This window comes from Streptomyces sp. NPDC044921, from assembly GCF_056432865.1.
Map to the genome: position 1 here is coordinate 1 of NZ_JBWKIF010000010.1, position 115343 is coordinate 115343.

Here is a 115343-nt window from a genome sequence, read left to right on the forward strand (position 1 = left end):
GGCGTAGATGTCGCAATCCACACCGAACCCAGAAGGCCCTCACCCGTTCAAGCACCCAGCACGCGTGTCACCAACGTCCCGGGACAGCACACCTAACCGGCGTCGGCCGCAGTCAGGCATCCCGGCCCGACGGCACGGTGGTCCAGCAGCCAGCAGCCAGCAGCCAGTAGTCAGTAGCCAGCAGTCCGGCGATCCCTGGGGGCGGCAGATGGCAGGGCAGTCCGTGCCGGGCCGGCGTCCCGATGCGGGGCCGCCCGGTCGGATCGCCGCCGTCAGGATGCGTGTCCGGGGGCCTTGACCGCGTCAGGACGGCCCGGCGTGCGCGTCCGTCGCGTGCCCGGCCCCGTCTGCCGCTCCGTGGCGCGCCCCCGCTTCCCACAGGCACCAGGCCGACCACAGCAGCAGGATGAGGAAGGCGGCGAGCAGTCCCAGAAGCAGCACCATCTGCCGCGCCGATCCCTCGCCCTGGATCAGATGGAGCAGCAGGCAGAAGGTCCAGGCCACCACACCGCTCGCATACAGGCCCCTGAGCTGTCGCAACTGACTGATCGAACCCATCGTCACCCTTCGGGGCCGTGTCCTCACGTGTCTCCCAGCCGATACCCCCGCCACGCGAGTTCACCGCTTCGCGGGCCGCCGATCTCGCCGGGTTCGCTCACCGGCCCCGCCCTTTTCCGGTTCGGGCCGCGACCGGCTGCCGCAGAGCCTGGTGCATCGAGCGGAGGCGGTCCAGGGAGCGGCGCCGCATCCACAGGACCCAGGAGCACAGCGCGACCGTGGCGACCGCGAAGACAAGAGGGAAGGCGAGGGAACCGCCGGCGGCCCCCAGGACGAACATGCCGACCGCGACGAGACCCATGGCGCCGAGCCAGTACGGCAGCCACTTGCCCGCCCGCTCCATCCGGCCGAGCTGGTCGGCGACCAGCCGTCGCATGGCCGCCTGCTCCTCGGGCTCCCGCGGCACCTCACGGTGCCGGATCTTGCGGTTCAGATCGGCGAGTCCGCCCGCGTCGGTGCCCACGGCGCGGGCGGACCGGCGGCGCTGGACGGCCAGGACCGCGATGGCGGCTCCGGTGCAGAGAGCGCTGTGGAACACCCAGGCGGCCGGGTGCCCCTCCCTGCGGATCAGGGCTGTGGTGCCCAGTGCCAGCAGGAAGACCAGAATCGCCTGCGCGGTCAGACTGCGATCGAGTAAGCGCTTGAGCGACAGCACAGCGCGGACCTCCTCGAAGGGGAATCGGGACAACGTCGTCGCCTCCCGGATACCCCTTGTTCCGCGACTCATCTGACCCCCGGCGGTGGCCGCCGCGGATCGCTCAGGGAGGCGTACTTCGCCGACGAGTTGGGTGGATCGCCCCCGGGTGCCGACCGGAGGGACGGCGCTCAGCCGATGCCCTGGCGATCCGGATGCAGGGCGAAGGCGCGGTCCGCCGGGGTGGGGGCCGCCAGGGCGATCTGCTGCCGGAGGAGTTCGCGGTGGCGCAGCAGCGGCTCGCGCCGTTCCGGCGGCGCGAGCCGGAGCAGGTCGTCCAGCCCGGCCAGCATGCGCCGGGACACCTGGGGGCTCCCCGCGGCGCAGCCCCGGACCTCCGTGAACCCGAGATCCACGAGGTCGGTCCACCCCGGCACGGGCTGCACCAGCCGCACCGCCCCGCCCCGGTCGCGGTGCAGGGCGGAGTCCAGTGGACGCCGGCTCATCGCCGCCAGGAACTGCACGATGCGGTCCAGCGCCTGGACGGCGGTCGTCGGGTCGTTGATCGCCGGTGACAGGGCACGCAGCGCGATGTCCGCCAGCTGCCGCAGACCGAATCCGAGATCCTGGTGGTAGGTCCGCTCCACTCCCACCGACACGGTGCCACGCAGCGCGCCGCGCGGCGGGGCGGCCCCGCCGTGGACGGCCAGCACCGGCGTGCCCGGCACCACGAAGTCCCCGATCCGCGGCAGCAGCCGCAGCACCACCCCGTGCTTGCGCGCCACCCGCACCAGCCGCGCGATGTGCACGTCCCGCAGCACCCCCGCCCGGCCCTCGTGCGGCACCCACGCGGTCGCGGGCCCCGGGCCGGCCGTCTCCCGGCCGCCCGACGGCGCGGGCATGGAGGCGGCCACCCGGAACGACTCGGCGGCGATCCGCGCGATCACCTGGCTGATCCGCATCAGCCGCAGGGTGGTGTTCACATAGAGCACGAACAGCAGCAGGCTCAGCGCGACCATGCAGAGCGTGAGGACGGACTGCACCAGCGGCAGCGACGTCACGGCACGGGGGTCGTCGGCGCTGTCGAACGCGGTCAGCACGAGCAGCGTCAGCACGAACGTGGCCAGGAACACCGCGAAGGTCGCCTTGGTGATCCGGCTGCGGACGAAGAGCCGCACCACACGCGGGGTGAACTGGCCGCTCGCCATCTGCACGGCCACCAGCGAGATGCTGAAGACCACGCCGATGAAGGTCATCATCGCCGCGCCGACCGCGCCGACCACGGCCTTCGCGTCGTCCGCGAACCGCATGAACTCGTCGAGCGTGTCGTGGTCGCCCTCCTCCTGGAGCGCTTCCACGACGGCCGTGTCCAGCGCCTGTGCTCCCAGCCACACCACGAAGACGGCGACCATCGCCGCGGTGGGCGCGAACCAGAACGTGTCCCGCAGGTGCTCCCTGAGCGGTGACAGGGGTCGCGGGCGGCGCCCGGTGGCGGGGCTCTGCGTCACCATCCAGTCACTCATGGTGTGACCCTAGGGGCAACGGCCCGCGAGGTCCCGCAAGCCCGCCCGGCGGACGGAAACGCAGGTGAAAGGCACTCCGAAACCTTGGTATTGTTGTGCCTGTCGCCGCGGGGAGCACCCCTGGCAAGGCGGCGGACACCTGGTCCGGGTGGCGGAATGGCAGACGCGCTAGCTTGAGGTGCTAGTGCCCTTTATCGGGCGTGGGGGTTCAAGTCCCCCCTCGGACACGGACACCAAGGGTGCCGACCACATCATGGTCGGCACCCTTTCTCGTGCCCGGCCGGTGTCCCCACGACCGCCGGCGACCCGCTCACGGACGCGCTGCGGCCCACCCTCGACACCCGGAGCGCACGCATTGATGGAAGAAGCCGACGTCGACGACGAGGAGCCGGCATGACCACCGACGCGACCGGGACCGACGTCACCGAGCAGGTCGTGGCGGGAGGCCCGCCCGGCTCCTGACCACGGTTGTCGCGGACAGAAGGTGACCGCAAGCTTCCCTACGGTCGTCGCATGACCGAGACGCAGCAGATCCTTGTCACCGGCGCCACCGGTACCGTCGGCCGCCAGGTCGTCGCCGAACTCCTCGCCCGGGGCCACCGGGTGCGCGCACTGACCCGCGACGCCGCGAAGGCCGCCTTCCCGGAGGGCGTCGACGTCGTCGAGGGCGACCTGACCCAACCCGACGGTCTGGCCCCGGCCCTGGAGGGTGTGACCGGCCTGCACCTGATCACCTTCGGCGGGGCCGCGTTCACCCCGCTGCGGACCGGCCCGCACCTCCTGCGACTGGCCCGTGCGGCCGGTGTCCGCCGCGTCACCGTGCTGCACGGCGGCGGGCCGACCCCGCTGGAGGACGCCGTGCGGGCCGCCGACGGCCTGGACTGGACGGTGCTCATGCCGGTCGAGTTCATGGCGAACGCCCTCGAGTGGGCGGACGGGATCAAGGCGTCGGGCGAGGTCCGCGAGCCGTTCGTCTCCCGGCTCAGCGCCATGGTCCACGAGGCCGACATCGGCGCCGTCGCCGCGGTCGCGCTGACCGAGGAGGGCCACGCGGGCCAGGAACACGTGATCACCGGCCCGCAGGTGCTCACCGTCGGCGACAAGGTACGCATCCTCGCCGCCGCCGTCGGCCGCGAGATCGCCCTGGTCGAGCTGACCGAGGAGCAGGCCGTCGCCCAATGGCGGGCCGCGCACCTGCCGGAGGACGTGATCGGCTTCCTGCTGGAGGCGTACGGCAACACGCCCGAGGTCGGCCGTACCGTCTCCGGCACCGTCGAGAAGGTCACCGGCCGCCCGGCGCGCACCTTCGCCCAGTGGGCCGCCGAACACGCCGGCGCCTTCCGGTGACCGCCGAGGGTGTCCCGCACAGGGACGCCCGCGCTCCGCCCACGACCTACCCGGGCACGGTGAACGGCGGCTACGGCCAGGACCCGCGCTGCACGGCCCTCGCCACGGCGGAACTGCGCCGTGAGGACCACGCCCTCACGGCGATGTACCGCACCCACGACACCCCGGCACCGCCGGGATAATCCCTGGCCCCGCTCCCGCGGGGCTCCCTACACTCACGCACGTACCCGCACCGCCCACGACCCGGGCGGTGCGCCGGCGTGACGAACGAAGGGAGACGGCCGTGCGTGACCACACCGCTGCCGCCGTCTCCCTCCCGCGCTCCGAGGTGATCCTCGTGTCTTCGTCGCCCCGGTGCCCGCTGCGCGGCGGCACCGGCTGACCCGGACGAAACCGGCCACCCGGCGCGGAGCTGACGTTCCGTCGGCCCGCTGGCGCCTGCCTGCCCTCCTCGCCCGGCAATCGCGCTGCCCTCTTCCCGACCGCACCGAAAGGCCCCGGGCCGTGCGCACCACCCACAACCCGCTCGCCGCCGTCCGCAACCTCGGCATCCTCGCCCATGTCGACGCCGGCAAGACCACCGTCACCGAACGGATCCTGTTCGCGACCGGAACCACGCACAAGCGCGGCGAGGTCCACGACGGCACGACCGTCACGGACTTCGACCCGCAGGAGCGCGACCGGGGGATCACCATCTTCGCCGCGGCGGTGAGCTGCGCCTGGGACGGTCACCGGATCAACCTCATCGACACCCCCGGGCACGTCGACTTCGCCGACGAGGTGGAGCGCGCGCTGCGGGTGCTCGACGGCGCCGTCGCCGTGTTCGACGCGGCGGCCGGAGTCGAGCCGCAGAGCGAGTCGGTGTGGCGCCAGGCCGACCGGCACGGCGTGCCGCGCATCGCGTTCGTCAACAAGATGGACCGGGCCGGCGCCGACCTCGACGCGGCCGTGGCGTCGATCCGGGAGCGGCTGCACCCGGCGCCGCTGGCCGTGCACCTGCCGATCGGCGCGGAGGACGCCTTCACCGGCGTCGTCGACCTCGTTCGCATGCGCGCCCTGCTGTGGAACGACGGCGGTGCCCTGAGCGACCTGGCCGTGCCGGACGACCTGCGGGACGAGGCACTCGCCCGCCGCCGGGCCCTGGAGGAGACCGTGGCGGAGCTGCACCCGGGCGCCCTGGAGGAGTTCTGCGCCACGGGGTCGCTCTCGGAGCGGACTCTCCGGACGGCCCTGCGGGACCTCACCCGGGACGGGGACGGCGTGGTCGTGCTGTGCGGCTCCGCGTACCGCAACCGCGGGATCGAGCCGCTGCTCGACGCCGTGGTGGCGTGGCTGCCGTCGCCGCTGGACGTGGAACCGGTGCGCGGCACCCACGCCGGTGCGCAGCAGCGGCGGCCCGCCGACCCGGCGGCCCCGCCGGTGGCCCTCGCGTTCAAGGTGCAGGCCACCGCGACGGGACGGCTGACGTATCTGCGCGTCTACGCGGGGACGATCGGGAAGGGGGACACGCTGTGGGACGCGACCGCGGGCCGCGCCGAGCGGATCGGCCGGATCCTGCGGGTGCAGGCCGACCGGCACACACCGCTGCCCAGCGCCGTCGCCGGGGACATCGTGGCCGTCGTCGGGTTCAAGTCCGCCCGCGCCGGCTCGACCCTGTGCGCTCCGGACGCCCCGCTGCTGCTGGAACCGCCCGGCGTGCCCGAACCGGTGGTGTCGGTCGCCGTCGAGACCCGCAGGGCCGGGGACACCGACCGGCTGGCCTCGGGGCTGGCCCGGCTGGCCGAGGAGGACCCCTCGCTGGTCGCGCGCACCGACCCGGAGACCGGGCAGACCGTACTGTCCGGCATGGGCGAACTGCACCTGGAGGTGGCGGTGGAGAAGCTCCGGCGCGACCTCGGCCTGGAGGTCACCGTCGGCCGCCCCCGGGTCGGCCACCGCGAGACCGTCGGCCGGGGGGTGTCGGGGCTGGTGTACCGGCACGTCAAACAGGACGGCGGGGCGGGGCAGTTCGCCCATGTGGTGCTCGACGTGGAGCCGTACGAGGAGGGCGCCTTCGCGTTCCGTTCCACGGTCGTCGGCGGACGCGTGCCGCAGGAGTACGTCCGGGCGGTGGAGGCCGGCTGCCGGGACGCCCTCGCCGAGGGACCGCTCGGCGGACACCCGGTGACCGGGCTGCGCGTCACGCTGACCGACGGGGCGACCCACGTGAAGGACTCCTCGGACACGGCGTTCCGTACGGCCGGGCGGCTCGGGCTGCGCCAGGCCCTGCGCGCCTGCGCGATGGTCCTGCTGGAGCCGGTCGCCGAGGTCACCGTCACCGTGCCCGAGGACGCGGTCGGCGGCGTGCTCGGCGACCTCGCCGCCCGGCGCGGCCGGGTGACGGGTTCGGTCACCCGGGCGGGCGCGGCGGTCGTCACGGCCACCGTGCCGCTGGCGGAACTGTTCGGCTACGCCACCCGGTTGCGCGGCCGCACCCAGGGGCGCGGCACGTTCACCAGCCGGCCGGCCGGGTACGCGCCGGCACCGGCGGCCACCGCGGCGCGCTAGGACCCCGGCCGCCCCCTCCCCTCCCGGCGGAGGGAAGGGGGCGGCCCGCTCGACGGGTGCCGGCGCCGTTCGTACGAGTGCCGGACCCGTTCGTACGGGTGCCGGCCCGGCCCCGTTCCTACGGGTACGACACGACCGTCGACGGCACGGTGGACGTGCCCGACGTGGGCGCCCCCGTGTCGTTGATGACGCACTCGTACTGCCCGTGGCCGCCCAGCGAGACCACGAGCAGGTCGTGGAAGCGCACCCCGGGCCGGATGGGCGCGGCGAAGCCGTGGTGCTGCACGATGGTCGGGTCCACGTTGTAGTAGCAGTAGCTGCCCAGGCCCCAGCCCTCGTGGGTCGTCACGTTGTACCCGACCCGGTAGGCCGCGTAGCCCTTGACCGAACCGTTCTGGATCGCGGCCTGGTTCGGCGCGTCGTACGCCTTCTCGTTCTGGAAGAAGATCGTGCGGCCGCGCTCGCCGAACCACTGCACGTCGTACTTGTTGAAGTGCTCCACGAACAGGCCGGTGGCCAGGACGTCGTGTCCGTTGACCACGACGCCGTAGTCGGCCCGGTTGGTCTCCCAGCCGACACCGTCGCCGTGGTCGGCGCGCCAGACCCAGGTGTGGTCGACGATCGTGTGGCGGCTGTTGACGACCATGCTGGTGGTGGCCTTGCCGGGGCCCGCTCCGCCGATGCGGATGAACACGTCCTGGACGGTGGTCGGGTTGGCGGAGTGGTCCCGGGCGGCGCCGGGCGGCCCGATCTCCAGCAGGGTCGGGGAGTTGACCGGCCCGGCGTCGATGAGGAACCCGGCCAGCCGGACGCCGTCGACGTCGGCGACCCTCAGCGCGGTGACGCCGTTGCCGGGGACGAGCGTGGCGTACCCGAGGCCCAGCACCACGGTGTTGGCCCGGTCCACCCGGATCGGCCGGTCCAGGTGGTAGATCCCCGGCGTCAGCAGCAGGTGCAGGCCCTCGGCCAGGGCCTGGTTGAGCGTGGCCGCCGAGACGCCCGGCTTGGCGACGTAGAACCGGGTCAGCGGCAGGGAGGTGCCGCGCGGGGTGCCGCTGCCCCAGGTGACGCCCCGGGCGTTGGTCCGCTTCTCGGGCAGGAAGACCCGGTACTCGCTGCCGCTGAGGTACAGGAACGGCTTCTCACGGGAGACCGGGGTCGTGGCCAGCGTGGTGTACGGCGGGTTCGGGAAACCCTGCGCGGGCGCGCCCTCCACGCCGGAGAACACCATGTTCCACACGCCGTTGAGCCATCCGCCGATCGCGCTGTCCCGGGTGTACCACTGCTGCTGCGAGTACGGCTGCACCTGGCCGTCGATCCGGCTGTCGGCGATGTAGCCGCCGCTGGACCAGCCGTATCCGGTCGGGGCGAGGTTGAGGTTGCCGCGCACGTGCATGCGGCGGAACGGGGCCGCCTGGGAGACCGCCCAGCGGTTGGTGCCGTTGACGGGGACCACGGCCAGGTTCTCCGCCGAACGCCAGAAGTTCTGCGTGGCGTTGCCGTCGAACCAGCCCGCGTCGACCGTGATGTCGCCGTTGATGGTGGTGTCGTCGGGGGAGAGGCCGAGGCCGGAGATCGAGGTGTAGAAGCCGATCTGCGCGTTGAGGCCGTGGTAGGTGCCGGGCTTGAACAGCAGCTGGTAGCGGCCGGTGCCGAACTGGGCCGACTCCTGCCGCCGGAAGATCTCGTCCAGTCTGCCCTGGATGTTCGGCGTGGAGGGGTCGAAGACGACCACGTTGGGACCGAGGTCGCCGCCGCCGGGAAGGGCGCGCGGCTTGCCGCGCGCGGGCTTCTTCCGGCCGGCCGGGGCGGCCACGGCCGTGCCGGGCAGGCCGGCGAGCACGGTGGCCGCCGCGGCGGCGCCGAGGACGGCTCGGCGGCCGGGGGAGGGCAGGCCGGACGACGGGGAGTCAGTGGGCATGGGGCGGCTCTCCTGGTTCAGGAAGTGAACGGCGTGGGGTACGGGGAGCGCTCTCTCGCCGCTGAATGGTTCATCCGTGGAACAGATGCGTCAAGGGGTGCGGCGAGAGTTCGGAGAGTGCGTCGAAACCCTTGACGAGCCCGCCGTCCGGGGATTAACTCACGTCCTAAATTAAGCCATGACGACTCCCTCCCGGCGGGGGAGCACGGTCTGGGGGGACGTACTCCCGTACTCCCGGAAGGGACACGAGCAGCATGCGCAGTACCCGAGCCGCGGCCGCAGGCGCCGTCACCCTGTCACTCGTCCTCGCGGCCACGGCCTGCGGAGGCGGCTCCGCGACGGGCGGCGGGTCCAACGACTCGCCCAAGACGCTGACGTACTGGGCCTCCAACCAGGGCGCCAGCATCGAGATCGACAAGAAGGTCCTCCAGCCCGAACTCGACAAGTTCGAGAAGCAGACCGGGATCAAGGTGCAGCTGGAGGTCGTCCCCTGGTCCGACCTGCTCAACCGGATCCTCACCGCCACCACCTCCGGCCAGGGCCCGGACGTGCTGAACATCGGCAACACCTGGAGCGCCTCGCTCCAGGCCACCGGTGCCCTGCTGCCCTGGGACGCGAAGAACTTCGACAAGATCGGCGGCCGGGACCGCTTCGTCGACTCGGCGCTCGGCTCCACCGGAGCGCAGGGCGAGGACCCGGCCGCGGTGCCGCTGTACTCGATGGCGTACGCGCTCTACTACAACAAGAAGATGTTCGCCGAGGCGGGCGTCTCCAAGCCCCCGGCCACCTGGGACGAGCTGGTCGCCGTCGGGAAGAAGCTCTCGAAGAACGGCAAGTGGGGCCTGGGGGCCGAGGGTTCGAACCCGTCGGAGAACATCCACCACGCCTACGTCTTCGCCAAGCAGCACGGCGCCGACTTCTTCACCGCCGACGGCAAGCCGGACTTCACGGGTGACGCGACGGTCGCCGCGGTCAAGCAGTACGTCGACCTGATGGCCAAGGACAAGGTCATCGCGCCGGGCAACGCCGAGTACGCGCAGAACCAGTCGGTCAGCGACTTCGCCAAGGGCAAGACGGCGATGCTGCTGTGGCAGTCCGCCTCCGCCAACCTCAAGTCCCAGGGCATGAGCGAGGACGACTACGGCGTCGCGCCCGTGCCCGTGCAGTCCGGCACCCCCGGCACCGGCAAGCAGGTCAACTCGATGGTGGCGGGCATCAACCTCGCCGTCTTCAAGAACACCGACAACCTCGACGGCGCCACCACGTTCGTGAAGTTCATGACCAGCGACGCCGAGCAGAAGATCCTCAACAAGGCCTACAGCTCGATCCCGCCGGTGAAGTCCGCCCAGTCGGACGCCGCGTTCGCCACCCCCGCCAACACCGTCCTGAAGGACACCCTCGCCACGAGCGCCGTCGCGCTGCCGCAGGTCGCCGACGAGTCGCAGTTCGAGACGGCCGTCGGAACGGCCATCAAGGAGCTGTTCGCCGACGCCGCCGCCGGACGCGCCGTCACCACCGCGTCGGTCAAGGCGGCCCTGGAGAAGGCCCAGCAGCAGATGCCGGCGGCCTGAACGACATGACCACCACGGTTGAAGCCGGCACGCCGCCGGTCCGCACGAGCCCGTCCGGCGCGGCGCGCGGCCCCCGCCGCCGCACCGGGCGGATCCGCCGCGTCGGCCTGCCCTACCTGCTGCTCCTGCCCGCGCTGCTGCTCGAACTGCTCGTCCACCTGGTGCCGATGGTGATCGGCGTGGTGATGAGCTTCAAGGAGCTCACGCAGTTCTACATCCGCGACTGGGGCGCCGCCCCCTGGTCCGCGCTCGACAACTACCGGGTGTCGGTGGACTTCGACGCCCCGGTCGGCGAGGCGCTGCTGCACTCCTTCCTCGTCACCGTCGCCTTCACGCTGCTGTCGGTGGGCCTGTGCTGGCTGATCGGCACGGCCGCCGCGGTCTTCATGCAGGACACCTTCCGGGGCCGCGGCCTGCTGCGGGCGCTGTTCCTCGTCCCGTACGCCCTGCCGGTCTACGCGGCCGTCATCACCTGGGTGTTCATGTTCCAGCACGACAACGGCCTGGTGAACCACGTCCTGCACGACCAGCTCGGCCTCACCGACAAGCCGTCCTTCTGGCTCATCGGCGACAACAGCTTCATCGCACTGCTGACCGTGTCGGTGTGGAAGGGCTGGCCGTTCGCCTTCCTCATCGTCATGGCCGGACTGCAGAACATCCCGCGCGAGCTGTACGAGGCCGCCGCCCTGGACGGCGCCGGGGTGTGGCAGCAGATCCGCCGCATCACCCTGCCGTCGCTGCGCCCGGTCAACCAGGTGCTGGTCCTCGTGCTGTTCCTGTGGACGTTCAACGACTTCAACACCCCGTACGTCCTGTTCGGCCGGACCGCGCCGGAGGCGGCCGACCTCATCTCGGTGCACATCTACCAGGCCTCGTTCGTCACCTGGAACTTCGGCACGGGCTCGGCGATGTCGGTGCTCCTGCTGCTGTTCCTGCTGGTGGTGACCGGCGTGTACCTGGCGCTGACCTCGCGCGGACGGAGGGCCGCCTCATGAGCTCCCCCCTGGCCCCGCCCCGGTCCTTCCTGTGGTCCCGGCGGATCTTCCTGACGCTGCTGACCGGCTTCGTGCTGCTGCCGGTCTACGTCATGGTCTCCAGCTCGCTGAAGCCGCTGGCCGACGTCACGGGCAAGTTCCGCTGGCTGCCGACCGAGCTGACGATCCGCCCGTACGTCGACATCTGGTCGACGGTCCCGCTGGCGCGCTACTTCGTCAACTCCCTGATCGTGGCGGGCGCGGCGACGGTCTGCTCGGTGGTGATCGCGGTCTTCGCGGCGTACGCGGTGAGCCGCTACGACTTCCGCGGCAAACGCGTCTTCACGGTCACCGTCCTGTCGACGCAGATGTTCCCCGGCATCCTCTTCCTGCTGCCGCTGTTCCTCATCTACGTCAACATCGGCAACGCCACCGGCATCGCCCTGTTCGGCTCGCGCGGCGGTCTGATCCTCACCTACCTCACCTTCTCGCTGCCGTTCTCCATCTGGATGCTGATCGGCTACTTCGACTCCGTGCCCCGCGACCTGGACGAGGCGGCGCTGGTCGACGGCTGCGGCCCGCTGGGCGCGCTGTTCCGGGTCGTGGTCCCGGCGGCCGTCCCCGGCATCGTCGCGGTGGCCGTCTACGCCTTCATGACCGCCTGGGGCGAAGTCCTGTTCGCCTCGGTGATGACCAACGACACCACCCGCACCCTCGCCGTCGGCCTCCAGGGCTACTCGACCCTCAACGACGTGTACTGGAACCAGATCATGGCCGCCTCGCTGGTCGTCAGCGTCCCCGTCGTCGCGGGCTTCCTGCTGCTCCAGCGCTATCTCGTCGCCGGCCTGACGGCAGGAGCCGTCAAGTGACCGACCCGTACGTTCCCGAGAGGACTTCCGTGACCATCGACTATGCCGCCCTCCCCGACGACTTCCTGTGGGGCACGGCCACCTCGGCGTACCAGATCGAGGGCGCCGTGGCGGAGGACGGCCGCGCGCCGTCGATCTGGGACACCTTCTCGCACACCCCCGGCAAGACCGCCGGCGGCGACCACGGTGACGTCGCCTGCGACCACTACCACCGCTGGCGCGAGGACATCGCCCTGATGCGGCGGCTGGGCGTGAACGCCTACCGCCTCTCGGTCGCCTGGCCGCGCGTCCTGCCGGGCGGCGACGGCCCCGTGAACCCCAAGGGCCTGGCCTTCTACGACGAGCTGATCGACGGCCTGCTGGAGGCCGGGATCACCCCGTCCGTCACCCTCTACCACTGGGACCTGCCGCAGGCGCTGCAGGACCGCGGCGGCTGGCCGGAGCGCGACACGGCCCTGGCGTTCGCGGACTACGCCTCGGTCGTGGCCGGGCGGCTCGGCGACCGCGTGACCCACTGGGCCACCCTCAACGAACCCCTGTGCTCGGCGTGGATCGGCCACCTCGAGGGCAAGATGGCCCCCGGCTGGACCGACCTGACCGCCGCCGTCCGCGCCTCCTACCACCTGCTGCTGGGCCACGGCCTCGCGGCCCGGGCGATCCGGGCGGCGGCTCCGGGCGCCGAGGTGGGCATCGTCAACAACCTCTCCACGATCCACCCGGCCTCCGACCGCCCCGAGGACCTCGCGGCGGCCCGCCGCATGGACGGCCACACCAACCGCTGGTGGCTCGACCCCGTGCACGGCCGGGGCTTCCCGGAGGACATGCGCGAGGTCTACGGCGTCCAACTCCCCGAGCGGCCCGGCGACTCGGCCGCCATCGCGGCCCCGCTGGACTGGCTCGGCCTGAACTACTACTTCCCGCAGACCATCGCCGACGACCCGTCCGGTCCGGCCCCGTACGCCCGGGCCGTCCGCCGCGAGGGCGTCCCGCGCACCGGCATGGACTGGGAGATCGACGCCGGCGGCATCGAGACGCTGCTGCTCCGCCTCACGCGGGAGTACGGCGCCCGCCGGCTGTACGTCACGGAGAACGGCTCGGCCTTCCCCGACGTCGTCCGCCCCGACGGCACCGTCGACGACCCGGAGCGGCAGGACTACCTCCTCGGGCACCTGGCGGCCTGCGCTTCCGCCGCCCGCCAGGGCGCCCCGCTGGCCGGCTACTTCGCCTGGTCCCTGCTGGACAACTTCGAGTGGGCGTACGGGTACGAGAAGCGGTTCGGGCTGGTCCACGTGGACTACGCGACGCAGCAGCGGACGATCAAGGGGGCGGGGCACCGGTACGCCGAGGTGGTCCGGGCCCACCGGGGCCGGGCCCGCAAGGCCGCCTGAGCCCGGCACGCCGGGGCGGGCGGGGACGCGGGAGCCTCGCCCACCCCGGCCCGCAGTGTTTCGAGTGTCAGGTACATGTCATCGACGCAGGAGATGGACCGAACCGGAGGAGAGCCATGCCGTCCCGAACGCCCCGCACCCTCCTGACCGCACTCGCGGCCCTCGCACTGCTGACCGCGGGCCCGGCCCTCGCGGCCCCGGGCCCCGAGCCGCGGGCCGCGGCCGCCGCGTGGGACACGGACCGCGCGGCAGCCGCCTACGCCGTGAACCCGGCCGCCGTCACGGCGTCCGGCAGCGAGAACGCCGACACGTCCCCCGGCCGTGCCTTCGACGGCAACGGCTCCACCCGCTGGTCCAGCGACTTCTCCGACACCGCCTGGATCCGCGTCGACCTCGGCTCGACGATCCGCGTCCACCGGGTCGTCCTCGACTGGGAGGCCGCCCACGGCAAGCGCTACGTCCTGGAGGCCTCGAAGAACGGAACCGACTGGACGCCCTTCTTCACGGAGACGGCCGGAACCGGCGGCTCGGTCACGGCCCACACCTACCCCCAGGAGGTCACGGCCCGCTACGTCCGCCTGCGCGGCGTGGAACGCGCCACCCCCTACGGCTACTCGCTGTGGTCGATGAGGATCCACGGCGGCGAACCGGCACCCGCGTCCACGACCCGCACCAACCTCGCCCTGAACCACCCGGCTTACGCGAACTACTACCAGCACGCGGGCCATTCCCCGGCGTTCGTGACGGACGGCGGCCGGCCGGCGGACCTGAAGGCCGACGTCAGCCGCTGGTCGAGCGACTGGAACGCGAACCGCTGGATCTCCGTCGACCTCGGCGCACCCGCGACGATCGACACGGTCGACCTCTACTGGGAGGCGGCCTACGCCGTCGACTACGAACTCCAGGTCTCCGACGACAACCGCTCCTGGCGCACGGTGCACCGCCCGTCGGCCGCCGAGGTCGCGTCCCGTCGCGCCAACGTCAAGTCCCCCGGGGAGGCGGTGGGCCTGCACGACGCGATCCGTCTCCCGCAGCCGGTCACCGGCCGCTACGTCCGCATGCTCGGCAAGGAACGCCGCTCCTTCCACAACCCCGCCCCGGCCACGGCCCAGTTCGGCTACTCCCTCTACGAGTTCGAGGTCTGGGGCACGGGCGGCAGCGCGGCGGCCTCGTACCCGGCGCTCCCCGCCGAGCAGCCCGGCACCTACCGCACCACGTTCTTCGACGACTTCACCGCCCCGGCCCTGGACCGCGGCAAGTGGCGGGTGGTGCGCACCGGCACGGAGATGGGCTCGGTCAACGGCGAGGCGCAGGCGTACGTCGACTCGACGGACACCGTCCGCACCGAGAACGGCGCCCTGGTGCTGTCGGCCACGTACTGCAAGGGCTGCACCCGGGCCGGCGGCGCCACCTACGACTTCACCTCCGGCCGCATCGACACCCACACCCGGTTCGACTTCACCTACGGCAAGGTCAGTGCCCGCATGAAACTGCCGGTCGGCGACGGCTTCTGGCCGGCGTTCTGGCTCCTGGGCAGCGACGTGGACGACCCCTCGGTCGGCTGGCCGTCCTCGGGCGAGACGGACATCATGGAGAACATCGGCTACGCCGACTGGACCAGCACCGCGCTGCACGGTCCCGGCTACTCGGCGGACGGCAACATCGGCGCCCGCCAGACCTACCCGGGCGGCGGCCGGGCGGACGAGTGGCACACGTACGCGGTCGAATGGACCCCCACGACGATGCGCTTCTTCGTCGACGACCGCCTGGTCCAGGAGACCACCCGCAACAAGCTCGAATCCACCCGCGGCCAGTGGGTCTTCGGCCACAACCAGTACGTGATCCTCAACCTGGCCCTCGGCGGCGCGTACCCGGCCGGATGGAACAAGGTGACGAGCCCGTACTGGGGCCTGCCGCAGTCGAGCGTGGACCGGATCGCGGCCGGGGGAGTGCGGGCGGAGGTGGACTGGGTGCGGGTGGAGCAGAAGGGCTGACGCCGGGGAAACCCGGTTGCCGGGGGCACCGCCCCCTGTCAGTCTCGCCCCCATGCCCGCCTTCACCGCTCCCGACGGCACCACCCTGGCCTACCACGCGACCGGAGACGGCCCGCCCCTGGTCTGTCTGCCCGGCGGCCCCATGCAGGACTCCGCCTACCTTGGGGACCTCGGGGGACTCGCCGCCCACCGCACCCTGGTCCGGCTGGATCTCAGGGGCACCGGCCGGTCGGCGGTGCCGGCAGACGCGGCCTCGTACCGGTGCGACCGTCAGGTCGACGATGTCGAGGCGCTGCGTGCGGAGCTGGGCCTGGAGCGGCTGGACCTGCTGGCCCACTCCGCGGGTGCCAACCTGGCCGTCCTCTACGCGGCCCGCCACCCCGGTCGCGTGGGCCGGCTCGTCCTCGTCACGCCCAGCGTCTTCGCCGTCGGCCTGGACGTCACCCGCGAGGACCGGCTGGAGACGGCCCGTCTGCGCCGGGGCGAACCGTGGTTCGCCCCGGCGTACGCGTCCCTGGAGGCGATCACCTCCGGCCGGGCGGCGGCGGACGACTGGGACGCCGTCGCCCCCTTCTGGTTCGGCCGCTGGGACGAAGCGGCACGGGCGTTCCGCGCGGCGGAGCGGCGCCAGCGCAACGACGAGGCCGCGGGCGTGTACGCCTCGGACGGCGCCTTCGAGCCGGGGGCGACGCGGGCCGCCCTCGCCGCGCTGCCCTCGCCCGTACTCGTGGTCGCGGGGGAGTACGACGTGGCCGCGCCCGTGCGCGTGATGAGGCAGTACGCGGGCCTGTTCCCGGCTGCCGGACTGGCCGTGCGGGGCGGGGCCGGGCACTTTCCGTGGCGGGACGACCCGGCCGGATTCGTGGGCGCCGTCGCGGCGTTCGAGGTTCAGGCGCCCACCGGGAGGCCCGGTACGTAGTCCGGATCCACCTGGTCCGCCAGATCCTGCCCGACGCGGTCGTTCGCCCAGGCGCGGGCGTTGCGCAGATGGAACTCGACCGCGTGTCGGTGCAGCCGGTCCCAGTCGCGGACGTGGGCGTCGACCGTCTCGCGCAGGACGTTCAGGGCGTGCTGGTTGTGCGGCTCCAACTCGCCCGTGGCCCGGCCCTGTTCCGCCGCCCGGACCCAGGGCGACTGGACCAGGTGCGTCAGCAGGTCGTCGCCCACGTGTTCCTTGAGGAAGAGCAGGTCGTCCTCGCACGTGACCTTGTTGCCGACGACCGCGACGCGGATGCCGAACTGCTCGGCGTGGTCGCGGTACTGGTGGTAGACCGAGACGCCCTTGCGGGTGGGTTCCGCCACCAGGAACGTGAGGTCGAAGCGCGTGAACAGGCCCGAGGCGAAGGCGTCCGCCCCCGCCGTCATGTCGACCACGACGTATTCGCCGGGGCCGTCCAGCAGATGGCCCAGGTACAGCTCGACCGCGCCCAGCTTGGAGTGGTAGCAGGCCACGCCCAGGTCGGACTCGTCGAACTCGCCCGTGACCATCAGCGGGACGCCGCCCGCCCGGCCGACGTGGCGGGCGTGCAGCGCGTCGTCGCCCAGGGGGCGCAGGAGGCGGGAACCGCGGCCGGGCGGGGTCGTCTTGAGCATGGCCTCGGCCGAGGTGATGCGCGGGTTGTCGCCCCGGAGGTAGTCCTTGATGCCGGCCAGGTGCGGACCCAGGGGAACGGGGGGCCGCTCCACCTGGCCGAGTGCCTCGGCCAGGTGCTGGTTGATGTCGCCGTCGACGGCGAGGACCGGGGCGCCGCAGCGCGCCAGGTGGCGGGAGAAGAGCGCCGACAACGTGGTCTTGCCGCTGCCGCCCTTGCCGACGAACGCGACCCTCACGACCGCTCCCGCTTTTTGAAAATGGGTGTCATGTGACTAGGTTTTAGGGAGTGATCGCCGCCACTGTCAAATCAGGTGCGGCGACCGGGGGTGGCGGCGGTGCGCGGCCGCGTGCTGCATATGCTGTGCAAGTGCGTTCCCTGAGCAGTAAGCGTCCCCTCCGGTTCCTCGCCGCCCTCGTCCTCCTGCCGGGACTGGCCGGCTGCTTCGCCTCCCCCGGCGGTGAGTCGTCGCGGGACGGCGCGCAGTCCGGCGCCCGGCTGCGTGTCGCCCTCGCCTTCCCGCCCGCCGAGAACTTCTCGCCGTACGGGGCCGACGCCACGCTGCTCAGCCGCCTCGGCGTCACCGAAGGGCTGACCGCCCTGGACGCCAACGGCGCCGCGACCCCCGCACTCGCCCGGTCCTGGCGCCGCGAGAACGACCGCACCTGGCACTTCACCCTGCGCGAGGCCACCTTCCACGACGGCACCGAGGTCACCCCGTCGGCCGTGGCCGGGGCGCTCACCCGCGCCACGAAGGCCAAGCCCCTGCCCGCTCCGCTCGCCGGTGTCACGCACGGCGCACGGCCCGACGGCGACGACGGCGTGCGCGTCACCACCGCCGCGCCCGACCCCGCCCTGCCCATGCGTCTGGCCGGCCCGAGCCTGGCGATCCTCTCCCCGAAGGCCTACGCGAAGCGGGGCAACCCCACGCCGGTCGGCACCGCCACGGGCCCCTTCGAACTCACCCGCGTCAACGGCGGCACCTCCGCCGCGCTCGACCGCCACGACGACTACTGGGGCGGCCGCGCCCAGGCCTCCGGCATCGACGCGCGCTTCGTCAAGGACGGCACCGCGCGCGCCAACGCCGTACGCACCGGCGACGTCGACATCGCCGAGGCCGTCCCCGTCGCGCAGGCCGCCACGCTCGACGCGGACACCCTCCGGGAAGCGGGCACCACGCGGACCACCAGCCTGCACCTCAACACCCGGCGCGGCCCCTTCGAGGACCCGGAGCTGCGTGCCGCCGCCCGCGCGGCGATCGACTCCTCCGCCCTGGTCAAAGGCGTCTTCGAGGGATACGCCGACCCCGGCGCCGGGATCTACGGGCCAGCCGTCACCTGGGCCGAGGGCAAGCGGGTGAAGCCGTCGGGGCGCGCCCGGGCCGCCCGGCCCGACGGCGCCCGGATCACCCTGGCCACCTACGACAACCGGCCCGAACTCCCCGAGGTCGCCCAGGTCGTGCAGCAGCAGCTGGAGAAGGCCGGGTTCCGGGTGCGGTTGCAGGTGCGCGAGTACGCGCGGCTGGAGAGCGACGCGCTGCAGGGGAGGTTCGACGCGTTCGTCGGGGCCCGCAACAGCCTCCTGGACACCGGCGACCCCGTCGGGATCCTCGCCAGCGACCACACCTGCGACGGCGGCTACAACCTCGCCCTGCTGTGCGACCCGGAGGTCGACCGGGCCGTCGCGAAGGCCGACCGGGCCGACGGCACGGGGGAGCGGCAGGACGCGGCCATGGCCGCCGAGGCCGCCGTCCTCGGCACGGACGCGGTCGTGCCGCTCGCCCACCAGCGGATCCTCCTCGGCGTCTCCCCGAAGGTGCGGGGCGTACTCCTCGACCCCTACGAGCGCACCCTGGTGGGGCCCGGCACGCGTCGCTGAGCCCTGAAGGGTCAGGCCGGCAGCCGGGTGTCCACCACGCAGCTGATCTCGACCGCCTGCCCCGGGAAGGTCAGTTCGGTGACGCCCAGGGCCGTGCTGACCGGGCGGTGGGCACCGAAGTAAGCCCGGTTGCCCTCCGCCACCACGTCCGCGTTGCGCACCAGGTCCACCACGTACAGCGTCTGCGAGACGACCTGGTTGCGGGTCGCGCCGTAGTGGGCCAGGACCTTGTCCAGGTTGACGTAGGTGCGCGCGAGCTGGGCGGCGACGCCGTCCTCGGGGTCGAAGTCGCCCGCGTCGTCGAAGGAGAGCTGCCCGGAGACGTGGATCAGCTCGCCGGACCTGATCGCCTGCGTGTAGCCGAAGTGCCGCTCGGCCGGTATGCCGTGGTCGTAGAGGTCGAGGGTGCTCATGGGTCCCGTCCTTCCGTCGAGCGCGCATCCGTCAGCGCTCTCTTGTGGTTACTGGGAAACCGTAGGAGAGTGAACGCCGACCTGGAAGAACGCACTTTTCGGTGACAGGGGAACCAGATGGTGACCAAGCAGCTCAGGGACGTTCCCGAGAACGCGGACCTCAGAAGGGCGGACTCCCTGGCACGGGAGATCTTCTCGGACGTCGCCAACAAGTGGGCGCTGCTGATCATCGAGGCCCTCGGTGAACGCACCCTCCGCTTCAGCGAGTTGCGCGACGAGGTCGAGGGCGTCAGTCACAAGATGCTGACCCAGAACCTGCGGATGCTGGAGCGCAACGGCCTGGTCGAGCGGACGGTGCACCCCACCGTGCCGCCCAAGGTCGAGTACACGCTCACCGAACCGGGCCGGGCCCTGCGCGCCACGGTCGACCTGATCTGCGGCTGGACCCACCAGTACCTGGGTCATATCGAGGCCGCCCGGGGGCGGTTCGGCGGCTGAGCCGGGGCCTCAGCCCGCGACCAGTTCCCGGACGGGGCGCGGCGCCGGGGCCTGCCCGGTCCGGGAGGTCCGGTACAGCCACAGCACGTCCCGCCCGAACGACCACACCAGCAGGGCCAGGGCCAGGGCGGCCACGCCGAAGTTGGCCGCGTACGGCAGCAGACCGGCACTCGCGAGCAGCAGGAGTACGCCCTGCAGGGCGGCGACCGTCTTGCGGGCCGTGCTCGGCGGCAGCGCCGCGGTCAGCCAGGGCCACACCTTGGCCGCGGCGACGAAGACGTACCGCATGGCGCCGATCAGCAGGACCCACGGGCCCAGTTCCATCGAGACGTACACGCTGAGCACCAGGATCAGGAACGCGTCGACCTCCATGTCGAAACGCGCGCCCAGCGGGGTCGAGGTGCCGGTGCGGCGGGCGACCTTGCCGTCGACCCCGTCGAGGATCAGCGCCACCGCCGTCAGGCCGACGAACAGCGACACGGGCGGTGAGCTCTGGAAGGAGTCCGCGACCAGCGCGGTGACGCCGCCGACGAGGGTGGCCCGGCCGAGGGTGACCCGGTTCGCCGCGCCGAAGGAGCGCAGCCGGGAGCGGTGCAGGGCCCGGGAGAGCACCGCCCAGGTGGCGATCGCGAACGCGAGGCCGCTCAGCCAGCCCGCCGGGCCCATCCCGATCGCCGTGCCGATCAGGGCCAGCAGCAGGACCTGCGCCCCCGCCCCCACGGCGGTCTCCTGCTGTACGAGCCTCGCGTCGTAAGTGTTGTTCAGGGCCACCGAACACCCTCCGGCCGTGTGACAGAGTCGATCAACGCCGCTACCTTGTGCGCGGCCTGTGCACCCCTCGGTACGCAAGCGGCTTCCCGATCGTTCAGGAGGACCTCGATGAAGCACACCGGACGCGCTTTCTGGATCGACTCGCCCGGGCGGGGCGCGATCCGGGACGTCGCCCTGCCGGAGCCCGGCGAGGACGAGGTGCTGGTCCGCACGCTCTTCTCCGGCGTCAGCCGCGGCACCGAGACGCTCGTCTTCTGCGGCGGCGTGCCCGCCAGCCAGCACACGGCCATGCGCGCCCCCTTCCAGGAGGGCGACTTCCCGGGCCCGTTGAAGTACGGCTACCTCAACGTCGGCCTGGTGGAGGAGGGTCCGGCGGAGCTCGCCGGCCGCACGGTGTTCTGCCTCTACCCGCACCAGACGCGGTACGTCGTGCCGGCGAGTGCCGTGACGCCCGTGCCGGACACCGTGCCCGCCGAACGGGCCGTGCTCGCCGGGACCGTGGAGACCGCCGTGAACGCCCTGTGGGACGCCGCCCCCCTGATCGGCGACCGGATCGCCGTGGTCGGCGGCGGCATGGTCGGCTGCTCGGTCGCCGCCCTGCTCGCCCGGTTCCCCGGCGTGCGGGTGCAGCTGGTCGACGCCGACCCGTCCCGCGCGAAGACCGCCGAGGCGCTCGGGGCCGGCTTCGCCACCCCGCAGGACGCCGACGGCGACTGCGACCTCGTCGTCCACGCCAGCGCCACCGAACAGGGCCTCGCCCGGTCCCTGGAACTCCTCGCCGCCGAGGGCACGGTCGTCGAACTGAGCTGGTACGGCGACCGTCCGGTGAGCCTGCCGCTCGGCGAGGCCTTCCACTCCCGGCGCCTGACCATCCGTTCCAGCCAGGTCGGCACCGTCTCCCCGGCCCGCCCGGGCCGCACCTACGCCGACCGGCTCGCCCTCGCCCTCGACCTGCTCGCCGACCCGGCGCTCGACGCCCTCGTCACCGGGGAGTCCCGCTTCGAGGACCTGCCCGACGTGCTGCCGCGCCTCGTCTCGGGCGAGATCCCCGCCCTGTGCCACCGGGTCCGTTACGACGAGAGCGATTGACGCATCGGCTGACGATTCGTTCCATCCGGTACGACATCGACGGGGCAAGAGCGCCTGACCTGAGAAAAGACGTAGCCGACGCTGAACGGGGGAAGGGAAGCAGCCGTACTACTCGGCATCCCCGGCAGCCATCAGCGGGGGAGCAGACGCGCCGCACCTGGAGGGTCGTCCGTTGTTCAGCATCACCGTCCGCGATCACATCATGATCGCCCACAGCTTCCGCGGCGAGGTCTTCGGACCGGCGCAGCGCCTGCACGGCGCCACGTTCCTGGTGGACGCCACGTTCCGGCGCGAACAGCTGGACGAGGACAACATCGTCGTCGACATCGGGCTGGCCACCCAGGAACTCGGGGCCGTCGTCAGCGAGCTGAACTACCGCAACCTCGACAACGAACCCGACTTCGCCGGGGTCAACACCTCCACGGAGTTCCTGGCCAAGGTCATCGCCGACCGGCTCGCCGAACGCATCCACAAGGGCGCGCTCGGCGAGGGCGCCAAGGGCATCGCGGGCCTGACCGTCACCCTGCACGAGTCGCACATCGCCTGGGCGAGTTACGAGCGTGCGCTGTGACCGACACGACCGTCGAGCGGCCAGGTCCGGCCGGTCCGGCACCGGCACGGCTCGGCTACGTGCCCGTGCAGCACGCCACCCTCAAGAACGCCGAGATCATCCCCATGTCCCTGCGCACCGTGCACTTCGTGCTGCCGGGCGGCGTCGACGACCCGGCGGCCCCGAGCGGCGGCAACGCCTACGACCGGCGCGTGTGCCTGGACCTGCCCGGCTTCGGCTGGCAGGTGAGCAAGCACGCCGTGCCCGGTGACTGGCCCCGGCCCGCGGCCGCCGCCCGGACGGAACTGGCCCGTGAGCTGGCCGCGTTGCCCGACGGGGCCGTCGTGCTGCTGGACGGGCTCGTGGCCTGCGGCGTCCCGGAGATCGTGGTGCCGGAGGCGGAACGGCTGCGCATGGCCGTCCTCGTGCACCTCCCGCTCGGCGACGAGACCGGGCTGGACGCGGCCGTCGCCGCCGAACTGGACGCCAGGGAGCGGGCGGTGCTGCGGGCGGTGCCCGCGGTGATCGCCACCAGCGACTGGGCGGTCCGCCGCCTCGTCGCCCACCACGGACTGCCCCCGGAGCGGGTCCACGTCGCGGCACCCGGCGCCGACATCGCGCCCCTCGCGCCCGGCACCGACGGCGTGTCGCGGCTGCTGTGCGTGGCCGCCGTGACCCCGCGCAAGGGGCAGCACCGGCTGGTGGAGGCCCTGGCCGCGATCACCGACCTGCCGTGGAGCTGCGTCTGTGTCGGCGCCCTCACCCAGGACCCGGAGTACGTCGCCCACCTGCGGTCCCTCATCGCGCGGCACGGCCTGCGGGACCGGCTGGAACTGGCCGGACCGAGGTCCGGCGCCGCGCTGGACGCCAGTTACGCCACCGCCGACCTGATGGTCCTCACCTCCTACGCCGAGACCTACGGCATGGCCGTGACCGAGGCGCTGGCCCGGGGCATCCCGGTGCTGGCGACGGACGTCGGCGGCCTGCCCGAGGCGGTCGGCCGCGCCCCCGACGGCGGGGTGCCCGGCATCCTCGTGCCGCCGGAGAACCCCGCCGCCATCGCCGCCGAACTGCGCGGCTGGTTCGGCGAGGCGGACGTACGCCGCCGGCTGAAGGCCGCCGCCCGCGGCCGCCGCGCCGCCCTCGACGGCTGGGCGACCACCGCACAGAGCCTGGCGGCGGTCCTGCGCCGGCTCCCGACCGAACCCCGGAGGGCCGCATGACGAACCCGGTGACGACGACGCGGAGCGGGGCGATCCCGGCCCAGCCCGTGCCCGGGAAGGCCGTGGAGTCCACGGGCGGCGCGCTTGCCGGGGCGGTGCCCGGCGGCGGTACCGCGCCCACGGGCCCCGCGGGCGCGGGCGGCCCCGCCGGGCCGGTGCGGGTCTCCGGGGCGGGCGCCCCGGGCGCCGGCTCCGCGGGGGAGTCCGCGGCGGGACGGCCCGTAGGAGCGGCGAACGAGTCCGCCGGTCCCCGTGGCGGGACCGGCCCGGCGAGCCCCGCCGGCCCGGTCCTCGCCCGGACCGGCCCCGGTGGCCCGTCCGGGCAGGTCCTCGCCACCGGCGCGGTCATCCCCGGCGCGGGGCCCAGCGGCAAGCCCGGCTCCCGGCCCACCGTCAAGCTGCGCGAGGCCGCGCCCGACGACCCACCCCGGTACGCGCCCGAGTGGCTTCAGCTGCGGGAGCCGGCCGACGCCGCGGCGCGGGCGCACGACCTGCTGGATCCGCTGCGGATCCGGCTCGCCAACCTGCCGGGCAAGGCGGGCGGTGCCGTCGTCCACGACCTGGGCTGCGGCACCGGCTCGATGGGCCGCTGGCTCGCCCCGCGCCTGGACGGCGCCCAGCACTGGATCCTGCACGACCGCGACCCCTACCTGCTGCACTTCGCCGCCGTCGCCTCCCCGCGCTCGGCCGCCGACGGCAGCCGGGTCAGCGTGGAGACGCGGCGCGGGGACGTCGCCCGCCTCACCGCGGACGCCCTGCAGGGGGCCTCCCTGGTGACGGCGTCCGCCCTGCTGGACGTCCTCACCCGCGAGGAGCTCGACGCCCTCGCCGCCGCCTGCGCCGGAACCGGCTGTCCCGCCCTGCTGACGCTGTCCGTCGCCGGGCGGGTGGAACTGGGCCCGTCCCACCCGCTCGACGCGGAGATCGCCCAGGCGTTCAACGACCACCAGCGCCGCGACGGCCTGCTCGGCCCCGACGCGGTCACGGCGGCGGCGGAGGCCTTCTCCGCGCACGGCGCGACCGTACGGCTGCATCCGAGCCCTTGGCGGCTCGGGCCCGAGCAGGCCGCACTCACCGAGCAGTGGCTGCGCGGCTGGGTCGGTGCCGCCGTCGAGCAGCGTCCGGAACTGCGGGCCGAGGCGGAGGTCTACCTGAACAACCGCCTGCGGCAGTGCGCGGCGGGCGAGTTGCGCGTCACGGTCCACCACACCGACCTCCTGGCCCTGTGCCGCCCGGCGGGCGGAGCGTCATGACCGCCCGGGCGACGGGTCTGCGCCTCCGGCCGCACGACACCACCGCCGACGCCGGAGATTCGGTGCCCGGCGGAGCCCTGGCCACCTCCGGGCCGACGGGAACGGCGACTCAGGTCCCGACGGCCCACGCGGCCCAGGCGGCCCCGTCGTCCGGTGAGCCGACGCGCCGTCACAAGGACCGCGCCGGGGTGGCGGTGGTCGTGGCCCCGGCCGCGTCCGTCGCCTCGGACGCGACCCCGGTGCTCACGGTCGTGCCCGCTGCCGGCAGGGCTGCCTCGTCGGCCTCCTCGGCCTGCCGTGCGGCGGCCGAGCACACGGCAGGCCCCGGCCAGGTCGCGCACACGCGCCGCCGCTCCGCGGAGCACCCCGGCGCGACCAGCTCCGTGGAGGACCCCGGCGCGGCCGGCTCCGCGCAGGAGTCGGGCGTCACCCCCGCTCGGGGTGCGGCCCGCGTTCGGGTCCCGCGCAGGGCCGAGGACGCGGAGGCGGCGCACTCCGCCGGAGGGCCGGGTGCTCGCCGCCCCGTACAGGGCCCCCTGCGTGGCCTCCTCGCCCGGTTCGGCTCCCGCAAGGCCCGTACGCGGCTCGGCACCCTCGCCGGGGTGGTCATCATCGGGGTGCTGTTCTGGCGGCTCGGCACCGGTGCCTTCCTCGACGGACTGCGCCGGATCGACGCCGTGACGCTGCTGCTCGCGCTCGCGATCGGCGCCGTCACCACCGTGTTCAGCGCGTGGCGGTGGGCCCTCGTCGCGCGTGGCCTGCGCATCCGGCTGCCGTTCGGGCCGGCCGTCGCCGACTACTACCGCGCGCTGTTCCTGAACGCGGCCCTGCCCGGCGGCGTCCTCGGCGACGTCCACCGGGCGGTGCGGCACGGACGGAGCGAGGGAGACCTGCGCCGCGGCGTGAAGGCCGTCGTCCTCGAACGGACCGCCGGGCAGCTCGCCCTGTTCGCCGCTGCCGCCGTGATCCTGCTGACCATGCCGTCCCCCGTACTCGACGAGGCCCGGCACCTCGCTCCGCCCGCGGCCCTGGCCGGACTGGGCGCGCTCGCCGTCGTCCTCGCCCTGCGCATGAACCGGGCCGCGCCCGCGCGCCGGGCCGGGAAGGCGCGCGCGCTGCTCGCCGAGGTGCGCGAAGGGCTGCTGTCCCGCCGCAACGGACCCGGAGTGCTTGTCTCCTCCGTGGTCGTCCTGGCGGGTTACGTCGCCATGTTCGTCCTCGCCGCCCGCGTCGCCGGCACCACCGCCTCCACGGCCGTGCTGGTACCGCTCGCCGTGCTCGCCCTGCTGGCGATGGGACTGCCGCTGAACGTCGGCGGCTGGGGCCCCAGGGAGGGCGTCACCGCCTGGGCGTTCGGCGCCGCGGGCCTCGGCGCGGGCCGGGGGCTCGCCGTCGCCGTCGTCTACGGGGTGCTCAGCCTGGTGGCGAGCCTGCCCGGCCTGGTCGTACTCGTCGCCCGCTGGTACGCGGGCCCGTGCGCCGCCGACCGGACCCGGGCCGCCGCGGCGGACCCGGACACCGGCGCCGCGCCGAGCGCCTACGCCTCGGAGGTCAGCATCGAGAAACACGCCCCGAAGGAATCCGCGAGGCTCGCCAGGAGTTCCTTCCCCTTTTCCGCCGAACCCAGCGAAGGACGGCCTATGACACCGGAATCGGTATAGCCGGACATGCCCAGGGTGAGCAGATGACGCCGGTCGTCAGCGACGAAATCGGAAGTCTCATAACCGGGTCGGAGCAAGTGGGGATGAGCGTGCAGAAGGATGGAGGTCTCTATTTCTCCCGCGTGCATGTCGGTGAGCAGCGAGGTGACCACACCCGCCCGTACCCGCGCCGCCTCCCAGTCCTCCGGGGCCGGGAAGAGCGCCATCCGCTCGCCGCGGGCGGAGGACTCCTGAACGACGTTGCCCAGCACATAGTTTCCGCCGTGCCCGTTGACCACCACCAGGGCGTCGACCCCAGACCGGCGGAGCGAATCCGCTATGTCCCGTACCACCGCATGAAGGGTCACCGAGGAGATGCTGACGGTCCCCGGCCAGGCCGCGTGCTCGTGCGAGCACGAGATCGTCACCGGAGGAAGGAGGTGCACCGGGTACGCGCCGGCTATCTCCCGCGCGACGGCACAGGCGACGAGCGTGTCGGTCGCCAGGGGGAGATACGGACCGTGCTGCTCGAAGCTCCCCACGGGAAGCACCGCGACCTGCCGTGAGACATCGGCGCCCCGCGTCCGTACGTCTTCCGTGGTGTCCGCCGGCACCAGATCACTCATCACGCCACGGCCTTTCGTCTCTGCTTAGGAACTCGAGAATCATGACAGAAAAAATAGGCGTACTCGGCAAGAAGTCACCGCAGCGGACCGGCGTGGAACGCGTCGTGAATGCGCCCTTGCCCACCGTGTACGGGAAATTCCAGGCGATCGGCTACATGGACCACGACCGCGGTGACGAACAGGTCGCGCTGGTCCACGGCGAACTCGCCACCGACGACGTCCTGGTCCGGCTGCACTCGGAGTGCCTCACCGGTGACGCCTTCGGCTCCCAGCACTGCGAGTGCGGCGACCAACTGGACGCCGCCCTGCGCGCGGTTGCCGCCGAGGGCGCCGGAGTCGTCGTCTACCTCAGAGGGCACGAGGGCCGCGGCATCGGCCTGCTCGCCAAGCTGCGCGCGATGGCGCTGCAGGCGGAGGGCCTGGACACGGTGGAGGCCAACCTGGCCCTCGGCCTGCCGGTCGACGCCCGCGACTACGGCGTGGCCGCGCGCATCCTGGACGACCTGGGCGTGCGCTCCGTGCGGCTGATGTCCAACAACCCGCGCAAGCGCGAGGCGCTGGTGGACCACGGCATCCGGGTCGCCGAGCAGGTGCCGCTGCTGATCCCGCCGTGCGAGAACAACATCACCTACCTGCGGACCAAGCGGGAGCGCCTCGACCACCACCTGCCCCACCTGGACGCGGTGGTCAGCTCCTCCTGAGACGCCGGGGCCGGTTCCCGTTCCTCCCGCGACGTGGCCCGGGCGATCCGTGCGCGACCCGTGGCCGGGCCGCGTACGCTTCGTGAACGTCCGCCCCTTGAGCGTCGGCCCCAGGCGGCCGGCGCCTCACGTCCGGAGGCTCACCCGGTATGACCGAGCTCCATCTGTGGCTGCGCCACGAGTCCCGAACGACCGAGCGCCGCACGCCCGTCGTGCCCGACGACGCCCGGCGGCTCGTCGGGCACGGAGTGCGACTGACCGTCGAGGAGTCCCCGCAGCGGGTCTTCCCGATCGAGGAGTACCAGGCGGCGGGCTGCGGCGTCGCCCTCGCGGGCTCCTGGGTGTCGGCACCGCGGGAGGCCGTGGTGCTCGGCCTGAAGGAACTGCCCGGGGAACCGGCCGAATTGCCACACCGGCACATCTTCTTCGGCCACGCCTACAAGGGCCAGCCGGGAGCGGCGGCCCTGCTGGGCCGCTTCGCCGCCGGGGGCGGGGCCCTGTTCGACCTGGAGTACCTGGTGGACGACTCCGGGCGGCGCCTGGCCGCCTTCGGCTTCTGGGCCGGCTACCTGGGCGCCGCCCTGGCGGTGCTGCAGCACCGGGGCCGGCTGCGGGCGCCGCTCGTGCCCACGACCAAGGCCGAACTGGACGAGACCCTCAAGCCCGCCGACGCCGACGCCGACTTCACCGGCCTGGTCGTCGGTGCCCTGGGACGCAGCGGCCGCGGCGCCCGGGTGGCCTTCGCCACCGCGGGTGCCGACCCGACCTGCTGGGACCTGGCCGAGACCCGCGACCTGGACCGTGCCGCTCTGCTGCGGCACGACGTGATGGTGAACGCGGTGCTCGCCACCAGTCCCGTCCCGCCCTTCCTGCGCGAGCAGGATCTCGACACCCCCGGCCGCCGCCTGCGCACCCTGTGCGACGTGACGTGCGACGTCGGTTCGCCGCTCAACGTCCTGCCGCTGTACGACGAGACCACCAGCTGGGACGAGCCGGTGCGGCGCCTGCGCGCGCAGCCGCCGCTCGACCTGATCGCCATCGACAACCTGCCCTCGCTGCTGCCGCTGGAGTCCAGCGCCGACTTCTCGGCCGCCCTGCTGCCCCACCTGCTCGACTTCGGCGTCACCGGACCCTGGGGGCGCTGCCTGGACCGGTTCCGTCAGGCCACCCGTGAGCACGGCTTCGACAAGGGGGATCCCCGTGACCACTGACCCGGTACCCGCGAGCGGCACCGTCCACTGGATCGGCGCCGGCCTGTCCACCGGCAGCGGGCTCGCCACGCTGTGCGACACCGCCGGGCGCGTACGGCTGTGGCACCGCACCGAGAGCCGTGCCGCCGACGCACTCGGCCGCCTGGGCCTGGCCGGACGGGCCGAGCCCCGCGCCTACACCCTGTCCGCGCTCGCCGCCGAACTGGCGCCGGGCGACGTCGTGGTGTCCATGCTGCCCGCGCCGGACCACGCGCCGCTGCTCGCCGAGTGCGTCCGGCGGGAGGCGCACTTCGCCTGCTCCAGTTACGTGTCGGAGGCGGTGCTCGAGCAGGTGCCCGCCGCCGGGAAGGCTGGGGTCGTCGTCCTCACCGAGGCCGGGCTCGACCCGGGCATCGACCACCTCTTCGCCCACGACCTCGTCGCCCGCGCACGGGACGCCATCGGCGAGCGGACACCCGCCTCGTACACCCTCACGTCGTACTGCGGCGGCGTCCCCGCCGTGCCGAACGACTTCACCTACCGCTTCAGCTGGGCACCCGCCGGCGTCCTCAACGCCCTGCGCTCCCCGGCGCGTTACATCGACGACGGGGCGGAGACGGTCGCCGAGCGCCCCTGGGAGGCGACCCGGCGGCACGTCGTCGGCGGGGAGGCGTTCGAGGTCTACCCCAACCGCGACAGCGTCCCGTTCGTCGCGCAGTACGGGCTGCCAAGGGCCTGGTCCCCGCGGACGTTCGTGCGGGGCACCCTGCGCCTGGAGGGCTGGTCGCGGGCCTGGGACGCCGTGTTCGAGGAGCTGAAACGGGGCGACGACGCCCGGATCGCGGAACTGGCCCGGGAACTGGCCGCCGCGTACCCGACCACCGACGACGACCGGGACCGGGTCGTCCTCGCCGTGTCCCTGGACGTGCGCTCCGACCAGGGGGAGAGCTGGTCCGGCGATTACCTGCTGGACCTGGTGGGCGACGCCAAAGAGAGCGCGATGGCCCGCTGCGTCTCCCGCACCCTCGCCCTGGGCGTCCGCCACGTGCTGGACGGCTCCCTGCCCCCGGGCCTGAACCGGGCGGCCGAGACGGCGGACCGGTCGCGGCAGTGGCTGGACGAACTGGGCCGCGACGGGGTCGGGTTCACCCTCCGGGTCGACCGCTAGCCGGGCAGCGGGCCGGACAGGGCCTCGTGCACCAGCCGCTTGAGGTCCTTGAAGACCGTGTGCGGGGTCCTGGGCCGCACCTGCGTCATGAACTGCACCGTCAGGTCGCGGCCCGGGTCCACCCAGAACGTCGTCGTGGCCACCCCGCTCCAGCCGAAGGCACCGAGCCCGGACGGCACCTGGGTGCGGCCCGGATCGATGACCACCGAGCAGTTGAAGCCGAAGCCCATGCCCTCGTTGCCGGGCTCGTCGTGGGCGGGACGGCTGCCGAAGGCGCGCAGGTCGGCGCCGCCCGGCAGGTGGCTGCGGGTCATCAGGTCCACGCTGTGCGGAGCGAGGAGCCGGACGCCGTCCAGCTCGCCGCGGCGCCGCAGCAGCTCCATGAAGCGGTGGTAGTCGTGGGCCGAGCACACCATGCCGCCGCTGCCCGACAGGAACCGCGGCCGGCCCCGCAGCGGCAGCCCGGGGATCGGCTCGATGCCGCCGCCCTCCTTCTCGCCGTACATCTCGGACAGGCGTGGCGCCTGCTCGTCGGTGACGTGGAAGCCCGCGTCGGTCATGCCGAGCGGGCGGAAGATCCGCTCGGCGCAGAACGCGTCGAGCGGCCGGCCGGAGACGACCTCGATGACGCGGCCCAGGACGTTGCTGGCCACCGAGTAGTTCCACTCGGTGCCCGGCTCGAACTGCAGGGGCAGGCTCGCGTACACCTCGATGGTCTCGGCCAGGTCCGCGCCCGGCGGCACGGACGACTCCAGACCGGCCCGGCGGTAGAGGGCGTCGACCGGGTGGGAGTGGTAGAAGCCGAAGGTGAGGCCCGAGGTGTGGGTCAGCAGATGCCGGACGAGTATCGGGCCGGAGGCCGGGCGGGTTCTCACGTCGTCCGCCGAGCCGCCGGCGTAGACCCGCGGCTCGGCGAAGGCGGGCAGGTGGTCGGCGACCGGGTCGTCCAGGGACAGCCGGCCCTCCTCCACGAGCAGCAGCGCGGCGACGGCGGTGACCGGCTTCGTCATGGAGTAGACCCGCCACAGCGTGTCGGCTTCGACGGGGAGCCCGGCGGCGAGGTCGCGCGAGCCGTGCGTGGCGAGGTGGGCGACGCGTCCGCCGCGGGCGATCGAGACGAGGAAGCCGGGCAGCCGCCCCTCGTCGACGAACCGGGCGAAGTGCCGGTCCAGGCGGTCCAGCGCCTGCGGATCCAGTCCCGCCTCGGCCGGTTCGACCTCTTCTCGCAGCTGTGCCATGGCTCTTCCTCCGTCGCGCTCGTCGAGGTGAGATCCGGCCTACCCCGTCCGGACCGCCTCCGATCCCATCCTGCTGCAGGAAGCCTTCATGATCGCGCAGGAACGGGTGAGCGAACGCGGCGGCGTCCCGAGGGGGCGCGGGCGCCCGCCACCGGCCCTCGCGACCAGCGCCTGACGGCTGCGGTCGTCACACGGCCACCTTGTCGGCCCGGGCCGCCGGACGCGCGGGGCGCTCGCCCAGCGCCTCGGTGGGCACCCGGTGCGTCTCCCGCGCCGACACCGCCGCGAGCACCGGCGGCAGGCACAGCGCCGCCGTGAACAGGGCCACCGCCGGCCAGTCGTCCCCGCCCGGCCCGGCGATCCGCGCCGCGAACGTGACCGCGAACCCGGCCGCCGCGAAGCCGACCTGCGTGCCGACGGCCACGCCGGACAGCCGCACCCGGGTCGCGAACATCTCGCCGTAGAAGGCGGGCCAGACCCCGTTCGCCGCGCTGTAGACCACGCCGAAGCACAGGACGCCGGTCAGGAAGGTCAGCGGGTAGGAGCCGGTGGAGATCGCCCACAGGTACAGGAACATCGTCACCGCGCTGCCCGCGGCCCCGACCAGGAACACCGGGCGGCGGCCGATCCGGTCGGAGAGCGTGGCCCACAGCGGGATCGCGGCCAGCGCGACCACGTTGGCCAGGGCGCCCACCCACAGCATGGCCGTGCGGGACATGCCGACCGCGTCGCTGGTGGCGTAGGCCAGCGCCCACACCGTGAAGATCGTGCTGACGGAGGCGACCATCGCCCCCGCGACCACCCGCAGCACGTCCGCCCCGTGCTCGCGCACCAGCACCAGCAGTGGCATCCTCACGACCCCCTCCTCGGCCGCCTGCCGGGCGAACGCCGGGGTCTCGTCCAGCTTGCGCCGGATGACCCAGCCGGCGACGGCGACCGCGACGCTCAGCCAGAACGGCACCCGCCAGCCCCACGACAGCAGCTGCTCCTCGGGCAGCGCGGCGACCGGGATGAAGACCAGGGTGGCCAGCAGCTGCCCGCCCTGCGTGCCGCTCAGGGTGAAGCTGGTGAAGAAGCCGCGCCGGTGCGGCGGCGCGTGTTCCAGCGTCATGGAGTTGGCGCTGGCCTGCTCGCCCGCAGCCGAGATGCCCTGCAGCACCCGGCACAGCACCAGCAGCACCGGGGCGAGGGTGCCGACCTGCTCCCGGGTCGGCAGACAGCCGATGAGGAACGTCGACAGGCCCATCAGCACCAGCGTGAAGACCATGATCTTCTTGCGGCCGAGCCGGTCGCCGAAGTGGCCGAGGACCAGCGCGCCGACCGGGCGGGCGGCGTACGCGACGCCGAACGTGGCCAGCGACAGCAGCGTCGCGGTGGCCGGGTCCGACTCGTCGAAGAACACCTCCGGGAAGATCAGCGCGGCGGCGCTGCCGTAGAGGAAGAAGTCGTAGTACTCCAGCGCGCTGCCGATCCACGCGGCGGTGGCGGCTTTCCGGGGCTGGCCGGGTGGGGCGGCGGCCCCTTCGGGCGTGGCGGGGACGGACACGGCGGCTCCTTCGGGGGGCTCCACCCTGGGCAGAGCGGGACACGGGCTGCGGAGAGGGGGACGTGAGAGGGGGACGTGCCGGATCGCGGCTAATTAACCCACTGGATAGTTAGTAGCGATGGCCAGTGATGCTGCGCCCGCGTGCCACCGGTGTCAAGGGGTCGTGCGCCGGGCGTTCAGTCCGCCGCGCGCTCGGCCGTCAGGTAGGCGATCACCATGTCGCCGAGCATGGCCCGGTAGTGGGCGCGCTGCGCCGGATCGAGCAGGTCGCGGCCGAACAGGGCGCCGAAGGTGTGCCGGTTGGAGACCCGGAAGAAGCAGAACGAGGAGATCATCGCGTGCAGGTCGACGGCGTCCACGTCGGCCGTGAACAGGCCCGACTCCCGGCCGGAGGCCAGGATGCGGCGGATCACGTCCAGCGCCGGGGAGCCGATCCTGCCGAGCTCGTCCGAGCCGGCGATGTGGTGGGCCTCGTGGATGTTCTCGATGCTGACCAGGCGGATGAAGTCGGGGTGCTGCTCGTGGTGGTCGAAGGTCAGCTCGGCCAGGCGCCGGATCGCCGCCACGGGGTCGAGGTGGTCGACGTCGAGCTGCTGCTCGGCCTCCCGGATCACTCCGTACGCCCGCTCCAGCACGGCCGTGAACAGCTGCTCCTTGCCGCCGAAGTAGTAGTAGATCATCCGCTTCGTGGTGCGGGTGCGGGCGGCGATCTCGTCGACCCGGGCCCCGTCGTACCCGGCCCGGGCGAACTCCTGCGTGGCGACGTCGAGGATCTCGGCCCGGGTGCGGGCGGCGTCGCGGATGCGCTCGCCGGGACGTGCCGGTTCTTCGACGCTGGTCATCAGGTTCCTTCGGGCGGAGGGGGCGGTGCCCGTGATTGTAGAAGCAGGATCCCCGGCCGCCCGGGGGTCTTTCCGAGTCGGTACCCGGCTGATATAGCTAACGTACTGGTTCGTACATTACTGAGCCGCTCGGGAGGCGCGCGTGCCCAAGGACTCGTACCTGGCCGGACTGGTCGGCTCCGGCATCGGGCCGTCACTCAGCCCGGCACTGCACGAGCGGGAAGCCGACCGCCAGGGCCTGCGTCTGCTGTACCGGCTCATCGACATCGACCCCCTCGGGGTACCGCCCGAAGCGGTGGGCGACCTGGTGCGGGCCGCCGGCGACCTCGGGTTCGACGGGCTCAACATCACCCACCCCTGCAAGCAACTCGTGCTGGAGCACCTGGACGCGCTCGCCCCGCAGGCCGAGGCGCTGTGTGCGGTCAACACCGTCGTCTTCGAAGACGGCCGGGCCGTGGGCCACAACACGGACGTCACCGGCTTCGCCGCCTCCTTCGCCCGCGGCCTGCCCGACGCGCCCCTGGAGCGGGTCGTGCAGCTCGGCGCCGGCGGCGCGGGCGCGGCCGTCGCGCACGCCCTGCTCACCCTCGGCGCCGGGCACCTCACCGTCGTCGACGCCCTGCCCGGCCGGGCCGCGGCGCTGGCCGCGGCCCTGAACCACGCGTTCGGCGAGGGCCGCGCGGCCGCCGCGCCCCCGGACCGCCGGGCGCGGCTGCTCGCGCACGCCGACGGCCTCGTCCACGCCACCCCCACCGGCATGGCCGCCCACCCCGGCCTGCCGCTGCCCGCCGCACTGCTCCACCCCGGGCTGTGGGTCGCCGAAGTGGTCTACCGCCCGCTGGAGACCGAGCTGCTGCGCACCGCCCGCGCGCTGGGCTGCGCCACCCTCGACGGCGGCGGCATGGCCGCCTTCCAGGCCGCCGACGCGTTCCGCCTGTTCACCGGGCGGGAACCCGACGCCCCGCGGATGCTGGCCGACCTGGCCGACCTGGCCGGGACCGTCGGCGCACCCCACTGACTCCAGGAAGGGACAGCGACGTTGCGTACGTCCATCGCCACCGTCTCCCTCAGCGGTTCCCTCACCGAGAAGCTCGACGCCGCCGCCCGGGCGGGCTTCGACGGGGTGGAGATCTTCGAGAACGACCTGCTGGCCAGCCCCCTGACGCCCGAGGAGGTCCGGGCCCGCTGCGCCGACCTGGGCCTTCGCATCGACCTCTACCAGCCGGTGCGGGACGTCGAGGCCGTCCCCGAGGAGGACTTCGCCCGGAACCTGCGGCGCGCCCGGCACAAGTTCGAGCTGACGCGCAGGCTGGGCGCGGACACGGTCCTCGTCTGCTCCAGCGTCTCCCCGCAGGCGGTGGACGACGACGCCCTCGCCGCCGAGCAGCTCAGCCGGCTCGCCGACACCGCCCGGGAGTGCGGCGTGCGGGTCGCCTACGAGGCCCTGGCCTGGGGCCGCCACGTCCGCACGTACGACCACGCCTGGCGCGTCGTCGAGACGGCCGGGCACCCCTCGCTCGGCACCTGCCTGGACAGTTTCCACATCCTCTCGCGCGGCTCGGACCCGAAGGGCATCGAGGACATCCCCGGCGAGAAGATCTTCTTCCTCCAGCTCGCCGACGCCCCGCTGCCCGCCATGGACGTCCTGCAGTGGAGCCGCCACCACCGCTGCTTCCCCGGCCAGGGCGGCTTCGACGTCGCGGGCCTGGTACGGCACGTGCTGGCCACCGGGTACGACGGACCGCTGTCGCTGGAGGTCTTCAACGACGTGTTCCGGCAGGCCGAGGCCGGTCCCACCGCCGTGGACGCCCGGCGCTCCCTGCTGCTCCTGCAGGAGACGGTGGGGCGCGCGCCCCTGCCGGGGCCCGTCGTCCCCACCGGGGTCGCCTTCGCCGAGCTGGTCACGCCCGACGCCGAGCCCCTCAGCGCGCTGCTGGGCGCCCTGGGTTTCACCCGCACCGCACGGCACCGCGGCAAGCCCGTCGCCCTGTGGGAGCAGGGCGACGCCCGGATCCTCGTCAACACCGGCCCGGCCGCGCGCCGCGACGGCGCCCGGCTCGCCGCGATCGGGCTGGAGTCACCGGACCCCGCCGGGGCGGCCCGGCGTGCCGAGGCGCTGCTCGCGCCGGTGCTGCCGCGCCGCCGGGCGGCCGGGGACGCCGCGCTGGAGGCGGTCGCCGCGCCCGACGGCACGGAACTGTTCTTCTGCGCCACCGGCCGGCCCGGGCGGCCCGACTGGCGGGCCGACTTCGAGGGCACCGGCGGCCCCGCCACCGGCCGGACCGTCCGGGGCATCGACCACCTCGCCCTCACCCAGCCCTGGCACCACTTCGACGAGGCCGCTCTCTTCCACCGCGGCGTGCTCGGACTGGACGCCCGGGAGAGCGTGGACGTCGCCGACCCCTACGGGCTGCTGCGCAGCCGGGCCGTCAGCGGTCCGGACGGCGGCGTCCGGATCGTCCTCACCGTCGGCGCGGCCCCGGACGACGACACCGTCCACGCCCAGCACATCGCCCTGGCCACCGACGACGTGGTCGCGGCGGCCCGTGCCCTCCGCGCGGCGGGCGGCGACCTGCTGCCCGTCCCGGCCAACTACTACGACGACCTCGCCGCCCGTTTCGAGTTCGCCGACGGTGAGCTGGAGACCTACCGCGACCTCGGCATCCTCTACGACCGCGACGCCCGGGGGCAGTTCCGCCACTGCTACACCCGCACGGTGGGCCGCGTCTTCTTCGAACTGGTCCAGCGCGACGGAGACTACCGGGGCTACGGCGCCGCGAACGCGCCGGTGCGGCTGGCGGCGCAGCACGCGGTGCGGGGTCTCACCGGCGGCTGACGACGGTCCGGGTGACGCCGGTGTCGCTGCTGGTGATCGGCTCCCTCGTCCACGCCGGCCGCGCGCAGCGGCCGGAAGCCGTGGCCGACGGCCGCGTCCTGGACGTGGCCCCGGCAGCGGCCGTACCACGGCGGAGTGGCGTGCCGGCGGCGCTGCTCGGTGACCTGGACGACGGCCGCCCGCAACACGCTGTGGTTCACCTGGCTGCGCCGCCCGGCCGGGCCCGCCCTGCGCCGGACCGCGCACCCGGCGCGCACGGTGCCGCGGGACACCGCGTCCCTGCGCGCCTTCGCCGAGGCGGGGGCCGCCCTGCCTGGGTGCTGCGCGAACGCCGTGTCCTGCCGCGGGAGGTGGAGTCCCGCCTGCGCCTGCGCATGGTCCGTTCGGGTACCAGCCGGCGCCCCGTGCCGGGTCCTCGTCGGCCCGGTTCCGGAAGTCCACGTCCTGCCCGCGCGCGAAGGCGCGCCACACCGCTCCTCGGCGGGCGTCATGCCGTCGGTCTGCATCTGCGGGGACTGTGGCGTGCCCGGCCGGAGGACGTCAACCGCCCTCCGGCCGGGGCCGCTCACGCCCTGGTGTTCCACTCCGCGATCACGGGCCGGCCGTGCTCGGTCGACAGCCGGCACACCGTGCCCGTCTCCAGCCGGAACAACCGCCCCTCCGACGGCGGCAGGCCCAGCCGGCGGGCCGTCAGGACCCGGAGGAAGTGGCCGTGGGCCACCAGCAGCACGTCACCCCCGGGCAGCGCCTCGGTCACCCGGGCCAGCACCCGGTCGGCCCGCGCGCCGACCTCCTCGGGGGACTCCCCGGGCCTGTCGGGCCCGGGCGGGGCCCCGTCGGTCCACAGGTCCCAGTCCGGCCGGGTGCGGTGTATCTCGTCGGTGGTGACGCCCTCGTAGGCGCCGTAGCGCCACTCGTGCAGGTCGGGTTCCTGCTCGGTGCCCGTCAGGCCCGCGAGCGCGGCGGTGCGCACCGCGCGGGCGAGGGGGCTGGTGAGGACCAGCGCGAAGGACCGGTCCGCCAGGAGGGGGGCCAGCGACCCCGCCTGCTCCTCGCCGCGCGGGGTGAGGGGCAGGTCGGTGAAGCTGGTGTGCTGTCCGCTCCGGCTCCACTCCGTCTCGCCGTGGCGGACCAGCAGCAGATCGCCCACGGTCACGCCTTCTTCGCGGACTCGACGGCGTGGCCGCCGAACTGGTTGCGCAGCGCGGCGATCATCTTCATCTGCGGCGAGTCGTCCTGCCGGGAGGCGAACCGGGAGTACAGGGAGGCGGTGATGGCGGGCAGCGGCACGGAGTTGTCGATCGCCGCCTCCACGGTCCAGCGCCCCTCGCCGGAGTCCTGGGCGTAGCCCCGCAGGTTCTCCAGGTGCTCGTCCTCGTCGAGCGCGTTGACCGCGAGGTCGAGCAGCCAGGAGCGGATGACGGTGCCCTCCTGCCAGGAGCGGAACACCTCGCGGACGTTGTCCACGGAGTCCACGGCCTCCAGCAGCTCCCAGCCCTCGGCGTAGGCCTGCATCATGGCGTACTCGATGCCGTTGTGGACCATCTTCGCGAAGTGCCCGGCACCCACCTTGCCCGCGTGGACGTAGCCGTAGGGGCCCTCCGGCTTGAGCGCCTCGAAGATCGGCCGCAGCCGGTCGACGGTCTCCTTCTCGCCGCCGACCATCAGGGCGTAGCCGTTCTTCAGGCCCCACACGCCGCCCGAGACGCCGGCGTCGACGAAGCCGATGCCGCGCTTGCTCAGCTCCTCGGCGTGCTTCTCGTCGTCCGTCCAGCGGGAGTTGCCGCCGTCGACGACCGTGTCGTACGGCTTGAGCAGGCCGGCGAGCTGGTCGATGACGTGCTGGGTGGGGGCGCCGGCCGGGACCATGATCCAGACCGTGCGGGGCGCCTCCAGCTGGTTGACGAGGTCGGCCAGGCTGGCGACGTCCGACTTCTCGGGGTCGGTGTCGTAGCCGATGACCGTGTGGCCGGCGTTGCGCAGGCGCTCGCGCATGTTGCCGCCCATCTTGCCGAGACCCACAAGACCGATCTGCATGTCAGTTCACTTCCCGAAGATTGCGGTAGGCGGCCACCAGCGCGGCCGTGGACGGGTCGAGACCGGGGACGTCCGCCCCCTCGGTCAGGGCGGGTTCGACGCGTTTGGCGAGGACCTTGCCGAGTTCGACGCCCCACTGGTCGAAGGAGTCGATGTGCCACACGGCGCCCTGCACGAACACCTTGTGCTCGTAGAGGGCGACCAGCTGGCCGAGGACCGACGGGGTCAGCTCGGTGGCCAGGATCGTGGTGGTCGGGTGGTTGCCCCGGAACGTGCGGTGCGGCACCTGCTCCTCGGGCACGCCCTCCGCGCGCACCTCGTCGGCGGTCTTGCCGAAGGCGAGCGCCTGGCCCTGTGCGAACAGGTTCGCCATCAACAGGTCGTGCTGCGCCTTCAGTTCGTCGCTCAGCTCGGCGACGGGGCGGGCGAAGCCGATCAGGTCGGCCGGGATGAGCTTGGTGCCCTGGTGGATCAACTGGTAGTAGGCGTGCTGCCCGTTGGTGCCGGGCGTGCCCCAGACCACAGGGCCCGTCTGCCACTTCACCGGGTTGCCGTCGCGGTCCACCGACTTGCCGTTGGACTCCATGTCGAGCTGCTGGAGGTAGGCGGTGAACTTGGACAGGTAGTGGCTGTAGGGCAGCACGGCGTGCGACTGGGCGTCGTGGAAGTTGCCGTACCAGATGCCCAGCAGGCCCATGATCAGCGGGGCGTTGGCCTCGGCGGGGGCGTTGCGGAAGTGCTCGTCGACGATGCGGAAGCCGTCGAGCATCTCCCGGAAGCGGTCCGGGCCGATGGCGATCATCAGGGACAGGCCGATGGCGGAGTCGTACGAGTAGCGGCCGCCGACCCAGTCCCAGAACTCGAACATGTTGTCGACGTCGATGCCGAACCCGGTGACCTTCCCGGCGTTGGTCGACAGCGCCACGAAGTGCCGGGCGACCGCCTTCTCGTCGCCCCCGAGCCCCTCCAGCAGCCAGGAGCGCGCCGAGGTCGCGTTGGTGATCGTCTCGATGGTGGTGAAGGTCTTGGAGGCGACGATGAACAGCGTCTCGGCCGGGTCGAGGTCGCGGATCGCCTCGTGCAGGTCCGAGCCGTCCACGTTCGACACGAAGCGGAACGTCAGCGAGCGGTCGGTGAAGGCGCGCAGCGCCTCGTAGGCCATCGCGGGCCCCAGGTCGGAGCCGCCGATGCCGATGTTGACGACGTTGCGGATGCGCTTGCCGGTGTGGCCGGTCCACTCGCCGGAGCGGACCCGGTCCGCGAAGGCGGCCATCCTGTCGAGCACGGCGTGCACGCCCGGGACGACGTTCTCCCCGTCGACCTCGATCACCGCGTCCCGCGGGGCGCGCAGCGCGGTGTGCAGCACGGCCCGGTTCTCGGTGGTGTTGATGCGCTCGCCGCGGAACATGGCGTCCCGCAGCCCGAACACGTCGGTGGCGGCAGCCAGCTCCCGCAGCAGGGCCAGCGTCTCGTCGGTGACCAGGTGCTTGGAGTAGTCGATGCGCAGGTCGCCGACGTGCACGACGTAGCGTTCGGCGCGGCCCGGGTCCGCCTCGAACAGCTCGCGCAGGTTCGGCCGCGGCAGCGCGTCGGCGCGGTGGTCCTCCAGGGCGGCCCACTCGGGCCGCCGGGTGAGCCGGGGCGAGCCGGCGGGGGAGTCAGACATGAGCGGGGGTCTCCTCGGTTGCCTCGCCGTTCAGGGCGATGGCGTACATCTCGTCCGCGTCGAGGCGCCGCAGCTCCTCGGCGATGAGTTCGGAGGTGGCACGGACCTTCAGGGCGAGGGTCCGGGACGGCTGGCCCGGCAGGCTCAGCGTGGCCAGTGGTCCCTCGGGGCGGTCGATGACGATCTCGCCGTTCTCGGTGCCCAGGCGCACGGCCGTCACCACCGGCCCGGCGGTGACCACACGGTCGACCCGCACGTGCAGCCGGGCCTCCAGCCAGCGGGCCAGCAGCTCGGCGGCCGGGTTCTCGGCCTCGGCCTCCACGGCCGCCGAGGTCACCTTCGCCCGGGCCTGGTCCAGCGCGGCCGCCAGCATCGAACGCCAGGGCGTCAGCCGGGTCCAGGCCAGGTCCGTGTCACCGGGCGCGTAGGAGCGGACCCGCCTGTCCAGGGTGCCCAGCGGGTCCTCGACGGCGTACAGGTCGGTGATCCGCCGCTGGGCCAGCGCGCCGAGCGGGTCCTTGGAGGGCACGTCCGGGGCGTCCACCGGCCACCACACCACCACCGGCGCGTCCGGCAGCAGCAGGGGCAGCACGACCGAGTCGGCGTGGTCGGACACCTCGCCGTAGGTCCGCAGGATCACCGTCTCCCCGGTGCCCGCGTCGGCGCCCACCCGGACCTCGGCGTCCAGCCGGGAGGACTGGCGGTCGCGCGGGGTGCGGGCGTGCCGCTTGATGACGACCAGGGTGCGCGAGGGGTGCTCGTGCGAGGCCTCCTCGGCGGCCTTGATCGCGTCGTAGGCGTTCTCCTCGTCCGTGACGATCACCATCGTCAGGACCATGCCCACGGCGGGGGTGCCGATGGCGCGGCGGCCCTGCACCAGCGCCTTGTTGATCTTGCTTGCCGTGGTGTCGGTCAGGTCGATCTTCATGGCCTGCGCCAGCTCCGTCCGTCTCGTGCGAGCATCTCGTCGGCTTCCGCGGGTCCCCAGCTGCCCGCGGCGTACTGCGCGGGCCGGCCGTGCGTGGCCCAGTACTGCTCGATCGGGTCGAGGATCTTCCAGGACTCTTCCACTTCCTGGTGACGCGGGAACAGGTTGGCGTCGCCCAGGAGGACGTCCAGGATCAGCCGTTCGTACGCCTCGGGGCTCGATTCGGTGAACGACTCGCCGTAGGCGAAGTCCATCGTCACGTCCCGGATCTCCATCGACGTGCCCGGCACCTTGGAACCGAAGCGGACCGTCATGCCCTCGTCCGGCTGGACGCGGATGACGATCGCGTTCGCGCCGAGCTCCTCGGTGGCGGTGGAGTCGAAGGGGGAGTGCGGGGCCCGCTGGAAGACGACCGCGATCTCCGTCACCCGGCGGCCCAGCCGCTTGCCGGTGCGCAGGTAGAACGGCACGCCGGCCCAGCGGCGGTTGTCCACCTGGAGCCGGATCGCGGCGTAGGTGTCGGTCGTGGAGTCGGGGTCGATGCCCTCCTCCTCCAGGTAGCCGCGCACCTTCGCGCCGCCCTGCCACGCGGCCACGTACTGGCCGCGCACGGTGCCCTGCCCGAGGTCCTGCGGCAGCCGTACGGCCTTGAGGACCTTCAGCTTCTCGGTGAGCAGCGAGGGGGCGTCGAAGGCGGCGGGCTCCTCCATCGCGGTGAGCGCCATCAGCTGCAGCAGGTGGTTCTGGATGACGTCGCGGGCGGCGCCGATGCCGTCGTAGTAGCCGGCCCGGCCGCCGATGCCGATGTCCTCGGCCATGGTGATCTGCACGTGGTCGACGAAGGACCGGTTCCAGATCGGTTCGAACATCTGGTTGGCGAACCGCAGGGCCAGGAGGTTCTGGACCGTCTCCTTGCCCAGGTAGTGGTCGATGCGGAAGACCTGCTCCGGGTCGAACACCTCGTGCACGATCCGGTTGAGCTCCTCGGCCGACCGCAGGTCGTGCCCGAACGGCTTCTCGATGACCGCGCGGCGCCAGGAGCCCTCCGGGGCGTCGGCCAGCTTGTGCTTCTTCAGCTGCTGGACGACCTTCGGGAAGAACTTCGGCGGCACCGAGAGGTAGAACGCGTAGTTGCCGCTGGTGCCCCGGGAGGCGTCCAGCTCCTCCACGGCGGAGCGCAGCTGCTCGAACGCGTCGTCGTCGTCGAAGTCGCCCGGGATGAAGCGCATGCCCTCGGCGAGCTGCTGCCAGACCTCCTCGCGGAACGGGGTCCGGGCGTGCTCGCGCACCGCGTCGTGCACGACCTGCGCGAAGTCCTGGTCCTCCCAGTCCCGGCGGGCGAAGCCCACCAGCGAGAAGCCCGGCGGCAGCAGACCCCGGTTGGCCAGGTCGTACACGGCCGGCATCAGCTTCTTGCGGGACAGGTCGCCGGTCACGCCGAAGATGACCAGCCCGGACGGGCCCGCGATCCTGGGCAGCCGGCGGTCCTGCGCGTCGCGCAGCGGGTTGGTGAAGTCGGTGTCGGCACGGTACGCGCGCCCGGCGGCCTCCGTCGTCCCGCCGTCACCGGCCCGCCGGCTTGCGGCGGTCCCGGCCGTGCCGTCGTGGTCGGACTGCCGGTCTGCGGCGGTCCCGGCCGTGCCGTCGTGGTCGGTCTGCCGGTCTGCGGCGGTCCCGGCCGTGGCGCCCTCGCCGGTCTGCCGGTCTGCGGCCGACTGGGTCGTGCCGTCGATCCCGGCCGCCCGGCCTCCAGGCGTGCCGCCCTCTCCGGCCCGCCCGCCTCCGCCGGGTTCGGTCGCGCCGTCGACCCCGGTCTGCTCGACACCGGCCGCCTCCTGGGCCGCCCGGGCCTCCTTGTCCTCCTTGGTCCCCTTCGTCTCCTGCTCGGCCGTCTGGGGGATGCCCTCGCTCATTCCGCGTCAACTCCCTTGCTGTTCAAGGACTTGGTGACCGCGTCCAGCAGGTCCTGCCAGGCCACCTCGAACTTGGCCACTCCCTCGTCCTCCAGTTGCCGCACCACCTCGTCGTATGCGATGCCGAGCCGCTCGACGGCCGCCAGGTCCGCCCGGGCCCGGTCGTAACCGCCGGTGACCGTGTCGCCCCGGACGTCGCCGTGGTCGGCGACGGCCTCCAGCGTGGCCTCCGGCATGGTGTTGACCGTGCCGGGCGCGACCAGTCCGTCCACGTACAGGGTGTCCACGTAGGAGGGGTCCTTCACACCGGTGGAGGCCCAAAGGGGGCGCTGCCGGTTCGCCCCGGCTTCCGCCAGGACCTGCCAGCGCGGCCCGGCGAAGACCTGCTCGTACGCCTCGTAGGCGAGCCGGGCGTTGGCCAGGGCCGCCCGGCCCTTCAGGGCGAGCGCCTCGTCCGTGCCCAGCAGGGTCAGCCGCTTGTCGACCTCGGCGTCGACCCGGGAGACGAAGAAGGACGCCACCGAGTGGATGGCCGACAGGTCCAGGCCCGCCGCCCGGGCCCGCTCCAGGCCGGCGAGGTAGGCGTCCATCACCTCGCGGTAGCGCTCCAGGGAGAAGATCAGGGTCACGTTGACACTGATACCCGCGCCGATCACCTCGGTGATCGCGGGCAGGCCCGCCCGCGTCGCCGGGATCTTGATCATCACGTTGGGACGGTCCACCAGCCAGGCCAGCTGACGGGCCTCGGCGACGGTCGCGGCGGTGTCGTGGGCCAGCCGGGGGTCGACCTCGATGGAGACCCGGCCGTCCCGGCCGCCCGTCGCCTCGTACACCGGCCGCAGCACGTCGGCGGCGGCCCGCACGTCGGCGGTCGTCATCATCCGCACGGCCTCGTCGGCGGTCACGCCCCGCACGGCCAGATCGGCGAGCTGCTCCTCGTAACCGTCGCCGGCGCCGATGGCGGCCTGGAAGATCGACGGGTTGGTGGTGACGCCGACGACGCCCTTGGTCCGTACGAGTCCGGCCAGGTCGCCGGACTCGATCCGCCGGCGGGACAGGTCGTCCAGCCAGATCGACACGCCCTCGTCGGACAGGCGCTTGAGTGCTCCCGCGCTCGCGGTTGCTTCGGTCACAGTGATCATCTTCCTTCGTGCGGTCGGATCAACCGCGTGCGGCGGCGAGGGATTCCCGGGCGGCCGCCACGACGTTCTCGGGGGTGAAGCCGTACTCGGCGAACAGGGTCCCGGCGTCGGCGGAGGCGCCGAAGTGCTCCAGGGAGACGATGCGTCCCGCGTCCCCCACGAACCGGTGCCAGGTCAGGCCGATCCCGGCCTCGACCGCGACCCGGGCCTTCACGGCCGGCGGCAGCACGCTCTCGCGGTAGGCGCGCGGCTGCTGCTCGAACCACTCCACCGACGGCATCGACACCACCCGCGTACCGATCCCGTCGGCCTCCAGCGCCTCACGCGCGGCGACGGCGAGCTGCACCTCGGAGCCGGTGGCGACGATGACCACGTCCGGCACCTCGGTGGAGGAGCCGGCGAGGACGTAGCCGCCGCGCGCCGCGTCGGGGTTCGGCTCGTAGGCGGGCACGCCCTGGCGGGTGAGGGCGAGGCCGTGCGGGGCCGGGTCGGTGGTGTGGCGGCGCAGGATCTCCGCCCAGACCACCGCGGTCTCGTTGGCGTCGGCGGGCCGTACGACGTTCAGGCCGGGGATGGCGCGCAGCGCGGCCAGGTGCTCCACCGGCTGGTGGGTCGGGCCGTCCTCGCCGAGGCCGATGGAGTCGTGCGTCCACACGTACGTCACCGGCAGCTGCATCAGGGCCGACATGCGGACGGCGTTGCGCATGTAGTCGGAGAAGACCAGGAAGGTGCCGCCGTAGATCCGCGTGTTGCCGTTCAGGGCGATGCCGTTCATCTCCGCGGCCATGGAGAACTCGCGGATGCCGAAGTGGATCGTGCGGCCGTAGGGGTCGGCCCCCGGCAGCGGATTGCCCTTCGGCAGGAAGGACGACGTCGGGTCGATGGTGGTGTTGTTCGAACCGGCGAGGTCGGCCGAGCCGCCCCACAGCTCGGGCACGACCGCGCCGAGCGCCTGGAGCACCTTGCCGGACGCGGCACGCGTGGCGACCGCCTTGCCCGGCTCGAACACCGGCAGGGCGTCCTCCCAGCCCTCGGGCAGTTCGCCCTTGCTGACGCGGTCGAAGGTCGCGGCCCGCCCGGGGTTCCCGGCGCGCCAGGCGGCGATCCCCTTGTCCCAGGCGGCGTGCGCCTCGGCGCCCCGGTCCAGGGCCTTGCGGGTGTGGGCCAGTACCTCGTTGGCGACCTCGAAGGACCGCTCCGGGTCGAAGCCGAGGACGCGCTTGGTGGCGGCGACCTCCTCCGCGCCGAGCGCCGACCCGTGGGAGGCCTCGGTGTTCCGCGCGTTGGGGGCGGGCCAGGCGATGATCGTGCGCATCGCGATGATCGAGGGGCGATCGGTGACGGCCTGCGCCGCCCGCAGCGCCGCGTACAGCGCGCGCACGTCGATGTCGCCGTCCTCGCGCGGCTCGATCCGCTGCACGTGCCAGCCGTAGGCCTCGTACCGCTTGAGGACGTCCTCGGAGAACGCGGTCGCGGTGTCGCCCTCGATGGAGATGTGGTTGTCGTCGTAGAGGAAGACCAGGTTGCCGAGCCTTTGGTGGCCGGCCAGCGAGGAGGCCTCGGCGGAGACGCCCTCCTGGAGGTCGCCGTCGGAGACGATCGCCCAGATCGTGTGGTCGAAGGGCGACTCGCCCTCGGGTGCCTCCGGGTCGAACAGGCCGCGCTCGTAGCGGGCGGCCATCGCCATGCCGACCGCGTTGGCGACGCCCTGGCCCAGCGGGCCGGTGGTGGTCTCCACGCCGGCCGTGTGGCCGTACTCGGGGTGCCCGGGCGTCTTCGAGCCGTGCGTGCGGAACGCCTTCAGGTCGTCCAGCCCCAGCTCGTACCCCGCGAGGTACAGCTGCGTGTAGAGGGTCAGCGAGGTGTGGCCGGGGGAGAGGACGAAACGGTCACGGCCCGCCCACTCCGGGTCGGCGGGGTCGTGCCGCATCACCTTCTGGAAGAGCGTGTAGGCGGCCGGCGCCAGGCTCATCGCGGTGCCCGGGTGGCCGTTGCCGACCCGCTGGACGGCGTCGGCCGCCAGGAGGCGGGCGGTGTCGACGGCACGCCGGTCGAGATCGGTCCATGCGAAGCCGTCCGCTGTCTGCGTGCTCATCTTCAAGAAACCTCGATAGGAGCTAAGGGGCTGGTCTGACGCGTTCAAAACTAAAAGTCTGACTTTTTCGGCGGAAGGTCCTCGTGTGCCAGCCTGTGGTGAAAGTGGGACACCGACGGGCGGCACGAGGCGGACATGGCGGACAGAAGCATCCAAGGCGGCGACGGGATCAGAACGTTCCCCTTCCCGGTCGAGCTGAGCGTCGGCGGCGTCGGCATGCAGATCGGCCCGATGGGCACCGGCCGCACCTGGCACGCCGACGCGCCGCTGGAGCGCGTGCACCGCATCGACTTCCACGTCGTGATGCTGTTCGGCGAGGGCCCGGTCCGGCACATGGTGGACTTCACCGAGTACGAGGCCGGCGCCGGGGACCTGCTGTGGATCCGCCCCGGGCAGGTCCACCGCTTCTCGCGCACCAGCGAGTACCGCGGAACGGTGCTCACCATGCAGCCGGGCTTCCTGCCCCGCTCGACCGTGGAGGCCACCGGCCTCTACCGCTACGACCTGCCGCCGCTGCTGCGCCCCGACCCCGCCCGGCTCGCCGGACTGCGCGCCGCGCTCGACCAGTTGCGGCGCGAGTACGAGGACACGGCCACCCTGCCGCTGAGCCTGCACACCGCCGTCCTGCGCCACACCCTGACGGCGTTCCTGCTGCGCCTCGCGCACCTGGCGGCCAGTTCCGCCGAGGCGCAGCGGCAGCGGACCGACTCCACCTTCACCCTCTTCCGGGACGCCGTGGAGCGGGACTTCGCCACCAACCACAGCGTCAGCGCCTACGCCGACGCGCTCGGTTACTCCCGCCGCACGCTGGTCCGCGCGGTCCGTGCCGCCACCGGCGAGACGCCCAAGTCCTTCATCGACAGGCGCGTGGTCCTGGAGGCCAAACGCCTCCTCGCCCACACCGACCTGCCGATCGGGCGGGTGGGCGCGGCGGTCGGCTTCCCGGACGCCGCGAACTTCTCCAAGTTCTTCCACCAGCACACGGACCAGACCCCGGCGGCGTTCCGCGCGGAGCTGCGCTGAGGGCAGCGAGAAGGGGCCCCACGCGCGCGTGGGGCCCCTTGCCGGGTCGGGTCAGCGCCCGAAGGCGAACCAGTTGACGTTCACGAAGTCCGCCGGCTGACCGCTGGTGAAGGTCAGATAGACGTCGTGCGTGCCCGTCACGGAGCTGATGTTGGCGGGAATCGTCCGCCAGGACTGCCAGCCGCCGGTGTTGCCCACCGCGAAACTCCCGACCGGCGCGTTGCTCCGGCTGTCCAGCCGCACCTCGACCAGCCCGCTGACGCCGTTCGCGGCGCCGCTGGCGACCCTGGCGCTGAACTGCCGGGCCGGGGTGGAGCCGAAGTTCACGCCCTTGAACTGCAGCCAGTCGCCGTTGGCCAGCGCCCCGACGTTCCGGCCGCCGCCGGAGTCGGTGGTCGTCTCGGTCATGGCGCCGGACTGGGCGTCGAAGGACTCGGCCTGGATGGTGCCGTAGGCGTCACGGTCGCCGGTGGGCGGCGGTGTGGTGCCACCGCCGCCCGAGGACAGCACCTGCACGTAGTCGACGACCATCGCGTGGCCGGGCTGGGTGCCCGCGTCCGGGCCGCCGCCGAACGCGTCGGGGAAGCCGCCGCCCATCGCCACGTTGAGGATGATGAAGAAGCCGTGGTCGGTGGCGTTCCGCCAGGTCGTGGCGTCGACCTGATGGGCGCGCACCGTGTGGAAGTTGACGCCGTCGAGGTAGAAGCGGATCTCCTCGACGCTGGTCGAGCGGTCCCACTCCATCCGGTACGTGTGGAAGCCGGCCTGGCAGGTGGTGCCCTGACAGGTGGTCGACCCGCCGATGCCGCTGGTCTCGTTGCAGGGCCCGCCCGGCGAGGTGCCGCAGTGCATCGTGGCGAACACCGTGTTCATGCCCTGGGTGTTCTCCATGATGTCCAGCTCGCCGACCGCCGGCCAGTTCCAGTAGTTGCCGCGGTAGGGCGCGCCGAGCATCCAGAACGCCGGCCAGTAGCCCCTGGCGGCGGCTCCGGTGACGTTCGGCACCTGGATGCGCGACTCGACGCGGAGTTTGCCGCCGGCCGGGGGCTGGAAGTCGGTGCGGTTGGTCTCGATGCGGCCGGAGGTCCAGTTGCCGGCGGCGTCCCGGCGGGGCGTGATGCGCAGGTTGCCGTTGCCGTCGAGGGAGACGTTGTCGGTGCTGCTCGTCATCGTCTCGATCTCGCCGGTGCCCCAGTTGGCGGGGCCGCCCGGGTAGCCCTTGCCGGTGGCGTACTGCCAGTTGGCGGTGTTGACACCGCTGCCGGCCGGACCGTTGAAGTCGTCGAGGAACACCTGCGTCCAGCCCGAGGGGGGCGGCGGGGCCGAGGCGCTGGCCGACGGGGTGGCGACCGCGGCGGCGGCCGCCGCGAGACCGAGCGCGCTGACGACGGCGACGCACGCCCGGCGGAAGGGGCGCGGTCTGCGGGGGGTGCTTGAGGTGTCGCTCATGTGGGGGCCTCTCGGGGAAGGGGATGAGAGCGCTCTCAAAGTGCCGCCAATGTGCTCCCCCGCGGACGGGTCGTCAAGGGATGAACCAAGAAAAGTGCGCGGACGGCCGCTGGTTGCAGAGCCCGAACGGCGAGGACCGCGAGTCGGCCGGAGGCGTTCCTCGTCGCCCGCACCGGCCGGGTCCGCGGACCACCGCGTCGTCCCTCCGTGCTGCCGCGACCGGTGCGCCGCCGGCCAGCGTGCCCACCGCCGCGCCCTGTCCGACCGCGCCATCCCGCTCTCCCCCCGTCGAGCACCTCGCAGGGTTCGCCCCCCGCCGGGCCGCGACGGCTGCCCCCGGGTTGTGAAACGGGCTCGGCGGGGCACTCGGCACGCACCACCCGGTCGAGGCAGCAGGAGGTATCCGTGGCCGTACGCCATCACCTGATCCGAGTCCCGCCGAGCGCGGTGTGGGACGTCCTCGCCGACGGCAACCGCTACGGGGAGTGGGTGGTGGGGACCTCCGAGTCCCACCCGGTGCGCGGGCACTGGCCGCGCAAGGACGCCGCGATCCGCTACCGGGTCCGGCTCGGTCCCGTCCAGCTGGACAACGAGACGACCGTCCGGCACTGCGAGGAGGGCCGCCGGCTGGAGCTGGAGGCCCACGCCGGGCCGCTCGGCACCGCGCGCATCGCCATCGAGCTGCGGCCCTGGGGCGAGGACTGCCTGGTCATCGTCGACGAGCACCCCCTGCGCGGGGCGGGCGGCCGGCTGCACAACGTCGGCTTCGAGGCGCTGATCCAGCTGCGCCACCGCGCCATGCTGGCCCGGCTGGCCCGTCTGTGCGAGGACGAGGCCGGTGTGGGCAACGCCGCGGGCGGACGCCGCTCCCTCGGCCAGGTCACCGTGTCCGACGTGGACGGGCCCCGCCATGCCTGACGCCGTGGTGATCGGCGCGGGACCCAACGGCCTGGTGGCCGCGAACCTCCTGGCGGACGCCGGGTGGAGCGTGGAGGTGCTGGAGGAGCAGCCCGAACCGGGCGGCGCGGTGCGCCACGACCGGGGCGTGGACCCCGCGTTCGTCAACGACCTGTTCAGCTCCTTCTACCCCCTCGCCGCCGCCTCGCCCGTCCTGGCCGGCCTGCGCCTGCAGGACCACGGACTGGCCTGGAGCCACGCGCCCAGCGTGCTGGCCCACCCCCTCACCGACGGCAGCTGCGCCGTCCTGCACCGGGACGTCGGCGCCACCGCCGCCTCCCTCGACACCTTCGACCCGGCCGACGGCGACGCCTGGCGGCGGCTGCACGAGGTCTGGGACAGCCTGCGCCCCGACCTGCTGGACGCCCTGTTCACGCCCTTCCCGCCGGTGCGCGCGACGGCCCGGCTGGCGCGGCGGCTGCACGCGGCGGGCGGCCTGCGCATGGCCCGCTCCCTGGTGCTGCCGGTGCGCCGCCTGGGCGAGGAGGAGTTCCGCGGCCAGGGCGGCCGGCTGCTGCTGGCCGGCAACGCCCTGCACGCCGACCTGGCCCCCGAGTCGTCGGGCAGCGGCGGCTTCGGCTGGCTGATGGCCATGCTGGGGCAGACGTACGGATTCCCCGTCCCGGCCGGTGGCTCCGGGGCGCTGACCTCGGCCCTGGTGCGCCGTCTGGAGAGCCGGGGCGGCCGGGTGCGCTGCGGGCAGCGCGTCCAGCGGGTCGTGGTCCGCGGCGGGCGGGCGGTGGGCGTGCGCACGGCGGCCGGTGACGCGGTGCCCGCACGCCGGGCGGTGCTCGCCGACGTCTCGGTGCCCGCGCTGTACGGCGAGCTCGTCGAGCCCGAGCACCTGCCCGCGCAGGTCCTGGACGACCTGCGGCGCTTCCAGTGGGACTTCGCCACCTTCAAGGTCGACTGGGCGCTGGACGGCCCGGTGCCCTGGCGGGCCGAGCAGGCGTCCGGGGCCGGGACGGTGCACCTGGCCGACGGCATGGACGAGCTCACCCGCTTCGCCGCCCAGATCGCCATGCGGCAGGTCCCGGACCGCCCGTTCCTGATCTTCGGCCAGATGACCACCTCCGACGCCGGCCGCTCCCCGCAGGGCACCGAAGCGGCCTGGGCCTACACCCACATCCCGCACGAGATCCGGGCCGACGCGGGCGACGAGGGCATCACCGGCGACTGGTCCGCCAAGGACCAGGAGCTCATGGCCGACCGGGTCGAACGCCAGGTGGAACGGTTCGCGCCGGGCTTCCGCGACCGGATCCGGGCCCGCCGCGTCCTGGCGCCGCCCACCCTCCAGGCCATGGACGCCAATCTCGCGGGCGGCGCCATCAACGGCGGCACGACCGCGATGCACCAGCAGCTCGTCTTCCGCCCCCTGCCCGGCACCGGCCGTCCGGAGACCCCGGTGCGCGGCCTGTACCTCGCCTCCTCGGGAGCCCACCCGGGCGGCGGGGTGCACGGCGCGCCCGGGTCCAACGCCGCCCGGGCCGCACTGCGCCGCAACCTGCCGCCCGGCCTCGCCGGAGCGCAACGGCTGCTGGCCCGCCGCGACCGCACCGGCACCAGGCGCTGAACCGCGTGATCCCACGAGTGGGAAGGAAGGGCGGCCCATGCGCAGCAGTCCGCTCGCCGACCGCACGGTCGTCATCACCGGAGCCGCCCGCGGCGTGGGTGCCGCACTGGCCCGGGAGACCGCCCGGCGCGGCGCCCGCGTGGCGCTGCTCGGGCACGAGAAGGCCGCGCTGGAGGCGCTCGCCGCGTCCCTGCCCGGCCCCGCGCTGGCCGTGGAGACCGACGTCACCGATCTCCCCGCCCTCCAGGCGGCGGCCCGCACCGTGCGCGACGGTCTCGGCCGCCCCTCGGCGGTGGTGGCGAACGCCGGTGTCGCCGAGGGCGGCGCCTTCCTGGACACCGACCCGGACCTGTGGCGGCGGGTGATCGACGTCAACCTCACCGGCAGCGCCCACACGGCCCGGACGTTCCTGCCGGACCTGATCGGCACCGCGGGCTACTTCCTCCAGGTCGCCTCCCTGGCGTCCATCGGCGCCGCCCCGCTGATGAGCGCCTACTGCGCCTCCAAGGCCGGCGTGGAGGCCTTCGCGCACTCCCTCCGGGCGGAAGTGGCGCACCGGGGCGTCGGCCTCGGCATCGCCTACATCAACTGGACCGACACCGACATGATCCGCGACGCCGACCGCTACGACGTGCTGCGGGAACTGCGCGCCCGCATGCCGCCGCCGGCCCGCCGCGTGTACCCCGTGGACGTGGTCGCCGCCCGCCTGGTCAGGTGCCTGGAACGCCGCCGCACGGCGGTGTACGTCCCCTCCTGGCTGCGGCTGACACAGCCGGTGCGCTCGGCCCTGCCGCCCGTGGTGCTGCGCGTGGCCCGCCGGGCACTGCCCCGCCTGGAGGCCGCCGGCCCGGTCCGCCGCACCGGCCTGCTCGGCGCGGGCGGCCGGGCCGACAGCGAGGCGGTCAGGCCCCGGCCCTGACACCGGCGGACCGCCCGGCCCGCGTCCGCGGGCGCATGACGGACACTGGTCGGCAGGGGAAGGGAGCCGACCGTGCTGACCGGAGTCCGAGAACAGCTGGGCCAGGCCCTGTTCCGCCGCGTCGCGGGACCCGGCGGGCCCGAGACGCGTGCCCGCATCCACCACACGCCCGGGCCGCGCTGGTTCGGGCCCGAGCGACCGATCCGCACGGTCCACGGCGACGCCTCCATGTTCATCGGCGGGCTGACGGCGCTGCTGCTGCAGTCCCTGCACCCCCTCGCCATGGCGGCGGTCGCCGGCCACTCCGGCTACCGCGGCGACCCGTGGGGCCGCCTGCAGCGCACCAGCACCTTCCTGGCCGTGACGACCTACGGCACCGCCGAGGACGCCCGGCGGGCGGTCGACCAGGTCCGCGGCATCCACGAGCGGGTCCGCGGCACGACCGCCGGGGGAGAGCCGTACCACGCGGCCGACCCGCACCTGCTCGCCTGGGTGCACGCCGCCGAGACCGACAGCTTCCTGCGCGCCCACGCACGCTACGGGGCCCGTCCCCTGGACGACGCCGGCTATGACGCCTACGTCGCCGACACCGCCCGCGTCGCCGAGGCCCTGGGCGCCGAGGACCCGCCGCGCGACCGCCGTGAGCTGGCCCAGCGGCTGACCGCCTACCGGCCCGAACTGCGGGCCACGCCCGAGGCCCGGGCGGCCGCCCGCTTCCTGCTCTTCCAGCCGCCCCTGCCCCTGGCGGCGCGGCCCTTCTACGGCGGCCTGGCCGCCAACGCCGTCACCCTCCTGCCGCCCTGGGCGCGCGGCATGCTGTGGCTGCCCCGGGTGCCGCTCGTCGAGTCCCTCGCCGTCCGGCCCACCGGGCAGGCGCTGACCCGGGCCATCCGCTGGGCGATGACCCCGGGCCGGGAGGCGTCAGGGCCGCCACCCCAGCGCACGTGAGATCCCCCGCGCCGCCAGCCGCACCGCCGGGGCCAGCACCGGCACCTGGGCGTGCGCGTGGGGCACGACGACGGACACGGCGGCGGTGACCGTACCGTCCGCGCCCCGCACCGGGGCGGCCACCGACAGGGCGTCCTCGGTGACCTGACGGTCGCTCACGGCGACACCCGACCGCCGCACCTCGGCGAGCACCCGCCGCAGCCGCGCCGGGTCGGTGATCGTGTACGGCGTGAAGGAGGCGAGCTCGCCCGCGCAGTACGCGTCCTGGAGCTCCGGGCCGCCGTGGGCCAGCAGGGCGAGTCCGACGCCGGTGGCGTGCAGGGGCCAGCGGGCGCCGACGCGGATGTGCACCCCGACCGCCGACCGCCCCGACAGCCACTCGGTGTAGACGACGTCCCGCCCGTCGCGCACGGCCAGTTGCACGTTCTCGTGCGTCGCCTCGTACAGGTCCTCCAGGTACGGCAGGGCGACTTGCCGCAGGGCGAGTCCGCGCGGGGCCAGCGCAGCGAGCTCCCACAGCCGCAGGCCCACGTGGTAGACGCCGGTCTCGTCCCGCTCCAGGGCGCCCCACCCGGTGAGCGCCCCGACCAGCCGGTGCGTGGTGGTCAGGCTCAGTCCGGCCCGCCGGCTGATGTCCGTCAGGCACAGGGCCGGGTGCTCGTGGTCGAAGGCCGCGAGCACGGACAGCAGCCGGTCGGACGCGGTGGGGGCGGTCATGGCCGGGCGTCTCCCGGGTGGGCGAGGTCGTAGGGGCGGGGGTAGGCGGCCGGGCGGTGCGCCAGGTAGCGGGGCCGGGCTGCCGGATCCTCCTGGCGCGCGCGGGAGTTGAGGGCGCCGGGCGAGGCGTCCCAGCGGCCGGTGTCCAGGCGGTGTTCCAGGGTGCGCAGGGCGGCCAGCGTCTCACCGGTGGTGAACGTGCAGTGGCCCGGGCCGTCGACGTACGCCTGCCGGAGCAGGTGCGCGGAGCCCGCCGCGCCGGCGGCCCGCCGGTGGGCGCTCTGGGCGTGCACCGGGATCAGCGCGTCACCGGTTGTGTGGATGTTCAGCTGCGGGTCGCTGAGCCGGCCCGAGAGCACGCTGGTGTGCCGCATCCACCGCACCGCCGGCGGGTCGGCGGAGATCCGGGGAGCCCGCTCCAGGGCCTTCAGGTCGGTGCGCAAGGACAGTCCCGCCTCCTTGTACAGCTCGCTCACCCCTTTGTACAGCGGCGACCGGGCCAGCAGGGCGGTGTAGTCGACGCCGGTGTTCCAGGACGGGTTGCCGCCCGCCCGGGCCTCGGCCTCCTGCCGCCAGCCGAACGCGGGCAGCTGGAGCAGCCCCCGCACGGCGGCGTACTGGTTGGCCTGCCGCGCCTGCCAGTCGGTGGGGCCGGGCACCGGCTGCGCGGGGTCGTTGTGCCCGGGGATGCCGTGCAGGGCGGCGGCGAGGGCGATGCGGGCCCGGCCACCCGGAGTGCGCTGGGCGGCGTCGGTCCTGGCGGTGAGCGACGTGGCCGCGGCGGCCGCCTCCGCCTGGTCCGCGAAACCCGCGAGCCGGACGCCGGAGCCGGGCGCGAGCAGCGTGCGCAGCGCGAACACCGGGTCCAGGGTGCTGTTCCAGTTGGCCACCCCGCCCTGCACCAGCCCGCACATCGACAGCGAGCCGTCGAACCGGCCGGCGTGCCGCTCGGCGAGCACGCTGGTGACGAAGCCGCCGTACGAGGTGCCCCAGGCGAGGGACCGGCGCGCCGGGCCGAACCGGTCCGTGAACAGATCCAGCGTGGCCAGCTGGTCGGGCACGGCCTCGGTGACGGCCCAGCCGGTGGTCGCGTAGGAGGAGCCGATGAGCGCGTACCCCTCGGCCAGCAGGGTGTCAGCCACGGCCGAACCGGGCGTGTTCTGGGCCGGGTTGGGGGCACCCGCCGGGGTGTAGCCGTGGCTGTAGAGCAGCACCGTGCCGTTCCAGGACGCCGGGACGTCCATCACGTACGCGGCGCCGGAGGGCAGCCGGCCCTCCAGGTGGGTGCCGGAGGCCGCGGCCCGCGCGGGCAGGGCGGTCGCCGCCAGGGACAGGCAGGCGGTCAGCAGGGCGAGGCGGATCCTCAACGGGGGGTCCCTTCCAGGGCGGGGGCGGTGGCGGGGGAGTCCAGCGCGTCCGTGTGGGTCTCGCGCAGCCGCCACACGGTGAGGGCGGTGATCGCCGCGCCCGCGCACAGCAGCAGCGACACCGGGGTGCTGCCGCCGCCGGCGGAGGCGACGAGGCTACCGGCGATCAGCGGGGAGAACCCGGCGCCGATCAGGGTCGCCCCCTGGTAGCCGAGGGAGGCGCCGGTGTAGCGGACGCGGGTGCCGAACATCTCGCTGAGCAGGGCGCCCAGCGGCCCGTACATCGTCGACTGGGCGACGCCGTGGCCGAGCGCGAGCGCGAGGACCAGCAGTCCGGGCGAGCCGGAGTCGACCAGCGCCAGCACGGGGAAGGCGAGCGCGGCCGAGGCGAGGGCACCGGCCAGGACGACGGGCCGGCGGCCGACCCGGTCCGACAGCGCGGACGCGGCGGGCAGCACGGCGAGGGCCACGCAGGAGGCGACGGTCACCGCGGTCAGCACCTGCGGGCGGGTGTACCCCTGGTCGACGGCGTAGGAGATCATGAAGCTGGTCAGCAGCGACTGAGCGGTGAACGCGCCGATGCCCACGCAGGCGGCCAGCAGCACGGGCTTGGGGCGGCGCAGCACCTCCAGGAGCGGCGGCCGGTCCACCGGCTCCCCGCGCACCTGCGCGAACAGCGGGCTCTCGGCGACCCTCAGCCGCACGAACAGCCCGACGGCCAGCAGCACGATGCTCAGCAGGAACGGCACCCGCCAGCCCCAGGAGCGGAACTGCTCGTCCGGCAGGGAGGCGACGAGCGTGACGACTCCCGCCGACAGGACGGACCCGAGCGGGGCGCCGAGCTGCGTGAAGCTGGACCACAGGCCGCGCCGGGAGCCCTGGGTGCGCTCGGCGTGCTCGACGACCATCAGCATGGCGCCGCCCCACTCGCCCCCGATCGCGAGGCCCTGCACCACGCGCAGGGCGACCAGCAGCACCGGCGCCCAGACGCCGATCGCGTCGTAGGTCGGCAGCAGGCCGATGAGGAAACTGCCCGTCCCCATCAGCACCATGGTGAGCAGCATCATCGACTTGCGGCCGAGCCGGTCGCCGAAGTGCCCGAAGACGATGCCGCCGAGGGGGCGGGCGAGGTAGCCCGCGGCGAAGGTGCCGAAGGCCGCGATCGTGCCGACCGCGGGATCGGCCCGCGGGAAGAACAGGTCGCCGAAGACGAGCGCGGCGACCGTGCCGTAGACGAGGAAGTCGTAGAACTCGACGGTCGTGCCCAGCAGGCCGGACACGGCCACGCGGCGCAACTGGCGGGGATCCGGGGCGGGTTGGGTGGCTGGCGGGGATGGCTGCACGGTGGGCTCCCTGGGGACGGGGCGCGGTTGGTCCGTGAAGTTATGCATCTGCCGTGCAGCCGTCAATCATTTGCACAACATCAGTTGGCCGGCGGTCCGGGCTGTCAGGTCAGGCCGTCCTCGGCGATCCGCAGCAGCAGCGCGTGCAGCGTCGCGCGCTCGGCGGGGTCCAGCGGGGCCAGCAGTTCGCCGGTCACGCGCAGCCCGGCCTCGTCGGTGTCGCGCAGGAAGGCGCGGCCGGCCCCGGTCAGGACCACGATCCGGCCGCGGCGGTCGTCGGGGGAGGGGCGGCGCTCGGCGAAGCCGAGCTTCTCGAGGTCGTCGACCAGGCCGACGATCGCGCTCGGGTCGTAGCCGAGCCGGGTGCTCAGCTCGCGCTGGAGGGCGCCCTCGGTCGTGGCGAGGAAGCGCAGCACCGCGTAGTGGCGCAGGCGCAGCCCCGACTCCTGCAGGCAGGCGTTGAACAGCTGCCCCGAGCGCAGGCCCAGGCGGTACAGCAGGTAACCCGTGTCGGCGTGCAGCCCTCGCATCCACGGCTCGTCGGCGTCGATGGGCTTCGGGGTGGTGTTCTGGCGTGTGATGGCGGGCTCCCTGTGCTCGGTGCGTCCAGGAGATTCCAGCATCCCGCACCCGTGGATCACAACAACTATTGACGTCAACAATTATTGCTCTTAGCTTCGACCTCGCACGCCGACCGCGCGCTCGCACCGAACCCCGTGTGAAGGGATCCACCCGTGCCCAGCATCGATCTCTCCGGCAAGGCCGCCGTCGTCACCGGCAGCGGCCGGGGCCTCGGCCTCGCCTACGCCCACGCCCTGGCCGCCCACGGCGCGTCCGTCGTCGTCAACGACATCGACGAGGCCGTGGCCGCGGCGGCCGTGAAGTCCGTCGGGGAAGCGGGCGGCAGGGCCGTCGCCGAGGTCGTCCCGGTCGGCACCTCGGAGGCCGCCGAACGGCTGGTGAACCGGGCGGTCGAGGAGTTCGGCCGGCTGGACGTCCTGGTCACCAACGCGGGCATCCTGCGCGACAAGGTGCTGTGGAAGATGTCCGACGAGGACTTCGACGCGGTGATCACCACCCACCTCAAGGGCACCTTCACCTGCGCCCGGGCCGCCGCCGTCCGGATGCGCAGGCAGGGCGAGGGCGGCTCGCTGATCCTGGTCGGCTCCCCGGCCGGCCAGCGCGGCAACTTCGGCCAGACGAACTACGCCGCCGCCAAGGCCGGCATCGCCGCCATGGCCCGTACCTGGTCGATGGAGCTGGCCCGCGCGGACATCACCGTCAACGCGATCGTGCCGGTCGCCGCGACCGCGATGACCGAGACCATCCCGGCCTTCGCCCCGTACGTCGAGGCCCTGCGCGGCGGCGAGCCGCTGCCCGGCTTCCTGCGCAAGGGCGAGGGCTTCGGCACCCCCGAGGACTGCGCGGCCCTGGTGCCCTTCCTCGCCTCCGCCGCCGCGCGCGGCGTGACCGGCCAGTGCATCGGCATCGGCGGCGACAAGGTGGCACTCTGGTCGCATCCGCAGGAGATCAGGGCGGCCTACGCCGACGGCGGCTGGACCCCCGACGCCCTCGCGGACGCCTGGCCCACCTCGGTCGGTGCCGAGCTCCAGACGGTCGGCATCCCGGCGCCGAAGCTCCCGGAGGCGTGATGGACCTGGAGTCACTGGTCGCGATCGACGTCCACACCCACGCGGAGGTGTCCTCCCACGGCCACTCCTCCCTGGACGACGACCTGCACGACGCCTCCTCCGCCTACTTCAAGGTGGAGGGCAAGCGGAAGCCGACCCTTCAGGAGACGGCCGCCTACTACCGCGAGCGGAACATGGCCGCCGTGATCTTCACGGTGGACGCCGAGTCCGCCACCGGCACCCGGCCCGTCCCCAACGAGGAGGTCGCCGAGGCGGCCGCCGCCAACGCCGACGTCCTCATCCCCTTCGCCTCCGTCGACCCCTTCCGCGGGAAGGCGGGCGTGAAGCAGGCCCGGCGGCTGGTCGAGGAGTACGGGGTGAAGGGCTTCAAGTTCCACCCGAGCATCCAGGGCTTCTTCCCCGACGACCGCGCGGTGGCCTACGGCCTGTACGAGGTGATCGAGGAGACGGGCACGATCGCCCTGTTCCACACCGGGCAGACGGGCATCGGCGCCGGCGTCCCCGGCGGGGGAGGGATCCGGCTGAAGTACTCCAACCCGCTCCACGTGGACGACGTGGCGGCCGACTTCCCCCACCTGAAGATCATCCTGGCGCACCCGTCCTTCCCCTGGCAGGACGAGGCCCTGGCCGTGGCCACGCACAAGCCCGGCGTGCACATCGACCTGTCCGGCTGGTCGCCGAAGTACTTCCCGCCGCAGCTCGTGCAGTACGCCAACACCCTGCTGAAGGACAAGGTGCTCTTCGGCTCCGACTTCCCGGTCCTCACCCCCGACCGCTGGCTCGCCGACTTCGGCAAGCTGACGATCAAGGAGGAGGTCCGGCCGAAGATCCTCAAGGAGAACGCCGCCCGCCTGCTCGGGCTGGCCACACCGCAAGGGGCGTGACATGCGCAACGAGGGACTGGGGTCGTGGCCCGCCCGCCGGGCCCGCAAGACCCCGCACCGCACCGCCCTGATCCACGGCGAGCACCCCGTCGACTACGGCACGCTGCACGCCCGCACCACGCGGCTGGCCCACGCCCTGCGCGCGAGGGGCGTGCGCCGCGGCGACCGGATCGCCTACCTCGGCCCGAACCACCCCTCCTACCTGGAGACCCTCTTCGCGGCCGGCACCCTCGGCGCGGTCTTCGTCCCCCTCAACACCCGCCTCGCCGGGCCGGAGATCGCCTACCAGCTCGCCGACTCCGGCGCCAAGGCCCTGGTCCACGGCCCCTCCCACGCCGGCCTGGTCGCGGGCCTGCCCGGCAGCACGGACGTACGGGTCTACCTGGAGGCCGGCGCGGAGTACGAGGCGGCCCTCGCCGAGGCGTCCGAGGAGCCGGTCGACGAACCCGTCGGACCCGACGACACCTGCATCATCATGTACACCTCGGGCACGACCGGCCGCCCCAAGGGCGCCATGCTCACCCACGGCAACCTCACCTGGAACGCGGTCAACGTCCTCGTCGACACCGACCTGATCGCCGACGAACGCGCCCTGGTCTGCGCCCCGCTGTTCCACACCGCGGGCCTGAACATGCTGACCCTGCCGGTGCTGCTGAAGGGCGGCGCGTGCGTCCTGGTCGAGGCCTTCGACCCGGACGCCACCCTCGACCTGATCGAACGCCACCGGATCACCTTCATGTTCGGCGTGCCGACCATGTTCGACCAGGTGGCCCGCCACCCGCGCTGGCCGGACGCCGACCTGTCCTCGCTGCGCATCCTGACCTGCGGCGGCTCCCCGGTCCCGGCCCCCCTGATCGCCGCCTACCAGGAGCGCGGCCTGACCTTCCTCCAGGGATACGGCATGACCGAGGCCGCCCCCGGCACACTCTTCCTGGACGCCGAGCACGCCGTCGGCAAGGCCGGTTCGGCGGGCGTGCCGCACTTCTTCAGCGACGTCCGCGTCGTCCGGCCGGACCTGACACCGGTCGACGTCGGGGAGGTCGGGGAGATCGTGGTGCGCGGTCCGCACGTGATGCCCGGCTACTGGGGGCTGCCCGAGGAGACGGCCGCGTCCTTCGCCGACGGCTGGTTCCGCAGCGGCGACGCCGCCCGCATCGACGAGGACGGCTACGTCCACATCGTCGACCGCCTCAAGGACATGATCATCTCCGGTGGCGAGAACGTCTACCCGGCCGAGATCGAGGACCGGCTCCTCGCCCACCCCGGCATCGCCGAGTGCGCGGTGATCGGCGTGCCCGACGCCACGTGGGGCGAGGTGCCGCGCGCGGTCGTCGTCCCGCGCGAGGGCGTCACCCTCGACCCCGGCGAGGTGCTCGCCTCCCTCGCCGGGCGCCTGGCCAAGTACAAGATCCCGAAGTCGGTGGTCCTCGCGGACGCACTCCCGCGCACCGCCTCCGGAAAGCTCCTCAAGTCCCGCGTCCGCGACCGCTACGGCAACCAGTGAGGAACCGCATGAGCATCACCGTCAACGGCCTCGACGAGCTGAAGAAGCTCGTTGGGAGCGACCTCGGCCCCAGCGAGTGGATCGAGGTCACGCAGGAGCGCATCGGCACCTTCGCCGACGCCACGGGCGACCACCAGTGGATCCACGTCGACCCCGAGCGCGCCAAGGAGGGCCCCTTCGGCGCGCCCATCGCGCACGGCTACCTCACGCTCTCCCTGTTCATCCCGCTCTTCACCGAGCTGCTGGACGTCCGGGGCGTGACCACGAAGGTCAACTACGGCCTGAACAAGGTGCGTTTCCCGTCCCCCGTGAAGGCGGGCTCCCGCATCCGCCTGACGGCCAGGCTCGCCGAGGTCGAGGACGTGCCGGGCGGCGCGCAGATCACCGTCGAGGGCACCATCGAGATCGAGGGCGGCACCAAGCCGGCGGCGGTGCTGCAGAGCCTGTCGCGGTTCTACGCCTGAGTCCGCGCGGGCACCAGGTCCAGCAGGCGTTCCGCGGCCGCCCGGGCGAGGGGCGAGAGCCGTTCGTGCACGGTCCGGAACGTCTTCTCGGCCTGTTCCGCAGGCCAGTCGTCCGGCAGGTGCTTCACCGGCAGGCGCGGGTCCCGCCGGACGATCCGCAGCCACTCCGTCTGCAGGCGCAGCCGCAGCACGAGGGCGTCGTCGGCGTCCGGCAGATCGTCCTCCCAGGGCTTCCAGCGCCGCACGAACCCCTGGTAGCCCGCGGCCAGGTCGGACAGCTCCCAGGTCTCCTCGATCATCTGGCCGATGTCCATCCCGGCGTCCGCGTGCGCCCGGAAGATCTTCACGTGGGCGGACAGCCCGAGTTCGGCCACCAGCGCCGACACGTCGATCTCGCCCGGGGCGATCCACAGGCCGTTGAACAGCGGGCCGAAGCCGCTCCAGGTCAGCTGGGAGCGCAGGTCGTGGCGCTGGCGCTGCCAGGACTCGGGCAGCGAGAAGCCGAGCAGCGTCCAGGTGCCGTCCCAGTGCCGGTTGACCGCGCCGGTCTGCCAGATGCGCCGCTCGCCGTCGCGCAGCACCGCCTCCGCGCGCCCGGTCAGCCCGAAGTACATGCGGCGGCCCTCGCGCTGGCGGCGCAGCAGGTCACGGCCCACCATGCGGGTCAGCGTGGAGCGCGTGGCCTGCTCGCCGATGCCGGCCCGGGCGAACACGTCGATGACGCTGCCCGAGTACACGCACACGTCACGGCCGAGCACCTGGTCGCCCAGGAACGTCAGCATGAGGGACTGGGGCCGCAGCGCCTCTTCACCGGTCACGCGGCCCACCGTACCTCCGCCCCGATCAGTCCGTGACCTGCCGGTACGCCGGGCGCGGGGCCTCGCCGCCCGGTCGTCCGCCGTCGCCGGCCGCGTGGGCCGCGGCCGACCCCGGGGCGAAGCCGGCGCCGAACCGTTCCGCACGGCGCAGGAGACGGACGGGTCGGCCCGGGGCGGGCGGCTGCTGCCCGGACATGAGGGTCCCGGGAGATCAGTGGTTCATGAAGGAGGTGACGAGCAGCGCCCGGGCGACGATGCTCACGTCGCCGAGCCGGCCGTGCAGGATCCGGTCGATCTCCCCGCCGAACGTCCGCCGCCCCTCGAACCGTCGTGTCCCGAAGGTGTCCAGGTACGGTGTCGCACCGCGCTGGTCGGTCGTCGACGGGCGCACGTCGTGGTTGCCCGCCAGGACGCTGTAGCCGACGCCCCGCCGGTCCGGCAGCCGGAACGCCTCGCCGAGCGCCGCGAACTCCTCGCGCGCGCCGTTCTGCGTGAGGTCGCCGAGGTGCGACAGGAAGACGATGTTCTCCTCCTCGCCGTGCTCCAGCAGGTACCGCAGCGAGGCCTCGACTGGTGCCCGGTCGATACTGGGCCCGTCGAAGAGGTACTGGGTGTCCGGCATCACGGCGAGGGTGAAGCGGCGGCCGTCCGGGTCGGCCCAGCCGTGCCTGGCCGCGCCCTCGTACTGCACCGGGCGGGTCGGGTCGTGCCGGCGCACCCAGCCGGCGGCGGCGTCGTGGCTGGCGCCGTAGTCGGACTCGTTGCCCAGCGACCAGACGATGACGCACGGGTGGTTCTTGTCGCGCAGCACCATCCGCGCGACCCGGTCGACGAAGGCGCCCAGGTAGCGCGGGTCGTCGGCGATCTCGTGCGCGTGGTCGTGGGACTCGATGCCGGCCTCGTCGACCACGTAGAAGCCCAGCTCGTCGGCCAGGTCGTACAGGGCCGGGTCGTTCGGGTAGTGCGCGGTGCGGATCGCGTTGAAGCCGAACCGCTTCAGCAGGACCAGGTCGGCGCGCAGGTCCGCGTACGGCACCGTCCGGCCGGTCAGCGGATGGAAGTCGTGCCGGTTGACGCCCCGGATGAACACCCGTTCGCCGTTGACCAGCAGGTCGCGGCCGCTGATCTCGACGTCCCGGAAGCCGACCCGGTGCCGGGAGGTGTCGGCGACGGTGCCGTCGGCGCGGTGGAGGCGGACGGTCAGGCCGTACAGCTCGGGCGTCTCGGCGTTGGCCCGGTCGAACTCCGCGTCCCGGGTGAGCGGGTGCCCGTCCAGCTCCCCGCTGACGTACCAGCCCCCGGGCAGCGCCCCGCCCGCGTACAGCAGCACCGAGCGGGTGATCCCGCCGTGCCACCACTGCTCCTGGTCCTCGACGTGCGAGGCGTCCGACCACTTGACGACGGTCAGGCGCAGCACGGACCGCTCCCCGGGGCGCACCAGGTCCGTCAGGTCGAACTCGGCGGCCAGGTGGGAGTCCTTGGAGATCCCGGCCGGGCGCCCGTCCACGTGCACCAGCAGCACGCTCTCGGCGGCCCCGACCTGGAGCACGATCCGCCGCCCCGCCCACGCGGCGGGCACGTCCAGGTCACGCTCGTACACCCCGGTCGGGTTCGCGTCCGGCACGTGGGGCGGGAACTCGGCGAACGGCATGCGGACGTTGAGGTAGCGCGGGAGGTCGTCCGTGTCCTGCAGCGTCCAGACACCCGGGACGTACGCCGAGGACCAGACCTCCCCGAGCGGGACGCCGGTCCACGGCGTGCATCGGCAGCCGCCGCCAGGAGGTCACCTCGGGCGCGTGCCACGGCCGCAGCGCGAGCAGCGGGTCGCTCGTCATCCGCGCACGGCTCCCTTCGCCAGGTCGCCGATGATCTGCCGGGCGCCGATGGCGAAGACGACCAGCAGGGGGACGAGGGCGAGCAGCGCGCCGGTCATCACCATGCCGTAGTCGGTCGTCCCGTGGGTGCCGTTGAGCTGCGAGAGGGCGACCTGCAACGTCACGTTGTCCGGGTCGGTGAGCGCGATCAGCGGCCAGGCGTAGTCGTTCCACTGGCCCATGAAGGTGAAGATGCCGAGGAACGCCAGGCCCGGGCGGACCACCGGCAGCGCCACGTGCCAGTACTGGCGCAGGAACCCCGCCCCGTCGAGCCTGGAGGCGTCGATGAGTTCGTCGTGGATGGCGCTCTTCATGTACTGGCGCATCCAGAAGATGCCGAACGCGTTGGCCGCCGCCGGCACGATCAGCGAGGTCATCGACCCGATCCAGCCCAGCTTCGCCATGATCACGAACTGCGGGATGGCCTGGAGCTGCATCGGCACCATGAAGATGAGCATCAGCAGCGCGAACAGCACCCGCTTGCCGGGGAAGGCGAACTTGGCGAAGACGAACGCCGAGAGGGAGTCGAAGAAGAGCACCAGCGCCGTCACGGACACGGCGACGAGCAGCGAGTTGAGCATCGAGCCGAAGAAGTCGACGGTGTCGAAGAGGTTGCGGACGTTCTCCGTGAAGTGCGAGCCCGGCAGCAGCTTGGGCGGGTAGGAGAAGATCTCGGTCGACGTGTGCGTCGACATCACGACCGCCCAGTAGAACGGGAAGGCCGACAGCAGCAGGCCGCACACGAGGACCGCGTGCAGCGCGATGCCCCGGCCGCGGTGACCCTTGATGGATGCCATGGTGACCCTGCCTCCCTAGTCTTCGCCCCGGCGCTGGACCAGGCGCCAGTTGATGATCGAGAAGAGGACGACGACGAGGAAGATGCCCCAGGCCACGGCGGCGCCGTAGCCGAAGTCGTTGTTGTCGAACGTCTGCTGGAAGAAGTAGAGGACCATCGTCCGGCCGGCGTGGTCGGGGCCGCCCGAGAACGTGGACTCGTTCGCCGTGGTCTGCAGCAGGACCTGCGGTTCGGCGAAGCTCTGCAGTCCGGTGACCGTGGAGACGACGAGCACGAACAGCAGGGTCGGCCGCAGCAGCGGCAGCGTGACCCGGAAGAATGTCTGCACGGGGCCGGCGCCGTCGATCCGGGCCGCCTCGTACATCTCGCCGGGGATGGTCTGCAGACCGGCGAGGAAGATGATCGCGTTGTAGCCGGTCCACTGCCAGGTCATCAGCGTCGCGATGGCGACCTTGATGCCCCACGGCGTGTTCAGCCAGGCCACCTGGTCCAGGCCGACGGCCTGCAGCAGGGCGTTCGTCAGGCCGAAGTTCGTGGAGAACACCGAGCCGAAGACGATCGCGACGGCGACGATCGAGGTGACGTTGGGGAGGAAGTAGGCGAACCGGTAGACGTTCTTGAAGCGCACCGCGGAGTTGAGCATCACGGCCGTCACCATCGCCAGGAAGATCATGGGGAAGGTGGCCAGCGCCCAGATGACCAGCGTGTTGCCGATGGAGCTCCAGAAGTCGGTGTCTCCGACCAGGTAGCGGAACTGCGCCAGGCCCGCCCACTCCATCGCGCCCAGCCCGTCCCAGCGGTGGAAGGACAGGTAGAGCGAGAAGCCGACGGGGACCAGGCCGAAGCAGAGGAAGAGGAGGTAGAAGGGGGAGATCGCGGCGTAGAGCCGCCAGTGGCTCAGGACGCCCTTCCTGCGGTGGGCGACGGGCGTGCCGGTCACGGCCGCCGGGGCCTTCTCGACCGCGGGTACGGTGGCCATCAGTACGCCACCCCCAGGTGGTCCGCGATGCGCCGGCACTTGCCCATGGCGTCCCCCCAGGCCTTCGCAGGGTCCTTGCCGAGGACGCCGACGTTCTTGATCTCGTCGCGGACGGGCTGCCCGAGCGCGATGTCGTACGGGCTGTTGTAGGCCACCGGGATCCTCTCGGCCGCCGGGCCGTAGACGTCCATGGTGATCTGGCCGCCGAAGAACGGGTCCGGCTCGCGCAGCTTGCGCATCGCGTACGAGGCCGGGGTCGACGGGAAGAGGCCCGTGTCGACGAAGCCCTGGGCCTGGTTGTCCGCGTCGAGCATCCAGGTGATGATCTCGAAGGCCCGCTCGGGCTCCCGGCACGCCTTCGTGATCGCCAGGAACGAGCCGCCGACGTTGGACGGGCCGCCCGGGCAGTCGGCCACCCGCCACCTGCCCTTCGTCTTCGGCAGGCCGAGCTTGAGGTCACCGGCGGCCCAGGAGGCGTTGAGCTGGCTGGGCAGCAGTCCCCGCTCGGCGGCCGAGTTCCAGTCCGGTGTGCCGCTGACGATGTCCGACACGAGTCCGCGCCGCTTGGCCTCGACGGCCCGGTCCCAGCAGGCGCGGACGTGCTCGCCGTCCCCGATGAAGTGCCGCTCCTTGTCGACGAACCGGGTGGTGCCCTGCCCGAGGGACATCTCGAAGACGCTGCCCACGTCGGTGAGCAGGAACGACCCGGGCACCCGCTTCCGCAGCCGCTCGCCGGCGGCGAAGAACCTCTCCCACGTGTCCAGCTCCCGGGAGACGTCGGCCGGGTGGTACGGCAGCCCGGCCTTCTCGAAGACGGCCGGCTGGTAGTAGTGCACGACCGGGCCCACGTCGATGGGGAACCCGACCAGGCTGCCGTCGTCGGCGACGCCCTGCTGCCACTTCCACTCCAGATAGCGGCCCTTGAGCCTCTCGGCACCCAGCGTCCGCAGGTCCACGAACTGGCCGGCGTTCGGCAGGTAGGAGGCCATGTCCTCGCCCTTGAGGCCCGCGATGTCGGGGATGTGGGCCCGGCCGGCCATGGTGGTGATCAGCTTGGACCGGTAGTAGCCGCCGATCTGCTGGGCCTTGAGGTCGACGTCCTCGCCGTAGCGGGCCTTGGCGTTCTCGACGACGGTGTCGCTCAGTCCGCCGCTCCAGTACCACAGGACCATGGTCCGGCCGGTCGAGCCGGCCGGAACGGCGCAACCGGTCGCCAGGCCGCCCAGTGCCGTGGCGGCCGTACCGGCCAGGCCCGCGCGCAGCAGGCCTCTTCGTGAGAGCCGCACAGCTCCCACCGCCTTTCGGATCTGTTCGTGACTTCGCTTGAGAGGGGACACACAAGGGGCGTGGGGGGGGGGAGTCAGTGCTGCCGTGCGGGGGGCGTGACGGGGGCGTACGCGACCGGCGGCCCGGGGTCCTCCGGGAGCCGGTCCGCGAGGAAGCCGTACGCCCGCCTGAGTGCGGGGTCGGTCAGCGAGCGCCACCAGCGGTCGACGCCGTACCAGCCCGGGGCGGCGAGCGCCCCGCCGTGGTGGCGGACCGACAGCCCGGCGGCGAGGACCGCGAACCGCAGCCGCTGCTCCAGCGGCCAGCCGCCGAGCGAGGCCGCGACGAAGCTCGCGCCGAAGACGTCGCCGGCGCCGGTGGCGTCCAGGGCGTCGACGTCGAGCGCGGGGACCTCCGCGTACTCGCCGGTGAGCTGGTCGACGGCGAGCGCGCCGTCCCGGCCCCGGGTCACGACCGCCACCGGCACCAGCTCGGCGAGGGTGCCGAGCGCCGCGACCGCGCTGTCGGTGCGGGTGTAGGCCATCGCCTCGGACTCGTTGGGCAGGAAGGCGTGGCACAGGGCGAGCTGGTCCAGCAGCTCCCGGGACCACTCCTGGGTGGGGTCCCAGCCGACGTCGGCGTAGATCCGGGTGCCGTTCGCCGCGGCCTTGGCGAGCCAGGCGCGCGGCTCGGCCTCCAGGTGGACCAGGGCGGTGCGCGCCGGGGGCGGGTCGCCCATCAGCACGTCCTGGGAGAACGGCGGTTCCTGGCCGTGGGTGAGCAGGGCCCGGTCGCCGCCGTACGCGACGGAGACGGTGACCGGGGTGGGCCAGCCGCGCGCCGTGCGGGAGAGCGAGAGGTCGACGTCCTCCTGACCGGCGAGGACCTCCCGGCAGTACGCGCCGTAGAAGTCGTCGCCGAACACGGTCCCGAGCCAGGTGCGCAGGCCGAAACGGGCGGCGGCCACGGCGAGGTTCGCGATGCCGCCCGGGCCGCAGCCCATGCCCGCCGTCCAGAGTTCCTCGCCCGGTGCCGGCGGCTTGTCCAGGCCCGTGAGCACGAGGTCGTAGAAGAGCAGCCCGGTCAGCAGCACATGGGGCCGGTCGTCGTCCACGGATGGGTCCTCTCGCTCGGGGCTTCGCCGGAGATCGTCAAAACCCTTCATTTCTGTGAGCGGAATCGTGCGCCGCTCAACGAGATTGGTCAATACCCGAGCAGAAATGAGCATGGCGATGATTGGAGATGACGAGTAATGTGCACGGCGTGCTGGCAGAACGACGACACCAACTCATCCTGCGGGCCCTGCGCTCAGGCGGCCCCGCAGCTGTGACCGACCTCTCCGAGCAACTGGGCGTGAGTCCGGCCACCATCCGGCGCGACCTGGTGAAACTGGAGGAGGACGGCCTGCTGACCCGGGTCCACGGCGGCGCCGTGGTCGAGGAGGGCGACCAGCCCTTCGCCGAGGTCGCCGAGGTGCGCGTCGCCGAGAAGGACGCCATAGCCGAACGGGCCGCGGCGATGATCGGCGACGGCCAGTCGGTGCTGCTGGACATCGGGACCACCGCCTACCGCCTGGCCCGGCAGCTGCACGGCCGCCGGCTCACCGTCATCACCAGCAACCTGGTCGTCTACGAGGAACTCGCCGACGACGAGGGCATCGAGCTGGTCCTGCTCGGCGGCATGGTCCGCCGCGAGTACCGCTCGCTGGTCGGCTTCCTCACCGAGGACAACCTGCGCCAGCTGCATGCCGACTGGCTGTTCCTCGGCACCAGCGGCGTGCGCCCCGGCGGCCAGGTCATGGACACCACGGTCGTGGAGGTGCCGGTCAAGAGGGCCATGATCCGGGCCGGTGAGAAGGTCGTGCTGCTGGCCGACGCGGCGAAGTTCCCGGGGCACGGCATGGCGAAGGTCTGCGGTCCCGAGGACCTGGACGTGGTGGTGACGAACGAGCCGCCGGACGCGGCGACGCGCGCCTCCCTGGAGGAAGCGGGCGTCGAGGTCGTCGTGGCGGGAAGGGTCCGGACGTGAACCCTTTCCCGGCCGTTTCGGCAGGGCCGCCGGTCCGGGCCGCCCGCTCCCGCGGCGCACGGCGAGGTCTCCCGCCCCCGGCCGCCGGGCCGCGGCGGACCCGGGACGCAGCACAGCGAACGAGGCGGCGCGTGCCCGGTGCTCCCGGCGCGCGGCGCGCAGTCAACCCAGTCGGAGGAACCCGGTGAAACTGACGATTCTGGGCGGCGGAGGATTCCGCGTGCCCCTGGTGTACGGGGCGCTCCTCCAGGACCACGCCGAGGGCCGGGTGACCCACGTCGTCCTGCACGATCTCGACGCCGCACGGCTCTCCGCGGTGACCCGGGTCCTCGCCGAGCAGGCGGCCGGCGTCCCCGACGCCCCCGGGGTGAGCGCCACCACCGACCTGGACGAGGCGCTGCGCGGCGCCGACTTCGTCTTCTCCGCGATCCGCGTCGGTGGCCTGGAGGGCCGGGCGAACGACGAGCGCGTGGCCCTGGCCGAGGGCGTCCTGGGGCAGGAGACGGTCGGCGCCGGCGGCATCGCCTACGGGCTGCGCACCGTCCCGGTCGCCGTCGGCATCGCCCGGCGGGTGGCCCGGCTCGCGCCCGAGGCGTGGGTCATCAACTTCACCAACCCGGCCGGCCTGGTCACCGAGGCCATGTCCCGCCACCTCGGCGACCGCGTCATCGGCATCTGCGACTCCCCGGTCGGCCTCGGCCGCCGCATCGCCCGCGTGCTCGGCGCGGACCCGAAGGAGGCGTGGATCGACTACGTCGGACTCAACCACCTCGGCTGGGTGCGCGGCCTGCGCGTCGCCGGCCGGGACGAGCTCCCGCGCCTGCTCGCCGACCCCCGCCTGCTCGGCTCCTTCGAGGAGGGCAAGCTCTTCGGCGCCGACTGGCTGCGCTCCCTGGGCGCGATCCCCAACGAGTACCTGCACTACTACTACTTCAACCGCGAGGCCGTCCGCGCCTACCAGCAGGCCGAGAAGACCCGGGGCGCCTTCCTGCGCGAGCAGCAGGCCCGCTTCTACGCCGAGATGCGCGACCCCGAGGCCCCCGCGTGGAAGGTCTGGGACGAGACCCGCGCCGAGCGCGAGGCCACGTACATGGCCGAGAACCGCGAGAGCGCGGGTGCCGGCGAACGCGACGAGGACGACCTGTCCGGCGGCTACGAGAAGGTGGCCCTCGCCCTGATGCGGGCCATCGCCCGGGACGAACGGGCGACCCTGATCCTCAACGTCCGCAACCGGCACACCCTGTCGGTTTTGGACCCGGACGCCGTGATCGAGGTCCCCTGCCTCGTCGACGCCAACGGCGCGCACCCCGTCACCGTCGACCCGCTGCCCGGCCACGCCACCGGCCTGGTCTGCGCGGTCAAGGCCGTCGAGCGCGAAGTCCTGGCCGCGGCCGACTCCGGCTCCCGCGCCACCGCCGTCAAGGCCTTCGCGCTGCACCCGCTCGTCGACTCCGTCAACGTGGCCCGCCGGCTGGTGGAGGGCTACACCGCGGTCCATCCCGGGCTCGCGTACCTTGGGTGACGCCACTCGGTAAGCGCTTTCCCGCCCGCTCTTCCCGTTTCCTGGAGACACGCCCATGCACGACGAAAGCCGCCGGATCGAAGAACGCGTCCAGCGCCTCCACGACCAGCGCATCAAGGCCGCGGTCTACGCGGCCACCGTCCCCTTCCGGGTGGAGGCCTGGCAGGCCCCGGGCGAACCGGTGCCCTTCGAGGAGGCGGCCGCGGCGTCCTACGAGCCGTTCGCCATGGGCACCCCCTGGGGCCCGCCCTGGGGGACCACCTGGTTCCGCATGCGCGGCCGGGTCCCCGAGGAGTGGGCGGGCAAGCGCGTCGAGGCGGTCATCGACCTCGGCTTCACCGGCGACTGGCCCGGCAACCAGGCCGAGGCCCTGGTCCACCGCGCCGACGGCACCCCGCTGAAGGCCGTCAACCCGCTCAACCAGTACGTGGCGATCGCCAACCCCGCGCGGGGCGGCGAGACGGTCGACTACCTGGTCGAGGCCGCCTCCAACCCGGACATCCTCGCCGACGACTTCGCCAGGCCCACGCCCCTCGGCGACAAGCGCACCGCGGGCGACCGGCCCCTCTACACCTTCCGCAGCGCCGACATCGCCGTCCTGGACGAGGAGGTCTGGCACCTCGACCTCGACGTCCAGGTGCTGCGCGAGCTGATGCTGGAGCTCGGCGCCCACGACCCGCGCCGGCACGAGATCGCCCACGCCCTCGACCGGGCGATGGACCTGCTCGACCTCGACGACGTCTCCGGCTCCGCCACCGCCGTGCGCGAGGCACTGAAGCCGGTGCTGTCCAAGCCCGCGCACGCCAGCGCCCACACGGTCTCCGGCGTCGGCCACGCCCACATCGACTCCGCCTGGCTCTGGCCGATCCGCGAGACCAAGCGCAAGACGTCCCGCACCTTCTCCAACGTCACGTCCCTGGCCGACGAGTACGAGGACTTCGTCTTCGCCTGCTCCCAGGCCCAGCAGTACGAGTGGGTGCGCGACCACTACCCCAAGGTCTGGGCCCGGATCCAGGAGTCCGTGAAGAAGGGCCAGTGGGCGCCGGTCGGGGGCATGTGGGTCGAGTCCGACGGCAACCTGCCCGGCGGCGAGGCCGTCGCCCGCCAGTTCGTCCACGGCAAGCGGTTCTTCATGGACCACTTCGGCATCGAGACCAAGGGCGTCTGGCTGCCGGACTCCTTCGGCTACAACGCGGCCTACCCGCAGATCGCCAAGCTCGCCGGCAACGAGTGGTTCCTCACCCAGAAGATCTCCTGGAACCAGACCAACACGTTCCCCCACCACACCTTCTGGTGGGAGGGCATCGACGGCACCCGCATCTTCACGCACTTCCCGCCCGTCGACACCTACAACGCCCGCTTCAGCGGCGAGGAGATGTCCCGCGCGGTCCGCAACTACCGGGAGAAGGGCGGCGCCACCCGCTCCCTGGCCCCCTTCGGCTGGGGCGACGGCGGTGGCGGCCCCACCCGCGAGATCATGGAACGCGCCCGCCGGCTGGCCGACCTGGAGGGCTCCCCCAGGGTCGTCGTCGAACACCCCGACGACTTCTTCGCCAAGGCCCGCGCGGAGTACCCGGACGCGCCCGTGTGGGTCGGCGAGCTCTATCTGGAGCTGCACCGCGCCACCTACACCTCCCAGGCCCGCACCAAGCAGGGCAACCGCCGCTCCGAGCACCTGCTGCGCGAGGCCGAGCTGTGGGCCACCACGGCCGCGCTGCACGCGCCGGGCTACGCCTACCCGTACGAGAAGCTGGACCGGCTGTGGAAGACGGTGCTGCTGCACCAGTTCCACGACATCCTGCCCGGCTCCTCCATCGCCTGGGTCCACCGCGAGGCGGAGGCCGAGTACGCGCGCGTGGCCGGGGAGCTGCGGGCGCTGACCGACGAGGCGCTGGCCGCGCTCGGCGCCGGCGGACCGCGCGTCTTCAACGCCGGCCCCTGCGACCGGGCCGAGGTGATCCGCACCGCCGACGGCGCACCGGTGTACGTCGAGGTGCCCGCGAGCGGATCCGCGCCCCTCACCGCGGCCGAGCCGCCGCACCCCGTGACGGTGAACGGCCGGGTGCTCGACAACGGACTGGTCCGCGTCGAGGTCGCCGAGGACGGCACCCTGGCGTCGGTGTACGACCTGCGCGCCGGCCGCGAGGTCCTCGCCGAGCCGGGCAACCTGCTCCGCCTGCACACCGACCTGCCCAACTACTGGGACGCCTGGGACATCGACAAGCACTACAAGAACCGCTACACCGACCTTCTGGACGCCTCCTGTGTCACCGTCGTCGAACAGGACCCGCTGATCGGCGCGGTCCGCGTCGAGCGGGACTTCGGCAAGGGCTCGAAGATCACCCAGACGATCACCGTCCGCGCCGGCAGCCCCCGCATCGACATCGAGACGGACATCGACTGGCACGAGACCGAGAAGATCCTCAAGGCCGCCTTCCCGGTCGACATCCGCGCCGCGCACTCCTCCGCCGAGATCCAGTTCGGCCACATCCAGCGCCCCACCCACACCAACACCAGCTGGGAGGCGGCCCGCTTCGAGGTCTCCGGCCACCGCTGGGTCCACATCGGCGAACCCGGCTACGGCGTCGCGGTCATCAACGACTCCACCTACGGCCACGACGTCTCGCGCACGGTCCGCGAGGACGGCGGCACCACCACCACCGTCCGTCTCAGCCTGGTCCGCGCCCCGCGCATCCCGGACCCGGAGGCCGACCAGGGACGCCACCGCTTCACCTACGCGCTGCTGCCGGGGGCGCGCATCGAGGACGCCGTCGCCGAGGGCTACGCCCTCAACCTCCCGCTGCGGGTGGCCGAGGCGGCCGGCGCCCCGGAACCGGTCGTCTCCGTCGAGGGCGAGGGCGTCACCGTGGAGGCGGTCAAGCTCGCCGACGACACCTCCGGCGACGTCGTGGTCCGGCTCTACGAGTCCCGCGGCGGCCGCGCCACCGGCGTCCTGCGCACCGGATTCCCCCTGGCCGCGGCCCAGATCACCGACCTGCTGGAGCGTCCGCTGGAGGACGCGGACCTCAGCGACGGCGGTGTCGCCGTCTCGCTGCGGCCGTTCCAGATCCTGACCCTGCGCCTGCGCAGGGGCTGACCCATGGCCGTGCAACCGTGGTTCACCCGCGCGGCGCTCGGCGTCCGCGGTCTGCTCACCGGGGTGCGCCGCGTCTCGGTCCTGGGCAGCGGCAGGGAACTCGCCCACGAGGTCACCGGCGGCCTCCACGAGACCCCCGGCGTCCTGTGGATCCAGCCCCCCGGCGCGGCCGACCTCGACCCGCACGCCACCGTGCTGGCCGTCGAACTGGAAGGAGAACTGCGGCTGTACCGGGGCCCGGGCCGTTTCTGACCCGCACCGGACCCGGGGCGGTCCGCGGCCGCTACGTGGGCAGCCCCGTGGGGCGCGGGACGCTCGCGGCGAGGTCCTGAAGGGGCGGCGTCCCGGCCGCGTCGACGGCCCCGGCCGGCCCGGCCGGGGCGGGCACCGCCGCAAGCGGCTCGGACGCCTCCGGGCGTTGCTGCGGCAGCGACACCGGCCGCAGCGGGCGCGGTCCCGACACCACCGTGTAGTCCTGCCCCAGGAACGGCGGGACCACCTCGCCCGGGTCCTCCCCGAGCGCCAGCTGCACCGCCGCCCAAGGGGCGTTGACCCCGCACAGGGACAGCTGGTGCAGGCCGCCGGCCGGGCGGGTGTTCACGTCCATCAGGACCGGCCAGTCGCCGAACATCCGGAACTGGATGTTGGACAGGTGGTGCAGACCGAAGCCCTCGGCGATCCGGCGGGCCGGGTCCAGCCACTGCTCGTGCAGGGTGAAGCCGCGCCGGCGGCCGTTCTTGGTGCGGCCGATGGCCATGCGGATGCGGTTGTCCGGCCCGGTCAGGCAGTCCACCGACACCTCCGGCTGCTCCAGACGCGGCATCACCAGCCAGTCCACCGGCTCCTCGGCCCGCCACAGCGCCTCCAGCACCAGATCCAGCGGTACGTACGGGCTCGGGAACCCGCTCAGGTGCACCATCGAGAAGGGCGAGCGCGTGATCACGCGGAAGCCCACCCCGCCGGCCCCGGACGCGGGCTTGAAGCACGCCTTGTGCCCGGCGGCCTCCAACTCCTCGACAGCCGCGACGAGTTCGTCCGCCGAGCGGACCCGCCACCACGGCGGCACCGGCACCCCGATGGCCTGGACCGCCTCGTAGGCGATCACCTTGTCCCGGAACACGGCCACCGCCTCGGGCGGCGGCGCCAGCACCGCCGTCCCGGCCGCCTCGAACTCGGCGCGGTGGGCCACGATCGCCGACTGGTGCAGCCGGGGCACGAACACGTCGATCCCGCGCCGGGCGCACTGGTCCAGCGCGTACTCGACGTACCCGGCCGGGGACAGGCCCTCGGGCTCCAGCTCGGCGGTGTCGGCGGCGGCCAGCACGGGCGAGTCGGGGTCGCCGTGGGTGGCGTGGATCTCGACGGCCCGGTCGCTGGGATTTCTCCGCAGCTGGTCCATGAAGAACACGTTCTCCGCGTACGTGCGGTTGAGCCAGACGCGTACGCGAGAGACCATGCAGGCCGCCTTTCACGGTTCGCGGGCAGGGCGCGGCGGCCCGTGCCCGGGCAGGATGAATGGAGGGACACCAAACCGCCCTTGTGAAAGGGAAGTTCCCAGCGGTGGTGTTGGGGCAGATCATACGGCTTCGGGGGGCCGTTCCGTGCAACGCGCGTGTTACGGGTTCCGGGGCACGACACCCGGGCCGGGCCTTGTCCCGGGCGCGCGGATGTGATCTCTTGGGGTGGCGTGCGCTGAGCGCGGAGGGGGCGAGAGGTGACGTCGACGGCCGGGGGAGCCGGACAGCTGCTGGCCATCAGCGATCTGCACATCGGCTACCCGGAGAACCGCGCCCTCGTCGAGGACATGCGGCCCGGGACGGACGACGACTGGCTGCTCGTCGCCGGAGACGTCGCGGAGACCGTGGCCGACATCCGCTGGACCCTCAAGACACTCGCGGCCCGCTTCCGCCGGGTCGTCTGGGCGCCCGGGAACCACGAGCTGTGGACCCATCCGAGCGACTCGGTCACCCTGCGCGGCGTCGCCCGGTACGAGTACCTGGTCGAGCTGTGCCGGGAGCTCGGCGTGACCACGCCGGAGGACCCCTACCCCGTCTGGCGGGGCCCCGGCGGCCCCGTGGCCGTCGCCCCGCTGTTCCTGCTGTACGACTACTCGTTCCTGCCTACCGGGTGCGAGACCAAGGAGCAGGGCCTGGAATACGCCCACGGCACCGGGATCGTCTGCAGCGACGAGTACCTGCTGCACCCCGATCCGTACCCCAGCCGGGAGGACTGGTGCCGGGCCCGGGTCGCGGAGAGCGCGCGCAGACTCGCCGAGCTGCCCGGCGACCTGCCGGTGATCCCGGTCAACCACTATCCGCTGCACCGGCATCCGACGGACGTCCTGTGGCACCCCGAGTTCGCCATGTGGTGCGGGACCGCCCTGACCGCCGACTGGCACCGCAGGTTCCCGGTCCGCACGATGGTCTACGGCCATCTGCACATCCCCAGGACCACGTTCCACGAAGGCGTGCGGTTCGAGGAGGTGTCGGTGGGTTATCCCCGCGAGTGGCGCAAGCGGCCCGGGCCGCCGGGGCGGCTGCGGCGCATCCTGCCGGGGGAGGGCGAGGAGCGGTGATCGAGGAACTGCTGCCCCAGACGGTGGTCACGGTCGAGGCGTACGGCCACGACGGCCCGGACACCCCGATGTACCCCGAGGAGGCGGCCCTCGTGGTGCGGGCGGTCCCCAAGCGGCAGCGGGAGTTCGCCGTGGTCCGCTCCTGCGCCCGGCGCGCCATGGAGAAGCTCGGCGTGCCGCCGCAGCCGATCCTGCCGGGGGAGCGCGGCGCCCCCGGCTGGCCGGACGGGCTGGCCGGCAGCATGACCCACTGCGACGGCTACTGCGCCGCCGCCCTGGTGCGCGCCGGCGACCTGGCCTCGCTCGGGATCGACGCGGAGACTGCCGCGCCGCTGCCCGAAGGGGTCCTGGCGTCGGTGGCCCTGCCGGCCGAGGAGCAGCGGCTGCGGCGGCTCGCGGCGGAACACCCCGGCGTCCACTGGGACCGGCTGCTGTTCAGCGCGAAGGAGTCCGTCTACAAGGCGTGGTTCCCCCTCACCGGGAAGTGGCTGGACTTCATGGAGGCGGACATCGAGATCACCCCGGATGGCGGCTTCAGGGCCCGGCTCCTCGTCCCGGGACCGCTGGTGGGCGGCCACCGCCTCGACCGCTTCGGCGGCCGCTGGACCACCGGCCGCGGCCTGGTCGCGACCGCGGTCACCGTGCCGCACCCCTGAGCACGGCCCCGGTCCCGGGATCCTGCCTGGGGGTGCTGGTCACGCGATCCCGCCCGGGGGTTGGTTACGCGCCCCTGTCCGCGGGGGGCGCTGCTCACCGAATCCCGCCGGGGATTGCTGCTTACAGAATTCCGCCCGGGGGTGCTGGACACGCGATTGCGCCCGGGCGTGCTGGTTACGGGCCTCCGTCCGGGGTGTTGCTCGCCGAATCCCGCCCAGGGACTGTTGCTTACGGATTTTCGCCCGGGGGCTGCTGCTTACGGGATCCCCGCCCCCGGCGGAGGTGTTGCCGGGCCCCGGCCCGGCGAGCCCGCGCCCGTGACGGGCTCGGCAGGGACCGCTCGGCGACCCCGGCGCCCCGACCCCGGCAGCCGGCCCGGGGAACAGGCGCCACGGGCCCGGCTCGGAGCCCGGCCCCGGGCTCAGGGCCCCGGCTCCGGGCACCAGCTCTCCAGCAGGCGGAAGAAGGCCTCCTCGTTGCCCGCCAGGCCCGCACGCTTCAGGGCCTGTTCCGCGTCGGCGAGTACGGCGGGCGGGACGACCGGCGGGCCCGTCTCCCGGTCGAAGGCGGCGCGCACGGTGTGCAGCAGCCGCAGATAGGCCTGGACGGCGGTGCGCTCGCGGTCGGTCAGTACGGCGGTGGGCATCGGTCGGCTCTCCCCGTGTCGGCGTCGTCGCTCCCCGCGCGCCTCGCGGCGCGCACGCCCCGCACAGCCGGGGCGTACCTCCAGCTTGCCGCCCACCACTGACAATCCGGCCCGGGAGCCCGCCGGTTCGCCCGCTCGGCGCAGGCCGGACCGGGGCGCGCCGCGCGGAGCCGGTGCCACCGGTCAGCTCTGCGGCCCCCGGTAGCCCAGCGACGCCTCGATCCGCCCCGCCAGATGGTCCCGCTGCGCCGGCCCCCGCGACGCCGAACCCGACAGCCACGCCCGGCACTTGCTGGCGAGCAGCAGACCGAAGCTCTCGGCCTCCTTCTCGTCGTCGAGGTCGAACCGCGTGCGCGCCGCCACCTTCAGGACCGTCGCCTGGAGGTCGGCGCCCTCGTCGAGCAGCCGGGCCGCGACGGCCGCGCCCTGGACGTGGTGCGAGCAGTGCCCGGCCTTCATGTGCCACAGCTCGTGGCCGAGGATCACCAACTGGTGATCGGGGGCGGTGCGTTCCTCGATCACCACGAGGTCCTGCTCGGCCATGTCGAGCCAGAGCCCGCTGGCGGTCCCGGGCGGGAAGGCGGCCGTACGGAAGTGGACGGGACGGCCCCGGCGTCTGCTCATGGCGTCGCACAGCGCGGCGTACAGCTCGTCGGGCCGTGCCGGCGCGGGGAGGGTCAGCTCCGCGACCAGCTCGCCGCACAGGCGGCGCATTTCCCTACCGATGCCCACAGTTCTCCCCACGGTCACGACTCGGGCCGCTTGACGCTCTCCAGGAGCATGTCCAGCCACTCCGCGACCTTGTCGCGGTGCTGGTCGGTGGGCAGCTGCGCGGCCCGCCAGGCGATGCCGCGCACGCCGTGGTCCTGCAGCAGCCGCTCCAGTGGGTCGTCCGCCGCCGCGGCCGCCTCGCGCTCCCGGTCGGCGAGCTTCTGCAACAGCTCCTGCTCCGTGTGCTGCAGGGCGCTGACCAGCGCCTCGGGGTCCTCGGCCGTGAGGAACCCGGCGTGCACCCGGAAGAACCGCTGCAGTGCGTCGCAGTGCTCCATGGTCGGCCGGCGGTCGCCGTTGATGAGGGCGCCGGCCTGCTGCCGGGACATGCCCGCGCCGTCGGCGATCTCCTGCTGGGTGTACTTGCGGCCGTTGGGCTTGAGCCGGGTCCGGCGCAACAGGTCGAGGCGCTGCAGGAACCGGGCCTGCACATCGGGCTCACCGGCGGGCCGGCCGCTGAGCAGGGCCTTGACCACGGGCTCCGGGACCCCGGAGGCGACGGACAGCCGACCGGTGTCGAAGACCTCGGCGTGCGGCACGCCGAGCCGGTCGGCGAGCGCGGTGACACGGGAGACGACGGCCGGTAGCACGGCCGTACGCGTGGCGCCCGGACCCTCGACGAAGCCACCCGTCACCGACGATTCTCCTACGTCTCTCACAGGCTTCTCACAAGCGGATGCCGTGACTTACCCGGCGTGAACTTCCCGGAGCGTAGCCGGTGCCTCGAACTCACATCCAGGTCTCGCCACAACTGTGGCCAATTTCAGCCGTCAACAGGCACGAAATGCCACGATAGTTGACACGCATCAGCCCGGGGCACCAGGATCGGGGCGCCGCGTCAAGGCCGCACAGGCAAGAGGGGTGACCTCCCGATGGCATTTCAGGCAGGAGGGCAGCGGCCGGCACCGCGGCCCGTCCCCGAGACTCCAGAGGCCCAGGCCTACCTGGAAGACTGCGCCGGGCTTCTGGAGGCCGTCTCCTTCCCCTCGCTCGTCGTCGACCACTGCTGGGACGTCGTCCTCACCAACAGCGCCTTCCGGTCACTTTTCGCCGGGGTCGGCCCGCACCCCACGGCCATGCCGGACGGGAACTTCCTCCGGTTCGTGCTCTTCCACCCCGACGCGCCCACGGTGCTCGGCGAGCACGAGGCGAGCTGGTGCCTGCCGATGCTCGCGCACTTCGCGCGGACCGTGGAGAGCCACGGACCCGACCACGGCCTCCAGGCCATCCGCCGTGAGATCGCCCAGGACCCGATCATGGAGGCCGCCTACCGGCAGGGGCTGCCGCACTGGATCCGCGCGGTCGGTGAGGAGGCCGCCGAGATCGACGGTGCCGTACGGCCGCTGCTGCACCCGGACCCGCGCTGGGGCGCGACCGGCTGCCGGGTCGTCGCCGAGACCTCCCGGACCCTGGCGGAACTGGGCTTCACCCGGCTCACGTTCGTCCTGCGCGACGCACGCCGGACCCCGTCCCGGGACCGCAGGACGCGCCGCACCGCCTCGCACCTCAGAGTCGTCCCGGCGGCCGACTGAGGCGTCCCGGCCGCGCCGCCCGTCACCCGCCGCCCGTCACCCGGTGGTCGTCCGTCGTCCGTCGTCCGGCAGTCCTCGCGGCTGTCTTCCCCGACGGTGTGGTGTGTGACATAGTACTGCCGTGGGCAAGCCGCTGACCTGCGATGTCGTGGTGGTCGGTGCCGGGATGGTCGGCGCCGCCTGCGCGCTGTACGCGGCCCGGGCGGGTCTGGACACGGTCGTGGTGGACCGGGGCCCGGTGGCCGGAGGGACGACCGGCGCGGGGGAGGGGAACCTCCTCGTCTCCGACAAGGAGCCCGGCCCCGAGCTCGGCCTGGCCCTGCTCTCCGCCCGCCTGTGGGGCGACCTGGCCGCTGAAGGGCTGGGCGCGGCCGTCGAGTACGAGGCCAAGGGCTCGCTCGTCGTCGCCGGCACCGAGGCGGCCCGCGCCGGGCTGGAGGCACTCGCCGCGGGACAGCGCGCTGCCGGGGTCGAGGCGGTGACCGTGCCCGCCGACCGGCTCACCGACCTCGAACCGCATCTGGCCCCCGGCCTGGCCGGCGGCATGCACTACCCGCAGGACGCCCAGGTGATGCCCGCCCTCGCGGCGGCGCACCTGCTGCGCGCCTCGGGCGCCCGGCTGCGCACCGGCCGGGAGGTGACCGGGGTGCTGCGCGGCGCGGGCGGAGCGGTGCGCGGGGTGCGTACCGACCGTGGCGACCTGTACGCCCCCGCCGTGGTCAACGCGGGCGGCCCCTGGGGCGGCGAGGTGGCGGCCCGGGCCGGCGTGTCGCTGCCGGTGCTGCCGCGGCGCGGCTTCGTCCTGGTCACCGAGCCGCTGCCGCCCCGCATCCGGCACAAGGTGTACGCCGCCGACTACGTGGCCGACGTCGCGAGCGACGCGGCGGAGCTGCGGACCTCCCCGGTGGTGGAGGGGACGCCCGCCGGGCCGGTCCTCATCGGCGCCAGCCGCGAACGGGTCGGCTTCGACCGCTCCCTCTCGCTGCCGGCCCTGCGCGCGCTGGCGGCGGGCGCGACCCGGCTCTTCCCGTTCCTCGCCGGCGTCCGGGCCATGCGGACGTACGCCGGCTTCCGGCCCTGTCTTCCGGACCACCTGCCCGCGATCGGCCCGGACCCCCGGGCGCCCGGGCTGTACCACGCCTGCGGCCACGAGGGCGCGGGCATCGGGCTGGCCACCGGCACCGGACACCTGGTCGCCGCGCTGCTGACCGGGCGGGAGCCCGGCCTGGATCCCGCGCCGTTCCGGCCCGGCCGCTTCGCCGAGGAGGCCGGGTGAACCCCCTGGAACTGGCGGGGGCGTGCCCCGGGCCCGCCTTCACGGTCACCTTCGACGGGCGGCCGGTCGAGGCGCTGCCCGGGCAGACGGTCGCGGCCGTGCTCTGGTCGGCGGGCGTCACCTCCTGGCGCGTCACCCGCGGCGCGGGCCGGCCACGCGGGGTGTTCTGCGGCATCGGCGTGTGCTTCGACTGCCTGGTCACCGTCAACGGCCGCCCCAACCAGCGTGCCTGCCTGGTGCCGGCCCGGCCGGGGGACGTGATCGCCACGCAGGACGGCACGGGACACCGGGGGGCGGCCCGTGCGGACTGACCTCCCCACCACCGGCCCCGGACGAGCGGCCCGGTCCCCCCACGACCGGCCGACGACCGGCAGCACCCGGGCGACGCGGACCGCAACCGCCGCCACCGGCGCCCCGCACGCGGCAGCGCGTGTGGCGGCCGCTCGTGGCGGAGGCGGTGGGGGCGTCGGGGCCGGGCGGTCCGCGCCTTGCGTGCGACGGGTGCCGAGCGCGGTGGCGGGGGTGCGGGCCGGTCCGGCCGGGGCCGCCTGGGGACGGGTGGGCCGTGCGCTGGGAGCCGGCCTGCCGGTGTGCCGGCCGCTCGCGGCGGAGGTGGCGGGAGGCACCGGGGCCGGGCCGTCCCCGACCTGCGCGCGACGGGGGTCGGGCATGCGGGGGCGGACGTGCGGCCCGGTCCGGTCAGCACCGGCCGACGGCAGCGAAGGGGCGGCGCATGCGTACCGAACTCGTCGTGATCGGCGCCGGGCCGGCCGGGCTCGCCGCCGCGCTCGCGGCCTCCGCGCGCGGCGTGCGGGTCGCGCTCGTCGACGCCGCGCCCGAGCCGGGCGGCCAGTTCCACCGGCAGCCCGCCGCCGGGCTCCGGGCCGGACGCCCCGAAGCGCTGCACCACCGGTGGCGCACCTGGGAGCGGCTGCGGTACGGACTCGCCGCCGGTTCCGTGCGCACGCTGACCGACCACCACGTGTGGTGCGTGGAGCGCGATCGGGACGGTTTCACCGTGCACGCGCTGCTCGGGCCCGAACAGGAGGAGCCCGCCGAGGTGCACGCCCGGTCCGTGGTCCTGGCCACCGGCGGCTACGAGACGGTGCTGCCCTTCCCCGGCTGGACGCTCCCGGGCGTCGTCACCGCCGGGGGCGCGCAGGCCATGCTCAAGGGCAGCCTCGTGGTCCCGGGGCGCCGGGCCGTCGTCGCCGGGTCGGGGCCGCTGCTGCTGCCCGTGGCGACCGGCCTCACGGCCGCCGGGGTCCAGGTCGCCGCGCTCGTGGAGTCCACCGCCCCGAGGCGTCTCGTCCGCCACGGCCGAGCCCTGGCCGACAAGCTCCCGGAGGGCGCCGGGTACGCCGCCCGGCTCCTGCGCCACCGCGTGCCGGTCCTGGCCCGCCACACCGTCGTCCGCGCCCACGGCGACGACCGGGTCACCGGGGTGACCGTCGCCGCTCTCGGCACCGACGGCCGCGTCCGGCCCGGCACCGAGCGGGAGCTGGCCTGCGACACCCTCGCCGTCGGCCACGGCATGCTCCCGCACACCGACCTCGCGGAGAGCCTCGGCTGCCGCCTCGACGGGCTCGCCGTGGCCGTCGACGACGAGCAGCGCACCGACGTGCCCGGCGTGTGGGCGGCCGGCGAGGCCACCGGCATCGGTGGCGCGTCCCTCGCCCTCGCCGAGGGACACATCGCCGGCTGCTCCGCCGCCGCCCGACTGCGCGGCACCGCCCCGGACCCGGCACCCGCAGCCCTCAAGGCCCGTACACGGCTCAGGAGGTCGGCCGCCGCCCTCGACTCCGCCTGCGCGCCGCCCGCGCACTGGGCCGAGCAGCTCACCGACGACACCGTGGTCTGCCGCTGCGAGGAGGTCACCGCCGGCGCCGTGCGCGACGCCCTGGACCTCGGGGCGGGCGACGAACGGACGGTGAAGCTGATGACGCGGGCCGGGATGGGCTGGTGCCAGGGCCGGATGTGCTCCACCGCGGTCGCCGGTCTCGCCGGATGCGTACCCACCCCGGCCCGGCGGCCGTTCGCCCGTCCCGTACCGCTCGGCGTCCTCGCCCGGCACCACCCCCAGGAGGGACTGTCATGACCGACCACCGACCCTGGCGCGGCGTCCTCGTCGCCACCGCGCTCCCGCTGCGCGAGGACCTGTCCGTGGACCTCGACCGGTACGCCGAGCACTGCGCCTGGCTGGTCGGCAGCGGCTGCGACGGCGTCGTGCCGAACGGCTCCCTCGGCGAGTACCAGGTGCTCACGCCCGAGGAGCGGGCCCGGGTCGTCCGGACGGCGGTCGCCGCGGTCGGCGGGGAACGCGTCATGCCCGGTGTCGCCGCCTACGGCTCCGCCGAGGCCCGGCGCTGGGCCGAGCAGGCCGCCGAGGCCGGCTGCCGGGCGGTGATGCTGCTGCCGCCGAACGCCTACCGCGCCGACGAGCGCGCCGTCCTCGCCCACTACGCCGAGGTGGCGAAGGCGGGCCTGCCGGTCGTCGCGTACAACAACCCGATCGACACCAAGGTCGACCTCGTGCCGGAACTGCTCGCCCGGCTGCACGGCGAGGGCCTCGTCCAGGGGGTGAAGGAGTTCTCCGGCGACGTCCGCCGGGCCTACCGGATCGCCGAACTCGCCCCCGGACTCGACCTGCTGGCGGGCGCGGACGACGTCCTGCTGGAGCTGGCCGTCGCCGGCGCGAAGGGCTGGGTGGCGGGCTACCCGAACGCCCTGCCGCGGGCCTCGGTCGAGCTCTACCGCGCGGCCGTCCGCGGCGATCTCGACACGGCACTGCCCCTGTACCGGCAGCTGCACCCGCTGCTGCGGTGGGACTCGCGGGTGGAGTTCGTCCAGGCCATCAAGCTGTCCATGGACCTCGTCGGCCGCCACGGCGGCCCGTGCCGCCCGCCCCGGACGCCGCTGCCGCCCGAGCAGGAGGCCGCCGTCCGGGCCGCCACCGAGAAGGCCGTCGCCGCCGGACTCTCCTAGCGAAGGACCGATCATGCGCAGCCAACTCGTCCTGCACGCCGTCGACTCGCACACCGAGGGCATGCCGACCCGTGTGATCACCGGCGGCATCGGCACCGTCCCCGGCGCCACCATGAACGAACGGCGGCTGTGGTTCCGCGCACACCGCGACGACGTCAAGCAGTTGCTGATGAACGAGCCGCGCGGCCACTCCGCCATGAGCGGCGCGATCCTCCAGCCGCCGACCCGGCCCGACTGCGACTGGGGCGTCCTCTACATCGAGGTCTCCGGCTACCTGCCGATGTGCGGCCACGGCACCATCGGCGTGGCCACCGTGCTCGTCGAGACCGGCATGGTGGAGGCCGTCGAACCCGTCACCACCATCCGGCTCGACACCCCGGCCGGCCCGGTGGTCGCCGAAGTGGCGGTCGAGGACGGCGCCGCCAGGGCGGTCACCCTGCGCAACGTGCCCTCGTTCGCGGTCGCACTGGACCGCGAGGCGACCCTCGCCGACGGGCGGACGGTGACCTACGACCTCGCCTTCGGCGGCAACTTCTACGCCATCCTGCCGCTGGAGCGGTTCGGCCTGCCCTTCGACCGGTCCCGCAAGGACGAGATCCTCGCCGCGGGGCTGTCCCTCATGGCCGCCGTCAACGCCGAGGACCCGCCGGTCCACCCGGAGGACCCCTCCATCCACGGTCTCCACCACGTCTACCTGGCCGCCCCCGGGTCGACGGCCCGGCACTCCCGGCACGCCATGGCCATCCACCCGGGCTGGTTCGACCGCTCGCCCTGCGGCACCGGCACCAGCGCCCGCATGGCGCAGCTCCACGCGCGCGGTGAACTCCCGCTGCACACCGAGTTCGTCAACGAGTCCTTCATCGGCACCCGGTTCACCGGCCAACTGCTCGGCACCACCGAGGTCGCCGGGCGCCCGGCCGTCCTGCCCAGCTTCACCGGGCGCGCCTGGATCACGGGCACGGCCCAGTACCTGCTCGACCCCGAGGACCCGTTCCCGGCCGGGTTCGTCCTGTAGATCCGGCTCCCGCCCGTCCACCACGAGAGGAAACCCCGACCGTCATGCCCCCGCAGCACACCCCCGCCCTGCCCGTGCTGGGCAGGAAGCCCAGCCACCGGGAGCGGGTCGCGGACGCGTTGCGGGCCGCCCTGATCGCCGGCGAACTGCGTCCCGGCGAGGTCTACTCGGCGCCGGGCCTCGCCGCCCGCTTCGGCGTCTCCGCCACCCCCGTGCGCGAGGCGATGCTCGACCTCGCCAAGGAGGGCCTGGTCGACACCGTGCCCAACAAGGGCTTCCGCGTCACCGCCGTCTCCGACCGGCAACTGGACGAGTACACCCACGTCCGGGCGCTGATCGAGATCCCCACCACGGCCGGCCTCGCGGTCACGGCCGACCCGGCCGCCCTGGAGGCGCTGCGGCCGGTGGCGCGGGAGATCGTCTCCTCGGCCGCGGCCGGAGACCTGATCGCGTACGTCGAGGCGGACCTGCGCTTCCACCTGGGCCTGCTGGCCCTCGCCGGCAACGACCACCTCGTCGACGTCGTCCGCGACCTGCGACGCCGCTCCCGGCTGTACGGACTGACCGCACTGGTGGAACAGGGGCGGCTGGAGGCCTCCGCCGAGGAGCACCTGGAGATCCTGGACGCGCTGCTCGCCCGGGACGAGGAGGCCGTGCGGGCGGTGATGACCCGGCACCTGGGACACGTCCGGGGCCTGTGGGCAGCGCCCTGACCACTTTCTTGCGCGATTACGCAAAGGGCTTGCGTAACTTGCGCTACGCTTGCGGTCATGACGCGACGACTGGCCGAGGTGGCGAAGAAGGTCGGGGTCAGCGAGGCCACGGTCAGCCGGGTGCTCAACGGCAAGCCCGGCGTCTCCGAGCCGACCCGGCAGGCGGTGCTCTCCGCCCTGGACGTGCTCGGCTACGAGCGGCCCACCCAGCTGCGCGGCGAACGCGCGCGGCTGGTCGGCCTGGTCCTGCCCGAGCTGCAGAACCCCATCTTCCCGGCGTTCGCCGAGGTCATCGGCGGCGCCCTGGCCCAGCTCGGGCTGACGCCGGTGCTGTGCACGCAGACCCGGGGCGGGGTCTCGGAGGCGGACTACGTGACGCTGCTGCTCCAGCAGCAGGTCTCCGGCGTCGTCTTCGCCGGCGGGCTCTACGCCCAGGCCGACGCGCCGCACGGCCACTACCGGCAGCTCGCCGAGCGGAACATCCCGGTCGTGCTGGTCAACGCGGCCATCGAGGACCTGGGCTTCCCCGGCGTGTCCTGCGACGACGCGGTCGCCGTCGAGCAGTCCTGGCGGCACCTGGCCTCGCTCGGGCATGAGCGGATCGGGCTGGTGCTCGGCCCCGGTGACCACGTGCCCTCGGCGCGCAAGCTGGCCGCCGCGCGGGCCGTCGGGCACGTCCCCGACGAGTTCGTCGCGCGCGCCATGTTCTCCATCGAGGGCGGCCACGCGGCGGCGGCCCGGCTCATCGACCGGGGCGTCACCGGCTTCATCTGCGCCAGCGACCCGCTCGCCCTCGGCGTCGTACGGGCCGCCCGCCGCAAAGGGCTCGACGTGCCGTCACGCATCTCGGTCGTCGGCTACGACGACTCCGCGCTGATGAATTGCACCGAGCCCCCGCTGACCACGGTCCGCCAGCCCATCGAGGCCATGGGCAAGGCCGTCGTGGAGCTGCTGAACGCGCAGATCAGCGGCGGTTCGGTGGCGGCGGAGGAGCTGCTGTTCGAGCCGGAGCTGGTGGTCCGGGGGTCCACCGCGCAGGCACCACGCAGCTGACATCCGCACTGCTGTCGAATAATTACAGATTCTGCGCGGCATCTTGCGGTCAGATGTTGCCGGTGCTTGAGTGTGCGGCGCCCCGGCTCCTTCGTGAGGCGTCCACTCGCTCCTGCCCTGAGAGGGGTCCACCGATGACACGCACCGGGATCCGCCGTACCCTCGCCGCGCTCGGCGTCAGCGCCCTCGCGCTGACCGCCTGCGGTGGCGGCGCCGACGAGTCCGCGGACGGCAAGACCCGCATCACGGTCAACTGCATGCCGCCCAAGAGCGCCAGGACCGACCGCGCGTTCTTCGAGGAGGACGTCGCCGCCTTCGAGAAGCAGCACCCGGACATCGACGTCGTCCCGCACGACGCGTTCCCCTGCCAGGACCCGAAGACGTTCGACGCCAAACTCGCCGGCGGGCAGATGGAGGACGTCTTCTACACGTACTTCACCGACGCCGGACACGTCGTCGCCATCGGCCAGGCAGCCGATCTCACGCCGTACGTCGAGGAGCTGGAGAGCTACGGCACTTTGCAGAAGCAGCTGCGCGACATCTACACCGTCGACGGCAAGGTCTACGGCATCCCGCGCACCGGCTACTCGATGGGCCTGATCTACAACAGGGCCCTCTTCGAGAAGGCCGGCCTCGACCCCGACCGTCCGCCGGCCACCTGGGCCGAGGTCCGCACCGCCGCCAGGAAGATCGCCGGCCTGGGCGGCGGCACCGTCGGATACGCCGACTACAGCGCCCAGAACCAGGGCGGCTGGCACTTCACCGCCGAGCTGTACTCCCAGGGCGGCGACGTCGTCAGCGCCGACGGCGAACGGGCCACGATCGACACTCCCGAGGGCCGGGCCGTCCTGCAGACCCTGCACGACATGCGCTGGACCGACGACTCCATGGGCAGCAAGCAGCTCCTCGTCATCAACGACGCCCAGCAGATGATGGGTTCGGGAAAGCTCGGCATGTACCTCGCCGCCCCCGACAACATCCCCATCCTCGTCAAGGAGAAGGGCGCCGACTACGAGGACATCGCCATCGCCCCGATGCCCGGCGGCAAGGCCACGCTCGTCGGCGGCGACGGCTACATGGTCAACAAGAAGGCGAGCCCCGCCCAGATCCGCGCCGCGCTCAAGTGGCTCGACCACATGTTCCTCACCCCCGGGGACGGCTTCCTCGGCGACTACGCCCGCGCCAGGAAGCACGACGCCCCGGTCGGCCTGCCCGAGCCGCGCCTGTTCACCGGCGCCGCCGACGCCGAGGACCAGCGGGTCAAGCAGGCCAACGCCAACGTCCCGGTGGAGAACTACCAGTCCTTCCTCGACGGCAACCAGCGCCTGGAGATGAAGATCGAGCCGCCGCACGCCCAGCAGATCTACTCCGTCCTCGACGGGGTCGTCTCCGCCGTCCTCACCAAGGAGGACGCGGACATCGACCGGCTGCTGAAGGACGCCTCCGGCAAGATCGACGGCATCCTGGCGCGGGGCTGAGCCCGTGAGGACCACCAAGCCGGTCCCGACGAGGACCGCCGGACGCCGGACCCACCCGGCGATCGAGGTCCGCCCGGTGCAGGCGCCGCCCCCGGCAGGGGACCGGAGGCGGCGCCGCCTCGCCGACCAGGGCCGCGCCTACGCCTTCCTCCTCGGCGGGCTGGTCTGCTTCGCCCTGTTCTCCTGGTACCCGGCGATCCGCGCCGTCGTGATCGCCTTCCAGACGTACACGCCGGGCGCGGACCCCGAGTGGGTCGGCACCGCCAACTTCACCCGCGTCGTGCAGGACCCCGAGTTCGCCGCCGCCTGGCGCAACACCCTCACCTTCACGCTGCTCGCCCTGCTGATCGGCTTCGCGGTCCCGTTCGTCCTGGCCCTCGTCCTCAACGAACTCCGCCACGCCAGGGCCTTCTTCCGCGTCGTGGTCTACCTGCCGGTGATGATCCCGCCGGTGGTCAGCGCCCTGCTGTGGAAGTGGTTCTACGACCCCGGCGCCGGCCTGGCCAACGAGGCGCTGCGGCTGCTGCACCTGCCGACCTCGAACTGGTCCAACGGCGCCGACACCGCCCTGGTCTCCCTCGTCATCGTCGCCACCTGGGCCAACATGGGCGGCACCGTCCTGATCTACCTGGCCGCCCTGCAGCCCATCCCCGGCGAGCTGTACGAGGCGGCCGAACTGGACGGGGCGAGCCTGCTGCAACGCGTCCGGCACGTCACGATCCCGCAGACCAGGTTCGTCATCCTGATGCTGATGCTCCTGCAGATCATCGCCACCATGCAGGTGTTCACCGAACCGTTCGTCATCACCGGCGGCGGCCCGGAGAACGCCACGGTCACGGTCCTCTACCTGATCTACAAGTACGCCTTCCTCTACAACGACTTCGGCGGCGCCTGCGCGCTGAGCGTGATGCTCCTGCTGCTGCTCGGCGTGTTCTCCGCCGGCTACCTCCGGCTCACCCGGTCCGACGGGGAGGCCGCATGAGCGGCAACCGCACCCTGGTCTCCCCGGCCGTCCTGGCCCGCCCGCGCGGCCGGGCCGTCTACTGGAGCGTCTTCACCGCCGTCGTCCTGCTCTTCGCGCTCGCCTTCTGCTTCCCCGTCTACTGGATGGTCACCGGCGCGCTGAAGTCCCCCGACGAGGTGACCCGGACGCCGCCCACCCTGGTCCCCGAGGACTGGCGGTTCAGCGGCTACACCGACGCCTGGGAGCTCATGCAGCTGCCGACCCACCTGGGGAACACGGTGGTCCAGGCGGCCGGCGCCTGGCTGTGCCAGCTGGTGTTCTGCACGGCCGCCGCCTACGCCCTGTCCAAGCTCAGGCCCGCCTTCGGCAACGTGGTCCTGGGCGGCATCCTGGCCACCCTGATGGTCCCGGCGCAGGCGCTCGTCGTGCCCAAGTACCTGACCGTCGCCGACCTCGGCCTGCTCAACGACCCGCTCGCCATCTGGCTCCCGGCCGTCGCCAACGCCTTCAACCTCTACCTGCTCAAGCGGTTCTTCGACCAGCTGCCGCGCGATGTGCTGGAGGCCGCCGAGATGGACGGGGCGGGGCGGCTGCGGGTGCTGTGGTCGATCGTGCTGCCGATGTCCCGGCCCGTCCTGGGCGTCGTCTCCATCTTCGCGCTGGTCGCCGTCTGGCAGGACTTCCTGTGGCCGCTGATGGTCTTCTCCGACACCGGCAAACAGCCCATCAGCGTGGCCCTCGTCCAGCTGTCGCAGAACATCCCGCTGACCGTGCTCATCGCCGCCATGGTGATCGCCAGCATCCCCGTGGTCGCCCTGTTCCTCGTCTTCCAGCGGCACATCATCGCCGGGATCAGCGCGGGCAGCACCAAGGGCTGACGCCGCCGACCCCCTTCCGACGAAAGGCACCGACCGTGGGACAGCCCACCTCCGCCTCCCCGCACGACGACTGGTGGCGCGACGCCGTCATCTACCAGGTGTACGTCCGCAGCTTCGCCGACGGCGACGGCGACGGCACCGGCGACCTCGCGGGCGTCCGCGCCCGGCTGCCCTACCTCGCCGACCTCGGCGTGGACGCGCTGTGGTTCACGCCCTGGTACCTGTCGCCGATGAAGGACGGCGGCTACGACGTCGCCGACTACCGGGTGATCGACCCCGCGTTCGGCACCCTCGCCGAGGCCGAGAAGCTCATCGCCGAGGCGCTCCAGCTGGGCATCCGCACCATCGTCGACATCGTGCCGAACCACGTCTCCGACCAGCACGCGTGGTTCCGGGCGGCGCTGCGGGGAGGTCCGGAACGGGAGCTGTTCCACTTCCGCCCGGGCCGCGGCGCCGACGGCGAACTCCCCCCGAACAACTGGCGTTCCCAGTTCGGCGGCCCCGCCTGGACCCGTGTGGCCGACGGCTCCTGGTACCTCCACCTGTTCGCCCCCGAGCAGCCCGACCTCGACTGGTCCCACCCGGCGGTCCGGCAGGAGCACGAGGACATCCTGCGGTTCTGGCTGGAGCGGGGCGTCGCCGGCGTCCGCGTCGACTCGGCCGCCCTGCTGGTGAAGGACCCGGCCCTGCCCGACCTCACCGAGGACCGCGGCCCGCACCCGTACGTCGACCGCGACGAACTCCACGACGTCTACCGCTCGTGGCGGGCGGTCGCCGACGCCTACGGAGGGGTCTTCGTCGGCGAGGTCTGGCTCCCGGACACCGAGCGCTTCACGCGCTACCTGCGCCCCGACGAGCTGCACACCGCCTTCAACTTCTCCTTCATGACCTGCCCCTGGGACGCGCGGCGGCTGCGCCGCTCCATCGACGAGACACTCGCCGAGCACGCCCCGGTGGGCGCCCCCGCCACCTGGGTGCTGTGCAACCACGACGTGACCCGCACGGTCACCCGCTACGGCCGCGAGGACACCGGCTTCGACTTCGCGGCCAAGGCGTTCGGCACCCCCACCGACCTGGCCCTCGGCACCCGCCGGGCCCGCGCCGCCGCCCTGCTGTCCCTGGCCCTGCCCGGAGCGGTCTACGTCTACCAGGGCGAGGAACTGGGCCTGCCCGAGGCCGACATCCCCCGGGACCGCATCCAGGACCCCATGCACTTCCGCTCCGGCGGCACCGACCCCGGCCGGGACGGCTGCCGGGTCCCGCTGCCGTGGACGGCGGCAGCACCGCACGCGGGCTTCGGGGGCGAGCCCTGGCTGCCCCAGCCCGAGGGCTGGGCGGAGTACGCCGCCGACGCACAGGCCCGGGATCCCGAGTCGATGCTCAGCCTCTACCGGGCGGCCGTCCGGCTGCGCCCGGTCCTCGGTGACGGCCCGCTCACCTGGCTGCCCGCCCCGGACGGCGTCCTCGCGTTCCGCAGGACCGCCGGGATCTGCCTGGTGAACCTCGCCGGCACCCCCGCCCCCCTCCCCGAGCACTCCGGACTCCTCCTCGCCAGCGGCCCCCTGGACGACGGCGGGCGGCTGCCGAAGGACACCGCGGTCTGGCTGCGCGCCTGAGACCGCACCGCGCTATCCCCGTACCCCCACCACGAAGGGATCAGCACATGCACACCTCCAGAACTGTCAGGAGCATGCCAGCCCTGGCGACGGCCGTCGCGCTGGCCGCCGGCACCCTGGTCGCCCTGGCGCCCGCCCCGGCCCACGCCGCCGCGGGGGCCACCGTCCCCTTCACCTCGGTCGAGGCGGAGTCGGCGAGCAGCACCGGCACCCGGATCGGACCCGACCACACCCAGGGCACCCTCGCCTCCGAGGCCTCCGGACGCCAGGCCGTGCGCCTCGCCCCCGGGCAGCGCGTGGAGTTCACCGTGCCCCGGGCGGCCAACGCGCTGAACGTCGCCTACAGCGTCCCCGACGGCCAGTCCGGCTCGCTCGACGTCCACGTCAACGGCCGCAGGCTCGCCAGGACGATCCCGGTGACGTCGAAGTACTCCTACGTCGACACGCCCTGGATCCCCGGCGCCAGGACCCACCACTTCTACGACAACGCGCGCCTGCTGCTCGGCGAGAACCTCCAGGCGGGCGACAAGGTCGCCGTGCAGGCCACGAACGTCCAGGTCACCGTGGACGTCGCGGACTTCGAGCAGGCCGCCGGACCCGCCTCCCAGCCCGCCGGGTCGGTCTCCGTCACCGCCAAGGGCGCCGACCCGAGCGGCCAGGGCGACTCCACCCAGGCCTTCCGCGACGCCATCGCCGCCGCGCGGGGCGGGGTGGTGTGGATCCCGCCCGGCGAGTACCGGCTCACCTCCTCGCTCAACGGCGTGCAGGACGTCACGCTGCGGGGTGCGGGCCACTGGCACTCCGTGGTGCGCACCTCCCGCTTCATCGACCAGTCCAGTTCCTCCGGAGGCGTCCACATCCGCGACTTCGCGGTGATCGGCGAGGTCACCGAGCGCGTGGACTCGAGCCCGGACAACTTCGTCAACGGCTCACTGGGGCCGAACAGCTCCGTCTCCGGCATGTGGCTGCAGCACCTCAAGGTCGGTCTGTGGCTGATGGGCAACAACGACAACCTCGTCGTCGAGAACAACCGCTTCCTCGACATGACCGCCGACGGCCTGAACCTCAACGGCCACGCCCGAGGCGTCCGCGTCCGCCACAACTTCCTGCGCAACCAGGGCGACGACGCGCTCGCCATGTGGTCGCTGAACGCACCGGACGTCGACAGCAGCTTCGAGAACAACACCGTCACCCAGCCGAACCTCGCCAACGGCATCGCGATCTACGGCGGCACGGACATCGCCGTGAGGAACAACCTGGTCGCCGACACCAACGCCCTCGGCAGCGGCATCGCCATCTCCAACCAGAAGTTCCTCGACCCCTTCCACCCCCTCGCCGGCACGATCACCGTCGACGGCAACACCCTCGTGCGCACCGGCGCGATGAACCCCAACTGGAACCACCCGATGGGCGCGCTGCGGGTCGACTCCTACGACAGCGCGATCGAGGCCCAGGTGCGGATCACCAACACGACGATCACCGACAGCCCCTACAGCGCCTTCGAGTTCGTCTCCGGCAGCGGACGCGGGTACGCGGCGAGGAACATCACCGTCGACGGCGCGACCGTGCGCGACACCGGCACGGTCGTCGTCCAGGCCGAGACCCAGGGCGCCGCGACCTTCCGCAACGTCACCGCGACCGGCGTCGGCGCCGCGGGCGTCTACAACTGCCCCTACCCGACCGGCTCCGGCACCTTCACCCTCACCGACGGCGGCGGCAACTCCGGCTGGAGCAGCACCTGGTCCGACTGCTCGACCTGGCCGCAGCCCGGCCAGGGCAACCCGGACCCGGACCCGGGCCGCAACCTGGCCAGGGGCCGCCCGGCCACGGCGACCGGCTCCCAGGACGTCTACACGCCCGCCAAGGCGGTCGACGGCGACGCGAACACCTACTGGGAGTCCGCCAACCACGCCTTCCCGCAGTCGCTGACGGTCGATCTCGGCGCCCGGGAGGCGGTCCGCCGGCTGGTGCTGAAGCTGCCGCCGCAGAGCGCCTGGCAGGCCCGGACCCAGACGCTGTCCGTGCAGGGCAGCGCCGACGGCTCGGCCTGGTCGACGGTGGTCGCCGCGAGGGACCACCGCTTCGACCCGGCCGCCGGCAACACGGTCACGATCGCGCTGCCCGACGGCACCAGCGTGCGCCATCTGCGGCTGCACGTGACGGCCAACACCGGCTGGCCGGCCGCCCAGTTCAGCGAGGTGGAGGCGTATCTGTCCTGACCTCCCCGGGCGCCCCGCGCTTCGCCGCCTGGATCTGCTCGTACACGCGGGTCCGCAGCTCGGCGAAGCGCGGGGCCACGCGGGTGTGCAGTTGGTCCCGCTCCACCGGCAGATCGACCTTCAGCTGCTCCCGGACGACGGTGGGGGAGGCGGACAGCACGATCACCCGCTCGCCCAGGTACACGGCCTCGTCGATGTCGTGGGTGACGAACAGGACCGTCATCCCGCGCTCCCGCCACAACCGCCGCACCAGGTCCTCCAGATCGGCCCGGGTCTGGGCGTCCACCGCCGCGAACGGCTCGTCCATCAGCAGCACCTCGGGCTCGTACGCCAGTGCCCGGGCGAGGGCCACCCGCTGCTGCATCCCGCCCGACAGCTGCCACGGATACGCCCCGGCGGCGTCCGCGAGCCCCACCGACTCCAGCGCGTCCGCCACCAGCGCGCGGCGCCGCTCCCCACCCAGCTTCTTCTGCTTCAGCGGCAGTTCGACGTTCTGCCCGACCCGCATCCACGGGAACAGGCTGCGGCCGTACTCCTGGAACACGAACGCCATGCCGGGCGGTGGCCCGTCCACCGGGCGGCCCGCGAGCCGCACCTCACCGGCCGTCGGGGCGAGCAGGCCGCCGACGCACTTCAGCAGGGTCGTCTTGCCGCAGCCCGACGGACCGACGACACAGACCAGTTCCCCGGCCTGCACCGAGAAGGTCAGGTCCCGCACCGCCTCGGTCCGCCGTCCGGAACCCTCGTAGACCTTGCGCAGGCCGTGTACGTCGAGCATGGACCGCCCTTCCGCGGGGTTCACGGGGACCGCCGGCCGGCCTCGCGCAGGCCGTGGTACCAGCCGAGCACCCGCCGCTCGGCCAGCCGGAACAGGAGCGACAGGAGGAAGCCGAGCAGGCCGAGGAGCAGGATCCCGGTCCACATCTCGGGGATGGCGAAGCCGCGCTGGAACTGCACGATGGTGAACCCGAGGCCGTTGCCGGCGGCGAACATCTCGCTGATCACCATGAGGATGATGCCGATCGACAGGGCCTGGCGCAGGCCCGCGAAGATCCGCGGGCTCGCCGAGCGCAGCACCACGTCCCGCAGCCGGGCCGCGCCCGTGACGCCGTAGGAGCGGGCCGTCTCGGCCAGCACCGGGTCGACCGCCCGGACGCCCTCGACCGTGTTGAGCAGGACCGGCCAGACGCAGCCGCTCGCGATCACCGCGATCCTCATCGTGTCGCCGATCCCGGCGAACAGCATGATGACCGGGACCAGCACCGGAGGCGGCACCGCGCGCAGGAACTCCAGCACCGGCTCGCACAGGGCCCGCACCCGCCGGTGGGAGCCGATGACCGTGCCGAGCGCCACACCCGCGACGGCCGCCGCGGCGTAACCCGCCGTGAGCCGCAGCAGGCTGGGCAGCACGTCCCCGCGCAGCCGCTCGGCCGTCCACACGTCCGGGAAGGCACCGAAGACGGTCCGCAGCGGCGGCCAGTAGACGTCCGTGCTGCCCGCCGACGCCACCCACCAGACGGTCACCAGCACCGCGGGCAGGGCGAGCGCGAACACCAGCCGCAGCAGCACCCTCCCCCGCGTTGCCGACGTCACTCGGCCAGGGGGGACCCCCATCACACCGCCACCTCCGCGCGCACCGACGGGTGCCACGCCAGCGCCCGCCGCTCCACCGTCCTCGCCCCCACGTTGATCAGCAGCCCCAGCACCCCGGTCACCACGATCAGCGCGTACATCTCCGGCACCGCCTGCGAGGTCTGCGCCACCGCGATCCGGGCGCCGAGTCCGGGCGCGCCGATGACCAGTTCGGCGGTGACCGCGAGGATCAGGGCCACCGCCGCGGCCAGCCGCACCCCGGTCAGGACGTACGGCAGCGCCGTCGGCCACAGCACGTGCCGCACCCGCGCCCAGGCGCCCAGGCCGTACGAGCGGGCCGTCTCCTCCGCGACCGGGTCGACGTCCCGCACGCCGTACAGGACCTGGATCAGCACCTGCCAGAACGAGGCGTAGACGACCAGCAGCAGCACCGAGCGCAGCTCCGTGCCGAACAGCAGCACCGCCAGCGGGATCAGCGCGACCGACGGGATGGGCCGCAGGAACTCGATCGTCGAGGCCGTCGCCTCACGCAGGTACGGCACCACGGAGATCAGCACGCCCGCGACGACACCCGCGCCCACCGCGATGGCCAGGCCCAGCGCCCAGCCGGTGAGGGTGTCGCCGAGCGCCGACCAGAAGGCGCCGTCGGCGAGCTCCCGGCCGAGCGCCCCGGCGATCCGGGCGGCCGGCGGGAAGTGGTCCTCGTCGACCAGGCCGGACCGCGGCACCGCCTCGGCCAGGAGGAGGAACACCGCGAGCCCGGCGGCGCCGAGGGCCGTGTCGCCGCCCCTCACGGCAGCAGCTCGTCCAGGTCCGGCGCCTTGTCGAACAGGCCGTCCCGCTCGCCGAGTTCGGCCAGCCGCTCGATCGACGGCCGGTCGGGTTCGGCCGGATAGCGGGGCAGGGTCAGCTTCTCCAGCAGGCTGGCGGGGATCTTCGTGTAGGCGGTGAGGATCCGCCGGACCTCCTCCGGGTGGCTGTCGGCGTACTTCAGCGACTCGACGGTCGCCTCCCGGAACCTCTTCACCAGGCCGGGGTTCTTCGCGGCGTACTGCTGGGAGGTGAAGTACATGGCCACGGTGAGGTCGGGGGAGACGTCGTGGAAGTTCGACGCGATCTCCCTGCCGCCCGCGGCCTTGACGGTGGCCAGGGCGGGTTCCGGCGTGCAGGCGGCGTCGACCTGCCCGCCGTCCAGCGCGGCCGGCATCCGGTCGAAGGGCATCTCCACGAACTCGACCTCGGCCGGGTCCCCACCGTCCTTGCGGACGGACTCCCTGATGGAGGTGTCGCAGATGTTGTTGAGGGTGTTGACGGCCGCCTTCTTGCCCTCCAACTGCCGGGGGGAGGTGAGGGGCGAGCCCTCGCGCACGGTGATGGCGGCGAAGTCGGCACCGTCCTCGCCCGTGGACGCGGCGCCGTTCGCCACGGCCTTGACGGGCACGTTCTTGGAGCGGGCGACCAGCAGCGACGTGGTGTTGCTGAAGCCGAACTGGAACTGGCCGGACACGACCCCCGGCACGATCGCGGCCCCGCCCTGGGCCGGCGACAGCTCCAGCTCGATGCCGCGGTCGGCGTAGAAGCCCTGCTTCTCGCCCAGGTAGATGGGGGCGACGTCCAGCACGGGGACGATCCCGACCTTGACGGTGGTGGGCCCCGACGAGCCGGTCTCGTCCGGGCCGCCGGAGCCGGACGAGCCGCAGGCCGTGACGGCGGCCAGGACGGACAGGGCCGTGAGGCCGACGAGCAGACGACGCATGGCTCCCCCTGTGGGACCGGCTGAGGTGCTCCGACAGGCTGTGCGCAGGCAGTACGGAAGTGCTCAGCGGGAACCTAGGGCCCGCCCGGAGCCATGGTCAATGCACGTGCAGTGAAGGCTCGTTGAAAGCGGCACCTTCGAGTCAGAGGTCCAGCACCAGCCGTCCGCCGCGGCAGCGGGATACACAGATGAGCATGGTCTCGCCCGCCGCGCGTTCCCCGTCGGTCAGGACCGAGTCGCGGTGTTCCGGCTCGCCCTCCAGGACGTCCGTCTCGCACGTGCCGCAGGTGCCCTCGGTACAGGAGTAGAGCACCTCGACCCCGGCGGCACGCACGGCGTCCAGTACGGACACGTCCGGCGCGACCGTGAGCGTCCTGCCGCTGCGCGCCAGCTCCACCTCGAAGGCGGTGTCGCCGCCGCTCTGCCGCTCCTTGGGCCGGAACCGCTCGACGCGCAGCACCCCGGACGGGCAGCGTTCCTCGACCGCGTCCAGCAGCGGCCCGGGACCGCAGCAGTAGACGAGCGTGTCCTCGGGTACGTCGTCCAGCACCGACGGCAGGTCGAGCAGGCCCGTCTCGTCCTCGGGTGCGAGCGTCACCCGGTCGCCGTAGCGGGCCAGTTCGCCGGTGAAGGCCATCGAGCTGCGGGTGCGTCCGCCGTACAGCAGGGTCCACCGGGCGCCCGCCGCCTCGGCCGCCGCCAGCATCGGCAGGATCGGGGTGATGCCGATGCCGCCCGCGACGAAGCGGTAGCGGGCGGCGGGTTCCAGACGGAAGCCGTTCCGGGGGCCGCGCACCCGCACCTTGTCGCCCTCGCCCAACTGCTCGTGCACATGGGCCGAACCGCCCCGCCCGGCCGGCTCGCGCAGGACCGCGATCCGCCAGGCCGTCCGGTCCGCGGGATCGCCGCACAGCGAGTACTGGCGCTCCAGCCCGGGGCCGAGCAGGACGTCGAGGTGCGCGCCCGGCTCCCAGGCCGGCAACGGCTCGCCCAGCGGGTGGCGCAGGGTGAGGGCGAGCACGCCGTCGGCGGCGAACTCGCGTCCGGTGACGACGAGTTCCGACACGTACGCGTTCATGGGGTGCCCTCTCGCCGTTCGCCGGTCGCGTGTCCCCGGGGGTGGGCCAGCATCCACTCCCACATCTCCACCGGGTCCTGCGCGGTGTGCTCGCGTCCGCAGTGGCAGGTGCCGTGCAGCAGGTCGGTGCCCGGCAGCCAGTCGACGCGGTAGATCTCGCCCGTGGAGCCGCTCACCGCACCCGCTCCACGGGCTTGGCGCCCTCCTCGACCAGCCGGGCGAGGATGCGGCGGGCGGCCAGGCCGCCGGTGTCGATGTTGATGCTCAGCTCCTGGTAGCCGGTGCGCTCGGTGCCGAGCGTGCGCTGCAGCAGGTTGAGCGCGGTGACGTCCTGCATGACGACGGTGTGGTTGTTGCCGCGCAGGAACTCGCTGACCTCGGCGTCGTCCGTCGCCCAGTCCCGCGAGACGGCCCAGAAGTCGTAGACCTTGCCGTCACCGGCAGGGGTGATGGCGTACGTGATCTCGGTGTGGAAGCCGTGCGGGTCGCTGCCGTCGGCCTCGGGCAGCACGCCGACCGGGGCGATGCGGCTGTGCAGCAGGTACAGGCAGGGCGCGTGGTACTCGATGTCCTGCCAGCGGGTGATCCGGCCCTCGATGCCGGTGGACTTGGCGTAGAAGGGCGGACACGCGGCGTCGTCCATGTGCCGGCTCACCCGCACGATCCCGGCGCCCTCGTCGACCTCGGTGGTGATCGGCGTCTCGGCGACCTCGGGGGTGCCGATGTACCCGCCGTGCAGGTACGTCTCGTGCGACAGGTCCAGGAGGTTGTCCACGAGCAGGCCGTAGTCGCAGTCGATGGGCTCCATGCCGCGCACGGTGACCCAGCCGGGGGAGTCCAGGTGCCGGGCCCGGGGGACGGACCGCGGGTCGGCGAGCGCCGGGTCGCCGATCCACACCCACACCAGCGAGTCCTGCTCGACGACCGGGTAGGAGGCGACCCGGGCCGTGCGCGGTACCCGTTTCTGGCCCGGCACGTACACGCACGTGCCGGTCGTGTCGTACGTGAATCCGTGGTACCCGCACACGATCCGGTCCCCGTCGAGCCGCGTCGGCGCCTCCGACAGCGGGTATCGGCGGTGCACGCACCGGTCGTGCAGCACGACCGCCCTGCCGTCCTCCTCGGTGCGGTAGAGCACGAGCGTCTCACCGAGGACCGTCCGTCCGAGCAACTCGCGGCCCACTTCGTGGCTGTAGGCGGCGACGTACCACTGGTTCCTGGCGAAGGCGGTCATGTGCGGCATGAAGGTTCCCGTCCCTGTCGGCGGGGCCGCGTCGCCCCGCGTGCCGTGGTTGGGTTCAGGGTCCTGACGGCCGAGGCGGCCGCGCAAGGCGGTTTCTGCCAGGCGGAAGCACCGGGGGAGGCGGGACCGGCCCGGTGTTGACATGTTCAGGCTCGTCTCTAGTATCCGTGAGGCCGCAACTTTCCGAACGCCGTTCGAAATTTCGAAGCGCCTTGCGGGACGCCAGACGTCCCGCGGGAAAGGAGCCCCGTGCTCAAACGATCAGGCAGGCGATTGCTCCACGTCCTCGCGGCCGCCGCGTTGGCGTGCACCGCCCTGACGGCCTCCGTCCACTCCACCGCTTCGGCCGCGCCGGGCAGCCCGGCGCTCACCCCGCCGCTGGGGTGGAACAGCTGGAACAGCTTCGGGTGCGGCATCACCGAGGCCCAGGTGCGCCAGGCCGCCGACGCGATGGTGTCCTCCGGGATGAGGGAGGCGGGCTACCAGTACGTCGTCGTCGACGACTGCTGGTTCGACCCGCAGCGCGACGCGGCCGGCAACCTCCGCGCCAACCCGGCCAAGTTCCCCAGCGGCATGAAGGCGCTCGGCGACTACATCCACGGCAAGGGCCTGAAGTTCGGCATCTACCAGGCACCCAACGAGAAGACCTGCGCCCAGGGCGTGGGCACCTATCCCGGCTCCACCGGCAGCAAGGGCCACGAGGCCCAGGACGCCGCCACGTTCGCCTCCTGGGGCGTGGACTACCTCAAGTACGACTGGTGCTCCGGCAGCGGCACCCTGGCCGAGCAGGTCGCACGGTTCACCCTCATGCGGGACGCCCTGCGCGCCACCGGGCGGCCGATCGTCTACAGCATCAACCCCAACAGCTTCCACGCCCCCACCGGCGACAAGTACAACTGGAGCCAGGTCGCCGACCTGTGGCGGACGACCGAGGACCTGCTCGACATCTGGCAGAACAACAACACCAACAGCTATCCCATGGGCGTCGGCAACGTCCTGGACGTCACCGCCCCGCTGGCCGCGCAGTCGGGCCCGGGCCACTGGAACGACCCGGACATGCTGGTCGTCGGCCGGCCCGGCCTGACCCTGACCGAGTCCCGCTCCCACTTCGCCCTGTGGGCGCTGCTGGGAGCCCCGCTCATGGCCGGCAACGACATCCGCACCATGACCGCCGACGTGAGCGCGATCCTGCGCAACCCGCGCCTGCTGGCGGTGAACCAGGACCGGCTGGGCGCGGGCGGGCGCCGGGTCCGCGACGACGGCGCCATCGAGGTGTTCGCCAAGGCCCTGTCCGACGGCTCGGTCGCCGTGGGCCTGCTCAACCGGGGGAGCAGCACCGCGACGGTCACCACGACGGCTGCCCAAGTCGGCCTGGCCGGGGGGTCGTTCACCCTCACCGACCTGTGGACCGGCGGCACGTCGAGCACCTCCGGGCAGATCTCGGCGAGCGTCCCCGCACACGGTGTCGCCGTCTTCCGCGTGAGCGGCGGCACTCCGGTGGCCGCCACCACCTCGCGGCTGCGCGGCACCGCGTCCGGCCGCTGCGCGGACGTGGACAACGGCTCCACCGCGGCCGGGGCCACCGTCCTGCTCTGGGACTGCCACACCGCCGCCAACCAGCTGTGGACCACGTGGGCCGGCGGCGAGATCAGGGTGTTCGGCGACAAGTGCCTGGACGCCTCCGGCCGCGGCACCGCCAACGGCACCCGGGTCGTCACCTGGCCCTGCAACGGCCAGGACAACCAGAAGTGGACCGTGGGCTCTGACGGCTCGATCCGCAACGTCCACGCCGGACTGTGCCTCGACGCCGACCGGGCCGCCACCGCCAACGGCACGCCGCTGGTCCTGTGGACGTGCAACGGCCAGGGCGCCCAGAGGTGGAACCGCACCTGATGAGGGCCGTCACGCGGCGAGCCGCGTGACGGCGGGGGCGGGTTCCGGACGGTTCCCGCTTCAAAGGATGAAAACGCAATCACATCCCGTGTGCGGAATACCCGCCCCCGCTTCTCTGCCGCACGGCACTTACCTATTCTGGAGGTATGGCTTAGGCACGGTACCGCCCCATCGAGAAGGGCTTCCACGCGTGATCACCCGGCCACCGCGAACAGCGTGGCGCGCGCGGGCCAGAACACGTATCGGTTATCTCGAAGCGCAACTGGACCGCGAAAGCGTCAGGCCCTGTCCGGAGGACCGCAGGACCCTCGTCGAGGGAATGCGGGGCCATCTCGAAAGGGCCCGCTCGGCCGCGGACGAGGATTTCGGCTGGCGCAGGCCGTGGTCGGGGTCGGCCGCCCGCGAGGGCGTCTGGTCGAACGTGCGCAGCGCCGAGGTGCTGCTGCAACTCGTCTCCGACGAGGAGGCCGCCGGCCGCGCCAGCGAGGTCATGGCCCTGGTCAAGGACCACCTCGACACCGACGACCCCCGGCGGGTACGGCTCGCCCGGCGGCTGCGCGCCATCATCTCGGGCGAGATGACGCCCAGCGACCGGGACCTGATGGTCCGGGCGCTCGACGCCTCCTACAACGCGCTGGACGACGAACTGGCCCGGGTGCGCAGCCTGCGCAACATCCTGTGGACCGCGACGTTCCTCGTCCTGCTCGGCGTGACGGGCCTCGCCCTGTGCGGCTGGTTCTCGCCCGGCTCGCTGAGCCTGTGCTTCACGCCGGAGACCGGCCCCCGGGACCAGGTGACGGTGGTGTGCCCCACCGCGGAGCACCACGACGTGCCGGCGGGCAGGGACCCCAGCTCCCGGGCCGAGCCCGCGGACATCCTCACCATCGAGATCGCCGGGCTGGCCGGTGCCGCCCTCACCGTCATCGCCTCCCTGCGCCGGATCCGGGGCACCGACTCGCCCTACATGCTGCCGCTGGCCTCCGCGGTGCTGAAGTTCCCCACCGGCGCCCTGTCGGCGTTCCTCGGACTGCTGCTGATCCGGGGCGCCTTCGTACCGGGGCTCAGCGACCTGGACAGCAGGGCGCAGGTCCTCGGCTGGGCGGCGGCCTTCGGTGCCGCGCAGCACCTGGTGACCCGGCTGGTCGACGACCGCGCCCAGATGACGCTGTCGGAGGTGGGCCGGACCACCGACGCCGTGATCGATCCCGAGCGGGCCGCCGTGAGGGAGAGCGGCACGGCGGCGGACGGCGGGGCACCCGCGCCGCCCGCCCACCGCGACGGCGCCGGGCCGCGCGAGGACCCGGACGACAGCGCCCACCGGGACGACGACGGCGAACCCGTCCCCGACGGATCGTCCCCTCAGCGCCGCAGCGGCGCGTGAGCCGTCTCCGGCAGCCGCAGGTACACCACCGACGACACCAGGCAGATCACCGCCACGTACCAGGGGAACAGCCCCGCGTGCCCCAGCTCCTTGAACAGGAGCAGCACGGCGAACGAGTCGCGCAGCGTGTGCAGCAGGGGCACCGCGAGCAGGGCGAGCCCAGGCCGAAGAAGAGCAGCGGCGGACGGCGGCCGAAGCGGTTCGAGAGCAGGCCGCCGAGGGGCTGCAGCAGCGCGAAGAAGGCCAGTGAGACGGTGCCCGCGAGCAACGCCTCCGACTTCTCGATCCCCGCGTTGAGTTCGGCGTACGTCGGCAGGTACGACGTCCACGTGTAGTAGGCCAGGGTGCCGCCCGCCGTGATGCCGCCGATGAGGAGCGACTCGCGCGGATGCCGGCGCAGCGCCTCGAACAGGCCCGGGCGGGCCGCCCCGCGCTGCTCCGGGCCGCGGGTCTCCCGCGCCCCCCGCCGGATCCAGAAGCCGACCAGGCTCAGCACGGCCCCGAGCACGAACGGCACCCGCCAGCCCCAGCCGTTCATCCGCCCGTCGCCCAGCGTGCCCACCAGCAGCGTCGCGACGCCGGAGGCGACCAGCTGGCCCACGGTGGTCGACACGTACTGGAAGCTGGAGAACAGCCGCGCCGCCCGGGCCCCGCCGACTCGACCAGGAAGGTCGTGGAGGCCGCGAACTCGCCGCCCACGGACAGGCCCTGCAGCAGCCGGGTGAGGACGAGGACCACCGGGGCCAGCACGCCCGCCGCCGCGTACGTCGGCGTCAGCGCCACCAGCAGGCTGCTGCCGCCCATCAGCAGGATGGTGGCCGTCAGCGCCGCCCGCCGCCCGTGCCGGTCCGCGACCGCGCCCATCAGCAGCCCGCCGGCCGGCCGCATGAAGAACCCGACCGCGAACACCGCGAACGTGGACAGCAGCGGCACCAGGGAGTGGTCCGCGCTCTCCGGGAAGACCTGGGCGGCGATGTAGGTGGCCAGGAACGTGTAGGCGTACCAGTCGTACCACTCCACGGCGTTGCCCACGGAGGCGGCGAGGAGCTGGCGAGCGGGCCGTTGCGTCGGCGGGGTGGCCGTCTGCGTCTCTGTCACGTTCCCCACCCTCCCCGGGGAGGGCAGCGGCCCACCTCACGTACCGGCGACCTTCACACCCCCGTCACGCGCCCCTTCCTTGCCGTTCGGTGTCCCTGAAACACTCCTTCCGCGCAGGTTCCGTCACGGTCCGGCCATCCCGCGCCTTCAGGATGAGAGGTCTGTCCCCCATGTCCGAGGTCAATCGGCGCCGCTTCCTCCAACTCGCGGGGGCCACCACGGCCTTCAGCGCCCTGTCAGCGAGCATCCAGCGGGCCGCCGCCCTCCCGGCGAACCACCGCACCGGGTCGATCGAGGACGTCGAGCACATCGTCGTCCTCATGCAGGAGAACCGCTCCTTCGACCACTACTTCGGCACCCTCCGAGGCGTCCGCGGCTTCGGCGACCCGCGCCCGGTCACCCTCGGCAACGGCAAGCCGGTCTGGCACCAGGAGACGGACGGCAGGGAGCTCCTGCCGTTCCGCCCGGACGCCGACGACCTCGGCATGCGGTTCCTGGAGGGCCTGCCGCACTCCTGGCCCGACGGCCAGCAGGCCTACAACGGCGGCAAGTACGACCGGTGGGTCCCCGCCAAGGGCACCACGACCATGGCGTACCTGACCCGCGAGGACATCCCCTTCCACTACGCCCTCGCCGACGCCTTCACCGTCTGCGACGCCTACCACTGCTCCTTCATCGGCTCCACGGACCCCAACCGCTACTACATGTGGTCCGGATACACCGGCAACGACGGCACCGGCGGCGGCCCGGTCCTCGACAACGCCGAACTCGGCTACGGCTGGACGACCTACCCCGAGCGCCTGGAGCAGGCCGGCGTCTCCTGGAAGATCTACCAGGACATCGGCGACGGCCTGGACGCGGCCGGTTCCTGGGGCTGGATCCAGGACGCCTACCGCGGCAACTACGGCGACAACTCGCTGCTGTACTTCAACAAGTACCGCACCGCACAGCCCGGCGCCCCCTGGTACGACAAGGCCCGCACCGGCACCGACGTCAAGAACGGCGACGGCTACTTCGACCACCTGCGCGCCGACGTCCAGGCCGGAAAGCTGCCCCAGATCTCCTGGATCGCCGCCCCCGAGGCCTTCTCCGAGCACTCCAACTGGCCCTCGAACTACGGTGCCTGGTACATCGCCCAGGTCCTCGACGCCCTCACCTCCAACCCCGAGGTCTGGTCGCGGACAGCCCTGTTCATCACCTACGACGAGAACGACGGCTTCTTCGACCACATGGTCCCGCCGCTGCCGCCGAAGGACGCCTCCCGCGGCCTGTCCACCGTCGACGTCACCCCCGACCTCTTCCCGGGCGACAGCCGCAAGACGGCCGGGCCCTACGGCCTGGGCCCGCGGGTGCCCATGCTGGTCGTCTCGCCCTGGAGCAAGGGCGGTTACGTCTGCTCCGAGACCCTCGACCACACCTCCATCCTGCGGTTCACGGAGCGCCGCTTCGGCGTGCGCGAGCCCAACATCTCGCCGTGGCGCCGCGCGATCTGCGGTGACCTGACGGCCGCGTTCGACTTCTCCCGCAAGGACGCGCGCCCGGCCCCGCTGCCCGGCACCGACGCGTACGAGCCGCAGGACCGCGAACGCCACCCCGACTACAGGCCGACCCCGCCCGCCGACCCGCGCATGCCCCGGCAGGAGCGCGGACTGCGCCGCTCACGGCCGCTGAAGTACGCCCCGCACGTGGACGCCTCCGTCGACACGGCGGCCGGGAAGCTCTCCCTCACCTTCGCCTGCGGACCGAAGGCGGGCGGCGCCTTCCACGTCACCTCGGGCAACCGCACCGACGGCCCCTGGACGTACACCACCGAGGCCGGCAAGACCCTGAAGGACACCTGGAACTCGGCGTACTCCGCGGGCTCCTACGACCTGACCGTGCACGGCCCGAACGGCTTCGTGCGCGTCTTCAAGGGGTCGAACAAGGCACCCGGCTGCGAGGTCACCGCCCGCCACAAGGGCGACGACATCGAGCTGACCTTCACCAACAAGGGATCCGGCACCGCCCGGCTGAGGATCGCCGACGGCTACGGCGGCAGGCCCTCGGCCGTCACCGTCCGCCCGGGCGCGACCGTGCGGCGCACCGTCGACCTCACCCGGAGCCGCCGCTGGTACGACCTGACCGTCACCGCCGAGGGCGACGAGGCCTTCCTGCGGCGGTTCGCCGGGCACGTCGAGAACGGGCGGCCGGGCGTGAGCGACCCGGCGATCATCACCGTGTAGCCGTGGTGAGGTGCCCCGGATCGTGCGGCCGGGGCACCCACGCCGGTCCGGCCGTGGCCGGACCCGGCGCCGGCGCCAGGACGGCGGCCACCGGATGGTCGTCGGCGGCCGGCTCCTCCCGGGGCGCCGACCTGCTGAGCAGGACCACACCCCAGGAGGCCAGACCGGCCCCGGCCAGCGCCAGCAGCACGCCCGCCGGGCCGCCCTGGAGGCGCTCGCCCAGCAGGGACAGGCCGATCACCGCGGCGGCCAGCGGATTGGCCAGGGTCACCATCGCGAGGGGGCCGCCCAGACCGCCCCGGTACGCCGTCTGCGACAGCAGCAGCCCACCGGCCGCGAAAGCCGCCACGAGCAGCGCCACCCCGACGACCTGGAGGCTCAGCAGCGGTGCGGTCCGGTCCGTCGCGGCCACCGTGACGGTCTGGGTGAGAGCCGAGGCGACACCGGAGGCGACACCGGACGCGGTCGCGTGCCGCAGGCCGGGCCGGGCGCCCGGCCGGGACAGCAGCCCGATGAGGGCGGCCGTGGCCCCCGCGACCACGAGCGCCTCGGGCACGCTCAGCACGTCGTCCGGCGCCGGGCCGGAGGCCGTGACGAGGATCGCGCCGAGGCCCAGCAGGGTCAGCGCGGTGCCTCTCCACTCGACCGGGGTCACCCGCCGTCCCGCCATCCGCGCCCCCAGCGGCACGGCCGCGACCAGGGTGAGCGCGCCGAGCGGCTGCACCACCGTCAGCGGCCCGTACCGCAGCGCCACCACGTGCAGCAGCGCGGCCGCCGCGTTCAGCCCGACCGACCACCACCAGGCGCCGCTGCCCAGCAGCCGCAGCGCCCCCGCGCCGGGGGACCGGGCGGCGAGCCGCTCCTGGGCGACGGCCGCGGCCGCGTAGGCGACGGCGGAGACGAGGGACAGGGCGACGGCGACGAGCACGGCGTTCACCGGCCCGCTCCGACCAGTGACTGCTCGTCCCGCCGCGCCGGTACGCGACCGCCCCGCGCGCGTCCGGCCGTGGTGACCGTGCGGTGCGGCGGGTGGAGGGCGGCGAGCGCGAGGCCGAGCAGGACCGACGCCACGACCGCGTCGAGCCAGTAGTGGTTCGCGGTGCCGACGATCACCAGCAGCGTCAGCAGGGGGTGCAGCAGCCACAGCCACCGCCACCGCGAGCGGGTCGCGGCGATCAGCCCGGCCGCCACCATCAGCGCCCAGCCGAAGTGCAGCGAGGGCATCGCCGCGAACTGGTTCGACAGGGAGTCGGTCGCCGGGTCGCCGTACACCGACGGTCCGTACGCCCGCGCGGTGTCCACGAGGCCGGTCGCGGCCAGCATGCGCGGTGGGGCGAGCGGGAACAGCAGGTGCAGCACCAGTGCGGCGGAGGTCACCGCGGCCAGGACCCGGCGGGCCCACACGTAGTGGGCGGGGCGGCGCAGGTAGAGCCAGACCAGGAAGGCGGCGGTGGCCGGGAAGTGGACGGCCGCGTAGTACGTGTTCGCCAGGGGCGCGAGCCCGTCACCGTGCAGCAGCAGGGACTGCACCACCGACTCGCCGGGCAGGTGGACCGCTCGCTCCAGGTCCCACACGCGGTGCGCGTTGCGGAAGGCCTCGCCGGTGTGGCCCGTGGCCAGCTGCCGGCCGAGCTTGTAGACGAGGAAGAGCCCCGCGACGAGCAGGAGCTCCCGGACGAGCGGTGGTCGCGCTATCGCGTCGGACCCCGCCGGCGCAGGCTCGGTGCGGGCATTCATCCCCCGGCCCCTTCGGTGACGGTGGTGCTGTTATCGGTACGAGTGCGTACCGATACGTCAGTGTACCGATACGGTCGTGTACCGGTACACTGGCGTATCGATGGACGTTGGACACAGCACCGGCCGGGAACAGCCCCGGCCGCCGAGGAGAGCCGGGAGCACACGCCCATGACGTCGCAGGCCGCGGACCGACCCGAGCAGGTCGGCACTTCGCGCCGCTCCAAGATCACGCCGGAGCGTGAGCGGGAGTTCTTCGACGCCGTGCTGGAACAGCTCCGCGAGTGCGGCTACGACTCCCTGACCATGGAGGGGATCGCCGCCACCACCCGCTGCAGCAAGTCCACGCTCTACCGCCAGTGGAAGACCAAGCCGCAGTTCGTCGCGGCGGCGCTGCGGTCGCACCGGCGGACGCGCTGCGTCGACACCGGCTCGCTCGCCGGGGACCTGCGCGAGGCCGCCCGGGCGCTCGGCGACCTGTCGGGCCGCGACACCAAGCTGCTGCACGCGCTCGCCCACGCCGCCACGCAGGATCAGGAACTGCAGTGCGCGCTGCGCGAGGCGGTGGTGGAACCGGAGATCGCCGCGCTGAAGGAGATCGTCCGGCGCGGGGTCGAGCGGGGGGAAGTGCCGGCCGGCCACCCGGCGCTGCCCTACCTCCCGGCGCAGATGCTGGGTGTGCTGCGGCTGCGACCGGTCCTGGAGGGCCGGCCCGCCGATCCGGACTACCTCGTGCGTTTCGTGGAGGCCGCGGTGCTGCCGGCCCTGGACCTGACCTGAGACCCGGGCCGCCGTCCGCGGATGACCGGACGGTGACCCGACCGCGCCGACCCGTGGGGACGGGGGCGGCGCGCACCCCCCGGCCGGGTGGGGTGCCCCTGTGAGCGGCGGGGGCGCCCCACTCGGCCGACCGGGCCGCGGCGGTGGGCGCCGGGTCAGACGTCCTGGCCGTTGCCCCGGCCCGTCGACACCTTGATGCCGCGGGTGATCTCGTCCAGGACGGACTCCTCCTGGTCGGCGTCGACGCCGAACCGGACCACGACCATCAGCTTGGCGTTCGCGGGGGAGGGGAACGCGAGCGACTCGACGATGCCGTCGGCGCCCTTGCTCGTGACGGCCTTCCAGCGGACCAGGTAGCCCTTCTGGCCGGCCACGGTCACGGCCTTCGAGGCCAGCACGTCGTGGGAGGTGATCCCGCCGTAGGCCTTGCCGCCGTAGGACTCCTCGGCGTTCGCCGCGATGTCGGCCTTGGCGATCTCCTCGGGGGTGCTGCCCTTGGCGCCGAGGGCGAGGGCGGGTGCGGAGTAGGCGCCGCCCTTGGTACAGGTGGAGGCGGTGTCACCGGGGCACCGGTAGGAGTCCTCGGACGTCACCTGCGCACCGGCCTGTCCCTGCTGCCCGTACCACCCCCGCGGGATCGGCAGGCTGATCCCGCTGACCGGGTCGGTCACCGAGCCGCTCCTGATCCTGGGCGGCTCGGACCGGTCGGGCCGCGGACTCTGCCCGCCGGACCCGCCGTCGCCCCCGGAGCCTCCGGAGCCGCTGTCTCCGCCCGACCCGCCGGACCCGCCGAACGGACCGCCCGGACCACCCGGCGCCTGCGACGTGGCGGAACCGCCGCCGTTGTCGGTCAGCGCGTACACCCCCACACCTATCCCGGCGAGCACCACGACGGCGGCCCCGACGGCGACACCGGCCCGCAGCCGCCGGGCCCGGGGGGAGGGAGGGGACGCGGTGGGGTAGGCGGGGGCGCCGGGATAGGGGAGGGCGCCGCCGGGGTATGCGGGAGCACCCGGGTAACCGGGGTCCGCGGCATGGCCGAACGGGCCGACACCGGCGGGGTGACCGCCCGGGTGCCCGCCCGGGTGCCCGGCCGCGCCGGACGGATGGACGGCAGTTCCCGCTGCCGCCGGGGCGCCGTCGGGCGCCGTGGGGGCGGCGGGGGAGGAGTGGCTGTCCGCGGCGGGCGCCCCGTCGCCGGTGGGACTTGCTGCGGGAGCGTGCCCGGGCGCGGGAGCGGCATCCGCCGCGGGAGTCCGTTCCGCCGCGGACGTGGAAGCCCCGGCGAAGCCCTGCTCCCCTGCGGGATCCGCCTCCGACATGGAGGCGGCATCCCCTGCGGGGGCCGAACTCGCCGCCGGGACCGCCCCCGCCGCGGCGACCGGCCCCCCTGCGGAAGGACCAGCCACCGGCACCGCCCCGGCCACGCCGCCGGGTCCCTGCGCGCCGCCGGATTCCCTCGCCTCGCCGGGTTCCTGTGCGCTGCCGGGTTCCCTCGCGCCGCCGGGTTCCTGTGCGCTGCCGGGTCCCTGCGCCCCGACGGGTCCCTGCGCCCCGCCGGATCCCGGCGCGCCGTCGGGCTCCTGGACACGGGCCGTGTTCCCGTCGGCCGCCGTGGCTCGGGGTTCGGTCGTGCGGGGATCCGAACCTGGTATCGGGGTTGCCGCACTGCCGGGTTCCCCCGCACCGCCGGGGTCTGCCGCGCGGGCCGCGGCCCCGTCAGGTGCCCCGCCCGCCGCCCCCGCCGGGCTCTCCTCGCTCTGCTGTTCCGGCGTCGCGGGGCCTGCGGACCCCTCGTGCTCCTTCGGGCGGATGTAGGGCGTCCAGGCCTTGCCGTCCCACCAGCGCTCGGTGGCGGGGCCGTCCGCTGTCTGTCCGGGGTCCGGGTACCACCCGGCAGGAGTCTCGCGCGTCATGCCCCCACCGTATGAGGCGTCGGTGAAAGAGGCATGAGAGGAGCCGGACCCGATCATTCCAGCAGCAGTCGTGGACCGTCAGGAAGACCGGTCGCCGAACGGCCGAAAAGCGCCGCCCCGCCCGGCCGGAGGAACCACGCGAACGCGAACTCGGCCCGTGCCGTCACCGGTCCCTCGACCCCACTGCCGCCGTCCGGCGTGAGGAACCGCGCCGCGGTGATCGTCGCGAAGTGGCCGTAGACGCCGAACCCGTAGTACTCGATGAGGTGGCCCACCGACCCGGCGACCAGCGCCCGCCGGACCGGCGTGTGCGCGCGCCTTGGTGAGTGAGCGTCAGCTCCCGTGCAATTGCAGGGTGTTGACCCGAAGGCGGCTGGTGACGGCCCGGTTGCGTCGTCCGGCCGTACCGCGTGTCACCCGTCACGGCAACAGGTGTCCCGACCATCCTCCACTCGGGCAGCCGGACGGCTACGCTCGACGTCTGTACGTCGTTCGGGCGACTTGGGGAGGTAGCGGGATGACGGAGGTACGGCCCACGGCCGCCGCCTCGGCTTCCCTGTGGGAGCGCGACGAGGAAGTCGCCGCCGTCACACGGGCGGTCGACAGCCTGTGCGCGGACCGCTCCTCCACCGGAGGACTGCTGGTCTTCTGCGGCGAGGCCGGACTCGGCAAGACCGCGCTGCTGGCCGAAACCCGCCGCATCGCCGAGGCGCGCGGCTGCACGGTCTGGTCGGCCCGCGGCGGCGAGACGCTCCGGTCGGTCCCCTTCAACGTGGTACGGCAGTTGCTGCAGCCGGCCCTGGTGTCGATGCTGCCGGAGGAGGCCCGCGAGTACCTCGGCGACTGGTACGACATCGCCGGACCCGCCCTCGGCATAGCGGACCCCGGTGACCGGCAGGCCGACCCGCAGGGCGTGTGCGACGGTCTGGTCGCCGCCGTGCGGCGGCTCTCCCAGCGGGACTGGCCGCTGGTCCTGCTGATCGACGACGCCCACTGGGCCGATCAGGAGACCCTGCACTGGCTCGCCGGGCTGGCCGAACGCCTCGACGAGATGTCCGTCCTGGTCGTGGTCGCCCGCCGCCCGGGCGACCTCCCCGGCGCGAGCGCCCGCCACCTCGACGCCGTCGCGGCCGCCGCCGACGGCCCCGTGACCACCCTGAGCGCCCTCACCCCGGACGCCACGGCCGGACTCACCCGCGCCACCCTCGGCCGGCACGCGGACGCCGCGTTCTGCCGCAAGGTCTGGGCCGTCACCGCCGGCAACCCCTACGAGACCGTCGAACTCCTCGCCCGGGTACAGGACAGCGAACTCGAACCGGTCGAGGCCCGGGCCGGGGAACTGCGCGAACTGAACCGCTCGGCCCGGGGCGGCGGCCTCGTCGCCCGCCTGGAGGAACTGGGCATCGACGCCACCCGGTTCGCCTGGGCCGCCGCCATCCTCGGCACCGGCATCTCCGTCGGCCTGGTCGCCAAACTCGCCACCCTCAAGCCCGCGGACGCCCGCCGCTGCGCCGAACTGCTGCGCACCGCCCGCATCCTCACCGCACCGGACCCCGCCACCGGCCGCGGCACCGAGGGCGACCTGGAGTTCGTCCACCCGCTCATCGCCACCGCCGTCTACAACTCCATCCCCGACGCCCTGCGCACCGCCATGCACGGCATCGCCGCCCGCATCGTCACCGACGAGGGCAAGGGCGCGGCGGCCGCCGCCCGGCACCTGCTGGAGGTCCACCCGGACGACGACGAGGAACTGGTCGGGCAGTTGCGCGAGGCCGCCCGCGAGCACCTCGCCGTCGGCGCCCCGGACGCCGCCCGCCGCTGCCTGGAACGGGCCCTGAAGGAACCGCCCCGGCCCGAGTCCCACCCGCACGTGCTCTACGAACTGGCCGAGGCCACCTTCCTCACCGCGCCCGCCCGCACGATCGGCCACCTGCGCACGGCGCTCGCCATGCCCGGTCTCGACGGCGACCAGCGCGTGGACGCCGTCTTCCGGCTCTCCCAGGCGCTCCTGCACAACGACCAGCTGGAGGAGGCGGTCCGCACGGTCGAGGCGGAGGCCTCCCGGCTCGGGCCCGGCCCCGCCCGGATGCGGCTTCAGGCCGTCCAGTTCATGTGGGAGAGCCTCCACGCCGGCGAGGCCAGCTCACCCGGCCGCTCCGAGCGCCTGGCCGACCTCGCGCGCACCTGCACCGGCCGGGACAACTCCGAACGCGCGCTGCTCATCCTGCGCGGCTTCGACGCCCTGATGCACGGCGAGAACGCCGAGGAGGTCGCCGAGCTGTGCGACCGCGCCCTGGTCAACGGCCGCCTGGCCCCGGGACTGGGCTGGACCGACACCGAGTGGGGCATCGAACTGCTGCTGATGCTGGCCAACGCGTACGCCTTCACCGACCGCCTCGACCGCGCCGAGGCCCTGTACAACGAAGCCCTGCGCGCCTACGAGACGGCCGGCTGGAGCGGCGGCCACCTCGCCCTGGCCCACGCCTACGTCGGGCTCGGCCACCGCAGGCGCGGTCGTCTGACGGAGGCCGAGGCGTCCCTGCGCGAGTCGCTGCGCGTCGCCGAGCGCGTCGGCCGCGGCCTGCCCCTGTACTGGTCCGCGACCTGCAACCTCGTCGACACGCTCCTGGCCCGCGGCCGCGTCGAGGAGGCGTGGGACGTCGCCGAGCGGTACGGCTTCGCCCCGCCCTACCCGTCCACGATCGTGCTGCCCGACCCGCGGTCGGTGCGCGGCCGGCTGCTGCTGGCCGTCGGCCGGACCAAGGACGGCATCAACGAACTGGAGGCCGCCGAGAAGGCCGCGGCGGCCCGGGGCCACCACAACCCGGTGCTCGTCCCCTGGGCGACGGACCTCGCCCGCGCCCTGAGCACCGAGGACCCGGCCCGCGCCGCCCGGCTGGCCGTCGACGTCCGCCGCCAGGCCGAGCGCTTCGGCACGGACACCGCCATAGGAGAGGCCCTGCGCTGCGCCGCCGCCCTGGAGACCGGCCAGCGCGCGGTCCGGCTCCTGGCCCGGGCCGTCACCTACCTGGAGGCCTCGCCCTGCCAGTACGAGCACGCGGCGGCCCGGATCGAGTACGGCATCGCGGCCCGTTCGGCGGCCGACCTGCGGCGCGGCCTGGACCTGGCGGTCTCCTGCGGCGCGGACGGACTCGCGGACCGGGCGCGCGCGGAACTGGCGGCGGGCGCCGCCCCCCGGTGAGTCGCGCGCCCCGGTGACCCAGACGCGGGCCAGCTGTCCGTAACCGCCGCCGGCCGGGTCCCGCGGGGTTCGTACGCCGCCTCGTGGACACGGCGCCGTGGCAGGCGCGCCGGCCGGCCCGGGGGTGAGCGGCTGCCGAGCGTACGACCGGCAGGGTCACCCTCCCGTGCCGTCCTCCTCCGCCAGCACCCGCTGGGCCGTCGCGAACGCCGCGTTCGCCGCCGGCACCCCGCAGTACACCGCCGTCTGCAGCAGCACCGCGCCGATCTCCTCGGCCGTGAGGCCGTTGCGGCGGGCCGCCCGGACGTGCATCGCCAGCTCGTCGTGGTGGCCGTGCGCGACCAGCGCGGTCAGGGTGATCATGCTGCGCTCGCGGCGCGACAGCGTCGGATCGGTCCAGATCTCGCCCCAGGCGTAGCGGGAGATGAAGTCCTGGAACCGCGCGGTGAAGGGCGTCTGCCGCTGCTGCGCCCGGTCCACGTGATGGTCGCCGAGCACCTCGCGCCGCACCTCCACGCCCCGCCCGGCGGGCGGCCCGAGGTGGGACCGCAGCGCGGCCAGTACCGCCTGCGGGCACTGCGCGGGCGCCAGGTGCGAGGCTCCCGGGATCTCCACCAGTGCCGCGCCCGGCACGGCGTCGGCGATCTCCCGCAGGTGCGCGGGCGGCGTCGCCGGATCGTCGCGGCCGGCGACCAGCAGGGTCGGCACGCCGATCTCCGGCAGCCGGTCCCGCAGGTCGAACGCGGCGAGGGCGTCACAGCAGGCGGCGTACGCCTCCGGGTCGGCCCGGCGGTGGTCGGCCACCAGCTCCGGCACGGTGAAACCGCCCGTGAACCAGCGCGCGTCGGCGCCGTCCGCCAGTTCGGCCAGCCCGTCGCGCCGCACCCGCGCGGCCCGTTCCTCCCACGGCCCGCGCCCGTTGAAGTGTGCCGACGAGCAGATCACGGCCAGCGAGACCAGCCGTTCGGGGTGGTGCACCGCGAGGTGCAGGCCCACGGCTCCGCCCAGTGACACCCCCGCGTAGGCGAACCGCTCGATGCCGAGCGCGTCGGCGAGCGCCAGCACCAGGCCGGCCAAATCGCCGACGGTGGCGCCCGCCGTGAGGAGCCCAGCCGCCGAACCGCCGTGCCCCGGCAGGTCCCAGCGGACCACGCGATGGGTGGTCGACAGCTCGGGCGCCACCCCGTCCCACAGGGCGTACGAGGTGCCGAGCGAGGGTCCGAGCAGCAGCGGGGGAGCGCAGGCGGGGCCTTCGGCACGGTGATGCAGCAGGGTCAACGTCGCTCCAGCGCACGGTCGGTGAGGGCTCCGGCGGAGCCGGTGTAGTGGGTGGGGTCGAGGTCGGCGCCCGCGAGCTCCGGCGCGTCGGCGAGCGGGCGCCCCCCGGCGGCCAGGCGGGTGAGGAGCTGCCTGGCCCGGGCGCGGCCCAGGACCTCGGCCAGTTCGGCGGACAGCCGCTCGGAGACGATCGCCCCGCCGGTCAGATCCAGGTGGGCACGCATGGCTTCCGGCCTGACCCGCAGCCCCCCGGCCAGCTCGGCGGCGTCCCGGGCGGCCCCGCCGGCCAGCCGCAGCAGGTCCCGCAGTGGTTCCCACTCGGCGTGCCAGGCCCCGGCCGGGCGTTCGTCCTCCGCGGCCATCGACCCGTACAGCGTGGCCGCGAGCTGCGGCGCCCGCCGCGCGGCGGCCACGACGAGGGTGGACCGTACCGGATTCGCCTTGTGCGGC

Annotated in this window: 96 protein-coding genes, 1 tRNA gene and 7 pseudogenes (1 of these 104 running past the window's edge); 56 read left to right on the plus strand and 48 right to left on the minus strand. The window is 73.4% G+C overall.

Annotated elements, in window-relative coordinates; translation table 11 throughout:
• Nucleotides 1-303: 303 nt before the first annotated feature.
• The 3 genes from AC07DA_RS17230 to AC07DA_RS17240 all read right to left on the minus strand — a co-directional run bounded on the left by AC07DA_RS17230 (nt 304) and on the right by AC07DA_RS17240 (nt 2715).
• Nucleotides 304-558: a hypothetical protein gene (locus AC07DA_RS17230; protein ID WP_479128977.1), complete on the minus strand. Its 255-nt coding sequence runs from the start codon at nt 556-558 to the stop codon at nt 304-306.
• A 97-nt stretch (nt 559-655) separates the two neighbouring features.
• A complete protein-coding gene (locus AC07DA_RS17235; protein ID WP_479128979.1) occupies nt 656-1246 on the minus strand; it encodes a hypothetical protein in 591 nt (196 codons plus the stop codon).
• A gap of 137 nt (nt 1247-1383) precedes the next feature.
• Complete coding sequence (locus AC07DA_RS17240) at nt 1384-2715, minus strand: DUF2254 domain-containing protein (protein WP_479128981.1); 1332 nt, start codon at nt 2713-2715, stop codon at nt 1384-1386.
• Nucleotides 2716-2857: 142 nt separating this feature from the next.
• On the opposite strand from AC07DA_RS17240, the gene AC07DA_RS17245 reads away from it, so the two are divergent.
• The 4 genes and pseudogenes from AC07DA_RS17245 to fusA all read left to right on the plus strand — a co-directional run bounded on the left by AC07DA_RS17245 (nt 2858) and on the right by fusA (nt 6609).
• A tRNA-Leu gene (locus AC07DA_RS17245) sits at nt 2858-2942 on the plus strand.
• 286 nt (nt 2943-3228) lie between these two features.
• Entirely contained in the window at nt 3229-4062 is an 834-nt protein-coding gene (locus AC07DA_RS17250) for an NmrA family NAD(P)-binding protein (RefSeq protein WP_479128983.1), read from the plus strand.
• Nucleotides 4063-4103: 41 nt separating this feature from the next.
• A pseudogene (locus AC07DA_RS17255) lies at nt 4104-4244 on the plus strand (YceI family protein); the annotation flags it as partial.
• 322 nt (nt 4245-4566) lie between these two features.
• Nucleotides 4567-6609, plus strand: coding sequence for an elongation factor G (gene fusA / locus AC07DA_RS17260; protein WP_479128985.1), 2043 nt, complete (start codon nt 4567-4569; stop codon nt 6607-6609).
• A 118-nt stretch (nt 6610-6727) separates the two neighbouring features.
• On the opposite strand, the gene AC07DA_RS17265 is transcribed toward fusA, so the two are convergent.
• The gene (locus tag AC07DA_RS17265) at nt 6728-8530 is read right to left on the minus strand and encodes a coagulation factor 5/8 type domain-containing protein (RefSeq protein ID WP_479128987.1); all 1803 of its coding nucleotides are present in this window, start codon (nt 8528-8530) and stop codon (nt 6728-6730) included.
• 254 nt (nt 8531-8784) lie between these two features.
• Between AC07DA_RS17265 and AC07DA_RS17270 the strand changes: the two genes are divergently transcribed.
• The 6 genes from AC07DA_RS17270 (at nt 8785) to AC07DA_RS17295 (ending at nt 16245) form a co-directional block, all read left to right on the plus strand.
• Nucleotides 8785-10101, plus strand: coding sequence for an ABC transporter substrate-binding protein (locus AC07DA_RS17270; protein ID WP_479128989.1), 1317 nt, complete (start codon nt 8785-8787; stop codon nt 10099-10101).
• 5 nt (nt 10102-10106) lie between these two features.
• A complete protein-coding gene (locus tag AC07DA_RS17275; RefSeq protein ID WP_479128991.1) occupies nt 10107-11096 on the plus strand; it encodes a carbohydrate ABC transporter permease in 990 nt (329 codons plus the stop codon).
• Between the two features lie 8 nt (nt 11097-11104).
• Complete coding sequence (locus AC07DA_RS17280) at nt 11105-11944, plus strand: carbohydrate ABC transporter permease (RefSeq protein ID WP_383322339.1); 840 nt, start codon at nt 11105-11107, stop codon at nt 11942-11944.
• Between the two features lie 29 nt (nt 11945-11973).
• Nucleotides 11974-13332: a GH1 family beta-glucosidase gene (locus AC07DA_RS17285; protein ID WP_479128993.1), complete on the plus strand. Its 1359-nt coding sequence runs from the start codon at nt 11974-11976 to the stop codon at nt 13330-13332.
• A gap of 116 nt (nt 13333-13448) precedes the next feature.
• Entirely contained in the window at nt 13449-15326 is a 1878-nt protein-coding gene (locus tag AC07DA_RS17290) for a discoidin domain-containing protein (protein WP_479128995.1), read from the plus strand.
• A 52-nt stretch (nt 15327-15378) separates the two neighbouring features.
• Nucleotides 15379-16245: an alpha/beta fold hydrolase gene (locus tag AC07DA_RS17295; RefSeq protein WP_479128997.1), complete on the plus strand. Its 867-nt coding sequence runs from the start codon at nt 15379-15381 to the stop codon at nt 16243-16245.
• On the opposite strand, the gene AC07DA_RS17300 is transcribed toward AC07DA_RS17295, so the two are convergent.
• Complete coding sequence (locus tag AC07DA_RS17300) at nt 16215-17156, minus strand: ATP-binding protein (RefSeq protein ID WP_479128999.1); 942 nt, start codon at nt 17154-17156, stop codon at nt 16215-16217. The genes AC07DA_RS17295 and AC07DA_RS17300 overlap by 31 nt on opposite strands.
• A gap of 125 nt (nt 17157-17281) precedes the next feature.
• Between AC07DA_RS17300 and AC07DA_RS17305 the strand changes: the two genes are divergently transcribed.
• Nucleotides 17282-18796 (plus strand): ABC transporter substrate-binding protein, encoded by a 1515-nt coding sequence (locus tag AC07DA_RS17305; RefSeq protein ID WP_479129001.1) that lies wholly within the window; start codon nt 17282-17284, stop codon nt 18794-18796.
• A gap of 11 nt (nt 18797-18807) precedes the next feature.
• Here AC07DA_RS17305 and AC07DA_RS17310 read toward each other — a convergent pair whose 3' ends face one another.
• Nucleotides 18808-19209, minus strand: coding sequence for a RidA family protein (locus AC07DA_RS17310; RefSeq protein WP_479129003.1), 402 nt, complete (start codon nt 19207-19209; stop codon nt 18808-18810).
• 117 nt (nt 19210-19326) lie between these two features.
• On the opposite strand from AC07DA_RS17310, the gene AC07DA_RS17315 reads away from it, so the two are divergent.
• Nucleotides 19327-19707 (plus strand): winged helix-turn-helix transcriptional regulator, encoded by a 381-nt coding sequence (locus AC07DA_RS17315; protein ID WP_479129005.1) that lies wholly within the window; start codon nt 19327-19329, stop codon nt 19705-19707.
• 9 nt (nt 19708-19716) lie between these two features.
• Here the strand turns inward: AC07DA_RS17315 and AC07DA_RS17320 are convergent, their stop codons facing one another.
• Nucleotides 19717-20478, minus strand: a complete 762-nt coding sequence (locus AC07DA_RS17320; protein ID WP_479129007.1) for a CDP-alcohol phosphatidyltransferase family protein — start codon at nt 20476-20478, stop codon at nt 19717-19719.
• 108 nt (nt 20479-20586) lie between these two features.
• On the opposite strand from AC07DA_RS17320, the gene AC07DA_RS17325 reads away from it, so the two are divergent.
• From AC07DA_RS17325 to AC07DA_RS17345, 5 genes and pseudogenes are all read left to right on the plus strand, one after another.
• Nucleotides 20587-21567 carry a zinc-dependent alcohol dehydrogenase gene (locus AC07DA_RS17325; RefSeq protein WP_479129008.1) on the plus strand — a complete coding sequence of 327 codons (981 nt, stop codon included), beginning with the start codon at nt 20587-20589 and terminating at the stop codon, nt 21565-21567.
• Between the two features lie 172 nt (nt 21568-21739).
• Nucleotides 21740-22138, plus strand: coding sequence for a 6-pyruvoyl trahydropterin synthase family protein (locus tag AC07DA_RS17330; RefSeq protein ID WP_010043117.1), 399 nt, complete (start codon nt 21740-21742; stop codon nt 22136-22138).
• A complete protein-coding gene (locus AC07DA_RS17335; RefSeq protein WP_479129009.1) occupies nt 22135-23340 on the plus strand; it encodes a glycosyltransferase family 4 protein in 1206 nt (401 codons plus the stop codon). The genes AC07DA_RS17330 and AC07DA_RS17335 overlap by 4 nt, the downstream gene beginning before the upstream one ends.
• Before the next feature lie 347 nt (nt 23341-23687).
• Nucleotides 23688-24593, plus strand: a complete 906-nt coding sequence (locus tag AC07DA_RS17340; RefSeq protein ID WP_479129217.1) for a class I SAM-dependent methyltransferase — start codon at nt 23688-23690, stop codon at nt 24591-24593.
• Nucleotides 24590-25969, plus strand: a pseudogene (locus tag AC07DA_RS17345) (lysylphosphatidylglycerol synthase transmembrane domain-containing protein); the annotation flags it as partial. The gene AC07DA_RS17340 and the pseudogene AC07DA_RS17345, both read left to right, overlap by 4 nt.
• A gap of 161 nt (nt 25970-26130) precedes the next feature.
• Here AC07DA_RS17345 and AC07DA_RS17350 read toward each other — a convergent pair.
• Nucleotides 26131-26859, minus strand: a complete 729-nt coding sequence (locus AC07DA_RS17350) for a creatininase family protein (RefSeq protein WP_479129010.1) — start codon at nt 26857-26859, stop codon at nt 26131-26133.
• Nucleotides 26860-26900: 41 nt separating this feature from the next.
• On the opposite strand from AC07DA_RS17350, the gene ribA reads away from it, so the two are divergent.
• The 3 genes from ribA (at nt 26901) to AC07DA_RS17365 (ending at nt 29918) form a co-directional block, all read left to right on the plus strand.
• Nucleotides 26901-27560 (plus strand): GTP cyclohydrolase II, encoded by a 660-nt coding sequence (ribA, locus tag AC07DA_RS17355; RefSeq protein ID WP_479129011.1) that lies wholly within the window; start codon nt 26901-26903, stop codon nt 27558-27560.
• 149 nt (nt 27561-27709) lie between these two features.
• Nucleotides 27710-28771 (plus strand): saccharopine dehydrogenase, encoded by a 1062-nt coding sequence (locus AC07DA_RS17360; protein WP_479129012.1) that lies wholly within the window; start codon nt 27710-27712, stop codon nt 28769-28771.
• Nucleotides 28761-29918 carry a saccharopine dehydrogenase family protein gene (locus AC07DA_RS17365; protein ID WP_479129013.1) on the plus strand — a complete coding sequence of 386 codons (1158 nt, stop codon included), beginning with the start codon at nt 28761-28763 and terminating at the stop codon, nt 29916-29918. The genes AC07DA_RS17360 and AC07DA_RS17365 overlap by 11 nt, the downstream gene beginning before the upstream one ends.
• Here AC07DA_RS17365 and AC07DA_RS17370 read toward each other — a convergent pair.
• From AC07DA_RS17370 to AC07DA_RS17380, 3 genes are all read right to left on the minus strand, one after another.
• A complete protein-coding gene (locus AC07DA_RS17370) occupies nt 29915-31156 on the minus strand; it encodes a serine hydrolase domain-containing protein (RefSeq protein WP_479129014.1) in 1242 nt (413 codons plus the stop codon). The genes AC07DA_RS17365 and AC07DA_RS17370 overlap by 4 nt on opposite strands.
• Before the next feature lie 187 nt (nt 31157-31343).
• Nucleotides 31344-32702, minus strand: coding sequence for an MFS transporter (locus AC07DA_RS17375; RefSeq protein WP_479129015.1), 1359 nt, complete (start codon nt 32700-32702; stop codon nt 31344-31346).
• A gap of 176 nt (nt 32703-32878) precedes the next feature.
• On the minus strand, nt 32879-33544 hold the full coding sequence (locus tag AC07DA_RS17380) for a TetR family transcriptional regulator (protein WP_479129016.1): 666 nt from the start codon (nt 33542-33544) through the stop codon (nt 32879-32881).
• Nucleotides 33545-33686: 142 nt separating this feature from the next.
• On the opposite strand from AC07DA_RS17380, the gene AC07DA_RS17385 reads away from it, so the two are divergent.
• The 3 genes and pseudogenes from AC07DA_RS17385 to AC07DA_RS17395 all read left to right on the plus strand — a co-directional run.
• Nucleotides 33687-34562 carry a shikimate dehydrogenase gene (locus AC07DA_RS17385; protein ID WP_479129017.1) on the plus strand — a complete coding sequence of 292 codons (876 nt, stop codon included), beginning with the start codon at nt 33687-33689 and terminating at the stop codon, nt 34560-34562.
• A 21-nt stretch (nt 34563-34583) separates the two neighbouring features.
• Nucleotides 34584-36380 (plus strand): bifunctional sugar phosphate isomerase/epimerase/4-hydroxyphenylpyruvate dioxygenase family protein, encoded by a 1797-nt coding sequence (locus tag AC07DA_RS17390; protein ID WP_479129018.1) that lies wholly within the window; start codon nt 34584-34586, stop codon nt 36378-36380.
• Nucleotides 36381-36560: 180 nt separating this feature from the next.
• A pseudogene (locus AC07DA_RS17395) lies at nt 36561-36781 on the plus strand (glycosyltransferase family 2 protein); the annotation flags it as partial.
• Between the two features lie 164 nt (nt 36782-36945).
• Here AC07DA_RS17395 and AC07DA_RS17400 read toward each other — a convergent pair.
• From AC07DA_RS17400 to tkt, 7 genes are read right to left on the minus strand one after another with little or no spacing between them, the layout of a single operon-like run.
• Nucleotides 36946-37530, minus strand: coding sequence for a histidine phosphatase family protein (locus AC07DA_RS17400; protein ID WP_479129019.1), 585 nt, complete (start codon nt 37528-37530; stop codon nt 36946-36948).
• A 2-nt stretch (nt 37531-37532) separates the two neighbouring features.
• On the minus strand, nt 37533-38417 hold the full coding sequence (gnd, locus tag AC07DA_RS17405; protein ID WP_479129020.1) for a phosphogluconate dehydrogenase (NAD(+)-dependent, decarboxylating): 885 nt from the start codon (nt 38415-38417) through the stop codon (nt 37533-37535).
• Nucleotide 38418: 1 nt separating this feature from the next.
• Nucleotides 38419-40083: a glucose-6-phosphate isomerase gene (gene pgi, locus AC07DA_RS17410; RefSeq protein ID WP_479129021.1), complete on the minus strand. Its 1665-nt coding sequence runs from the start codon at nt 40081-40083 to the stop codon at nt 38419-38421.
• On the minus strand, nt 40076-41011 hold the full coding sequence (gene opcA, locus AC07DA_RS17415) for a glucose-6-phosphate dehydrogenase assembly protein OpcA (RefSeq protein WP_479129022.1): 936 nt from the start codon (nt 41009-41011) through the stop codon (nt 40076-40078). The genes pgi and opcA overlap by 8 nt, the downstream gene beginning before the upstream one ends.
• Entirely contained in the window at nt 41008-42924 is a 1917-nt protein-coding gene (gene zwf, locus AC07DA_RS17420; RefSeq protein WP_479129023.1) for a glucose-6-phosphate dehydrogenase, read from the minus strand. Before zwf ends, opcA begins: the two co-directional genes overlap by 4 nt.
• Nucleotides 42921-44066 carry a transaldolase gene (tal, locus tag AC07DA_RS17425; RefSeq protein ID WP_479129024.1) on the minus strand — a complete coding sequence of 382 codons (1146 nt, stop codon included), beginning with the start codon at nt 44064-44066 and terminating at the stop codon, nt 42921-42923. Before tal ends, zwf begins: the two co-directional genes overlap by 4 nt.
• A gap of 19 nt (nt 44067-44085) precedes the next feature.
• Nucleotides 44086-46161, minus strand: coding sequence for a transketolase (gene tkt / locus AC07DA_RS17430; protein ID WP_479129025.1), 2076 nt, complete (start codon nt 46159-46161; stop codon nt 44086-44088).
• Nucleotides 46162-46296: 135 nt separating this feature from the next.
• Here tkt and AC07DA_RS17435 point away from each other — a divergent pair, with 135 nt between their 5' ends.
• Entirely contained in the window at nt 46297-47184 is an 888-nt protein-coding gene (locus tag AC07DA_RS17435) for a helix-turn-helix domain-containing protein (RefSeq protein WP_479129026.1), read from the plus strand.
• 51 nt (nt 47185-47235) lie between these two features.
• Here AC07DA_RS17435 and AC07DA_RS17440 read toward each other — a convergent pair whose 3' ends face one another.
• On the minus strand, nt 47236-48633 hold the full coding sequence (locus AC07DA_RS17440; protein ID WP_479129027.1) for a glycoside hydrolase family 16 protein: 1398 nt from the start codon (nt 48631-48633) through the stop codon (nt 47236-47238).
• A gap of 405 nt (nt 48634-49038) precedes the next feature.
• On the opposite strand from AC07DA_RS17440, the gene AC07DA_RS17445 reads away from it, so the two are divergent.
• The 4 genes from AC07DA_RS17445 (at nt 49039) to AC07DA_RS17460 (ending at nt 53030) form a co-directional block, all read left to right on the plus strand.
• The gene (locus AC07DA_RS17445; RefSeq protein WP_479129028.1) at nt 49039-49551 is read left to right on the plus strand and encodes an SRPBCC family protein; all 513 of its coding nucleotides are present in this window, start codon (nt 49039-49041) and stop codon (nt 49549-49551) included.
• Nucleotides 49544-51163: a phytoene desaturase family protein gene (locus AC07DA_RS17450; RefSeq protein WP_479129029.1), complete on the plus strand. Its 1620-nt coding sequence runs from the start codon at nt 49544-49546 to the stop codon at nt 51161-51163. Before AC07DA_RS17445 ends, AC07DA_RS17450 begins: the two co-directional genes overlap by 8 nt.
• Nucleotides 51164-51200: 37 nt before the next feature.
• On the plus strand, nt 51201-52082 hold the full coding sequence (locus AC07DA_RS17455) for an SDR family oxidoreductase (protein WP_479129030.1): 882 nt from the start codon (nt 51201-51203) through the stop codon (nt 52080-52082).
• Between the two features lie 72 nt (nt 52083-52154).
• Nucleotides 52155-53030 carry an oxygenase MpaB family protein gene (locus AC07DA_RS17460; RefSeq protein ID WP_479129031.1) on the plus strand — a complete coding sequence of 292 codons (876 nt, stop codon included), beginning with the start codon at nt 52155-52157 and terminating at the stop codon, nt 53028-53030.
• Here the strand turns inward: AC07DA_RS17460 and AC07DA_RS17465 are convergent.
• From AC07DA_RS17465 to AC07DA_RS17480, 4 genes are all read right to left on the minus strand, one after another.
• Nucleotides 53004-53747 (minus strand): IclR family transcriptional regulator, encoded by a 744-nt coding sequence (locus AC07DA_RS17465; RefSeq protein ID WP_479129032.1) that lies wholly within the window; start codon nt 53745-53747, stop codon nt 53004-53006. The genes AC07DA_RS17460 and AC07DA_RS17465 overlap by 27 nt on opposite strands.
• A complete protein-coding gene (locus AC07DA_RS17470) occupies nt 53744-55114 on the minus strand; it encodes an alpha/beta hydrolase family protein (RefSeq protein WP_479129033.1) in 1371 nt (456 codons plus the stop codon). The genes AC07DA_RS17465 and AC07DA_RS17470 overlap by 4 nt, the downstream gene beginning before the upstream one ends.
• Nucleotides 55111-56457: an MFS transporter gene (locus tag AC07DA_RS17475; RefSeq protein ID WP_479129034.1), complete on the minus strand. Its 1347-nt coding sequence runs from the start codon at nt 56455-56457 to the stop codon at nt 55111-55113. Before AC07DA_RS17475 ends, AC07DA_RS17470 begins: the two co-directional genes overlap by 4 nt.
• A gap of 104 nt (nt 56458-56561) precedes the next feature.
• The gene (locus AC07DA_RS17480; RefSeq protein WP_479129035.1) at nt 56562-57080 is read right to left on the minus strand and encodes a MarR family winged helix-turn-helix transcriptional regulator; all 519 of its coding nucleotides are present in this window, start codon (nt 57078-57080) and stop codon (nt 56562-56564) included.
• 111 nt (nt 57081-57191) lie between these two features.
• Between AC07DA_RS17480 and AC07DA_RS17485 the strand changes: the two genes are divergently transcribed.
• From AC07DA_RS17485 to AC07DA_RS17500, 4 genes are read left to right on the plus strand one after another with little or no spacing between them, the layout of a single operon-like run.
• Nucleotides 57192-58109: an SDR family oxidoreductase gene (locus AC07DA_RS17485; protein ID WP_479129036.1), complete on the plus strand. Its 918-nt coding sequence runs from the start codon at nt 57192-57194 to the stop codon at nt 58107-58109.
• Nucleotides 58109-58993 carry an amidohydrolase family protein gene (locus AC07DA_RS17490; protein WP_479129037.1) on the plus strand — a complete coding sequence of 295 codons (885 nt, stop codon included), beginning with the start codon at nt 58109-58111 and terminating at the stop codon, nt 58991-58993. The genes AC07DA_RS17485 and AC07DA_RS17490 overlap by 1 nt, the downstream gene beginning before the upstream one ends.
• A 1-nt stretch (nt 58994) precedes the next feature.
• Nucleotides 58995-60497, plus strand: coding sequence for an acyl-CoA synthetase (locus AC07DA_RS17495; RefSeq protein WP_479129038.1), 1503 nt, complete (start codon nt 58995-58997; stop codon nt 60495-60497).
• An 8-nt stretch (nt 60498-60505) separates the two neighbouring features.
• A complete protein-coding gene (locus AC07DA_RS17500) occupies nt 60506-60961 on the plus strand; it encodes a MaoC family dehydratase (protein WP_479129039.1) in 456 nt (151 codons plus the stop codon).
• Here the strand turns inward: AC07DA_RS17500 and AC07DA_RS17505 are convergent.
• The 6 genes and pseudogenes from AC07DA_RS17505 to AC07DA_RS17530 form a co-directional block, all read right to left on the minus strand.
• On the minus strand, nt 60952-61779 hold the full coding sequence (locus AC07DA_RS17505; RefSeq protein ID WP_479129040.1) for a PaaX family transcriptional regulator: 828 nt from the start codon (nt 61777-61779) through the stop codon (nt 60952-60954). The genes AC07DA_RS17500 and AC07DA_RS17505 overlap by 10 nt on opposite strands.
• 649 nt (nt 61780-62428) lie before the next feature.
• Nucleotides 62429-63614, minus strand: a pseudogene (locus AC07DA_RS17510) (glycoside hydrolase family 2 TIM barrel-domain containing protein); the annotation flags it as partial.
• Complete coding sequence (locus tag AC07DA_RS17515) at nt 63611-64450, minus strand: carbohydrate ABC transporter permease (protein WP_479129041.1); 840 nt, start codon at nt 64448-64450, stop codon at nt 63611-63613. The pseudogene AC07DA_RS17510 and the gene AC07DA_RS17515, both read right to left, overlap by 4 nt.
• 15 nt (nt 64451-64465) lie before the next feature.
• Nucleotides 64466-65428, minus strand: a complete 963-nt coding sequence (locus AC07DA_RS17520) for a carbohydrate ABC transporter permease (RefSeq protein WP_479129042.1) — start codon at nt 65426-65428, stop codon at nt 64466-64468.
• Entirely contained in the window at nt 65428-66714 is a 1287-nt protein-coding gene (locus tag AC07DA_RS17525) for an ABC transporter substrate-binding protein (protein ID WP_479129043.1), read from the minus strand. Before AC07DA_RS17525 ends, AC07DA_RS17520 begins: the two co-directional genes overlap by 1 nt.
• A 74-nt stretch (nt 66715-66788) precedes the next feature.
• Entirely contained in the window at nt 66789-67808 is a 1020-nt protein-coding gene (locus tag AC07DA_RS17530) for a carbohydrate kinase family protein (protein WP_479129044.1), read from the minus strand.
• A 149-nt stretch (nt 67809-67957) separates the two neighbouring features.
• Between AC07DA_RS17530 and AC07DA_RS17535 the strand changes: the two genes are divergently transcribed.
• The 4 genes and pseudogenes from AC07DA_RS17535 to AC07DA_RS17550 all read left to right on the plus strand — a co-directional run.
• Nucleotides 67958-68722, plus strand: a complete 765-nt coding sequence (locus AC07DA_RS17535) for a DeoR/GlpR family DNA-binding transcription regulator (RefSeq protein WP_479129045.1) — start codon at nt 67958-67960, stop codon at nt 68720-68722.
• A 184-nt stretch (nt 68723-68906) separates the two neighbouring features.
• Nucleotides 68907-70244, plus strand: coding sequence for a 6-phospho-beta-glucosidase (locus tag AC07DA_RS17540; RefSeq protein ID WP_479129046.1), 1338 nt, complete (start codon nt 68907-68909; stop codon nt 70242-70244).
• 55 nt (nt 70245-70299) lie between these two features.
• Entirely contained in the window at nt 70300-73341 is a 3042-nt protein-coding gene (locus tag AC07DA_RS17545; protein WP_479129047.1) for an alpha-mannosidase, read from the plus strand.
• Between the two features lie 27 nt (nt 73342-73368).
• Nucleotides 73369-73593: pseudogene (locus tag AC07DA_RS17550) on the plus strand (alpha-L-fucosidase); the annotation flags it as partial.
• Between the two features lie 31 nt (nt 73594-73624).
• On the opposite strand, the gene AC07DA_RS17555 reads toward AC07DA_RS17550, so the two are convergent.
• Entirely contained in the window at nt 73625-74797 is a 1173-nt protein-coding gene (locus tag AC07DA_RS17555; RefSeq protein ID WP_479129048.1) for an ATP-grasp domain-containing protein, read from the minus strand.
• A gap of 258 nt (nt 74798-75055) precedes the next feature.
• On the opposite strand from AC07DA_RS17555, the gene AC07DA_RS17560 reads away from it, so the two are divergent.
• Together AC07DA_RS17560 and AC07DA_RS17565 are read left to right on the plus strand one after the other, a co-directional pair.
• On the plus strand, nt 75056-75916 hold the full coding sequence (locus AC07DA_RS17560) for a metallophosphoesterase family protein (protein WP_479129049.1): 861 nt from the start codon (nt 75056-75058) through the stop codon (nt 75914-75916).
• The gene (locus AC07DA_RS17565) at nt 75913-76572 is read left to right on the plus strand and encodes a 4'-phosphopantetheinyl transferase family protein (RefSeq protein ID WP_479129050.1); all 660 of its coding nucleotides are present in this window, start codon (nt 75913-75915) and stop codon (nt 76570-76572) included. Before AC07DA_RS17560 ends, AC07DA_RS17565 begins: the two co-directional genes overlap by 4 nt.
• 422 nt (nt 76573-76994) lie before the next feature.
• On the opposite strand, the gene AC07DA_RS17570 is transcribed toward AC07DA_RS17565, so the two are convergent.
• The 3 genes from AC07DA_RS17570 to AC07DA_RS17580 form a co-directional block, all read right to left on the minus strand.
• The gene (locus AC07DA_RS17570; RefSeq protein WP_479129051.1) at nt 76995-77219 is read right to left on the minus strand and encodes a hypothetical protein; all 225 of its coding nucleotides are present in this window, start codon (nt 77217-77219) and stop codon (nt 76995-76997) included.
• Between the two features lie 183 nt (nt 77220-77402).
• On the minus strand, nt 77403-77933 hold the full coding sequence (locus AC07DA_RS17575; RefSeq protein ID WP_479129218.1) for a toxin-antitoxin system, toxin component: 531 nt from the start codon (nt 77931-77933) through the stop codon (nt 77403-77405).
• Nucleotides 77934-77965: 32 nt separating this feature from the next.
• Nucleotides 77966-78625 (minus strand): helix-turn-helix domain-containing protein, encoded by a 660-nt coding sequence (locus tag AC07DA_RS17580; protein ID WP_094053727.1) that lies wholly within the window; start codon nt 78623-78625, stop codon nt 77966-77968.
• 237 nt (nt 78626-78862) lie between these two features.
• Here AC07DA_RS17580 and AC07DA_RS17585 point away from each other — a divergent pair, with 237 nt between their 5' ends.
• From AC07DA_RS17585 to AC07DA_RS17645, 13 genes are all read left to right on the plus strand, one after another.
• Complete coding sequence (locus AC07DA_RS17585; protein ID WP_479129052.1) at nt 78863-79522, plus strand: MmyB family transcriptional regulator; 660 nt, start codon at nt 78863-78865, stop codon at nt 79520-79522.
• 121 nt (nt 79523-79643) lie between these two features.
• Nucleotides 79644-80798 (plus strand): NAD(P)/FAD-dependent oxidoreductase, encoded by a 1155-nt coding sequence (locus tag AC07DA_RS17590; protein WP_479129053.1) that lies wholly within the window; start codon nt 79644-79646, stop codon nt 80796-80798.
• Nucleotides 80795-81109, plus strand: coding sequence for a (2Fe-2S)-binding protein (locus AC07DA_RS17595; protein ID WP_479129054.1), 315 nt, complete (start codon nt 80795-80797; stop codon nt 81107-81109). Before AC07DA_RS17590 ends, AC07DA_RS17595 begins: the two co-directional genes overlap by 4 nt.
• A 422-nt stretch (nt 81110-81531) precedes the next feature.
• Nucleotides 81532-82896 (plus strand): FAD-dependent oxidoreductase, encoded by a 1365-nt coding sequence (locus AC07DA_RS17600; RefSeq protein WP_479129055.1) that lies wholly within the window; start codon nt 81532-81534, stop codon nt 82894-82896.
• Nucleotides 82893-83783 (plus strand): dihydrodipicolinate synthase family protein, encoded by an 891-nt coding sequence (locus AC07DA_RS17605; RefSeq protein WP_479129056.1) that lies wholly within the window; start codon nt 82893-82895, stop codon nt 83781-83783. The genes AC07DA_RS17600 and AC07DA_RS17605 overlap by 4 nt, the downstream gene beginning before the upstream one ends.
• 13 nt (nt 83784-83796) lie before the next feature.
• Entirely contained in the window at nt 83797-84798 is a 1002-nt protein-coding gene (locus AC07DA_RS17610) for a proline racemase family protein (protein WP_479129057.1), read from the plus strand.
• 44 nt (nt 84799-84842) lie between these two features.
• Nucleotides 84843-85511, plus strand: coding sequence for a GntR family transcriptional regulator (locus AC07DA_RS17615; protein ID WP_479129058.1), 669 nt, complete (start codon nt 84843-84845; stop codon nt 85509-85511).
• A 57-nt stretch (nt 85512-85568) separates the two neighbouring features.
• A complete protein-coding gene (locus AC07DA_RS17620; RefSeq protein ID WP_479129059.1) occupies nt 85569-86564 on the plus strand; it encodes a LacI family DNA-binding transcriptional regulator in 996 nt (331 codons plus the stop codon).
• Between the two features lie 134 nt (nt 86565-86698).
• The gene (locus AC07DA_RS17625) at nt 86699-88042 is read left to right on the plus strand and encodes an ABC transporter substrate-binding protein (RefSeq protein ID WP_479129060.1); all 1344 of its coding nucleotides are present in this window, start codon (nt 86699-86701) and stop codon (nt 88040-88042) included.
• A 4-nt stretch (nt 88043-88046) separates the two neighbouring features.
• Entirely contained in the window at nt 88047-89024 is a 978-nt protein-coding gene (locus AC07DA_RS17630; RefSeq protein WP_479129061.1) for a carbohydrate ABC transporter permease, read from the plus strand.
• Nucleotides 89021-89884: a carbohydrate ABC transporter permease gene (locus AC07DA_RS17635; protein WP_479129062.1), complete on the plus strand. Its 864-nt coding sequence runs from the start codon at nt 89021-89023 to the stop codon at nt 89882-89884. The genes AC07DA_RS17630 and AC07DA_RS17635 overlap by 4 nt, the downstream gene beginning before the upstream one ends.
• 35 nt (nt 89885-89919) lie before the next feature.
• Nucleotides 89920-91500, plus strand: coding sequence for a glycoside hydrolase family 13 protein (locus AC07DA_RS17640; RefSeq protein ID WP_479129063.1), 1581 nt, complete (start codon nt 89920-89922; stop codon nt 91498-91500).
• Between the two features lie 47 nt (nt 91501-91547).
• Nucleotides 91548-93719, plus strand: coding sequence for a discoidin domain-containing protein (locus AC07DA_RS17645; RefSeq protein ID WP_479129064.1), 2172 nt, complete (start codon nt 91548-91550; stop codon nt 93717-93719).
• On the opposite strand, the gene AC07DA_RS17650 is transcribed toward AC07DA_RS17645, so the two are convergent.
• The 7 genes from AC07DA_RS17650 to AC07DA_RS17680 form a co-directional block, all read right to left on the minus strand.
• Complete coding sequence (locus AC07DA_RS17650) at nt 93691-94497, minus strand: ABC transporter ATP-binding protein (protein WP_479129065.1); 807 nt, start codon at nt 94495-94497, stop codon at nt 93691-93693. The two genes, AC07DA_RS17645 and AC07DA_RS17650, sit on opposite strands and share 29 nt — an antisense overlap.
• 20 nt (nt 94498-94517) lie before the next feature.
• Nucleotides 94518-95333, minus strand: a complete 816-nt coding sequence (locus AC07DA_RS17655) for an ABC transporter permease (protein WP_479129066.1) — start codon at nt 95331-95333, stop codon at nt 94518-94520.
• Complete coding sequence (locus AC07DA_RS17660) at nt 95333-96106, minus strand: ABC transporter permease (RefSeq protein WP_479129067.1); 774 nt, start codon at nt 96104-96106, stop codon at nt 95333-95335. Before AC07DA_RS17660 ends, AC07DA_RS17655 begins: the two co-directional genes overlap by 1 nt.
• The gene (locus tag AC07DA_RS17665) at nt 96103-97068 is read right to left on the minus strand and encodes an ABC transporter substrate-binding protein (protein ID WP_479129068.1); all 966 of its coding nucleotides are present in this window, start codon (nt 97066-97068) and stop codon (nt 96103-96105) included. Before AC07DA_RS17665 ends, AC07DA_RS17660 begins: the two co-directional genes overlap by 4 nt.
• 142 nt (nt 97069-97210) lie before the next feature.
• Nucleotides 97211-98146 (minus strand): PDR/VanB family oxidoreductase, encoded by a 936-nt coding sequence (locus AC07DA_RS17670; RefSeq protein WP_479129069.1) that lies wholly within the window; start codon nt 98144-98146, stop codon nt 97211-97213.
• Nucleotides 98143-98322, minus strand: coding sequence for a hypothetical protein (locus tag AC07DA_RS17675; protein WP_479129070.1), 180 nt, complete (start codon nt 98320-98322; stop codon nt 98143-98145). The genes AC07DA_RS17670 and AC07DA_RS17675 overlap by 4 nt, the downstream gene beginning before the upstream one ends.
• Nucleotides 98319-99389, minus strand: a complete 1071-nt coding sequence (locus tag AC07DA_RS17680; RefSeq protein ID WP_479129071.1) for a Rieske 2Fe-2S domain-containing protein — start codon at nt 99387-99389, stop codon at nt 98319-98321. Before AC07DA_RS17680 ends, AC07DA_RS17675 begins: the two co-directional genes overlap by 4 nt.
• A 249-nt stretch (nt 99390-99638) precedes the next feature.
• On the opposite strand from AC07DA_RS17680, the gene AC07DA_RS17685 reads away from it, so the two are divergent.
• Both AC07DA_RS17685 and AC07DA_RS17690 read left to right on the plus strand, forming a co-directional pair.
• Complete coding sequence (locus AC07DA_RS17685) at nt 99639-101282, plus strand: glycoside hydrolase family 27 protein (RefSeq protein ID WP_479129072.1); 1644 nt, start codon at nt 99639-99641, stop codon at nt 101280-101282.
• A 319-nt stretch (nt 101283-101601) separates the two neighbouring features.
• Nucleotides 101602-102663 carry a hypothetical protein gene (locus AC07DA_RS17690; RefSeq protein ID WP_479129073.1) on the plus strand — a complete coding sequence of 354 codons (1062 nt, stop codon included), beginning with the start codon at nt 101602-101604 and terminating at the stop codon, nt 102661-102663.
• Here the strand turns inward: AC07DA_RS17690 and AC07DA_RS17695 are convergent.
• Nucleotides 102642-103761 (minus strand): annotated as a pseudogene (locus tag AC07DA_RS17695) (MFS transporter). The gene AC07DA_RS17690 and the pseudogene AC07DA_RS17695 sit on opposite strands and share 22 nt — an antisense overlap.
• Nucleotides 103762-103931: 170 nt before the next feature.
• Between AC07DA_RS17695 and AC07DA_RS17700 the strand changes: the two are divergent.
• The gene (locus AC07DA_RS17700) at nt 103932-105983 is read left to right on the plus strand and encodes a phosphocholine-specific phospholipase C (RefSeq protein ID WP_479129074.1); all 2052 of its coding nucleotides are present in this window, start codon (nt 103932-103934) and stop codon (nt 105981-105983) included.
• Here the strand turns inward: AC07DA_RS17700 and AC07DA_RS17705 are convergent.
• Both AC07DA_RS17705 and AC07DA_RS17710 read right to left on the minus strand, forming a co-directional pair.
• Nucleotides 105973-106920, minus strand: coding sequence for a DMT family protein (locus tag AC07DA_RS17705; protein ID WP_479129075.1), 948 nt, complete (start codon nt 106918-106920; stop codon nt 105973-105975). The genes AC07DA_RS17700 and AC07DA_RS17705 overlap by 11 nt on opposite strands.
• On the minus strand, nt 106917-107720 hold the full coding sequence (locus AC07DA_RS17710; RefSeq protein WP_479129076.1) for a phosphatase PAP2 family protein: 804 nt from the start codon (nt 107718-107720) through the stop codon (nt 106917-106919). Before AC07DA_RS17710 ends, AC07DA_RS17705 begins: the two co-directional genes overlap by 4 nt.
• 168 nt (nt 107721-107888) lie before the next feature.
• On the opposite strand from AC07DA_RS17710, the gene AC07DA_RS17715 reads away from it, so the two are divergent.
• A complete protein-coding gene (locus AC07DA_RS17715; protein ID WP_479129077.1) occupies nt 107889-108497 on the plus strand; it encodes a TetR/AcrR family transcriptional regulator in 609 nt (202 codons plus the stop codon).
• Nucleotides 108498-108652: 155 nt separating this feature from the next.
• Here AC07DA_RS17715 and AC07DA_RS17720 read toward each other — a convergent pair whose 3' ends face one another.
• The 3 genes and pseudogenes from AC07DA_RS17720 to AC07DA_RS17730 form a co-directional block, all read right to left on the minus strand.
• A complete protein-coding gene (locus tag AC07DA_RS17720) occupies nt 108653-109819 on the minus strand; it encodes a hypothetical protein (protein ID WP_479129219.1) in 1167 nt (388 codons plus the stop codon).
• Nucleotides 109820-110335: 516 nt separating this feature from the next.
• Nucleotides 110336-110470, minus strand: a pseudogene (locus AC07DA_RS17725) (hypothetical protein); the annotation flags it as partial.
• Nucleotides 110467-110688 (minus strand): hypothetical protein, encoded by a 222-nt coding sequence (locus AC07DA_RS17730; protein ID WP_479129078.1) that lies wholly within the window; start codon nt 110686-110688, stop codon nt 110467-110469. The gene AC07DA_RS17730 and the pseudogene AC07DA_RS17725, both read right to left, overlap by 4 nt.
• 242 nt (nt 110689-110930) lie before the next feature.
• Here AC07DA_RS17730 and AC07DA_RS17735 point away from each other — a divergent pair, with 242 nt between their 5' ends.
• Nucleotides 110931-113615, plus strand: a complete 2685-nt coding sequence (locus AC07DA_RS17735; protein ID WP_479129079.1) for an ATP-binding protein — start codon at nt 110931-110933, stop codon at nt 113613-113615.
• A 156-nt stretch (nt 113616-113771) separates the two neighbouring features.
• Here AC07DA_RS17735 and pcaDC read toward each other — a convergent pair whose 3' ends face one another.
• A complete protein-coding gene (pcaDC, locus tag AC07DA_RS17740) occupies nt 113772-114893 on the minus strand; it encodes a bifunctional 3-oxoadipate enol-lactonase/4-carboxymuconolactone decarboxylase PcaDC (RefSeq protein WP_479129080.1) in 1122 nt (373 codons plus the stop codon).
• Nucleotides 114890-115343: the final stretch of a 3-carboxy-cis,cis-muconate cycloisomerase gene (pcaB, locus tag AC07DA_RS17745; RefSeq protein WP_479129081.1), read on the minus strand. Its footprint extends 842 nt past the window's final position; the window shows 454 of its 1296 coding nt (coding positions 843-1296); the start codon falls outside the window, past its right edge; the stop codon is at nt 114890-114892. The genes pcaDC and pcaB overlap by 4 nt, the downstream gene beginning before the upstream one ends.

What these genes read in the sequence shown, in the direction of transcription:
- pgi (WP_479129021.1), bottom strand. Translation starts at nt 40,083, where the DNA reads ATGTCTGACTCCCCCGCCGGCTCGCCCCGGCTCACCCGGCGGCCCGAG.
- AC07DA_RS17350 (WP_479129010.1), bottom strand. Translation starts at nt 26,859, where the DNA reads ATGAGTGATCTGGTGCCGGCGGACACCACGGAAGACGTACGGACGCGG.
- AC07DA_RS17360 (WP_479129012.1), top strand. Translation starts at nt 27,710, where the DNA reads ATGACCGAGCTCCATCTGTGGCTGCGCCACGAGTCCCGAACGACCGAG.
- AC07DA_RS17295 (WP_479128997.1), top strand. Translation starts at nt 15,379, where the DNA reads ATGCCCGCCTTCACCGCTCCCGACGGCACCACCCTGGCCTACCACGCG.
- AC07DA_RS17670 (WP_479129069.1), bottom strand. Translation starts at nt 98,146, where the DNA reads ATGAACGCGTACGTGTCGGAACTCGTCGTCACCGGACGCGAGTTCGCC.
- AC07DA_RS17715 (WP_479129077.1), top strand. Translation starts at nt 107,889, where the DNA reads ATGACGTCGCAGGCCGCGGACCGACCCGAGCAGGTCGGCACTTCGCGC.
- AC07DA_RS17275 (WP_479128991.1), top strand. Translation starts at nt 10,107, where the DNA reads ATGACCACCACGGTTGAAGCCGGCACGCCGCCGGTCCGCACGAGCCCG.
- AC07DA_RS17700 (WP_479129074.1), top strand. Translation starts at nt 103,932, where the DNA reads ATGTCCGAGGTCAATCGGCGCCGCTTCCTCCAACTCGCGGGGGCCACC.
- AC07DA_RS17435 (WP_479129026.1), top strand. Translation starts at nt 46,297, where the DNA reads ATGGCGGACAGAAGCATCCAAGGCGGCGACGGGATCAGAACGTTCCCC.
- zwf (WP_479129023.1), bottom strand. Translation starts at nt 42,924, where the DNA reads ATGAGCGAGGGCATCCCCCAGACGGCCGAGCAGGAGACGAAGGGGACC.
- AC07DA_RS17615 (WP_479129058.1), top strand. Translation starts at nt 84,843, where the DNA reads ATGCCCCCGCAGCACACCCCCGCCCTGCCCGTGCTGGGCAGGAAGCCC.
- AC07DA_RS17230 (WP_479128977.1), bottom strand. Translation starts at nt 558, where the DNA reads ATGGGTTCGATCAGTCAGTTGCGACAGCTCAGGGGCCTGTATGCGAGC.
- AC07DA_RS17455 (WP_479129030.1), top strand. Translation starts at nt 51,201, where the DNA reads ATGCGCAGCAGTCCGCTCGCCGACCGCACGGTCGTCATCACCGGAGCC.
- AC07DA_RS17500 (WP_479129039.1), top strand. Translation starts at nt 60,506, where the DNA reads ATGAGCATCACCGTCAACGGCCTCGACGAGCTGAAGAAGCTCGTTGGG.
- AC07DA_RS17265 (WP_479128987.1), bottom strand. Translation starts at nt 8,530, where the DNA reads ATGCCCACTGACTCCCCGTCGTCCGGCCTGCCCTCCCCCGGCCGCCGA.
- AC07DA_RS17570 (WP_479129051.1), bottom strand. Translation starts at nt 77,219, where the DNA reads ATGCCCACCGCCGTACTGACCGACCGCGAGCGCACCGCCGTCCAGGCC.
- AC07DA_RS17555 (WP_479129048.1), bottom strand. Translation starts at nt 74,797, where the DNA reads ATGGTCTCTCGCGTACGCGTCTGGCTCAACCGCACGTACGCGGAGAAC.
- AC07DA_RS17625 (WP_479129060.1), top strand. Translation starts at nt 86,699, where the DNA reads ATGACACGCACCGGGATCCGCCGTACCCTCGCCGCGCTCGGCGTCAGC.
- AC07DA_RS17310 (WP_479129003.1), bottom strand. Translation starts at nt 19,209, where the DNA reads ATGAGCACCCTCGACCTCTACGACCACGGCATACCGGCCGAGCGGCAC.
- AC07DA_RS17650 (WP_479129065.1), bottom strand. Translation starts at nt 94,497, where the DNA reads ATGCTCGACGTACACGGCCTGCGCAAGGTCTACGAGGGTTCCGGACGG.
- AC07DA_RS17620 (WP_479129059.1), top strand. Translation starts at nt 85,569, where the DNA reads ATGACGCGACGACTGGCCGAGGTGGCGAAGAAGGTCGGGGTCAGCGAG.
- AC07DA_RS17495 (WP_479129038.1), top strand. Translation starts at nt 58,995, where the DNA reads ATGCGCAACGAGGGACTGGGGTCGTGGCCCGCCCGCCGGGCCCGCAAG.
- tkt (WP_479129025.1), bottom strand. Translation starts at nt 46,161, where the DNA reads ATGAGCACGCAGACAGCGGACGGCTTCGCATGGACCGATCTCGACCGG.
- ribA (WP_479129011.1), top strand. Translation starts at nt 26,901, where the DNA reads ATGACAGAAAAAATAGGCGTACTCGGCAAGAAGTCACCGCAGCGGACC.
- AC07DA_RS17515 (WP_479129041.1), bottom strand. Translation starts at nt 64,450, where the DNA reads ATGGCATCCATCAAGGGTCACCGCGGCCGGGGCATCGCGCTGCACGCG.
- AC07DA_RS17270 (WP_479128989.1), top strand. Translation starts at nt 8,785, where the DNA reads ATGCGCAGTACCCGAGCCGCGGCCGCAGGCGCCGTCACCCTGTCACTC.
- AC07DA_RS17735 (WP_479129079.1), top strand. Translation starts at nt 110,931, where the DNA reads ATGACGGAGGTACGGCCCACGGCCGCCGCCTCGGCTTCCCTGTGGGAG.
- AC07DA_RS17545 (WP_479129047.1), top strand. Translation starts at nt 70,300, where the DNA reads ATGCACGACGAAAGCCGCCGGATCGAAGAACGCGTCCAGCGCCTCCAC.
- AC07DA_RS17605 (WP_479129056.1), top strand. Translation starts at nt 82,893, where the DNA reads ATGACCGACCACCGACCCTGGCGCGGCGTCCTCGTCGCCACCGCGCTC.
- AC07DA_RS17520 (WP_479129042.1), bottom strand. Translation starts at nt 65,428, where the DNA reads ATGGCCACCGTACCCGCGGTCGAGAAGGCCCCGGCGGCCGTGACCGGC.
- AC07DA_RS17250 (WP_479128983.1), top strand. Translation starts at nt 3,229, where the DNA reads ATGACCGAGACGCAGCAGATCCTTGTCACCGGCGCCACCGGTACCGTC.
- AC07DA_RS17600 (WP_479129055.1), top strand. Translation starts at nt 81,532, where the DNA reads ATGCGTACCGAACTCGTCGTGATCGGCGCCGGGCCGGCCGGGCTCGCC.
- AC07DA_RS17585 (WP_479129052.1), top strand. Translation starts at nt 78,863, where the DNA reads ATGGCATTTCAGGCAGGAGGGCAGCGGCCGGCACCGCGGCCCGTCCCC.
- AC07DA_RS17720 (WP_479129219.1), bottom strand. Translation starts at nt 109,819, where the DNA reads ATGTCGGAGGCGGATCCCGCAGGGGAGCAGGGCTTCGCCGGGGCTTCC.
- AC07DA_RS17370 (WP_479129014.1), bottom strand. Translation starts at nt 31,156, where the DNA reads ATGGCACAGCTGCGAGAAGAGGTCGAACCGGCCGAGGCGGGACTGGAT.
- AC07DA_RS17380 (WP_479129016.1), bottom strand. Translation starts at nt 33,544, where the DNA reads ATGACCAGCGTCGAAGAACCGGCACGTCCCGGCGAGCGCATCCGCGAC.
- gnd (WP_479129020.1), bottom strand. Translation starts at nt 38,417, where the DNA reads ATGCAGATCGGTCTTGTGGGTCTCGGCAAGATGGGCGGCAACATGCGC.
- AC07DA_RS17635 (WP_479129062.1), top strand. Translation starts at nt 89,021, where the DNA reads ATGAGCGGCAACCGCACCCTGGTCTCCCCGGCCGTCCTGGCCCGCCCG.
- AC07DA_RS17645 (WP_479129064.1), top strand. Translation starts at nt 91,548, where the DNA reads ATGCACACCTCCAGAACTGTCAGGAGCATGCCAGCCCTGGCGACGGCC.
- tal (WP_479129024.1), bottom strand. Translation starts at nt 44,066, where the DNA reads ATGATCACTGTGACCGAAGCAACCGCGAGCGCGGGAGCACTCAAGCGC.
- AC07DA_RS17325 (WP_479129008.1), top strand. Translation starts at nt 20,587, where the DNA reads ATGAAGCACACCGGACGCGCTTTCTGGATCGACTCGCCCGGGCGGGGC.
- AC07DA_RS17450 (WP_479129029.1), top strand. Translation starts at nt 49,544, where the DNA reads ATGCCTGACGCCGTGGTGATCGGCGCGGGACCCAACGGCCTGGTGGCC.
- AC07DA_RS17315 (WP_479129005.1), top strand. Translation starts at nt 19,327, where the DNA reads ATGGTGACCAAGCAGCTCAGGGACGTTCCCGAGAACGCGGACCTCAGA.
- AC07DA_RS17490 (WP_479129037.1), top strand. Translation starts at nt 58,109, where the DNA reads ATGGACCTGGAGTCACTGGTCGCGATCGACGTCCACACCCACGCGGAG.
- AC07DA_RS17655 (WP_479129066.1), bottom strand. Translation starts at nt 95,333, where the DNA reads ATGGGGGTCCCCCCTGGCCGAGTGACGTCGGCAACGCGGGGGAGGGTG.
- AC07DA_RS17690 (WP_479129073.1), top strand. Translation starts at nt 101,602, where the DNA reads ATGCGGGGCCATCTCGAAAGGGCCCGCTCGGCCGCGGACGAGGATTTC.
- AC07DA_RS17680 (WP_479129071.1), bottom strand. Translation starts at nt 99,389, where the DNA reads ATGCCGCACATGACCGCCTTCGCCAGGAACCAGTGGTACGTCGCCGCC.
- AC07DA_RS17480 (WP_479129035.1), bottom strand. Translation starts at nt 57,080, where the DNA reads ATGCTGGAATCTCCTGGACGCACCGAGCACAGGGAGCCCGCCATCACA.
- AC07DA_RS17465 (WP_479129032.1), bottom strand. Translation starts at nt 53,747, where the DNA reads ATGACCGCCCCCACCGCGTCCGACCGGCTGCTGTCCGTGCTCGCGGCC.
- AC07DA_RS17240 (WP_479128981.1), bottom strand. Translation starts at nt 2,715, where the DNA reads ATGAGTGACTGGATGGTGACGCAGAGCCCCGCCACCGGGCGCCGCCCG.
- AC07DA_RS17290 (WP_479128995.1), top strand. Translation starts at nt 13,449, where the DNA reads ATGCCGTCCCGAACGCCCCGCACCCTCCTGACCGCACTCGCGGCCCTC.
- AC07DA_RS17440 (WP_479129027.1), bottom strand. Translation starts at nt 48,633, where the DNA reads ATGAGCGACACCTCAAGCACCCCCCGCAGACCGCGCCCCTTCCGCCGG.
- AC07DA_RS17665 (WP_479129068.1), bottom strand. Translation starts at nt 97,068, where the DNA reads ATGCGTCGTCTGCTCGTCGGCCTCACGGCCCTGTCCGTCCTGGCCGCC.
- AC07DA_RS17575 (WP_479129218.1), bottom strand. Translation starts at nt 77,933, where the DNA reads ATGCGCCGCCTGTGCGGCGAGCTGGTCGCGGAGCTGACCCTCCCCGCG.
- AC07DA_RS17710 (WP_479129076.1), bottom strand. Translation starts at nt 107,720, where the DNA reads ATGAATGCCCGCACCGAGCCTGCGCCGGCGGGGTCCGACGCGATAGCG.
- AC07DA_RS17610 (WP_479129057.1), top strand. Translation starts at nt 83,797, where the DNA reads ATGCGCAGCCAACTCGTCCTGCACGCCGTCGACTCGCACACCGAGGGC.
- opcA (WP_479129022.1), bottom strand. Translation starts at nt 41,011, where the DNA reads ATGAAGATCGACCTGACCGACACCACGGCAAGCAAGATCAACAAGGCG.